Source organism: Gillisella vitis (assembly GCF_021559775.1).
GTDB classification, from domain to species: Bacteria; Pseudomonadota; Alphaproteobacteria; order Rhizobiales; family Rhizobiaceae; genus Allorhizobium; species Allorhizobium ampelinum.
Genome location: NZ_CP056048.1, coordinates 57672 through 173014, shown reverse-complemented (window position 1 = coordinate 173014; position 115343 = coordinate 57672). Strand labels below are relative to the sequence as shown.

Genomic DNA, 115343 nt, shown 5'->3' with positions numbered 1-115343 from the left:
TCGACCTTGGCGCAGATCTGATCTCGATCCGTGGGTATGACAACTACAATGATGCCGTGGATTATGGTCGCTATGTCCTGCCTCTGGTCCGCGACGGCATCCGTGAACGAGAAGAGGCCAGGAAGAAGGCCGCCGCCTGATTAAAGCATCGGACCGAAAAGTGGAAACCGGTTTTCGGATAAATCCGATGCGCAACCAAAAACTGAGAGCATCGTGCTGGTTCCGATTTCTGCACGATGCTCAAGCGTCACCCGGCGGCTTTATAGACAGACATTCAAAAGGCTTCAAAACCATGGCCCATGATCAAACCCTGCTGGACGCAACCGTACGGATCGTTGCAGAGGCCGCGCCGGATGCCGACCGCAGCGGACAGTTTCCCTGGGCAGGCATTCGTGCCGTTCACGAAAGCGGACTTCTCGAAAGCACCGTTGCGACGCGATATGGCGGCCAGGGTGGGACGCTCTACGATGCCGCACATATTCTGGCGGCTCTTGGCCGTGGCGATCCATCGGTTGCTCTGATCAGCGCCATGACGATCTTCAATCACCTCGGCCAAGCCTCAAGAAACCATTGGCCTGAAGATCTCTATCAACGGCTCCTTGCCGAGGCAAAACAGCGCCCCTTGCTGCTCAACGCAGCCCGGGTCGAGCCGGAGCTTGGATCGCCAGCCCGTGGCGGCCTGCCAGCAACACGTGCCCGCCGTACTTCGACAGGCTGGTCGATCACCGGTCGCAAGCGTTTCGTAACGGGAGCGCATGGCCTCACGCATTTCCTGGTCTGGGCGCATACGGACGAAACGCCAACGCGCGTCGGCACCTTTATTGTGCCGAACGGATTGCCCGGCATAAGAGTGATCGAAAACTGGAACAGTCTCGGCATGCGGGCGACAGGCTCGCATGATGTTGACTATAGCGACGTCGAAATCCCTTTCGAACATGTTCTGGATCTGACCGGCACAGAAATGGCGCAGCAGGATAATCGCGGCCATGCGGCGATGACGCTTGCGCTGACAGCGATCTATCTTGGTGTTGCCGAAGCAGCACAAGCCGCCTTCAATCACTTCGTCCATGCGCGTGTTCCGGCCAATCTGGGCCATCCCATCGCCCGTACCGAGCGGTTCATAACGCTATCAGGCGAAATCGACCTGCTGGTCGGCGGCGCGCGCCAGATTATCTTCGATGCGCTTTTGTCCGGTCAAGGCGATGCGGAACGCCTGATGCGTGCCAGACTTATCGCTGGCCGCCAGTTGCGGAGCGCCGTGGAAATCGCCGTGCGCGGCATCGGCAATCCGGGCCTTAACGCCGATATCGGGCTTGAACGCCACTTCCGTGACATTCAGGCCGTGCTTGTTCATGCTCCGCAGGAAGATACCTCCCTGTCTATCCTTGGCCGTGCGGCGTTTGATCGCTGGCAACGCCAGGAAGCAACACCGACAAGATCTGTCGTGGAACACTCCATCCTGAAAACCGCCTGATAGTGAGTTATACGCAGGGTCATTCGGAATGCCCCTGCGTATTCCTTTTCGCAAAGATCAAAAGCTTGATGCAATTGAGATATTTGCAATGCTTTCAAGGTGAGGATGCCTTGGTGGAAGCCTCACCTTATCAAGAGGACAGGTTTGGCCGGGATACGCCCAGATGATCGCGCAAGGTCACGCCGCTATAATCTGTCCGAAACAGGCCACGTTCCTGGAGGATCGGAACCACCAGGCGGGTGAAATCCTCCAGTCCCTCCGGGAAGAACGGCGGCATGATGTTGAAGCCGTCAGCGGCGCGTGTTTCAAACCATTGCTGGATACGGTCGGCGATATCTTCGGGCGTGCCGAGCACGATATGATGTCCCCGCCCGGCGGCAACCCGCAGGGCCAGTTGCCGGATCGTCAAATTCTCGCGCCGGGCCAATGCAGTCAGCAGTTCGGCGCGGCTGCGCAGCTGGTCGGAAATCGGCAGGTCCGGCAATGGACCATCCGGATCGTAATCTGCAAGGCTATGGCCGATCCGCTCCTCAAGCAGCGGCATGGCGCTTTTCAGTTCCGTCCATTGGTCGAGTTCGGCCAGTTTGTCGGCAGCCTCCCTTGCCGTGCGGCCTATGACCGGCAGGAAGCCCGGCATGACAGCGACATCGTCGGGATGCCTGCCAAACCCGGTGACACGATCCTTGAGGCTTTTGTAGAAAGCCTGCGCTTCATCGAGGCTTTGCTGGGCAGTGAACACCACATCAGCCGTTCGGGCCGCGAGATCCTGCCCCGGCCCGGATGATCCGGCCTGAATCAGAATTGGATGACCCTGCGGCGACCGGGGAATATTGAGTGGACCCTTGACCGAAAAATATTTGCCCGTGTGGTCGAGGAGATGCACCTTGGTAGGATCGGCATAGATGCCGTTCTGCTTGTCCTTGATGAAGGCATCATCATCCCAGCTGTCCCAGAGGCCGCGCACCACATCGACAAATTCTTCGGCGACGGCGTAGCGTTCGTCATGGCCGGGATGGGATTTGGTAAAATTATTGGCGGTCCGGGCATAGGATGTGGTGACGATGTTCCAGGCGGCCCGCCCCTGGCTCAGGTGGTCAATGGAGGAGAAGGCACGGGCAACATGGTAGGGCTCGCCATAGGTGGTCGAGGCGGTTGCGGCAAGGCCGATCTTTTCAGTCACCATGGCAAGTGCCGCCAACAGGGTCAGCGGTTCGAATCGGGCGATGGTCGAGGGATGCGCATCGACGCCACTCGTCAGCCCGTCGGCCAGGAACACCATGTCGAATTTCGCCTGTTCGGCGAGCTGCGAGACACGGCGCAGCAGGTCGAAATTTTCGCTACCGGCTTCCGCATTCGGATGCCGCCAGCCGGAGACATGGTGGCCAGCCCCTTGCAGGAACAGGCCGAGGTGGATTTCTCTCTTGCGGGTCATGGCACAGTCTTTCGTCACGTGTGGGTCAGGCGTCATTTACGGATAAGCAAGGCGTCCTGGTTGAGAAGGGCAAGCAGGCGGCGCAGATCGGCACTGCTGCTCATAGCCCGGACGAGCGAAGGGATTTCGGCAAAGCAGGCATCCGCCCCAGTCGCCTCGCGGAATTTGTCGGCTGGATCGGCAAGCCCAGGCAGGCCGTCGAACCGGCGCTGGATGGTACCGCCGTCTTTCAGCACGATATCGAGGATGACAAATCGCGTCGTCGGATCGCTCGACATCCGGGGCGCATTTTCCTGATGCAGACGACCGGCGCGGGCAGCGAGGGCCATCAGCCGGGGGTCCACCGGTCGCTCATCGAAATGGTCGAGCCGCAGGGCTCCGTCGATCAGGCTGGCGGCAAAGACATATTCTGGGCTGAAGCGCGCCTCGATCCCATTCGTTGGCTTGGTAACGACAAGCGCGGCATCCGCTCCGGGCGGATAGGTGAAGGTGATCGTGTCGATGGCATCAGCGGCAAGGCCCTCGCGATGCAGGTCTATGCCGAGGGATGCGACCGGATGGCTGGCCGTGCAGCAGGGATAGGCTTTCAGCGTCAGGCCCGGCGAAACGATCTGCCAGGGCGCACCCCAGTTCTCAACCACGGTTTCCGGATGCCCTGCCCCGAAGGCATAGGCGGAATGAAAGCCAACCGGATTATCCAGAAAATCAGGCGCGCCTCCAAAACCTGCCGATGCCAGCCGCGCCGCCAGCAGGCCGGAGCGCGCCGCCATGCCTGCATGATAGGGCTTGGCGTCGAAACCGAACTGCAATCTGAGCCCGGAGGATTGCGTTGCGGCAAGGCCAAGCGCCACCGCTGTTTCTTCCGGCGATGCCTGCGTCAAATGGCAGATCGCCGCCGCCGCACCCACCGTGCCGAGGGTTGCCGTAGCATGAAAGCCATTTTCGTAATGCCGGGAGCCGAGCGACAGGCCCAGCCGCGCCATGGCCTCCAGCCCGACAACGTAGGATGCGACCATTGCATCTGCGGTAAAATCGCGCTCCGCAGCCAGCGCAAGCAGTGCCGGAATGATCACGGTCGTCGGATGGCCGCGCACGCTGGAATGGACATCGTCATAATCAAGCACATGGCCCGCATAGGCATTGACGACAGCCGCAACCAGCGGATCGGTCCGGCGCGCGCTGCCGATCAGGACGGCTTCACCGCCGATATTCCCGCCGAGTGCGGTTGCGACGATACCTGTTGTCCGCTCCCCTGCGCCAGCAATCGCGCAGGCTAGAAAATCAATGATCGCGGTGCGGGCCGCCGCCATGGCCGCATTGTCGCGGGCGGGCTCAGATTGCACAATTGCCCGTGCGAAAGCACTGGTCAGTGGCGCGGCTGTGGTCGTCGTCATAGCGGCTCCTATATGCCTTCGCCTTCGCGCACCGTACCCCGGCCCGACAACCCGCCGACGAACTGGCGGATGCGCGCATTGTCGCTCTTATGGAAGATCTGCTCCGGCGAGCCTTGGCCAACGATGCGGCCATTCTCGGTAAATACCACGATGTCGCTAATCTCTTCGGCAAAGCGCATTTCGTGGGTGACGAGAATGCTGGTCATGCCATCGCGGATCAGGTCACGGATCACCCACAAGACCTCGCCGACGGTTTCGGGATCGAGCGCCGAAGTGACCTCGTCGAACAGCACGAGATCGGGTTTCATCGCCAGCGCCCGGGCAATCGCCACGCGCTGCTGCTGCCCACCGGAGAGCTGGCCGGGATAGGCATCGGCCTTTTCGCCAAGCCGCACCTTGTCCAGCAATTCACGCGCGACCTTTTCCGCCTCGCGTCTTGCCGTCCCCAGAATTCGGATCGGGGCAAGCATGATATTGTCGAGCACCGTCAGGTGCGGAAAGAGATTATATTGCTGGAAGACGATGCCGACCCGCTTGCGCAGCGCGATACGTTCGCTTTCCTTGGTCAACTGGTCCACGCGGGTCCCCGCCACGGTGATGCGACCGCTTTGGGCCGTCACCAGCGCGTTGATGCAGCGCAGGATGGTGGATTTGCCCGAGCCGGAGGGACCGATGATCGACACGGCATCGCCCTTGTTGACCGTCAGATCGATACCCTTCAGCACCTGCGTCTGGCCGAAGGACAGGTGCACGTCTTCCAAACGGACGATGGCATTGTCGGTATTTGCAATCATTCTCTCAAATCCTCAGGCCGCCTTGAAACGGCGCTCCAGGCGGCGGGTCAGGCGGGCGATCGGGTAGCAAAGCGCGAAAAAGGCGGCCATTACCACAACATAGGCAATGACGGTAAAATCAAGCCGCCGCACGGATGTGCTGGCATCGGTGGCAGCATGGAGAAGTTCATGGACGCCGACCAGCGAGGCCAGCGAAGTCCCCATGGTGATTGAGGCAAGCACATTCATCCATGGCGGCAGCGACCGGCGCAGGCATTGCGGCAGGATGATCCAGCGCAGCGCCTGCCAGCGTGAAAAGCCAAGGCCTTGCGCCGCCTCCCATTGCGCGGTCGGAATGGACAGAATGGCACCACGGGTGATTTCGGCGATATAGGCGCTTGCCGGGATGGCGAGACCGACCATGGCTTTCACCCAATCGGGAAAGGACAGATAATTGCCGAAGACGATGATCTCGAAGGGAAAGATATAGGTTGTCGCAAAGATCAGCACCAGATGCGGCGCATTGCGAAACACCTGCACATAGATAGCTGCCGGGTAGCGGACCAGCCGGAATGGCACCATTTGCAGCATGCCGAGCAGGATGCCCAGCACGCTTCCCAGCGTCATCGCCGACAGGCTGATGACGATGTTCATCGCAAAGCCGGAGCCGAGATAAGGAAGCCATTGCACCAGTTCACGGCCAAGCGACAGATCGGCCAATGCCCAGATAAGGATCGCTAGCGGCAAGGCGACAAGAGCTATATTGCGCAGCGCGGGGCTGCGGCCCGCAGGGTTGTGAAGCATTGGCGACATCATAGCCCATATCCCGGAATGGCAAGCTTGCGCTCTACCCAAAGGCCGACGCGGGCGACGACCAGATTGATGAGGCTGAAGAAGGCCAGGATAACGATCATCAGTTCTATGACATTGTCACGCTGGGTCCAGACCATGATCGACGCATAGGTGATTTCGCTGACGGCAATCGCATTGCCGACCGTCGTCAGCTTGACGAGATTGATCAGGTTGTTGACGATGGCCGGTAGTGAGGCACGAAAGGCCAGCGGCACCTCGACGTAACGCAGGATCTGGAACTGTCTGAAGCCAATGCCACGAGCCGCCTCAATCGTCGAAGCTGGCACGGCTTCGATCCCGGCGCGGATCGCTTCGGAGTGCAAGGCCGCCACATGCAGGCCCACCACCGCAACCACCCAGAAAAATGGCGTCAGCGGATTGTTCTGCGCGCCACCGACAAGATTGGACACAACCGTGTTAAACACCAGAAAGCTGAACATCAGCTGTACCAGCGTCGGCGTATTGCGGGTCACTTCCACGAACGCCCGCACCGGCGCGGAAAGCCATGACCGGCCCGATGTCAGGCAGGCTGCAAACAGCAGACCAAACAGCAAACTGACGGGAATGAGCAAAACCACCAGATAAAGCGTGGTCAAAAAACCATCCCGCCAGATCTGCGCCTCATATCCCGTTGCCAGGAACTCAAAATTAAGACCGATACTGCCCGTCAGACGGACGAACAGATCGGTGAGATTGATATCCTGCATGTGTCTCTACCGTTGCGCCGCTGATACAACGAGTCTTGTCCCATAAGTCTTGGAAAATGACGCGCCGTATTTCATTTTCGAATATCCCAAGCCTTTGATGGGTTTGAGATATTCGAAATCCTCTGAAGTCGAAGATGCCTGAGCATCTTCGCGCCTTCGTCTTACTTGGTCGCAGCGAGCGCCTTGTGTTCCTGCTCGAGATAGTCGGTATTCAGCAGGCGGCTGGACTTGGCGAAATCGAGCAGTTTGCCGGAAACATGCAGTTTTTTAACGGCGTTGTCGAGGGCGGCCTGGGTATCCTTCTCGCCCTTGCGCAGCCAGATGACCGAGTCCGAGGGAACCAGTTCGGTTGGGAACGGAATAGCATAATCCTTCCATTCCTCCGGGCGATCCTGCAACAACAGCCCCACAGTTGCGCCGACATGCACAGCAGCCACGCAATTGCCGCCTTGCAGCGCCAGCAGCGATTCCGGCTGGCTTGGCAGCGCCTTGACGATGGCACCATATTCCTCGATCAGCGGCTGGGTATAGTTGGAACCCTGCGAGACGCAGACCGGCTTGCCCTTCAGGTCCGCCCAATCCTTCAAACCGCTATCCTTACGCACCACGGCAGCACCGCCGCTGCGATCATAAGGCGTCGGCACAAAATCCAGCACCTTGGCACGGTCTTCGGTATACTGCATATTGGCGATCAGGATATCAACTTTGCCCTGCTGGAGAAACTGCACGCGGTTGGGCGGCGTGACCGTCACCGTCTCCAGCTTGACGCCGAGATCATCAGCCAGCGCCTGGGCAATATCGACATTAAACCCTTTCTGCTCCTGGGTTTTCGGATCGATATAACCAAAAGGTGCGCCAGACAGGATGACGCCGACAGTCAGCTTGCCACGTCCCTTGATGCGGTCAAGCGTAGCATCCGCAGAGGCTTGGGTTGCGACGAGGGCGGATATCGAGAGAACAAAACCGAAGATTGTCTTGGTCATGGTGGCGGCAAGCATGGCGAGGCTCCTTATTTTTGGCGACACCGTATTGAAGAGCCGCATCGATCACGAGCAATGGCGTTCCTCCATACGCAGCCATCAAGGATCGGTCTACCGGAGATTACGACTAAAGTAGAATTTTCTACATGCCGGGCGGTTTCACCTGCTTGGCAGGAGCACAATCCTGTCAATCTTGAGGCGACAGCAACAAGGGCAGCAATTGCTTTCCCTGCCGTTCGATTTCCGCAAGATAGGGGGTATCGGACAGAATGAAGTGGCTGATCCCGAGATCGCGATAACGACTGAGCGCGCGGGCGACATCCTGTGCGGAGCCGACGAGCCAGGTGGTTCCAGCGCCGCCGCCGCCGAATTTTCCCGGCGCCGTATAAAGGTTTTCGTCCAGAACTTCGCCTCGGGAATGAAGATCGAGAAGCCGCTTTTGTCCGATCGCCACGTCCCGCTTGTGGTCATGCCAGCCAGCGCCGCTGGTTTTCGCCATTTCCGTCACTTTGGCCTCAGCATCGGCCCAGGCTTGCTCCGTTGTGTCACGAACGAGGGTGGTGATTCTGAGACCGAATTCCAATGGCGGAAGATTGCGGTCCAATGTCCGGCTGAGCGCCTTCAATCGGTCGATCCGTTCCCAGACCCCATCAAGCGGTTCTCCCCAGAAAAGCTGAACATCCGCTTGGCCGGCGGCGACATGTTCCGACGCTTCCGATGCGCCACCGAAATAGAGCTTGGGATGCGGGCGCCCTTCCTTCGGCCTGATCCGTGGCTCCACCGTGGAATTCGAGATACGGAAATGCGTGCCTTCGAAGCTGACATTCTCTTCGGTCCATAGCCGGCGCACCAGCCGCATAAATTCTGCTGTGCGGGCGTAGCGATGGGCAGAATCGCCTTCGCTATCGCCATAGGCGGCAAGATCGTCCTTGCCCGAAACCACATTGACGCGCACGCGACCATTGCTCAAATGATCAAGCGTTGCGGCTGCGGAGGCGAAATTGGCCGGTTTCCAATAGCCTGGCCGAATAGCGATCAACGGTTCGAACCGGGTCGTGCGTGCGGCCAGTGCCGTTGCCACTGTAAACGTATCGGGCCGCCCCCAACCGGTACCGATCAAGGCGCCCGCCCAGCCATGATCCTCCAAGGCTTTGGCATGAGCAGTCAAGCTATCAAGGCTGTTATGATCCTCGCCAGCGATATCACCCCGATGACCTGCCTTGACGTCGTTGGGGATATACCAGAGAAATTCCGTCTTACTGGTCATGCGCCCATCCGGTTTTCCAACATATGCGGTTCAAAAACGCCCGCCCATTGGCTGGCGACTGTGTTTACGATCACGGTGTTTGCGATCACGACGGGCGCGCCGTCTTAGAACTCAAAGCCAGCACAGAGAAAATCAGCAGGCCCGTTGCAACCTGTTGCCAGTAGAAATTCAAACCGGACAGCAGCAACCCGTTCGAGACGAGGCCAAGCAGCAGAACGCCGAGCACCGTGCCAATCACATTGGGCCGACGCAGCGGATGGAGTGTGGTGCCGATGAAGGTTGCGCCAATGGCATTCAGCAGGAAGGCGTTGCCGGATGACGGAATGTAGACATTGACCGTTGCCGTCAAAAGAATGCCAGCAATTGCGGCAATCAGCCCGGCCAGAATGTAGGCGCTCGCAACAACTGAGGCGACAGACAGGCCGGAATAGCGCGCCACGCTGGCCTGCGTGCCGATGGCCGTCAGGACCCGCCCGAAACGGGTCATTGACAATAACACGACAGTCAAAACAATCAGCAGGAACGTGACGACCAGCGGCACGGGTACGCCGAACAAGTGTCCATGGCCGATGAAGGAAAAGCCTGGCGGAATGGCGGCTTGGGACAGATAGACCGGATTGCCGCCATTGGTGAGCAATTGCTGCACGCTGCGGCCTATGAACAGCGTTCCAAGCGTTGCCAGAAACGGCGAGATGCCGATTGCCGAAATCAGCAGGCCATTCAAGGCACCGACCAGTCCGCCGGCGAAGATTGCCGCCAACACCGCGAGGCCGACGGGCACACCACTCAGCACCAGCGAGACGAAGGTAAAACTGGCAAAATCCACAACCGTTGCAACCGAAAGATCGATGCCGCCGGAAGCGACGGCAAAGGTCATCGCAATCGACACGATGGCGAGCAAGGCGACATTGTTGACCAATACGCTCATCAGGTTGGCACCTGTCAGAAAGCTTGGTGCCACCGTTGAAAATATCGCGATCACCACGAGGATCGCGAAGATCAACGCATAACGCGCCAGATATGCACCGCGACGGCGGCCACCCGCCAAGGCCCCAGCCGTCCAGGTCTTCGTGTCCACCGTTGACATGATGATCCTACCTCCTGCGCAGCAAAGTGGTGGCCGAGACGACCAGAAGGATCAACGCGCCCTGGACGCCAGCCACCAATGTGCTCGACAGATTGAGCAGTTGAAATCCATTGATCAGCACACCGACAAAAATCGCCGAAACCAGCGTGCCGGGAATGGTCGGCACCAGCCGCCGTGAAAAGACCGAGCCCAGCAGTGTGGTCACCACGACGGGCAGCAAGATATCGCCAGCACCGGTGGAACTGCCGCTGAGATAGGACGTATTGAGGATGCCTGCGATACCGCCCAGCAGACCCGCGGCGATGAAGGCACCTGCCGTCAGGGTTTTGACCCTGAGGCCCGCCGCCCTTGCGGCTTCCGGAAACTCGCCGACCGCGTAAAGCCTTAATCCGATCGGGGTATATTGGACGACAGCTCCCACCAGCAAGGCCGCTCCCAGCAGAACATAGGCCAGCACCAGCAGGCCAAACGGCCCCGTTGCCGAGAGCAACGAGAGAAAATCGGTTGATGCCGGAATGACAGTGTTTTGGGTCAGCACCAGTTCGAGACCGGCCACCACATTCATCACCGCAAGCGTTGCCAGAAGCGGCACAATACCGACAATGACCACGGCCAAGGCATTGATGAGACCGATGACCAATCCGGTGGCCAACGCCCCCAAAACGGCAACACCATCGCTCCATCCCAGCTGCACTAGGCTGGCATAGACCGCAGCACTGAGGCCCATATTGGCGGCCAGCGACAGATCGATCCCTCCCGTCACGACATTCGAACCGCCCGCGATAATCACCACCGTCAGCCCGAAGGCCAGCACTCCGAGAATGGCCGATTGCGCCAGCACATTGCCCAGATTGCCGACACTGAAGAAGAAGGGCGCTGTCAGCGAAAAGAACAGGAAGACGCCGAGGATTCCGAGTATGGAGCCGGTCCGCAGCAGCCAAGCAGCCCCCCAGACAGCACCCTTGCGTGGCTGGGTAAAGTCGCGCGCTTCGGAAGACCCGTTATGACGTGTGCCGGTGGGTATAGGCGACCTCAAGTCAATCGAAACGGAATTGACATCAACCGACATGGCGCAATCTCGTTGTGGCATCCGAGCCGGTCGTGGCGGCAAAGACTGCATCCGCCGTCGCCTGGCTGGACGTGAGTTCCGCCGTGATCCGGCCTCGGAAAAACACCAGAATCCGGTCGGTTATGCCAACCAGTTCCGGCAGGTCGGACGACAGGATGATGACGCCAGCGCCCTTTTCGACCAGCTCGCCGATCAGCTGGTAAATTTCCACTTTCGCGCCGATATCGACGCCAACAGTCGGCTCGTCCAGAAGATAGATTTCCGATTGGCGGCTCAGCCATTTTGCAATCGCCACCTTTTGTTGATTGCCACCGGACAGGGTTCTTACCGGCGCATCGCGGCCTGCCGTCTTGATCTGCAATTGCGCGATCAGCCGGTCCACCGCACTCTTCTCAAGACCGGTCTTCAAGAAACCCGCCCTCGAAAAACGGTCGAGACTGGCAAGCGTGATGTTTTCCGCCACCGTGAGATCCAGGGCCACGCCATTGCCGCGCCGATCTTCCGGAACGAGCGCCAGATTGCGCGACACGGCCTGACGTGGATTTGCCAATAACACCACCGTCTCGCCCGATTGAATCTCGCCCGAGCCTGCTGTTTCCAGACCAAACAGTGTCTGCAACACTTCCTTGGCACCGGAGCCTAAAAGACCGGTGATACCGAGCACTTCGCCCCGGTGCAGGCTGAAGGACACGTCCTCATACCGGCCTTCGGCTGTCAAACCACGAACGTCCAGCAGGCGCTCGCCCTTGGCAACGACCGGTTTTGGAAACATCTCGGCGATGTCGCGCTCCACCATCAGGGTTGCGATCTGTTTTGCCAAAAGACCTTCAAGCGAGCGGCTGGCAACCACCTCACCATTGCGCAGCACGGTCACGTCGTCGCAAAGCGCTTCGATTTCGGCCAGGTAATGCGAGATATAAACGATCGTCACCCCCTCGTCCCGCAGCCGCCGGATCAGGGAAAACAGCATATCAGCCTCGCGCCGCACCAGCGCCGCAGTCGGCTCATCGAAAACGAGCACCTTGGGCTTGGCCAGCAGCGCGCGCGTGATCTGGACGATCTGCTTTTGCGCGGTGGTCAGCTCGCCGATCAATGCATTGGTCGGCAGGCTCAGGCCGAAATAGTCCTGCAAAATCGCCTGCGCCTGGCGTTTCATCGTGCGCCGATCCAGAAATGGCGTGCCAGCAATCTTCGGTTCGCGCCCCAGAAACAAGGCCTCGCCAACCGTGAAGGACGAGACCAGAAGGCGATCCTGATGAATGAAATGGATGCCCAGCTTTTCAATCAGCGGCGGTGTCAGATCCTGTATTGCGACCCCGTCGATCTCGATCCTTCCGTCATCCTGCCGGTGAAGACCGGCGAGAATCTTGATCAGGGTCGATTTTCCCGCACCATTCTGGCCGACAAGCCCATGGATCGTTCCAGCGCGAATGCCAAACGATACCTCGGCCAGCGCTGTTGCTCCGCCAAACCATTTGGAAATGCCATGAAAGCGGATTGCATCGCCCTCCGCAGGCTGTCTCTCACGCATAAAAATGTCCTTCGCATAGCCGCTTGTCGCCCCCGGCATAAGCTGTGGCGTTCCAACACCCTGCCTTGGCGATCAGCCTATCCCGAGCTTCCTGGTGACCTCGTTGACAGTCTGCTTGTTGGCCAACAGGGCTGGCACGTAGCTCTCGCGCGGCAAGGTCTTGCCGGACAGCAACAAGGCCACATTCTGAATAGCCTGGCGACCGAGTTCGGCGGGCTGCTGCGCGACATCGGCGGCGGCAGGCGAGGCCGGATCCGCCACCAGTTGCAACACTTCAGGGCTGCCATCGACGCCATAGGTCTTGATTTCCGTGCGTCCGGCCGCCGCCAGCGCCTGGGTTGCTCCCAATTGCGGAATATCCCAGGCGGACCAGATGGCTTTGATCGAGCCTTTTTCAGGATATTTGTTGAGAATGGCGGTGACCTGGGCGAATGCGTCCTGCACGGTATTGGGGATGACGTCGCGCAGTTCCGGCTGGATAATCTTCACCTTCGGGAAATACTTGATGACGTTAACAAGCTGGTCATAGCGGATAGCGCACGGCGTCACGCCATAAAAGCCATTGAAAACCACGACATTGCCTTCACCACCGATGTCAGAGACCAGTTGCAGGGCCAGATCTTTGCCGATACCCCAATTGTCGGAGGTCGAATTGTTCAGCGAATGGCTGGAGCCGACATCAATGGTCAGAACCGGAATGCCAGCGTCGCGCGCCCGTTTCAGCCAGGGGTCGATAACCGTCAAGGTGCCGAGCAATTGCACGATGGCATCCGGCTTTTGCGCGATCAGGGTTTGGAGTTGCGCCACCAGCTTGCCATCGCTACGGCCCGCATCGACGGCAAGTGGTTCGCCGCCTAAGCGCTTCACTTCAGCGATCTGGGCATTATAGGCCTGGAGGTCGAAGAAATGGTCGGTCCCTGCCGTGCTGATGCCGATCCGCTTGCCCTTCAGGCTGAGAGCTTCATCTGCTGCATGGGCAGCATTGACACCAAGCAGGCTTGCCCCCGCAACTGCTGCGCCGGCAAAGGCCGAGAGCTTGATGAGCTGACGCCGTCCAATTTCAGTGTTGAATTCGTCGCCCGACATGTCGTCTTCTCCGGTTGTCTAGTTTTTCTATAGAGTAAGATTATTTTCTGTTTGGCCGAGAAAGGATTTTGCGTCTTGATAAACCAAGTGGGAAAAACAGACCCAATCAGCGCCGAAATGGCGCAGCGATCATCCCAGCCAGCTTTTCGCTGAGACGTTAAGAGGCAGCAGACGACCGACTTTTCCCTCAGGCGCAATTTCTAAGCGGTGTCGAAAGAAGGGAAGAATATTTCTCTACTTAATCGATGGATTATTCCATCATGCAACCGTCACAGAGGCCAAAGGCATAGCAAAAATCCAGGGCGGTGACTGGCGGAAATTCAACACAGGACGGGAGTTATAGATGAGCAGCAAACCATTGCATCCAGAAACGCTGGCCCTTCATGCCGGCTGGCGCGCCGACCCGACGACGGGGGCTGTCGCCGTTCCGATCTATCAGACCACGTCTTTTCAGTTCCGAGATACGGAGCATGCGGCTAATCTGTTTGCCCTGAAAGAGCTGGGCAATATCTATAGCCGCATCGGCAACCCGACCGTGGATGTGCTGGAACAGCGCATTGCAGCCATCGAAGGCGGCGTTGCGGCGCTGGCTGTTGCGTCCGGTCAGGCGGCCTCTGCCTTTGCGATCCAGAACCTTGCCAAAGTCGGCGATAATATCGTCAGCTCCACCGATCTGTATGGCGGCACATGGAACCTGTTTGCCAACACGCTGAAAGATCAGGGCATTGAGGTTCGTTTTGTTGATCCGACAGACCCGGAAAACTTCCGCCGCGCCACGGATGATCGCACCCGCGCCTATTATGCCGAAACCCTGCCCAACCCGAAACTGACGGTTTTCCCCATTGCCGAAGTGGCAAGCATTGGCCGCGAATTCGGCATTCCGCTGATTGTGGACAATACCGCAGCCCCCTTGCTGGCGCGGCCTTTTGATCATGGCGCGGCTGTGGTTGTTTATTCCTCCACCAAATATCTTGGCGGCCACGGCACGTCCATTGGCGGTTTGATCGTTGATGGCGGCAATTTCGATTGGGAAGCCCACAAAGAGCGCCAGCCCGCGCTGAACACACCCGATCCAAGCTACCACGGTGCCGTCTGGACGGAAGCCACCAAGCCGCTGGGACCGATTGCCTATATCATCAAGGCGCGTGTGACCCTGCTGCGTGATCTTGGGGCTGCACTCTCACCCTTCAACGCCTTCCAGTTGTTGCAAGGCATTGAAACCCTGCCGCTTCGCATTGAGCGCCACGTTAAAAACGCCGCAGCCGTTGCAGACTATCTGGCCAAGCGGCCAGAAATTGCCAAGGTGATCTATCCATCCCAGCAGAGCGGCGTATGGCGTGAGCGGGCCGATAAGTATCTTAAGGGTGGTTACGGCGGCCTGGTTGGCTTTGAGCTGAAAGACGGGCTGGACGCTGGACGCCAGTTCATCGACGGGCTCGAATTGCTCTATCACGTTGCGAATATTGGTGATGCCCGCAGCCTCGCCATTCATCCGGCCTCGACCACCCACTCCCAGCTGACCGCCGAAGAACAGGCCGCAAGTGGCGTTTCGCCGGGCTATGTGCGCCTTTCCATCGGCATTGAGCATATCGATGACATCATCGCCGATATCCAACGTGGTCTCGATGCGGCATCTTCTGGCGTGCAGAACAGCAAGGCAGCCTGATCAAACATGGAAAACGGAAGCACCGCGAGGTGCTTCCGTTTTTGTCTGCGCAGAGCCTGCTTGGGAGGGAGGTGCTCAAAAAGCAGCAGACGGAATCCAGCTTGCCGTGACAGCAGAGCTTGTCGAGAAGCTTGGAATTTTCTTGGCCAAGTCTTCGATGGTCTTGACGTTGGCATCCCGCAATTGCTTTTGCGTCACCAGAACCGGATCGACAATAATCTGATGCGGCACCGTTTCGCCGGCAATCTGCAAGGCGGCAGCGCGGATGGAAACGGCACCCACGACTGCCGGATTGGTGGCAGCGGTTGCCACCCATGGGCTGCCATCCTCAACAATTTCCTGAATGTCAGCGGTGGAAATATCCGCCGAATAGATTTTCAGCTTGGCGCTGATGCCCAGATCGGCGGCAGCGAGTTTGACACCACGGGCGAATTCATCATAGGGCGCAAACACCACAGAAATATCCGGGTTGGCACGAAACACCGCTTTGGCCTGATCGGCGGTGGAGGTGGCTGTGGTGTCGCTGACCGTGCCGAAACGTGCTTTTTCAACAATGCCGCTGTTGGCAGCTTTGACCTTGTCCCAGATCTCATTGCGGCGATCCAAGGGTGCAAAACCAGCGACATAGGCATATCCAGCATCGAAACTCTTGCCATTGTCCTTGACGGCTTGATCCAGCGCCAGTTCGGCCAGTTTGTGATCGGATTGTTCAACCTGCGGGATTTTCGGGTTGTTCAAGTTGACATCAAAAGCCACGACCTTGATGCCCTTGTCGAGGGCCTGCTGGACGACATCGCTGAGCGATTCCGGCAGGCCGTGGTCAATAACAATGCCTTTCACGCCGAGATTAATCGCCTGTAAAATCTGCTCGCGCTGCTCGGCAGCATCCTGACGACCGGGGAAAATCCGCAGATCAACCCCCAGCGCTTTGGCCTGCGCCTGTGCGCCCGCCTGATAGGCCTGAAAGAAATCGCCAGCGGAAATATAACTAATCAGCGCCAGCTTGACGCCGCCCTGGTCAAACGGCGCCGGTGCGCCAGCAATGCCAGCCGCAACAGCCGAGTGCGTTAAAACCAAAGGTGAAAGAGCGGTGAATGCCAGAAGGCGCAGGATCGATGTCATCGGGTTCCCCATGTTGAACAAAGGCCACCAATCGGGCCGCATGGGGATCATTATCAATAAAATCTACCATATTTATAGATTTTTGATATGTGAAATTTCGGTCAAGAATAGATTTCTTTGCCCTTTGTGCTGCATTCTCCGGTTATTTCATCCGGTAAGTTGGCGAGGGCAGTTCCCCGGCAATCGTTGATAAATGCCAGTTCAGATCGCGCTATGCGACAGTATAATGATCGGCACACCATAGCAGGCATCGTTCGGCCCACCTGTTATGCAAATTTATTCTATATATTAAATGATGTTTGAAACTGCCATTCTTGCTGGCGGTCACCAAGGGTTTATCACCTGATCAACACAATTGGTGAGCCCACAATGCCCCTTCTTGACGTCAAAGACATCTCCCGCTCCTTCGGCTCGACCAAGGCCTTGATCGACGCATCGCTGGTGATTGAGCCGGGCGAGATTGTTGCACTGATGGGCGCAAACGGGGCCGGAAAATCTACGCTGGTAAAAATTCTCTCCGGTGTGCAATCGGCGGATTCCGGCAGTATTTTACTAAACGGTCAGCCTTTTGCCCCGCAAAGCCCGGCAGACGCCGGCAAATTTGGCGTGGTGACGGTTCACCAATCCACGGACGTGGTGGGCATTCCGGGTTTGAGCGTGGCCGATGCGCTGCTGCTCAATCACTATGTCGATGGTCGTCAGCCGTTTTTTCTGTCAACCAAAAGCGTGCGGCGTGAGGCAGCGCGCATTTTGAGTGATGCGGGTTTCAACCTGCCTCTCGATCGCGATTTTGCTGATCTGGGTGCTGCGGATCGGCAAATGGTGGCCATTGCACGCGCCCTTGCCAACAAGGCTGAATTGTTGATTTTGGATGAGCCAACCGCCAGCCTCTCAACGCAGGAAGCGGAACGCCTCTATGCCATTCTCCTGGGCTTGAAAGCGCGTGGCATCGCCATTCTCTATATCTCGCATCGCACTGCCGATCTGGCTGCCCTTGCCGACCGTGTGGTTATTCTGCGAGGCGGGCGCAATGTCGGGGCGCTCCGTCGTCCGATTGATTTCGATGCAGCCCTTGAGACCATGATTGGCCGGGCATTGAACACCGCGCGCCCGGATCGACGCACAGAATTTGGCAAAACCGTGCTGGACCTGCGTGGCATTCAGCTGCTGGGCAGCAGCAAGCCCTTTGATCTCACAGTGCGCGAGGGTGAAGTGGTGGCCATAACAGGCGTGCTGGGCGCGGGCAAAAGCAGGCTGCTATCAGCATTGTTTGGAGCGGGACAATTTGTGGCAGGTGAATCTGTGCTGGATGGCAAGCCCTATGCCCCCAAAAGCCCGGCAGAGGCCATTGCCGCCGGAGTGGCGCTTGTTGCGGAAGATCGTCACCGTTCAGCCTTGATGCCTGCCGACTGGCCGGGCGAAAGTGTGGCTGCCACCATCAGTCTAGCGCATCTCAAGCGCTGGTATCCTTCGGGTTTTCTGTTGTCGGATGCGGAGAGGATGAAAGCAAAGGCTGCCATTTCCCGGCTCGGCATCAAGGCCTCGGGTCCAGATGCCTCCGTCTGGTCGCTGTCGGGCGGCAATCAGCAAAAGACTGTGATTGCTCGCTGGGAAGTCGAGCAAAGCCGCCTGCTGTTGCTGGACGAACCGTTTCAGGGCGTCGATGTCGGTGCCCGACAAGACATTATCACCACCATTCGCAGCCACGCGGATCGCGCAACTCTGATTGCCACCTCGGATTTTGAGGAAGCACAGGAAGTGGCCGACCGCATTTTGCTGATTGATCAACATACTCTGATTGAGCTGACGCCAACGGCAGCATCAGCCCATCACCACAAGGAAATCGCCTGATGACGACGGTGAATGACAGTCCCAAAGATACGCTGGCCCAAGCGCATGACCGGCAAAGTGTGGCAAGCCTTGTGCGGGAAACCATCCGGCGCGGTGCTGTCTTCATTCTGCTGGCGGGATTGATTGTGATCTTCAGCCTTGCCCAGCCAGCCTTTATCAACATCAACAACTTGATGAGCATTCTGCAAGCGGTTGCCGTGGTGGCCATCATTGGGGCAGGCGTGACGGTAACGCTGGCAATTGGCGGCTTTGATCTCTCCGTGGGCGCGGTGGCAGCCTCCAGCGTGATGGCATCGAGCTATGCCATGATTGTGCTGGGCTTGAATGCCTATCAAACCGTGCCGCTGGTGCTGGCCTTTGGCGCGTTGATCGGCTTTGCCAATGCTTTTTTGATCGTCAAGCTCAAGGTGCCAGACCTTCTCGCCACGCTGGCCATGATGTTTTTGCTGTCCGGGTTGCAATTGATCCCGACAGCTGGACGCTCCATTTCTGTCGGCCTCATTTTGCCCAATGGAACGACGGCAACTGGCAAATATGATCCGCTGTTTTTGACCATCGGGCGTTCCAGCCTGTTTGGCCTTATACCCTTCCCGGTCATTCTGCTGGCCATTGTGGCTGTGACGCTGTTTGTTCTGACAGAGCGCACCCGTCTTGGGCGGCTGCTGTTTGCCACTGGCGGCAATGAGGTTGCAACACGTCTGGCCGGAGCCAATACGGCAAAGATCAAAACCTTCGCCTATGTGCTCTCCGGCACGCTGGCGGCCTTTGGCGGGATTATCGTGGCGGCGCGGGTTGGCAGGGGTGATGTCTCCTCCGGTGCCTCGCTGCTGATGGATTCCGTTGCTGCATCACTCATCGGCTTTGCCGTGCTGGGCCTGCGCCGTCCCAATGTGCTGGGCACCATCATTGGTGCGGTGTTTGTTGGCATTTTGCTCAATGGCCTGACCATGCTCAACGCCCCCTATTACACCCAGGATTTCGTCAAGGGTTTCGTGCTGGTTGGCGCCCTTGCCCTCACCTATGGCGTCAGCCGCGCCCGCACATAAACATCGACCTTCTCATCTGAATGGAACCAACATGATCAAGTCTCTTCGCACCTTTGGCGCAGTTCTTCTGGCCGGATCGATTTTTGCCACCACGGCCTCCGCCGCTGGCATTGCGGGCGCACCCGCCCCGTTTGATAAGAAGACGGTCAACATCGCCGTTGTCAGCTATCTCGGCGGTGGTGATTGGCTGCAAGCTTTTGAGGCAGGCGTCAAGCGACAGGCGGATGCACTGGGCATCAACCTCACGGTTTCGCAGGCCCGCAATGACAATGATGCAGAACGCGCGCTGATTGAGCAGGCCATTAACCTGAAGGTCGATGGCATCATCATCAACAATGGCCGCCCGGAAGTGTTGCAGGACGTGGCGCAAAAGGCGCTGGATGCGGGCATCAAGGTGGTTGCCTATGATGTGAACCTCGACAATCCCAACATTCCGCAAATCGAGCAGAGCGATGCCGATATGGCCAAGCTGGTGCTGGATCAGGCCATCAAAGACAAGGGCGATAGCTTCAACGGTGGTGCAATCTATGTCGCCGGGTTTGCGCCGCTGGATCGCCGCTATGCCGTGTGGAAAGACTATGTGGCCAAACACAATCTGAAGGAAAAAGCCGTTTGGGGCGTGGTCAATGACACGGTTCCGGCCACTGTTGCCGACCAGACCAAGGCCGTGCTACGCGCCAACCCAGACATTTCGGTGATTTTTACCCCATGGGATGAATTCGCCAAAGGCGCAAAGCTGGCGATTGACGAGCTTGGCCTGTCCAGCAAGGTCAAAATCTATGGCGTCGATATTTCCACTGCCGATATTCAGTTGATGATTGAGCCAGACAGCGCGTGGGTGGCAACCGCTGCCACCAATGCTGCCGTGGTGGGTGAGGTTTCGGTGCGGGCAGTTTCACTCGCCGTTGCCGGACAAAATCCCGGCCATTCCGTGTTGCTCAAGCCAACCTTGATTACTCGCGATGATCTGGTGAACAACAAGATCGGCTCGATTGAGGAATTGCAGCAGAAATTCCCGGCGTTTTTGAAGAGCGATGCCGCCACGGCTGCGTGGATTCCATCAACCGTCAAGTAATGCCGCAAACCGATTGAAAGAAAGAGAAGCCCGATGACCACCCTAGACCTGCCAAAGCCAGACTTTGCCCGCAATATGAAACTGATCGGCCATAGCGACATTGGCGGACGCGGCGATGGGCTACAATTGATGGTGCATCACGGCCATGCCTATGTGGCGCATCCGTGGTCGCAGGGCTTCTCCATCATCGATGTGCGTGATCCGAAACATCCGAAAACTGTCAACTATGTGCAGGCCCCCGCCAACACATGGAACATCCATCTGCAAACCCATGGTGATCTGCTGTTGGTGATCAACGCGCTTGATCTGTTTGCCGACGTGGAAAGTTTTACCGATGAAAAGGCCTATTACACCCAATCGGTCGGTGAAACGGTCGCTGCCAGCAAGCGCGAACGGGCGTGGACAGCGGGCATGACCGTCTATGACATTTCCACACCAGCCGCCCCGCGCAAGATCGGGCAATTGGATGTGGATGGCGTGGGCTTTCACCGGCTCTGGTATGTTGGCGGGCGCTATGCCTATGCATCGGCGCTGCTGGATGGTTTTTCCGATTATATTTTCGTCACCATCGACATGACTGATCCCACCAAGCCCGAACTGGTTGGCCGCTGGTGGCTGCCGGGCATGAACACGGCAGCAGGCGAAAGCCGCACATGGGCTGATGGCAAACGCTATGCCCTTCACCACGCGCTGGTGCATGGCGACACCGCCTATGCCTGCTGGCGCGATGGTGGGCTGACACTTCTCGACATCAAGGACCATTCAGCACCCAAACTCATCAAGCACCACAATTGGTCCCCACCCTATGGCGGCGGCACGCATTCGCCTTTGCCGCTGCCGGGGCGCGATCTGCTTGTCGTGGCCGATGAGGCGGTGTTGGACAATGAGGAGGATGGCCGCAAGCACACATGGGTGTTTGATATCCGCGTGCCGGAAAATCCGATCAGCATTTCCACCTTTCCTATTCCGAATGAGATCGATTACATCAAAAAAGGTGGCCATTTCGGCCCGCATAACCTGCATGAAAACCGCCCCGGCTCATTTGTGTCCGAGACACTGATTTTCGCCACCTGGCAAAATGCGGGTATCCGCGCCTTTGATATTTCCGATCCGTACCATCCGGTTGAAACTGGCGCTCTGGTCCCGGCCGCCCCAACCACGATGACGGATCGCAGACCTGGACGCCCAAAGGTCATCCAATCAGCGGATGTGTTTGTCGATGCCAATGGGCTGATTTATGCGACGGATTACAATGCGGGGCTGGAGATTATTGAATATGGCGGGTGACAAAATGTGCGGATTGATGACGCCCTAATCCATCCTCGACGTCATGCTCGGCCCTGTGCCGAGCATCTGCCACATTCAATTTAGCAATCAAGATCAGTGACATAATCGCAGGGAGCAGACCCTCGGGACAGGCCCGAGGGTGACGTTGAGTGTGACCATTGGTCCGATCTTCCCTTACACCACTTGATCGTGGGAAGGCTTTTCCCAGAGGTTGATGCCGCCTTCTACGGCGTAGCGATCAATCTCCGCCAGCTCTTCGGTTGTGAAGGAAAGATTGTTCAAAGCATCGACATTTTCCTGAATCTGCCGGGCAGAACTGGCTCCAATCAGCGCCGAGGTCACGCGCGGATCGCGCAAGACCCATGCAATCGCTAACTGCGCCAGCGATTGGCCACGGCGGGCGGCAATCTCATTCAAGGCGCGGGCACGCACAATGTTTTCTTCCTTCAAATGTTCTGGCCGCAGGAAATCACCGCCGGGGCGGTTGACGCGGGCGTCTTCTGGAATGCCGTTGAGGTATTTGTTGGTCAGAAGGCCTTGTGCCAGTGGCGTAAACGCAATGATCCCAGCGCCGACTTCATCGGCGGCATCAATCAGGTCTTTTTCAATCCAGCGGTTGAACAGGTTATAGGCGGGCTGATTGATCAACAGTGGCACCTGCCGCTCTTTCAACAGGGCCGCAATCTCGCGGGTCTTGGTGCCAGAATAGGATGAAATACCCACATACAGCGCCTTGCCCTGACGCACGGCCTGCGCCAGTGCATCTGCGGTTTCTTCCAGCGGCGTTTCAGCATCATAGCGGTGGGAATAGAAGATATCGACATAATCGACACCCAGCCGTGTCAGGCTCTGATCAAGGCTAGAGAGCAGCGCCTTTTTCGAGCCGCCGCCACGACCATAAGGCCCCGGCCACATATCCCAACCTGCCTTGGTGGAAATGATCAGCTCATCCCGCAGACCTGCAAAATCCTCGCGCAGGATGCGGCCAAAGTTGATCTCGGCACTGCCCGCTGGTGGGCCGTAATTGTTGGCGAGATCGAAATGGGTAATGCCCAGATCAAAGGCCTTGAACAGGATCGAGCGTTGGGTTTCCACCGGGGTGGTATCGCCAAAATTATGCCAGAGGCCAAAGGAAAGTGCAGGCAGTTTCAGCCCACTTCGGCCTGTGCGGCGAAACTGGGCGTTATCATAGCGCTTGAGATCAGGCTGATAGGTCATGTTATGGTTTCCTATGGTCAAGAAAAAGCCGGGCGCAGGAAGATGCACCCGGCGGATAGAAAAATTGAAGGTCAGATCGCCCCGTGGCGTGGGGGCAGCTGATCATTCAGGTAGAAATTGCCGATATGGTGATATTTCCAGCGCACTGGATCGTGCAGCGAATGGGTGCGAGCATTGCGCCAATAGCGATCCAGCCCATAGGCATCCAACGTGGAGCGCGCACCGCCAAGCTCGATCAGCTTGGTGGCCGCCAATTGCGCCACTTCCGTGCCCAACGCTTTCACTTCGGCCACGGCAATTGAGGCTTCCGCCACGGTTTGCGCGGTGGGATTGGCCGTTGCAATATCCAGAATGCGCCCGGCCCGCGCCAAAAGCGCATCGGCGGCATGCACGCGGATGGAGACATCTCCCACCGCGTGGATGGTGTGTGGGTCTTCATAGCCATGCTCAATACTCAGCTCGAAAAACGGCCTTGCATGGGCGCGGACATAGGAGATGGTTTCAGCCAAAGCACCCCGCGCAATACCAACTTGCACTGCCGAATGGATGATCTGGGCAAATGGTCCCATCGGCGTTGGCTTATCGAAATTCTCATCATGATCCACCACCTGAAACGGGGTGATTTCCACATCGTCAAAGGTCACCGTGCCGCTGCCGGTGGAGCGCTGACCAAAGGAGGTCCAGTCATCCACCAGATCAAGACCGGGTGTGGCGCGATCGATAAACACCAGATGCACGCGACCATTCGGACCTTTGGCAACGGCAACAATGATATGAGCAAACAGCGATCCCGTGGCGTAGAATTTTTGCCCGTTCAACAGCAACTTGCCATCGCGCTCCGCAAAATGGGTCTTGTAATCCACCGGGGTTTTGGTGCCGATTTCGGTAAAGGCATTGCCCAACCGATCCCCATCCAGAACCCGTTGGAAGTAATGGGCCTTCTGCGCATCAGAACCAGACAACCGCAGCGCTTCCACCATATAGAAATGGTTTTGCGGAATCTGCCCGATGGAGGAATCTGCTGCCGAGATGATGGCCGTCACCTCCGCCAGCGTCACCGTCGATACGCCAGCGCCGCCATAGGCCTTTGGCACGGTGATGGCCCAAAGCCCACTTTGGGAGAAACGCTCAATCTCGGCCACAGGCAAACGCCGCTGCCGATCACGTTCTGCCGCACCCACGGCAAAGTCACGCGCCAATTCCTTGGCAACAGCTATTGCCTCAGCATCATCCTTGATCACATGCGCCTTGATGCGGCGTGGCGGAATATGGGGCGCTGGGCGGCCAGCCGTGAGGGCCGCCTGACGGTGGAGTGTACGATCTGTCGTGCGCATCAGCCTGCCTCAGTTCCACGCATGGCGCGGTGGATGCTCGCCATTCAGATAGTAATTTCCAACGTGATAGAATTTCCAACGCACCGGATCATGCAATGTATGCACCCGCGCATTGCGCCAGTGGCGATCCAGACCATGTTCCGCCAATGTTGAGCGGGTTCCGGCCAGTTCAAACAGCTTGTTGGTGGAGAGAATGGCGATCTCGGTGGTTAGCACCTTGGATTCGCCAGTCTTGATGGTGGCTTCCGAGACGGTTTCCAGCGTGGAATTGGCCCGCGCGGCATCAATGCTGCGGCCAGCAATCTCCAGCAGCGCTTCCGCCGCATGCAGCCGAATTTTCAGATCACCAATGGCGGCGATGGTGAACAGGTCTTCGCTGGCCTTTTGCTTGCCGCTATCAATCCACGGACGGCTGAGGGTTTTGACAAAACTGATGGTATCATCAATCGCGCCACGGGCGATGCCTGCGTCAATGGCCGACTGGATGATCTGCGACACCGGACCACCGACGGTGGGATGCTCAAACGAGGTGACTTTCAGGGCGCGAACCTTCGGCACCCGCACATTTTCGATCTTCACCGAGCCAGAGGCCGTGGTGCGCTGACCAAAGCTGGACCAATTGTTGGTCACGGTCAGGCCGGGTGCTTCGCGGTCGGCAAACACCAGATAGCCTTGCCCGGTTTCATCAACACCAACAATTGGCACCACATGCGAGAGAAGGGCTCCGGTGGTGTAGAATTTCTCGCCATTGACGATCACGTCATCGCCGTCATGCACGACCTTGGTTTCAAAATCGGCAACGGTCTTGCTCTTCAATTCCGAAAATGCATTGCCGTAGCGCAAGCCCTGCAAAGCCCAGCCAAAGAACAATTGTTTCTGCTCTTCGGTGCCATCGAGATCAACGGTGGCAACAATGGCCAAATGGTTTTGCGTCACTTGCGCAATGGCAGGATCGGCGCTCGCGATGGTGGAGATCACCTTGGCAAGCGTGGCATAGGACACTTCCGGCCCGCCATAGGCCTTTGGCACGTTGATGCTCCACAGCCCGCTTTGGGAATATTCATCCAGCTCGGCAATCGGCAACAGTCCTTCCCGGTCACGCAAGGCAGCATTGACCTTGAAGCGCTCGGCCAGCCGCTTTGCAATCTCAATCGCCTCGGCATCGGATTGCACAATATGGGCTGGCACGGCTGGACGCGGGCGCGGCGCTACCGGATCGTTGGAATTGACGCGCGGGTGAACGGTGTAGTCGATCTTGGTGTCAGTAACGGTACCCATATCGTGCCTCGTTGCTTGAAATTGGGATGAGAATTTAGCTGGCATTGGCCAGCGGAGCCTTTTGGGCGCACTTGAATGCCTCAATATCGCGGTATTGATCGGCGGGATGGTTGGCAGGCAAATATGGCCCTTGGCCGAACAGCTTTTCGCGCAGGGTGCCCGGCTTGTAGGCGGTGGGATAGGCCCCACGTTTTTGCAGTTCGGGCACAATGTGATTGACCACATCCTCAAAGCTGCCGGGCGTTACCGCATAGGCAATGTTGAAGCCATCCACATCGGTGTCAGCCACCCATTCTTGCAAAATATCGGCTACCTGATCGGGCGCACCAACAAACACCGGACCCAATCCGCCAATGCCACCGAATTTTGCCAGTTCTTCGATGGTCCAGGATTTGTCGCCGCCTGCGATATGCTCCACAAACGAATGGATGGCGTTGGTTTCCACCTTCTGGATCACATCGGTTGGGGCATATTGGCCAAAATCAATACCGCTCCAGCCGGACATGAACACCAGCGAGCCATCGTAAGAGACATATTGCTTGTAATCTTCAAACTTCGCCTTGGCCTTCGCCTCACTCTCATCAGTAATGATGGTGATCAGCGTGTAGATTTTTAAGGAATTCGGATCACGCCCTGCCGCAGCCGCCTGCTGGCGAATCTCCGCAACATAGGCTTTCAGCACCGATTTGGTGGGTGCTGCCACAAACACGCATTCCGCATGTTCCGCCGCAAATTTCTTGCCCGGACCAGAGGCCCCTGCCTGATACAGCACCGGGGTGCGTTGCGGTGATGGCTCCGTCAAACCATAGCCGGGAACATCGAAATGCTTGCCCTTATGGCCGATTTCATGAACCTTGGCCGGATCGGTGAAAACCCGCCCCTTTGGATCACGGACTATAGCGCCCTCTTCCCAGCTGCCTTCCAGCAGTTTGTAGATCACCTCAAGATATTCATTGGCAATCTCATAGCGATTATCATGGCGCTTCAGGCCGGATTGGCCAACATTCTTGGCACCGCTCTCCAGATAGGAGGTCACAATGTTCCACCCTACCCGGCCCTTGGTGTGGTGGTCGGCCGTCGCAAGCCTGCGGGCAAACGTATAGGGATGCTCAAACGAGGTTGATGCAGTAATGCCAATGCCCAAATGCTCGGTGGCCAAAGCAATGGGAGCCGCCAGCTGCAACGGATCGTTGACCGGAATTTGCGCCGCCTGCTGGATGGCGTGGAAATTGGAGCCTTTATAGACATCGTAATAGCCGATCACGTCAGCAATGAAGATGCCATCAAAGATGCCGCGCTCCAGGGTACGCGCCAAATTCTGCCAGTAATCCAGATCCTTATAGGTATAAGACCTGTCATCCGGATGCGCCCACAATCCAGGCGATTGGTGTCCGACGCAATTCATATCGAAGGCGTTGAAGTGAATTGTCCTGGTCATCGGCGCCGTCCTTTGCTGCAAACATGCCGAGGCAGCATCGCAGACATTGACGGTTATTGAAGTTAATCTATGTTTTTTATGCACTAAATGAAGGTATGTTTTTCTGTCAGGCTGGGCCATGGAGAAAAACGCACTGCCAATGTGGCGGACTCGTCATGGGCATTGAAGAAGGCTTTCAGATGCAGGGCCTTCAGTCAGGAAACATTGCCAGGCATAAAAGTTCTCGCCGCGATGTCGTGGCGCTACCTTTCCGTGTGTCGATAGAGGCTGCCGGCATGGCGAGCGGGAAGCCGGTTGCCTTCGCCAAACAGCCGATGGCGCAAGGAGCCGTCACCATAGCTGGTCTTGTAAGCGCCCCTGCTTTGCAGTTCCGGCACCACAAACTCGATAAAATCCTCGTAGCTTTCCGGCGTCACAGTGCGGGTGAGATTGAAACCATCGATATCGCCTTCATCGATCCAGGACATCAGTTCCTCTGCCACGTCGCCAGGCGCGCCGGTGATCAGCGGATAGCGCCCGCCGATGGAAAGCTCGTTCAGCAATTGCCGCTTGGTCCAACCCTTCTGTTTGGCAAGCTGCGTGACGGATTGGATGGCGTTGGTGGGGCCGTACTGGATAGGATCATCAAGCTCGTAGCGGGAGAGATCGATACCGCTTCCAGCCGAAAAATGCGCCAGGCCCGCTTCCGGGCTGGCATAGCGGCGATAATCCGCCAGCTTGTCGGCGGCGGCTTCCCGACTTTTGTCGGTCACCACAGTAACACCAAGAAAGATCTTGATATCATCAGGACGGCGACCTGCGGCAACCACCTCTTCCCGCAGAGCCTGGGAGGTTTTACGCGCCGCTGCCTTGTCCGTGGCACCAATAAACACGCATTCGGCGTGGCGCGCGGCAAATTTCCGCCCCCGGCCCGATGTGCCGGCCTGATAGAGTACCGGCGTACGCTGGATAGAGGGCTCGCTCAGATGGTAGCCCTCGGACTGGTAATAGGGCCCGTTGTGCTGCACCTTGTGAACCTTGGCAGGATCGGCATATATCCGTGCCTGTTTGTCGAGGCGCACGGCCCCCTCCTCCCAGCTGCCTTCCCAAAGCTTATACAGCAGGTCCATATAGTCATCGGCCTGGTCATAGCGGGCGTCATGCTCTGTCATGCCGGTCTTGCCCAATGCCTTGGCGGCGCTGTCGAGATAACCGGTGACGATATTCCAGCCGATCCGGCCTGAGGTGAGATGATCGAGCGTCGAGATTTTCCTGGCAAAGGTATAGGGCGCCTCAACACTGGTATTCACGGTAATACCGAAACCAAGATTGTCGGTCACAGCAGCCATGCCAGATACCAGCAGCATCGGATCGTTGACGGGTAGCTGGATCGATTCCCGCAATGTCAGGTCGACCGAGTTCTGGTAAATATCGTAGACCCCGACAATATCGGCAAGAAACAACCCATCGAACAGACCACGCTCCAATGTGCGGGCCAGATCAGTCCAGTAGCGCAGAGATTTATAGTCATTCGAACGGTCGCGTGGATGCGCCCAGAGCCCGTGATTGATATGCCCCACGCAATTCATGTTGAAGGCATTGAGAATGATCTGTTTTCTGGGAGACATATTGGACATTCACCCGGATGAATTGAGGTTAAAAATTATCCCGCTCGCAGGCGGCCAGCGATGAAATCGCCAAGAAACGTGTAGCAAGAAGATGGTGCGGGTCACAATGACAATGAGTGAAATCACAACTGCCGATCGAACTGCTGATCAAATGATGAGACACTTTACATACATGCAAAACTCACGCCACTGGCCGCTTTGAGGCCTCTATACCCGAGCGAATGGCGAGACTGGCAATTTTATACGGAAAGACGTCATAAAAAGCCTGATGGCGTTAACCGCAGTTTATCCAAATTGGCTTTCAATGAGTTGAAATTTGCAACCATTGGAACTTACCATGACGCTCTCCATCAGAAATGTGCTCATTAGCGTTTTCGCCCTGCTCAGCCTTATGCTGAATGTGCTGGTTGGAAATTCCATGCTGTCTTCGTACCGGACCTATCAGGTCAATGCCGAAGTTTCGGAACTGACCGGTTTTGACAAGGCGTTGTTCAAGGCGCTTTTGGCATTTCGCAGCGAGCGCGGCGACAGCGCCTCCGCCCTGTCGATCTCCATTGCCGATGGCGCTGGCTCCGTCCAATCCGTGCAGAAAAACCGGGCGGTTGTCGATGCTGGTATGAATGAGGCAAAAGCGATCGCTGGAGGGATCAAGGCTACCGACTTGTCGCAGCCGATCGCAACGGTGTTGGCCACTTATGAAAAAGTCGCGACCTATCGTAAAACCATCGATGCCGAATTGGCAAAGCCGCTTGAGGCTCGTGACGCAAGCATCACCAAGGCGTCAATGGATCTGGGCGGGACGTTCCTGGCAGATCTTGAAAAGGCGTCCGAGGCTGCGGAAGGCCGCATGCGTACGCTCGACGCGGCGTTGATGCCGATGATCCAGATGCGCGCCTATGCATGGTCGACCCGTGCCCTTGGCGGCGGCAGTGCCTTGATCCTCAACAACGCCGTGACCTCTGGCCAGCAGATTTCGGCTGAGAACCAGGTTAAACTGGCCGCGGGAGACGCCAATGTCGCCTATGCCTGGAAAGCAGTTCGGGTGCTTGTCGATCATAGGGATACGCCCCAGGCCATCAAGGATGGTTTCAAGATCGCCGATGCAGCATATTTTACCGGTGACTACGCTAAGATGCGCGCCGACGTCATTGCCAAACTGAGTGCGGGCGAAAAGTCGCCGCTGACAATCGATCAATGGAGAGCGCCGACCACGGCTGCTCTGGGGAAGGTTGCGGATATCGCATCGCTTGCCATGGATACGTTGAACGCCAATGCCGCAACGGCAAAGTCTACAGCGCTGACCCATACATTGTCGTTCCTGGCGCTCTTCCTGTTGGTGTTGGCGCTCGGCATCATCGGCTTGGCCGTCATCGTCCGCAAGGTCATTCGCCCGATCGGCGCGTTGACACGTTGCATGGGCGCATTGGCCGACGGCGACCTGTCGGTTGTCGTTCCCGGCGCCAAACGCCGGGACGAAATGGGCGAAATGGCGCGTTCCGTGGAAGTGTTCCAGATTGCAGCCATCCGCAACAAGGAGCTAGAGGCCAACGCCGAGGAAAACCGCAGGATCGCCGAGCGCGATCGCATCGAGACGCAGCGCCGTATCGAAGAGGAGGCCGAGGAGCGACTGACCCGCGCCACCGGAGCGCTGGCAAGCGGTCTGCAGAAACTTGCCTCCGGTGATATGCTCTGTGAGATTTCCGAGGAGTTTGCGCCGCGCTTCGAGGAACTGCGCCAGGACTTCAACGCCTCCGTCAGCCAGTTGCGCACCACACTTCTGGCCGTCGGTGGCTCTGCCCTGGCCGTGTCGGGTGGCAGCAGCGAAATCTCGCATGCATCGGACGACCTGGCCAAGCGAACCGAGCAGCAGGCTGCTTCGCTCGAAGAGACCGCCGCAGCCCTTGAGGAAATCACCGCCAATGTGAGAGCGACCTCGAAGCGAACCGGCGAGGCCCGTGATCTGGTGCGTGATACCAAAAGCCGTGCCGAGCAATCGGGTGTCGTCGTCAATAATGCTGTCACAGCAATGGAGCGCATTGAACACGCCTCCCGCCAGATCGGCCAGATCATCGGCGTGATTGATGAGATTGCCTTCCAGACCAATCTACTGGCATTGAATGCCGGGGTGGAAGCCGCCCGCGCCGGTGAAGCAGGTAAGGGCTTTGCCGTCGTCGCCCAGGAAGTCCGTGAACTGGCGCAACGTTCGGCCAATGCCGCCAAGGAAATCAAATCGCTGGTCTCCAATTCGGAAGTCGCCGTCAGCGAAGGCGTCAAACTGGTCAACGATACCGGCGAAGGGTTGACGGCGATCGCCAGCCTCGTCCAATCGATCAATCAGCATATGGATGCAATCGCCACGGCAGCGCAGGAACAGTCCGTGGGGCTTGGGGAAGTCAATACCGCTGTCAACCACATGGACCAGGCGACGCAGAAGAATGCGGCCATGGTCGAGGAAATGAACGCGGCCGGCGCTGGCCTGGCCCAGGAAAGCGGCAAGCTGACCGAATTGCTCGGCCAGTTCCGCACGGGAGATAACCGGCAGGCCGGACACGCGCCCACTGGACGAGCCCCTGCCAGACCTGCAACTCGGCCCGCCGCACCATCACGCCAGACCTATGCCACTCAGGGCAATGCTGCGCTGAAGGGCGAGAGTTGGGAAGAGTTCTGAGGATGGCTCTGTTTACAATGGACGCCGTCCTGATGCTGTCCAGTTGGTGAGCGCGTCACGCCTGACAGAAATGGTATAGATAACCCTCTGACACGCGGAAACCGTGTCAAAGGGTATCAACGATACAGCGCAAACGCCTTAAACCCCGCCTGAGCGAAAGCTTCGCTTCGACATTCTGTTTCAGAAGCCTTCGGTTTACGATGCCCGTCAGACGCGGTCATATGACATGGTCATTCGCAACCCGATTGTTCTGCCCGAGATAAAAGGATTTCACATCGTCTCGCTCGCGGATCTCGCGGGCGGTGCCCGTCAGCACATCCTTTCCATTTTCGAGAATGGTGGCGCGATGGGCATAGGTGAGAGCAATCGCCAAATTTTGTTCGGCGACGAGAATGGATAGCCCCTCCTCCCGGTTCAATCGGCGCAGGGTGCGAAATATGTCCTGCACCACGATGGGGGCAAGACCCATGGACGGTTCGTCAAGAACAAGCAGACGGGGACGCGACATCAGAGCCCGGCCAACTGCCGTCATTTGTTGCTCGCCACCGGAGGTGAGGCCCGACAGTGTCCGGCGCTTTTCTTTCAGTCGGGGAAAGAGCCCATAAATACGCTCGAGATCATTGGCGATTTCCGCCCGCGAACTGCTACGTCCCAGACCACCACACGTCAGATTTTCCTCGACGGACAGGCTATGGAAGCAATGGCGCCCTTCCAATACCTGTACAAGGCCGGCGCGCACCAGCGCCGCCGGGCTTGTTTTGGTGACATCTACGCCGTCAAAATGGATAGACCCGGCATTGATCTGTCCGCGCTCTGCCGAAAGAAGGTTTGACACCGCCTTCAGCGCCGTCGTCTTGCCCGCTCCATTCGCGCCCAAAAGTGCTAGGATCTCGCCCCGCGCAAGCGAAAAGCTGACACCATGCAAAGCGGTGATGGCATGATTGTAGGTGGCGTGCAGCCCATCCACCTGCAACAATCTGGCGTCTTTCATGGGATCAATTCCTCGTTGGTCTGGCAAAAAATTGCCCCGTCGCGGCGTCACTTCAATTGAGAGGTGAACCGCGAAATCAGCCCATCTCGTTGTCGATGGGCTGATTTTCCAAGACAAATATCTCAAATCCATCAGATGCTTGGACTATTTGCAAAAAGAATAGGAACTGACATCTTCAGTCCCTACTGGTGTTAATTGGTAACGCCATCCGCATCGGCAGCCGTGCGGATCTTGATGCCTTTATCCTTGGCATAAGCCTCGGAGGACTTTTCAATGATCGGCCGCAGCAACGCCCAATCCGGTGCAATCCAATCAGACACGACGTTCCATTTCTTGCCGTCCCATTGCTGGAAGGTCACATAACCATTGCCCTCGTGATTGTCCCAGGTGACATTGATGGAGTGAAACAGGTCTTTGGCGCCAAGTTCCTCAACGCGCTTCTGGTCCAGTTGCAAATGCTCGAAGCCCCAGCGTACTTCATCGCCGGTCAGCGTGCGCTTGCCGAATTTTGCCTGCGCGATGCGGATCGCCTCGACATTCAGGATGCCATTGACGATACCCAGGTTGTGATAGACGGAGCCGATGCGTTTTTTGTCCTCCAGGTTGCCCTTGCCACTATCATAAAGCGTCTTGACGATTTCCTTGACGACTGGATACTCGGCACCGGACGCCTGGGTGGTGATGGCGGTATAGCCTTTGGCGGCATCGCCTGCCGGGATCACATCTTCTTCAGAATTGGACCAGACATTGCCAATGATATGGTCCACCGGAAAGCCGGTCTTGGCAGCTGTTTTCAGGGCCACCGGGTTCATCACGCCCCAGCCGCGCAACACGACATAATCAGGTTTGGCGCGACGAATGGTGAGCCATTGGGCCTGTTGTTCGTTACCGGGATGCGGCACCTCGATCTGCTGGACATCAAAACCATATTTCTTGGCCAGCAATTCATAGATCGGAATGGTTTCCTTGCCATAAGGCGAGCCGTGATAGAGAACCACGATCTTCTTGCCCTTCAGGTTTTCGATCCCGCCGAGCTTGGAGCCAATATAGTTCACGATACCGGAGGTTTCGCTGTAGGGATTGAGCAACAAGGGGAAAACATAGGGAAATACGCGGCCATCGGTGGAATCCGTACGACCGTGGTTGATGGTGATCAACGGTGTCTTGTCGGCGGTAATGCGGTCGATCATCGCATAGGCGATGCCCACGGATAACGGGTTCCAGGCGGCGACGTTCGGATTGCTTTTCAGACGCTCATAGGCTTCGACCCCGCGCTCGACCTCGTATTGGGTTTCGGCCTCCGACCAGGTGAGCTTGACGCCATTGACACCACCATCACGGGTGTTGATCAGGTTGAGATAATCGATAAACCCGCCAAAGAAACCGGTTCCACCTGCGGCATAGGGACCGACGCGGTAGCTCTGCAAGGGAAAATACTGCTCATCGGCATGCGCTGCGGGAAGCGCGACACTCAACGAGATGCCGATCACCAATGCTGTGGCCTTGAATTTCGAAAGAATGCTCATGCTTGGATACACTCCTGGTATTGCCCGGTGCGATGCGCATCGGACGTGTTCATGGATGATGGATGGATTGCGGATAAACGGCGTGCGGAGAGAGAGCCGGATCAGGCTGGCCAAACCGGCACGCCGAAGCGTTTTCGGATCCTGTCGATAAGGGCGGCAAGCCCATCAGGCTCAAGGATCAGGAAAAGAATGATGAGTGCGCCGAGCACGATACGCTGCGTCATATCGAGCACGCCGCTATCGAACAGGTCACCAAAGACGAAGGCCCCAACCCGCGACAGCACCACCGGAAACACCACGATCAGGGCCGCCCCGAAAAAGGCACCGCGCAGCGAGGCCAGACCGCCAATGATGATGATGAACAACACCTGGAACGAACGATCCAGGTTAAAACCCGCCGGTTCGACGGTGCGCAGATAGGCAAAGGCCCAGAGCACACCGGCGATACCAATGATGAAAGATGACACGGCAAAGGCCAGAAGCTTGGTGCGTAACACCGGAACGCCGATAATGCGCGCCGCCGTTTCGTTATCTCGCACCGCAATGAAATTGCGACCCGTTTGAGAAATCACCAGCCGATGGGCGAGAAAGGTGACGAGTGTGACGATGATCAGCGCAAAATAGTAGCGCCCGACCGGCCCTTCGAAGGTAAAACCGGCAAGCGTTAGCGGCGGCGCATCGATCACACCCGAAGCGCTATCGTTGGAAAACCAGCTGAATTTCGTCAACGCCCACTGGACGAAGAACTGTGCAGCGAGGGTGGAAACCGCGAGATAGAAGCCGCGCAGCCTAAGGCTTGGCAAGCCGAAGACAATGCCAATGGCCGCAGCGGATAGACCCGCGAGCAGGATGCTGACAATAAGCGGCAGGGAACCGGCCCGCAGGTCAAAATTGAAGCAGGCAAACGCGCCAACCGCCATGAAGGCCGCGCTGCCAAGCGACACCTGGCCTGCATAACCGGTCAGCAGATTGAGCCCGACCCCTGCGAGGCTAAGGGCCAGAAAGGGCAGCAGGATACCATCGAACAGGTAGCTCGTGCCAGTCACGGGAAGAATGCCATAGGCCACCAAAAGCACCAGCAGGGTGGCGACGGAGATCGGCATCGCTTTTGCTGGCGTGATCCTCGCAGGCGTCACGTTGGGCGAAACAGCAGACATGGATCAAACCCTTTCCACGAGCTTTTGGCCGAAAAGACCGGAGGGGCGCACAAGTAAAAACAGCAGGGCAATCACATAGGCGAACCACCCTTCAATCCCCCCGCCAAAATAGGCGCCGATATAGACTTCGGCCAATTTCTCCGAAGCGCCAATCAGCAGCCCACCGATAATCGCCCCCAGGATGGAATCAAAACCGCCCAGCACCAGCACCGGTAGTGCTTTCAGCACGATCAAGGACAAGGAAAACTGCACGCCGGAGCGCGCGCCCCACAAGAGCCCGGCAACCAGCGCCACAAGCCCGGCGGCGGCCCACACACTTGCCCAGATCCAGGGAAGTTTCAGGCCCACGGCGAGAGCCGCAAACGGATCATCGGCCACCGCACGAAAACCAAGCCCAATGCGGGTATAGCGAAAGAACACGGACAGGGCGACAACAAGCCCAAAGGCGACGACCGCTGCGAAAATATCGAACTTGCTGATAAACACACCCGCGATATCGAAAGGAACATCCTCAATGCCCAGATCAAGCCCATGTACCTGCGTGCCCCAGAGCAGTTGGGCTGCCCCTTCAATCATGTAGGACAGGCCAAGCGTGGCCATGAACATGGTAATCGGCGGCTTGTTGGTGAGCGGACGAAGGACCGTCCGCTCAATGCCAATGCCGAGCAGGATCATGATGGCGAAGGTAACCAGGAAGGCGAGCGGAAAACCAAACCCGCGCTCTGTGAGGCTGACGAAGGTCAGCGCTGCAAACAGCAGCATGGCACCCTGCGCAAAGTTCAAAACACCCGATGTCTTGTAAATCAGCACGAAACCGATGGCCACGAGCGAATACATCACGCCGGACAGCAATCCGCCCACAAGCACTTCGGTAAAAAACAACCCGTCAAAATCGGCCATCAAATGCCATCTCCGTCTTCATTCTCTGGTGCAACACCGAGATAGGCATCAATGACTTTCTGGTCGGCGGAAATTTCCGCTGGTGTGCCATCGGCAATTTTCCGCCCGTAATCCAGCACCGCCACATGGTCGGAAAGGCCCATAACGACGCCAATATCGTGCTCGATCAACACCACAGTGGTGCCAAATTCATCCCGTGCGGCGCGCACATAATGCGCCATTTCGTTTTTCTCGGTGGCTGTCATGCCAGCCATCGGTTCGTCCAGCAGCAAGATGTCGGGCTCTGCGACCAGGGCACGGGCAAGCTCCACCCGCTTTTGCAGACCATAAGGCAAAGTACCCGCAAGGCGATCCCTGAGGTCGGCGAGATGCAGAAAATCGAGAATTGCCACCGATTTGTCGCGGGCATCCTTATGCTCGCGGGCAGCCCTGCCATAGCCGATGATCTGCTCCACAAAACTGGATCTATTGCGGTAAACGCGGCCCGCCATGACATTGTCCAGAACACTCAACCCCTTGAACAGAGCGAGGTTTTGAAAGGTTCGGGCAATACCAAGCTGCGCTAGCCTCTGGGTCGGCACGCGGCTGAAATGGAGTTCGCCGATAGAAACGCGGCCGTGATCCGGCTGATAGAGACCGCTGATCACGTTGATGATGGAGCTCTTACCAGCACCATTCGGGCCGATAATTGCGCGGATTTCACCTTTGCTCACCTTAAGATCAATGTCGCTGAGCGCTATAACGCCTCCAAAAGACAGAGTGACCCCAGAGAGAGCCAAGGCATTTGAGGAAGCCTTTGCACTGTTGACCGCAGCCACATCATCCACCGATGCGCTCAGATCAGCCAAGAAAATGGCACCAGATCGGGCCGCCTGCATAGCAATCGTCATGTCGTAAGCTCTCCTCATCTCCAGAGCGCTGCGCCCAAAGAGCGACTTACTGTGCTTGTCTGGTCTTAGAGACTGTCTGGTTCATATTGAACCAGACAGTCTCTCAGTTCTCTTGTTTTCGTTTGTCTTTTCGGGAAAACCAGGTTCCACTTTCCCCTGACAAACTCTGGCGCACAGCAAACGTTTCCGTGCCGTCCGATGTCTCCAGATCTTATGGAGGCGGCATTTGGCCCGTTTGATAAAGTCCCTTCAGAACGCACCCGTGCAGGATGTACACTTGGCGAAATGACAGACGTTTCCTTCTGCTGTCTGCGAGCGGCATAAACCGACATGATGCAAGCCGGACAACCGCGTTGATCCGATTTTCACCACTCAATAGAACCGCAATAGATACATCCGCCCATCAATCAAAAGCCTGTTTCGCACCCAGAAAGAAACCGGTCTTTATTTAAGATCAAAACCGACCCTTATTGAGATTAATTAGAAACACAGCATACGAAGCGCGTGGAAAACAAAATATATTTTCATTTTCCTATACTTTTGACTGCCGACGCCCCCTTTTCAATTCCGTACTTGTTCAGTGCGATTATTTATCTATAATTTCCATAGATTTTAAAGGTTTTATTTTCTAATTTTTGCGCTTAGCGAAGAATGACCGTTGGGCTGAACGCGCCACCAAACGCGCTATAATCTAAGCTGGAAACCGATGCGCCTTGTCACGAGATTTCGCAAAATCCACTGAAGGCGTTGAAATCAAATCCATACATATCAACGCGAATGGCAAGGTGCCCGTTGATCGCACAGCCCAAATCGCCTGTATCCCGGTTTTTTAAGAAAAGCACATCATCGGGATGATCGGCGAAAGTGGCTTGATCCGCGCAATATCAAATTGCAATCGAGAGTGCGCGTGCGTATGTCCGGAACATTGTCTTGTGTTAACCGCGACAAAACATAAGCGCTGATCGATTGCGCTATTTTTTCAATAGGTTGAGCGATGGCTGTCACGCCGTCATCATAGAGGCGAAACAATTCCACGTCATCGAAACTGACGATGGCGATGTCTTCCGGCACCCTTGCCCGGTGTTCCCGGACCCATTCCAGAATGCCGTAGGTCATCTTATAATTGGCGGAGAAGACCGCTGTTGGCGGCTCAGCCAGTGCCATGAATTTCTGAATGGCAGAATATCCGCCTTCTTCGGTCCAGTCGCCGGAATGCAGGTAGGAAGGGTTGAAAGCAATCCGGCCCTCTTCCAGGGCCTGCTGATAGCCATTCAGGCGCTGCAATCCCGATGATGTATCCAATGTGCCAAAGGCTGTGGCGATACGTGTATGACCGAGATCGATCAGATGGCGGACAGCACGGTAGGATGCCTTGGCATTTTCAACGAAAACGCGATCAACGCGCAACCCCATAATATCATTATTGTAGACGGTTACCGGAATACCACGTTCCACGAATCTCTCGACTTCATTGGGAATGTCTCCATGTCCCGCAAGAATGAGCGCATCGACGTTCTGCCCGGCAAAATAGGAGAGGGATTCACTCAGCAGCCTGATGTCACCATCATGGCAATAGGTCAGCAATGTTCTGCCGCTCTGGCGAAACAACCGGGCCAGATGATTGAGGAGCTGGGCATGAAATTCGTCTAGCTCCGGTGTCAAAAAGCCAATCACATCGGTCTTGTCGCTTTTCATCGCCCGCGCGGCGGCGCTGCGTTGAAAAGACAGGGCCTCGATGGCCCGTTCTATTTCGGCGCGGTTGCCATTGCGCACCGTTTGCCCATTGAGATAGCGCGACACCGTGCCAATGGCCACACCAGCAGCCTCGGCCACATCGTGGATGGTGGCTTGTTTTCGCTTGCCGGTTATTTCCACAGGCCCTCTCCGCAGCTCCAGTCTTGGCCCTGGCAAGGACATACGAGCAATCGTCTCACATCATTTGGGCACCACGCCGTCAATCACAATCGCACGGTGAATGGAAATGCCGGGCAGATCAACCGTGATTGCGCCATCTGCTTGTTTTTTCCAAGCAAATGTCTCACCCGAAATCGCGTCATAGACGGATGATGGTGTCCCAGGCAGCCGTACTGTAAAGGATACCGGCCCGATGAAGGGGATGTCCTCGATCATTTCCATGGGCCTTGCCGTTGGCTGCCAATTGATCCGCACCGACTGACCTCGGATTTGCGGAAAACCGCAGAGAAGATGAACGATGCTGCGATTTTCATGGGCCTGCACCGTCAGCGTCGCGCGGCCTGCGGAGGGCAGAGTGGTTTCAAGCACCCGCCCCGGCATCAGCCGTTCGATCAGCGCATCAACCAGATATTTGTAGAGAGGCTGCCCCATGGCGCGGTAAAGTGCAAAGACCGGATAGGCGATGGTGCCCACCTTGCCATGCATGGCGCAGGCCACGCCAATAGAATCGGCCTCAGGATCATCTGGCGTATGCTGATGCGAGCAGAAATGGTTGAAGGCACGGTTGAAATAGGGTGGCCTTATGCTTGCCAGAACAGTGGCACCTGCCGCTTGCAGTTTTTCGGCCCCGGCATAGACCACGAAAGGACTTGTTGGCAGGCGCGCATCGGTCAATGCTTCAGTGATCTGGGCATAGGATGGCTCGAACGCAATGTTTTCGCCTGTGATTGTTAGGCCCGTCTCAAAGGCAAAAGCGCCGGTATTCGGTGTACGGCCAGACTGGCCGGAAATGAGGACCGCGCCACCCGAAGCGAGATAGGCATCGAATTTTGCCTTTAATGCAGCATCCACCGGAATCGTATCTGGCAAGATAATCAGGCGATGGCGGGAAAAATCCATCTCCGGGTCAATCACATCGAAACATCTGTGCAATTCCAGCAGCATCTGCACCGCGCCGTCATCGCTATCGCGCACACGCTCGACACCGTCGCGATGGAAATATTCGGTGGCCAAAATGGCGATGTCAGAAACCTGTTCCGCCCCATCCAAAAAGGGTTCAAGAGCGGCAACCCGGCGAAAGGCTGGGGCGATGCTGCGATAGGTATCGGCATTGATCCGGCCATTGGGATGGAGCTGATCGCCAACCAGGCATTTAGACCCAAGCGCCACCATCATGGCACATTCGTATTCCAGCGCATCAGGATGTTTGAAGCCACCAAACTCGCCCCAACTGGTATGGAATTTGCCGGTGTGGCTGACAAAATCCAGACCAAGCCGCGCCGCATAGCGGGCGCTGGAGGGAAAGTGATTATAGCCCCAGCCGCCCGTGGGCAGGCTTTCCAGTTCGAGATGGGTGTAGGGCGCGTAACGGTCCTTGCCATATTTGTTGATATGGCCGCTGTTGTAAAAGATCCGTGCTTGCGGAAATTCGCGCCGCAGAACGGTGCTCATCCCCTCGCGGAACTGCGCATTGACAGCCTCGTCATTGGCCAGTCGATCCGCCTTGTTCAACGGGTCGAGATTGAGGCGTGCCATACGCGCAAGGCAGGCATTGCAGACGCAATCCGGCGTCTGGATAATGTCGAAGAACAGCCCGGCAGTCGGATAAAGCGTCAGAACCTCCCGCGCCTCGGCCATCAAGTGGCTGCGAAAACCATCGTGGTTGAGGCACAAGGTGTGCCAGGCCGCGCTTAACTGGTTCTGGGCCGAACGATCATGGTCATCGGCATGGTCAAGATGATTGTTGGCCTTCATCACCCGCCATTCGGGATGCAGGCGGGCGGTGCGCTCATCCCACTGTACCGAGAGATAGATGGGCGTTTCAATATCAGCAGCGTTGCAGGCGGCAATCATCTCTCCCAGCAGATCGGGGCGAGACAGATTGGGATGCGGCGCACCCACCTTGGTCGGATAATAGGACCAGCCATGGTGGCATTTGGCAAACAGCGTGATGGAATTGACATGCGACTGCTTCAGTGTTGCAACGAACGCTTCAGCGTCAAACTGGCTGCCAATGCCCGGAATATGCTCGGATGTGTGAAAATCGAGATGAATTTGACGATAGCGCAATGGACGCAATGAATTCTGCGACATGATGGCTCCTTTTCTCCGGCACGGAAACCGTGAAAATCCTGTTAGAACACCAGAAAATGCATGTTGAAATATCGGCTATCGACCTTCCCAAACCTCGCCTTCCCTAAGTTGAACCTCAAGGACACCAGCAGGTTGGCGGATGGTGAGTGGCCCGGAGTGGCCAGCCGTGATGCGGAGTGAAGACAGTTTTCCTGCTTGCCAGCTGAGATCAACCGTGTGACCGCCACGGATGCGCACCCCCTTCAGGCTGCCGCTTGACCATTGTTCCGGCAAAGCAGGCAGAAGACGAAGCTCGCCGGGGCGCGATTGCACCAGCATTTCGACAATGCCAGCCGCTCCCCCAAAATTTCCGTCGATCTGGAAAGGCGGATGGGCGTCCATCAGGTTTGGATAGGTGCGCTCCGGTGTCAAAAGCTTGACCAGAACCTCTGCGGCCCGATTGCCATTGCCCAGTCTGGCCCAAAGATTAAGCCGCCAGCCAATGCCCCAGCCCGTTGCATCATCGCCGCGCCGCTCCAGAACAACCTGTGCGGCCTTGGCCAGTTCAGGCGTCTCCAATGGGTCGATTTGCAGGCTCGGATAAAGCCCATAGAGATGAGAGACATGGCGATGCTGCTGTTCTGGGGCGTCCAGATCCCAGTCTTCCATCCACTCCTGTAATTGACCGCCTTTGCCGATACGGTCTTCCGGCAGGCGAGCACGGGTGGCGACCGCTTCTGTGCGAAGCTCGCCGTCGTGGCCAAGTGTGGCGCTGGCATCCGCGAAGGCCTCAAACAGATCACGGAGAATCTGGTTGTCCATGGCCGGTGCGGCGCAGAGTGAAGAACCAAAAGGATGGGAGTTTTCCGGCGACAGTGATGGGCAAGTGCCGAGGTAATTGCTATCAGGCAAGGCAACCAGCGTATCCAGCGCAAATTCCACCGCCCCCTTGATCAACGGATAGATGCGCTCCAGCACAGCGCGATCGGGATTGAAGCGGTAGTGATCATAAAGCTGGGCGCAGAGCCAGGCACCGCCCATCGGCCAGAGACCCCAATGGGGTCCATCAATGGGGCCGGTGGCACGCCAGATATCGGTGTTATGGTGCAAAACCCAGCCGCGTGCGCCGTAATGGGTCTTGGCCATCTCGCGTCCAGTTTCGGCCACATCTTCCACCAGCTCCACCAGCGGCAGGAAGGTCTCGGAGAGATTGGCAACATCGGCCAACCAGTAATTCATCTCCAGATTGATGTTGACGGTGTATTTGCTGCCCCAGGCCGGAAGGATATCTTCATTCCAAATGCCCTGGAGATTGGCCGCCTGCGTGCCGGGTCTGGAACAGGAAATGGCAAGGTAGCGGCCATATTGCAGGTAGAGCGCGGCCAATGAGGGATCATCACCTTCGGCATAGGCGGCAATGCGCTTGTCGGTGGGAATCGTTGGCACAGGCTTGTCACCGAGGGCAATTTGCATCCGGTTAAATAGACGGCGGTGCTCTGTGACATGGGCTTCCAGCAGCGCCTCATAGGACAGCATAGCCGCCGCATCCAGGCGCGCCTTGATCTGCACCTGTGGATCGCCATCGACATTCCTGTAGTTTTGAAAGCTGGTCCCTGCATCGATCAGCAACACGACGCGGGACGCTTCACGCACCCGGATGGTTTCCTCGCCAATATCGACAAAACCACCCTCGGCCAGCACCCGCACCCGGAAAGCGAAGCGCAACGCGCTATCAATACCATTTTGCCGACGATTACGCCCGTCATAGCCAAGGGTGGCATCGGCGATATCAATCGGATCGCCGTTTTGCGGGCTGCTCAGCATCACCGTCATCGACAAGGCACCCGGCTGATCCACGGCAATCCGGCAAACGATCACGTCCTGAATGGCAGAGACAAAGACATCGCGGCGAAAATGCACGCCGTGGCAATCATACTGTGTCACGGCAACAGCCGTTTCCAGATCAAGCGAGCGGCGATAATTGGTGACGGTCATATCATGGTGCAGGTCGAGCCAGACATCGCCAATCGGCTGATAGGAGGTCTGCCGATCCGGCTTGGCCATGGCCCCTTCATAGGCCTTACGGTCGGCCTCCTGATAGCGTCCGGCAAGGATCAGATTGCGCACCTCAGGCAAGGCAGCGCGGGCATCGGGATTGATGGGTTGGTAAGGGCCCCCGCTCCAGAATGTGCTCTCATTGATCTGAAGGCGTTCATTCCAGGCATCTCCGAACACCATGGCCCCCAGCCGACCATTGCCAACGGGAAGGGCCTCGGTCCAGACAGATGCAGCATGGTCGTACCAGAGTTCATTATCGCTCATGAATAGAAATCCTTTTGAAAATATCAGCTGAATGACATGTCACCGAAGGCGCGCACCGCTGGCCGGATCAAACAGCAGGGCCTTGGACGGATGAAAGCCGGTGTGGATGGTATCGCCGGCCCGCACAGACCGATCGCCCTTCAGATCAACCGTCAGGGCGTCTTCGCCGCGCATATTGCTGTAGCCATAGGAAACGCCGCCAAGGCTCTCCACCATGTCCACCCGCAGGTCGAACTGGGCTGATCCGTCAGAGGAAAAATTCTCTGGCCGCATGCCGATGGAAATCTTTGCACCGGGGGCAATATCCGCACCCAGCGCAAGCTCGAATTCCACGTCCTTGAACTCGCTGAGCTTGACGCGGATGGCCGCAGTACTGCGCGCCACCACATGACCATTCAAAAAATTCATGCGCGGTGAGCCGATGAAACCGGCCACGAACATGTTGTCGGGGTCGTCATAAAGGCTGATCGGCGTGCCAATCTGCTCGACATTGCCCGCCCGCAACACCACGATCCGGTCGGCCAAGGTCATGGCCTCCACCTGATCGTGGGTGACGTAAATCATGGTTGACGCCAGTGACCGATGCAATTCGGCAATCTCCAGCCGCATTTTCACCCGCAGTTCCGCATCAAGGTTAGACAGCGGCTCATCGAACAGGAACACGTTGGGATCGCGCACGATGGCCCGCCCGATGGCCACCCGCTGGCGCTGGCCACCAGACAAGGCGGCAGGCTTGCGCTCCAGAAGCGGCGTGATGTGCAAACGGTTTGCCGCCTGTTCCACCCGCCGTCCGATGTCGGCGCTTTTCATGCCCGCCATGCGCAGTGGAAAACCGATATTGTTGCGCACGGTCATATGCGGATAGAGGGCGTAATTCTGAAACACCATGGCCACACCGCGCTCGGTGGGCGTGGCATCGTTAATGCGTTGACCATCGATGAGAATGTCGCCGCTAGTGATCGGCTCAAGCCCGGCGATCATCCGCAGCAGGGTGGATTTACCACAGCCGGATGGCCCGACAAAAACGGTCAGGGAGCCATCTTCAAGGTCAAGATCAATGTCATCAATGACCTTCAAGGCACCGTAGCGCTTAGCCACACCTTTGAGTTCAACGGTTGCCATATGATTTTTCCTCCCGACGTCCGGTTTTTGGCCGGGTCATGCACAATGCGGCTGACGTGATCATTCCTTGCCTCCCGAGCGATTGCGTGCGTCTGCCGCAAAGAAGCGCTGAAACACGATGAAGACCACCAGAGGCACCGCCATGGTGACGATGGCCGCCACTGATTGTTGATCCAGGTTGGGCTCAAATGAGCCTGCAATGCGGGCCAACAGCACCGTCAGCGGCACATCGGAGCGCAGATACAGCATGGGCAGCAGCATGGAATTCCAGCACCACAGGAATTGCAGGATGCCCACAGTTGCCATGGGTGTGAGGGAGTTGGGCAGAACGACATGAAGAAATGTTCGGATTGGCGTACAGCCATCAATTTTTGAGGCCTCGATCAATTCACGTGGAAATTCCGCCAGAAAACTCTGCACCAGAAAGATCGACCAGGCGAAAGATAGCCCGACAAAGGGAATGAGCACGGCCCAGACATTGTCGATCATGTGCAGGTCACGCCAGAGCGTGAACAGCGGAATGATCACCACCTGCTGCGGCAACACGAAAGAATTGACGATAACAAGCAACAGGATGCGCCGTCCGGGAAACTTGAGAAACTGAAAGGCATAGGCCGCAGCCGGTGCCAGAAGAACCGTCAACAACGTCGCAAGTCCGGTCAGCTTCAGGGACGACAAAAAGGCGGGGGCCAGCGGATATTTTGTCCAGACAGTCTGCCAGGCCTCCAGCGTAAAGCGCATGGTGTGCAGTGACCACCAGCCACCAACGGCAATATCGCCAGCAGGCCGGATGGAGGTCAAAACCAGACCGACAACAGGCACAATCCAGAGGATGGCTAGAAGGCCGACGAGAACCGGAATCCAGAGAGGAGCACGGGCGTTCATGTCGCCTCCTTGGTGCGCTGACGCAGCAATGGGATGGAGACGAACAGCACGACAGCCAGCAACACGACGGTGGCCGCCGCGCCATAGCCAAGCTTGAACTGCATCATCGATTCCCGAAACATGAAATAGCCAACTGTCTCGGTGGAGCGCACCGGGCCGCCGCCCGTCATGACGAAGATCATGTCAAAGGCCCGCAAGCTGCCGAGAAGATTGATGAAAACCGCCACTTTCAACCCGGGCAGCGACAGGGGCAAAATGATATGGCGCATGATGGAGAGCGGCTTGGCCCCATCAATATAGGCCGCTTCCTTGATGCTTTTGGGGATGGTCTGGATCGACGCAAAGCAGGTCATCAGCGGCAAGCCCACTTGGGTCCAGGCATAGGCAATCACCAGACATGCAAGGGCTGTGGACGTATCGCCCAGCCACGCGCGGGTCAGGTTTTCCAGACCGAGCGTGTTCAACACGGCATTCAGCAAACCGCTGTCTCCCGGCCGGTAGATGCCAAGCCAGATGAAGCCGCTGACGGCCTCGGCAATGCCATAGGCACAGAAAATCATCACGCGAAACGGCAGAGTGGTGCGCGGGGCCAGCGAACACAGCACCGCCAGACCCCAGCCGATGCCCACGGATAGCGCCGTTGTGCCGACCGTCCAGACGATGGTGGTGATCACAGCCACCCGAAAACTGGCATCCGCCAACAGGTTTGCGTAGTTGGAAAGCCCCACCCATTTTGCTGGGGCAAGACCGCGAATATCGAAAAACGACAGACGGATCGTATCGATCAACGGATAGACGACCGCGCACAGAAACAACAGCACCATAGGTGCAAGCAGGATGAGAGCCGCTCCCCCATCCGTCTGGAAGAAGCGCCGGGTGGCGCTCCCTCCCGTCCGTGGCAGATCGGTGATGGCCCGCATCAATACGATCCTTTTGCCTTGGCCTCGATCGCTGCCGTCACCCTGTCAATGTTGGCATCGCTGGGATCGCCCAGAAATTTCTGGAGCTGAATGCGATACTCATCAGCCAGATCGCCGGGCAGGCCATCCCCCAGCACGAAAGCCGTATCCGCCCCGGTCACAAAGGTATTGGACGCCTGAATGGCAGGGCTATAAAGCCCAACATCAACCGCCTTGGAGGAGGATGCTAACCCGCCCTTGGCAATGATGTTGGCACCTTCACGGCTTATGGTGAAGTCCATGAAGGCGTCAGCAGCCTCGCTATTGCCGCCGGATGCCAATGCGACAAACTCCTTGGCATCGACACTGGCGGCGGTGTCATGCCCCTGCCCTGTGGCTGGAAACTGGAACAGGCCGAACTGATCCGGGGCAAGCTTGTAGACGGTCTCGGCGCGGTTGTTGATCCACATTCCCATCTGGAAAAAGCCTGCTTTGCGCTCTTTCAAAACCCGGTCCGAGGCATTGTCCCACTCCGTGCCAAGCATTGTGGAGGCATCGCCGCAGCAACCGGCCTTCAAAAGCTCGCGCCATTTGCGAAGGGCTGCCTTGACGCGGTCATCTGTCCACGGAATTTCATGGGCCACGAGTTTGCGTGAAAGATCCGCACCGCCCTCGCGTAAGATCAGCGTTTCAAACACTTCGGCATGCGCCCAGGTCTTGGCAGGGACGGCCATTGGCACCACACCGGCGCTTTTCAGCTTGGCGATAGTGTCCAGAAACTGCGCCCAATCCTTGGGCGGCGTGGTAATACCTGCCTTTTTGAAGGTTCCGGTATCATACCAAAGACCGCTGCGGTCGCCGTAAGTGAAGGTAACGCCGTACAGTTGCCCGGAGACGGACCCAAGATCCTTCCAGCTGTTGTCGAGCCGTTCTCCCCATTTCAGGGCGGAATAGGCATCATCCAGCGGGCGCAAAAGACCGGCGGTGACGAGTTCTGTGCGGAAAGCAGGCCACGTATTGATCATCAGATCGGCCTTTTCGCCGCCCATCAACGAGGTGCGAAGCCCGCCACGCGGATCGCCGGACCATGTCACCGGTACTTCCTTGATTTTCACATCCGGATATTTGGCCATGAAGGCTTTTTCCAGATTTTGGATCACCTCAAGGTCAGACCCTGCCATCCATTGCAGGATGACCAGATCGCCTTTGGGCTGGGCCAAGGCCGAGCCGCTTGAGGCCAATGCGAGGGTAAACGCTGCCAAAGTCAGACGCGCGCAGCGTGACGCATCCCCGGCGATAGCCGTGAAACTGGTAGTCATCATAGGGGCTCCTCCTCCCGTTATGACGCTATACTGTCATCTAAAATGAAACGATGTCAACTAAATTGACTCTGCCGATGAAAACTGGTGAACTCAGGCAACGCTTGAGCAAAGCAAAATCGTCCAGATTCATGGTTATTTGTTTATTTTTCAATATCTTGAAGCAGAACATGCTGACCGAGAGATCATACAGCCAGTCAATTCTCCAACCATCGCCTTCGCGATGCCGTCAGATGGGCATACATTGCAGCCTGTGCTGCGAGCGGGTCGCGTGCTTCCAGCGCAGTCAGAATTGCCTCATGCTCGATCAGCGCCAGTGACCAGGTTTCGGGCGTCTCAAAGCGGCCGCGTATATGGTCCGAGATAGGACTATGGCGTTCGTCAAAGAGATTGGCGACGATCTCCGCCAGCACCGAATTGCCCGACTGTTCCGCGATGGTCAGATGAAACTGGCGGTCCTGATCAATCGGCTTGCGACCGCCGGCAATCTCCTGACGCATTGACTCGACAATCCGGACAAGCGCCGCAAAAACCGCATCGGTCATTGCGGCAGCGGCCTTGACGATAACAGCACTTTCAATGACGGCACGCGCCTGCATCAACTCTGTCGGACTCTCCCCCAGTGATCGCCCAGAGGCGGCGGACTTGCTGGCAGACAGGACATAAATGCCCGATCCCATGCGAATCTCGATTGTTCCGTCGATTTCCAGCGCAATCAACGCCTCGCGCAAGGACGGTCGTGAGACCCCCAGGGTTTGCGCCAGCTCACGTTCAGGTGGCAGCCGCGCCCCTGCCGGATAAGGGCCACTTTGGATCAGATGCCGAACCTGGTCGGCAATCTGTTGGTAAAGACGTTTGGGCAATGTCATTTTGGTCAGTCCAATTTAAAGAATTCCATCAATAAAACGATATTTATCCGAGATATTGCAGTGCATGCAAGCGAGAAAGAATAATTGGCTTGACCAATTATCGCAGCATGCCCTATGTCTGTCTACCGAAAGTCTGGGAGGCTTTCTCGAATTGGAGGACATCGCGATGGGAGGAGTGTCGCTTGCCGCTGGCGAGTGCAAACCCGCGCCGCTGCTTTTAAAACTGGAGGGCGTCACCAAGGAATTCCCTGGTGTGAAGGCCCTGCAGGACGTCAGCCTTGATGTCAGGGCCGGTGAAGTCCATGCGGTTTGCGGAGAGAATGGAGCCGGAAAATCCACGCTGATGAAGATCATCAGCGGCGTCTACCAGAGAGACGCTGGCAACATGATCTACAAGGGCGAGACGGTTCATTTCACCTCCACATTGCAGTCGGAAGCAGCCGGAATTGCCATCATCCATCAGGAACTCAACCTTGTTCCGCATCTCTCCGTTGCCGAAAACATCTATCTTGCGCGGGAACCACGGCTAAGTTTTATCGGTGGGGACTTCATGGTCAACAGGCGCAAGCTGCGCCAGGACGCCAAGCGATGCCTTGACCGTCTGGGGGTCGACATCAACCCCGACGCGCAGGTGCGCACGCTCTCCGTCGCGCAGCGGCAGATGGTCGAGATTGCCAAGGCCCTTTCGCTCAACGCCTCCGTTCTCATCATGGATGAACCGACCTCCTCGCTAACACAACAGGAAGCACAGCTTCTGTTTCGCGTCATCCGTGACCTGAAACGCGAGGGAACCGGTATCATCTATATCTCGCACCGGCTCGACGAAATGGCAGAGATCGTTGATCGCGTCACGGTGCTGCGCGATGGGCGCTACATCTCCACAGATGATTTCGATGCGATCACCGTGGACTATATCGTGGCCCGCATGGTGGGCCGCTCGCTGGAAGAGAAATTCCCGGCACCGACCCGTTCGCCAAGCAAGGACACCATCTTTTCCGTTTCGGGTCTTACCCGCCATGGCGTTTTCTCCGATATCGGCTTTGAACTGCGCCGCGGTGAAATTTTGGGCTTTGCGGGATTGATGGGTGCAGGCCGGACGGAAGTGGCCCGGGCGATCTTTGGAGCCGATCCGTTCGACAGTGGAACACTCCTGCTCGAAGGGCGGCCCCTTTCGATTTCCGACCCGCGTTCGGCCATTGACGCAGGGCTTGCCTATCTTTCCGAGGACCGCAAGGCGGGAGGCCTGGCCGTCAAGATGCCGGTCGATGCCAATCTGATGATGGCCAATATGGAGGCCGTCTCCAATCCGTTCGGCGTGATCGACAAGGAACTGCACCGCCAGTCGAGCCAGCACTATGTCAATCTGCTCAATATCAAAACGCCCAGCCTGAACCAACCCGTCCGCCTTCTGTCGGGCGGAAACCAGCAAAAGATCATTATTGGAAAATGGCTGTTCCGGCAGCCAAAGATCATGTTCTTTGATGAGCCGACGCGAGGCATTGATGTGGGTGCCAAGCTCGCTATCTACCGGCTGATGGATGAGCTTGCCGCCAAAGGCATCGGCATCATTCTGATCAGTTCCGAGCTTCCAGAAATCCTCGGACTATCGGACCGCGTTGCAGTTTTCCACGAAGGCCGCATCACCGCAACACTGACGACGCGCGAGACGTCGCAAGAAGAGATCATGCTGTATGCCTCCGGCCGTGTCCGGGAGAGCGCGCGAGGAATGACCCATGGCTGAGATCATCACCGACAAGCCACCGCAGGCGGACCAGAAAAAGGGCCACAAAAGGGGACTGAGCGACCGGCAAAAAGATATCATCCAGAAATTTGCAGCGCTTGGCTGCCTGGTCGTTCTGGCCGCCGTGTTTGCTCTTACATCCAATGCCTTCCTGAGCGTCAACAACGGCATGACGATTGCGCTACAGGTCACGTCGATTGCCTTTCTCGGCATCGGGGCAACCTATGTCATCATCACCGGGGGCATTGACCTCTCGGTCGGCTCCGTGCTGGCCCTTGCCGGGGTGGTCGCCGCCCTTGCCGTCAAGGAACTCGGCGCGCCGGTGTGGATCGGCATGGTGCTCGGCGTTCTCACCGGCACGGCCTGCGGCGTCATCAATGGCCTGGTCATTACCAGGCTGAAGCTGCCGCCGTTCATTGCGACCCTTGGCATGATGCTGATTGCACGGGGCGTCGCACTACAAATCACCGGCGCACGCGCCGTCTCGGGCCTTGGCGAATCCTTCGGGGTTTTGGGCAATGGTTCGCTGCTGCGCTTCGAAAGCATTGACGATCAAGGATTTCCAGTGGTCAGCTTTCCGGGCATTCCCTATCCCGTGGTGCTGATGGTCGTCATTGCCGTGGCCGCTGCCTTCGTGCTGAACCGAACCGTGCTTGGCCGGCATATCTATGCCACCGGCTCGAATGCGGACGCCGCCCAGCTCTCAGGCGTCAATGTCGCCCGCGTCACCGCCTTCACCTATATCGTCTCCGGCACGCTGGCCGGTCTCACCGGCTGTGTGCTGATGTCTCGTCTCGTCACCGCCCAGCCGAATGAGGGCGTGGCCTATGAGCTGGATGCAATCGCGTCTGCGGTGATTGGCGGAACCTCGCTGATCGGCGGTGTCGGCACGATTTCCGGAACCTTCATCGGTGCCTTTGTCATCGGCATCCTGCGCAATGGCCTGAATATGAACGGCGTCTCCGCCTTCACCCAGCAGATCATTATAGGCCTCGTCATTCTCGGCACCGTCTGGATCGATCAGATCCGCAATCGGAAATAATACCCGCCATCACGCGGGGATCAGAACGAATATGGGAAGGGAGGAGCCTTCCCCCGCATCGGTCCCCGGCAGGGCCCGTCACACTGAGGAGGAAAACTATGCGTAAACTAGCCCTGGCCCTTGCGGCGTCAGTCTTTACACTGTCGGGGGCGCTCACCGCTTCGGCGGGCGAAATCGCCGTGATCGTCAAGACCGTCAATTCCACCTTCTGGCAGAACGTCCAGAAGGGCGCGGATGCCGCAATTGGCAAGCAGAAGGCCCATACAATAACCTTCCAGGGTCCGGCTGCGGAATCCGCCATTGCCGATCAGGTCAATATGGTCGAAAACGCCGTAAACCGGAAGGTCGATGCCATCCTGCTTGCACCATCCGACCCGGACGCACTGGTCCCGGCGGTGAAAAAGGCCTGGGAAGCCCGCATTCCCGTCGTCATCATTGACTCAATGCTCTCGAAGGATGCCGAGAAATATTACCAGGCCTTCCTGGCAACGGACAACAAGGCAGCTGGCGAACTGGCGGCCAAGGCGATGATCCAGAAGGTTGGGACCGAAGGCAAGATCGCCGTGATGTCCTATGTCGCGGGTGCCGGTTCCGAAATCGGCCGCGTTGGCGGCTTTACCGACTACATCAAGGCCAACTCGAAACTCCAGATCGTCGGCCCCTACTATTCGCAGTCGCAGATGGCAACCGCGCTGAACCAGACGACCGACGTTGTTGCCGCCAATGCCGACCTGAAAGGCATATTCGGCGCCAATGAGCCGACCGCCATCGGCATGGGCCGGGCGATCAAGCAGGCTGGCAAGGCTGGCAAGCTCGTCGCTATCGGCTTTGACGGCAACCAGGACCTTCAGGAATTCGTCAAGGACGGCACGCTGGAAGCCACCGTTGTCCAGGGTTCCTATCAGATGGGTGAAAAGGGCGTGGATACGCTTCTGAAGCTTCTGTCGAAGGAAAAGGTCGAAAAGTTCATCGACACCGGCGTCGTGGTCGTCACCAAGCAGAACATCGACAAGCCGGAAGCCAAGAACGTGCTCTACTAAAGTTTGTCAGGGAAAAGTGGAACCCGGTTTTCCCGAAAAGACAAACGAAAAAAATAAGATCAGAGACTGTTTGGTTCAATCTGAACCTGACAGTCTCTGATGCAAGTGCGGCACGCGGGTTTACCCCGCGTGCCGTTTCCCCGGATTTTTCAGTGTATAGGCAGGACAATGCAGGTCAACGACAGGCGCAAGCTGCGCAATCGCGATGTTTCCTTCACGGTGATGGGTCTGGGCTGTGCGCAGATGGGCAATCTCTATCGCTGGACGAGTTACCAGGAAGCGCTCGGGGCCTTCGATGCCGCCTGGGATGCAGGCATTCGTTACTTCGATACCGCTCCATTCTATGGCTACACCCGCTCCGAACGCCGTCTCGGAACGATGCTGACCGAGCATGAGCGCGCAGACTACGTGCTCTCCACCAAGGTGGGCCGGGTGATGGTTCCCGATGAGACCGTCGGACCAGAGGAAGACACCTATATTCAGCCCCTGCCGTTCCGTCCGGTCTACGATTACACCTATGACGCCATTCTGAAATCCTTTGAGGCAAGCCAGCAGCGCACGGGCGTGCTGAAGCCTGACATTCTCTATGTCCACGACATCGGCCAGATGACGCATGGTGCAAAACACGGGCATTATTGGGAACAGTTGACCAAGGGCGGCGGGTTCAAGGCGCTCGGCCAATTGCGCGACGCTGGCCTCGTCAAGGCCATCGGCCTCGGTGTCAATGAGTGGCAGGCGGTCTGGGATGCTATGGATGCCTTCGATATCGATGTCGCCATGCTGGCCGGGCGCTATACGCTGCTGGAACAGGACAGCCTAAAACTGCTGGACCGGGCGGAAAAGGCCAATATCGGGATTGTGGTGGCCGGAGTTTTCAATTCGGGCCTGCTGGCGGGAAACCGCAAGTTCAACTATGCCGAGGCACCCGCCGACATTCTTGCGCGCGTCGCAGAAATCGAAGCGGCATGTGCCGCTGAAGGCGTATCGCTACAGGCAGCGGCCTTGAATTTTCCGCTGCTGCATCCCGCCGTCGTCTCCGTGGTATCCGGCGTCCGCAACGCCGAGCAGATCCGCGCCAACGTGGCCTGGATGCAGGAAGACGTCCCCTCCTCCGTGTGGCGATCCCTGAAGGACAAGGGCATCATCGCCGATGGCGTCCCGATCGGAGTGTGACCATGATCATCGATGCCCATCAGCATTTCTGGCTCATGAAAAACCGGCAAGGCCAATGGCCCCCACCGGAACTTGCCACCATTCACCGGGATTTCGGGACCGTAGACTTAGAGCCGCAACTGTCAGCGACGGGCGTTGGGGGGACGGTTCTGGTTCAATCACTGCCGAGCATTGATGACACGCGATTCCTGCTGGATCTGGCGCAACACCATGATTTCATTCTTGGCGTGGTGGGCTGGGTTGACCTGAAGGCGGCGGACGCGGCCACCCTCATCACGGAACTGGCGACCTATCCGAAGCTGAAGGGCCTGCGCCCGATGGTGCAGGATATTGCCGAGGATGACTGGATCGACGATCCCGCACTCGACCCGGCCATCGGGGCGATGCTGGCGTCGGGTCTCACCTTCGACGCGCTGGTTCTGCCCCGCCACCTCGCACCATTGGAGAGGTTTGCGCGCCGGTATCCCGCTCTTCCTGTCGTCATCGATCACGGGGCAAAACCCGTCATCGCCCAAGGGCTCTATAGCGACTGGCGCACGGCCATGACGCGGCTTGCCGACCTGGAAAACATCTCATGCAAGCTATCCGGCCTGCTGACCGAAGCCGGTGCGCAGCAGCCCGAAGCCATTCGTCCCTATGCCGAGACGATCCTCGAACTCTTTGGGCCGGAGCGGGTGATGTGGGGCAGCGACTGGCCCGTGCTGAACCTCGTCAGCGATTATGACAGCTGGTTTGCCCAGGCCCGCGCCATCGTGCCGGAAGCCGCACATGATCGGGTGTTTTGTGAAAATGCCCGCCGCTTCTATGGCCTTTGAGGGACCCATAGTGACTCGTTTTTAAATGAACTGAAGAAGGCACCAATGCTTGTTTCAATTTGCAGGTCCGGCGCAAAAGCGCATCACCGCTTTGCGGATCTGCCCGAGAGGCTGACATGACCCGCATTACCAATCTCACTGTTTTCGACCTGCGCTTTCCGACATCTGCAAGCCTCGACGGCTCCGATGCCATGAACCCGGACCCGGATTATTCAGCGGCATACGTGGTCCTCGAAACGGATGAGCCTGGCCTGGAAGGCCATGGCCTCACCTTTACCATTGGCCGCGGCAACGATATCTGCTGTATGGCGATCAAGGCCATGCGCCATCTGGTGGTGGGCGTGGATCTGGACGAAGTACGGGCTGCGCCTGGCAAGTTCTGGCGAAAGCTGACTGGCGATAGCCAGTTGCGCTGGATCGGACCCGACAAGGGCGCCATGCATCTGGCAACAGGCGCTGTCGTCAATGCCTTCTGGGATGCCATGGCAAAGCAGGCCGGTCTGCCGGTGTGGCAGTTCGTATCGACCATGTCACCGGAAGAGATCGCCGATATCGTCGATTATCGCTATCTCACCGATGCGCTGACCCGCGAGGAAGCTGTCGCGATTTTACGCAAGGCGGAGGACGGCAAGGCCGAGCGCATCGCGCTTCTCGAAAGGCAAGGCTATCCCTGTTACACAACCTCGGCCGGATGGCTGGGATATGACGATGACAAGCTGCGCCGTCTGGCGCAGGACGCCATCGACCAGGGCTTCGATCATATCAAGATGAAGGTTGGACGTGATCTTGAGGATGACATTCGCCGCCTGACGATTGCCCGCGAGGTGATCGGGCCGGATCGTTATCTGATGGTCGATGCCAATCAGGTCTGGGAAGTCGGCCAGGCCATCGACTGGATGAAAAAGCTCGCCTTTGCCAAACCTTTTTTCATCGAGGAGCCAACCAGCCCGGACGATGTGGCAGGCCACCGCAAGATCCGCGATGCCATTGCGCCAATCAAGGTCGCAACCGGCGAGATGTGCCAGAACCGTATTATGTTCAAGCAGTTCATCACCGAGGGGGCGATCGACATCGTGCAGATCGATTCCTGCCGGATGGGCGGGCTTAACGAAGTTCTGGCCGTGCTGTTGCTGGCGGCGAAATACGAAAAGCCGGTCTGGCCGCATGCTGGCGGCGTCGGGCTCTGTGAATATGTCCAGCATCTTTCGATGATCGATTATATCGCGGTCTCCGGCAGCAGAGAGGGCCGCGTGATCGAATATGTAGACCATCTGCACGAACACTTCATCGATCCCTGCATCATCCAAAACGCCGCATACATGCCGCCATCCCGCCCCGGCTTTTCCATCGAGATGAAGCCGGAATCGATTGCTGCCTATACGTTCCCCACACCAAAGGCAGTCTGACGCGTCAGTTTCCCAACACGCGACCCGTCATCCACTGAATAAAGGACATCCTGATGAAAGCGCTCATCTGCGAAGAACCCGGCCGCCTCTCCCTTATCGAGCGCGCGCCACCCCCGCGGGCAGAAAACGAGGTTCTCGTGCGCATCCGCCATGTCGGTATCTGCGGCACGGATTTTCACATCTATGCGGGCAAGCATCCCTTTCTGGAATATCCTCGCGTCATGGGGCATGAATTGTCGGGAACGGTTGCGGAGGCGCCCGCAGGCAGCCAATTGAAGACCGGCGATGCCGTCTATATTGTCCCCTACCTGTCCTGCGGCGCCTGCCATGCCTGCCGCAAGGGTCTCTCGAATGCCTGCCAGAACATCCGGGTTCTTGGCGTTCACTGTGATGGTGGCATGGCCGAATATGTGAGCGTGCCGGAAGAGAATGTCGTCCCGACGGGTGGCATTTCACTTGCCGATGCAGCGATGATTGAGTTTCTGGCCATCGGCGCTCATGGTGTGAAACGCGGTAACATCGGAAAGCAGGATCGTGTTCTCGTCACCGGCGCCGGCCCGATCGGCATGTCGGCAATCATCTTTGCCAAGGCAAGAGGCGCGCATGTGACTGTTATGGACACCCGCGAGGATCGCCTGGCCTTCGCCGTGGATCGCCTCATGGCGGATCAATCGCTGTTTGCCGATGCGTCGGCTGAGGCTGAAGTCGAGAGGATGACGGGTGGCGATGGTTTCGATGTGGTGATCGATGCCACCGGTAATGCCATTCCGATGCAGCGCGGTTTCAATTTCCTCGCCCATGGCGCACGCTATGTCCTGCTCTCCGTCGTTCGCCAGGACATCACCTTCTCTGATCCAGAATTCCACAAGCGCGAGGCAACGCTGATTGCCAGCCGCAATGCCCAACCCGACGATTTTGCCGAAGTCGTCCGCCAGATTGAGGCTGGCAAGGTGCCGACGCGGGCTTTGAACACCCATACCGGCCACCTTGATGATGGCGTCAAGCTTTTTAAGGAATGGTCCCAGCCTCAAGCCGGTGTGATCAAGGCCATCCTGGAGGTTGGGTAGGTTCAGAGGTTGGCAATTCAGGAGACAGACCGCACTTGAACCTGCCTGTTCTTTCGTGCCCTACACTCAACAAAATCCGTTGAGCTTAAGGATTTTATGGGCGTCGATCGAAGCCTGAAGCTTATCCTCGGAGTTTCTGTCGCCATTATTTGCATCCGGATGATGCATTTTGAGCTTCTGCTTATAGCGGCTTCTGATCTCTTCCGGCGTTGCATCCGGCGAAAGGCCAAGCGTCTCGAAAGCCTTCGCTTCCAGCACCTTGAGCTTACGACGCTGAGTATCCAATTTTTCCGCTTGGCGCTGTGCAGCACTTTTACGTGCGTTTGTCGCCTTTGCCGAGCCGGAGCGGGCTGTGGAAGGGAGCGGAATTTCCGACGGCTTATTGACGCTGGTCCCCCACGTCTGCAGCTTGCCGCTCGCCGCATCCTTCTGATAGCGCGCCGTTACAGGGTCAGACAGATTGGGTGCGAAATTGTAACCTTTGGTGTAGGTTTTCACATGATCAGCACAGAACAGCAGATAGAGGCCCTCGGCAATTTGGCCGACAGGAGCGCGATGCGTTCCAGCCTTGTCGCAGCCATCCCATTGGCATTTCGGACCTGTCGATCCACGGTCTGGAGCAGGCTTTTTACGCGTCGACCGAAGGCCAACAAAAATCTTTGAATCAGAGGTCATGCTGCCTTATATGGCTTTACCGCTACGGTCGGCAAGGAATTTGGACAAGGGTGCTTTGCAGAAAATGCGTCAGCCGTCACGATTGGTTGACCAATCAAGATAAGCAGCACTTCATCAGGTTATTGGACGGAACCTTTGGCGGCTGGAAGCGCAAGCACCGCACGCAAGCCAGTCGGGTCAATCCGCTCTAGTTGAAACGATCCCCCATAGAGACCGGCCATTTCCGTTACAATCGTCAGACCAAAACCATCGCCAGGAACCCGTTCGTCTTCCCGAACCCCAGGCAGGAGAACTGTATGGAGACGCTCTAACGGAATGCCGGGACCATCGTCTTCAACGCTGATCCTCACCATAGGTCCATCCCGCTCAGCAAGAACTGAAACATGCTCCGATGCCCACTTGAAGGCGTTGTCGATCAGGTTGCCAAACATTTCCTCGACATCCTTTTCGTCGCAGGCGACACACAATCCATCCGCCACTTCGGTTTGAAAGGTGATGCCACGATCCGCATGAATCAGGCTGATCGCGCCATAGACGTCGGCAATTGACTGAGCCACATTGGTGCGCGCAACCTTAGCCGCCGATGCCATCACCCGACGGGCGGCACTGAGATGGTGCTTGATCCTGTTGTCTATTTTAGCGACGAGGTCGCGCAGCGAACCGTCCTGATCGTTGCCGCTATCAAGCGCCAGCAGCAGGCTGGCGACGGGTGTCTTCAATCCGTGCGCCAGATTGGCAAATTGAATGCGTGTTGCGGCAAGTCTTTCTTCATTGGCCTCAATCAGCCCATTGGTCTTCGATGCCAGTGGCGCGAGCTCGATGATGGGCATATCGGGAAGCCGAGACCTTTCTCCACGGTTGATGGCGTCGATGTCGGCTGCCATCGATGTGAGGGGACGAAGGCCAAAGCGGATCTGCCAGAGCGTGCCAATCATTAGCACAGCGCCCAACAGCAGCATGCTGGGTGCCAGCCACAGCAAAGCGCGAATAGCGGGATCGGCGAGCGCCGCCTGAGGCGCGGACACTGTAATCGTCATGATGGCGCCACCGACATCACGGGTGCTCTGACGCAAATAGAGCGTTCGCACATGGTCATGACCCACTCCAGGGGTCGGCGTGGCGGTGATCATCTGGAAGAAATCTTGGCTTAGTGGCGGAGTGTCTATGGTTCCACCCAACAGCGAACGTGAGGTGAGTTGCTGCCCCATGCTCTCGATCTGCCAATACCAGCCTGATCCGGGGCGATCGAACGGCGGCGCGTCCAGCGGTGTAGAAAGCGTGAGCCTACCGCCTTCATCCCGCACCACCGCACTGGCCAGTGCGCTGATCTGGGTATCGAGGCGCTGATCGATCTGCTCGCGGATGACGGTTTTGAGCGCCAGCCACAGAACGGCAGACGCCACCAAGAGGGCCAGGGTCACGAAGATGCCGGAAAAAATCAGCAGTCGTCCGGCAATTGATCTGGGGCGGTTGAGCGTAGGAAACGTCATGGCTGCACCGGCGCTGTCAGCATATAGCCCCGACCGCGGACTGTTTCGATAATGTCAGAACCAAGCTTTTTGCGCAGCCTTGCGATGATGACCTCGATCGAGTTGGAATCCACCTCAGCGTCTCCGTCATAAACCCGCTCATTCAATTCGCGCCGATCAACAACCATCTCCTTCCTGAGCATGAGGCATGACAGGACCCGCCATTCCAGCGCAGTCAGTTTGACTGGAAGCCCATTCAGCTCAAACGTGCCGAGTTGAGCATCAAACATCAGCGCGCCACAGCAAATGCGTGAAGAAGCATGGCCAGTTGCCCGGCGCACCAAGGCCCGCAACCTCAGCACCAGCTCTTCAATTTTGAACGGCTTTGCAAGGAAGTCGTCCGCACCGGCCTTGAAGCTCGATACCTTGTCCGGCCAGCCGTCACGCGCCGTCAGGACAAGGACGGGGAGATTGCGTTCGCTTTCGCGCCACCCCTTTAGAACCGTGACGCCATCGATCTTCGGTAACCCGAGATCAAGCACGGCAATGTCGAACAACTCGGTCAGTCCGGCATGGAGCGCGTCCTCGCCATTGCGGGCGATGTCGACCACGAAGTTCTCCGACCTGAGCGCAGTGGCGATCCGGCCACTCAGGTCTTCATCGTCTTCGACGAGCAGTACGCGCATGAGAACTAACTTTCATTTGTAGGAGAAGAGCCAGACTTATCGAAAATGGCTGAACTGAATCTGAACCAGAAGGTTCAGCGGGGTAACGGCAGAGGAAGTGTAGATATCCCTGGAGTTTGTCAGGGGAAGTGGAAACCGGTTTTCCTGAAAAGACAAACGAACACGACAGACCCTAGACCATTTCCAACACAGCATGCAGCGGTTTTGCAGTCGGAAATGCTCTGGTCAATCACCAAGGAGAATGAATGATGACGGTCGAACATCCTAGCGACGAGCATCCGGAAAAGGCCGGCAGGCCTGCTCCTCCGCACGAGCGACGAAAACGATACTGGATGGCTCTTCCCGCAATCGCCGTGGCGCTCGCCATCGGCGCGGTTGGGGGTGCCGGTGCCATGAAGCTGGTGCGTCCCGCTCCCGAAATGGCTCCAATGTCTCCTGTTGCGATTTCAACGATGCCAACATCAAGTCTGGTCACCATCAAGGGAAAAGTCAGCGAGATTTACGGCAACAAGTTCATCCTGCAGGACGACAGCGGCAAGACTCTGGTCGAAACCGGACCGGCTGGAGACGGTGGAGGCCTTGTCACGAAGGATGACGTCGTGACCATCCAGGGTCGGTTTGACGATGGCGTCGTGCATGCGAGCTACCTTGTCGATAGCAGCGGGAAGACAGCGGCTCTTGGTCCGCCAGGTCCGCCGCCGCATAGACCGTTCGGTGACTTCGCCAATAAACCTGCCCCCTGAGCAACCTGAACCAAAAGCAGGCTGTCACGTTAAGTGATGCGCTTTCCATCCCCACCAAAGGAAAAACCTATGAAACGATATATTCTCTCCGCCGTAGCACTCGCTGCACTGGCCGGAACCGCGTTTGCCCAGCAGCCGCCAGCACCGCCGCAGCCACCAGCCCCACCAATCGCCGGCGGCATGGCCCCCGACGCCGATGCCGGAACCCCGCCACCGCCGCCACCAGGCATGCCAGGCGGTCCGGAAGAGCGTGCAGGACCTCCTCCGCGTGGCCCAGAAGGCCCGATGGGTCCCCGTGGCCATCGCCCACCACCACCGCCGGCACCTTCCAAGGCGGCCCATTTCCGGGTTGAAGATGGCGACACCAGAATTGACATCAAATGCGCTGACGATGAGCCAATGAAGGCCTGCGCCGATATCCTGCTTCAGGTTATTGATCGGTTGAATGGACCTGCACATCCCTAAGCATTATAATACTCGCTGTCGCACGGATGGTAACCGTGCGACAGCATCACCCAAAGCGGACAGCCACAAGCCCCGACGGCAATGGTGTAAAACGCCTGCACCTCATCACTCGTTCACGTCGGGCCTATGAAATCGAGCCGGTTTTGTCTGGGCCTCAACGGCTCCCTGCAACATGCTTGAGTACATTCCGGTCGTTCTGAACTCGGTCGGACTGGCTCCGAAATGACGCCTGAAAACCTTGGAGAAATAGTTCGGCTCTTCGAAGCCGCACATCGTCGATATCTCCTTTACGGAGAGATGCGAGCCCTTTGTCAGCAGTTTGACTGCTCTTTTCAGACGTTTGTGCAGCACGAATTCCGCTGGCGGCATGCCTTCGCTCGCAGCAAAGACCCGTGAAAAATGGGCTCGGCTGAGACCAGACACTGCCGCCAGTTGCTCAACGGAGAGAGACTGATCCAGATTGGCCGAGATATGATCGATGACATGCTGCATTGTGCGATATTCCGCGCTCAAGGTCGGATGTGAGCCAAACACATCGTCATAAAGCGCCATGGCGGCCTCATAGGCTATTGCAGAGGCCCGTCCCGGCGTCTCCGCGCCCCCGGCAATGAGGCGTTGGCTGCAATCGGCAAGATGCTCGACGGTCTGCTGGTTCAGGGTGAGAATAGGCCCCATGGCCGTGAGGATCGCGTTATGGATTCGCAGCGCTTCCTCGCCATTCATCGAAATCCAGAAGAACTCCCAGCGTCCTCCAGGCTCCAGCCAATAACGGTGATTATGCGGCACCAGGACCAGCAATGTCTGGCCCGGCGTGACCCGATAGGTGCTGTTATCATAGCGCAGGTTTCCAGCACCCGAAATCGTGTGCTGAAGAACGGTAAACGGTGTTTGCCCGCGCTTCCTGCCATCCCAGTCATAGGTGGCATCGCTGCGCACTTCATAGCCTGTGCTGGTGGGCATGGTATGCAGGCTATGGCGGCCCCGAGGCAGCGAAACGGTGCGCATGATCGGCCCAGCGTCAATCATCGTCTTTAGCACAGAATTACCCATGAAAGCATAATACCTCTCTGGCGGTCTGAACGATTTTACAGATAATGCCGCTCAAGAGGAAAATATACATTGATCCTGGCAATATTCGTAGGGAATGCGACCGGCACTTGACGGACGCTTCATTCCGCCTGTGCGAATCATTTTTACCCTATCGAGACAAAACGGTCTAACACATGTGGAGGAGCATTGTATGAGCAGCTTCAAGATCGCCATCATCGGGGCTGGCAGCGTCGGCTTTACCAAGAAACTTTTCACCGACCTTTTGAGTGTGCCGGAGTTTCACGATGTGGAATTTGCGCTCACCGATATCAGCCAGCACAATCTTGATATGATCAAGACAATTCTGGATCGAATTGTCGAGGCAAACAGGCTTCCTGCCAAGGTGACGGCGTCTACGGATCGCCGCGACGCCATTTCGGGGGCGCGCTATATTATCAGCTGCGTGCGCGTCGGCGGTCTTGGAGCCTATGCCGATGATATCAGTATTCCGCTGAAATATGGGGTCGATCAATGCGTGGGGGATACGATTTGCGCAGGTGGCATTCTCTATGGCCAGCGCAATATTCCGGTCATTCTGGATTTCTGCAAGGATATCCGCGAGCTGGCCGAGCCGGGTGCAAAATTCCTCAACTATGCCAACCCCATGGCGATGAACACCTGGGCGGCGATTGAATATGGCAAGGTCGATACGATCGGGCTTTGCCATGGTGTGCAGCATGGCGCGGAGCAGATCGCCGAGATTTTGGGCGCAGGTCCGGGTGCGCTGGACTATATTTGCTCTGGCATCAATCACCAGACATGGTTTGTCGATGTGCGCGTCAAGGGCCGCAAGATTGGCAAGCAAGAATTGGTCAATGCCTTTGAGGCCCATCCGATTTTCTCGCAGCAGGAGAAGCTGCGTATCGATGTTTTGAAACGCTTCGGGGTCTATTCAACCGAGAGCAACGGCCATCTGTCGGAATATCTGCCTTGGTACCGCAAGCGGCCTGAAGAGATTGCCCGTTGGATTGATATGTCCGACTGGATTCACGGCGAAACCGGCGGTTATCTGCGCTATTCCACTGAGACCCGTAATTGGTTTGAAACCGAGTTTCCGCAGTTTTTGGAAAGTGCGGGCAAGCCGCTTGATCCGGCCAAACGCTCCAATGAACATGCCAGCCATATTCTCGAAGCGCTGGAAACCGGGCGGGTCTATCGCGGCCATTTCAACGTGAAAAACAATGGTATCATCACCAATCTTCCCTCCGATGCCATTATTGAATCACCCGGATTTGTCGATCGCTTCGGTATCAACATGGTGGCGGGTATCACCCTGCCGGAAGCCTGTGCGGCCACCTGCATTTCCTCCATCAATGTCCAGCGGATGTCAGTGCATGCGGCTATTTCGGGGGATATCGATCTTCTGAAACTCGCAGTGCTGCATGATCCGCTGGTGGGGGCGATCTGCACGCCGGAAGAAGTCTGGCAAATGGTGGATGAGATGGTGGTGGCGCAAGCCGAATGGCTGCCGCAATATGCCCATGCCATTCCCGAAGCCGAAGAACGCCTGAGCCGTGCCACTGTCAAGACACGCGACTGGAAGGGCGTTGCCCGCCGCGACGTGCGCTCCATTGACGAATTGCGGGCCGAAAAACGAGCCACAGAGTTGAAGGCCGCAAGCTGATCCAGACAAAGCATGACATCCGGTTTCTGAGGAGGGGCTGAATATCATCATCAGCAAGGGAGCGCCGCACGGCTTGCGGCACAACTATAAGAAGTGAGGAGGGAACAATCACTATGAAAAGCGTCATTCACACTGGAAAGACCGCCGCCCTGTTGCTGGGCGTGTCGGTTTTTGCTGTTGCAGCCTTTGCATCCGAGCCGACCGTCGTGCCCGAAGCCCCTCCCTTTCCGGGGCAAGGCAAGATCACCTATGTGCCGCGGGATTCCATTGAGGAGTTCAAGGCTCTTCCGAGTTACAGCGAGCCGGATTGGGTGACGGAGAAATTCGTCAAAACTGGTAAACTGCCGCCGGTGAAGGAGCGCCTACCGAAAGAGCCACTGGTGTTCAAGACCGGCAATATGCCCGATGGCATCGGTGTCTATGGCGATACCTTGCGCCACGTGATTGGTGGCAGGCCCGAGGGCTGGAACTATTCGGCGGGCCAGACCCAAGGCTGGGGCGGTATCGACATTGCCATGTCGGAATGCCTCACCCGTACAGCCCCACTGTTTCAGGTGAAGGCCGATGATGTCGAACCTTTGCCCAATCTGGCCAAGAGCTGGGATTGGTCGGCGGATGGACACAAGTTAACCATGCATCTGATTGAGGGCGCAAAATGGTCGGATGGCGTGCCGTTCACCTCCGATGATGTGATGTTCTACTGGAATGACAATGTTCTGGACAGAAATGTCACGCCCTTGAACGGTGCTACGCCGGAAACATTTGGCGTCGGTACAACGCTGAAAGCCGTTGATGATTATACCGTGGAATGGACCTTCAAGGAGGCATTTCCGCGGCAATATCTGTTCGCTATGGCTTACGGAACCTTCTGCCCCGGCCCGGCCCATATCCTCAAAACAAAGCACCCGAAATATGCCAAGGACTTCACCTATGATCAGTATAAGAACGGCTTTCCGCCTGAATATATGAACATTCCGGTGATGGGTGCCTGGGTGCCCGTGTCCTATCGTTCTGATGATATGATCGTGCTGCGCCGCAATCCCTATTACTGGAAGGTGGATGAGCAGGGGCATCAACTGCCCTATATCAATGAGCTTCACTACAAGCTCTCGACGTGGGCCGACCGCGATGTGCAGGCCATTGCTGGCTCCGGCGACCTGTCCAATCTTGAGCAGCCCGAGAATTTTGTCGAAAGCCTGAAGCGGGCAGCGCAGCCATCTGCCCCTTCCCGCCTTGCCTTTGGCGCGCGTCTGATTGGCTATAATCTGCGGCTCAACTATTCGGCCAATGGCTGGGGTGATCCCGATGCGCGTGGCCAGGCCGTGCGCGAGCTGAACCGCAATCCCGATTTCCGCAAAGCCATTACCATGGCACTGGATCGTAAGAAGATCGGGGAATCTCTGGTCAAGGGACCGTTCACCGCCATTTATCCGGGCGGATTGTCGTCAGGAACGAGCTTTTATGATCGCCAGTCAACGATCTATTATCCCTTCGATCTGGCCGGTGCCAAGGCACTTCTGGCCAAGGCCGGGCTGAAGGATACCGATGGCGACGGCTTCGTCAATTTCCCGGCGGGCGTGGCGGGTGGTCAGGATGTGCAGATCGTTCTGCTGTCCACTTCAGACTATGGAACCGATCGCAATCTTGCCGAAGGCGTGATTGGCCAGATGGAAAAGCTCGGCCTGAAAGTGGTGCTGAACTCACTGGATGGTGTCAAACGCGATCAAGCCAATTTTGGCGGCCGGTTCGATTGGATGATCCGCCGCAATGATCCCGACATGACATCCGTGGTGCAAAACACCGCCCAATTGGCGCCGACCGGACCACGCACCAGCGGGCATCACCGCGCGGGGAAGGACGGCACGGTTGATCTGATGCCCTATGAGAAGCAGCTGGTTGCCATCGTCAACAGGTTCATTGCGTCTCAGGACAATGTCGAGCGACGGGATTTAATGAAACAGTATCAGAAAATCGCCACTGAAAATGTCGATACCATCGGACTGACGGAATATCCGGGTGCGCTGATCATCAACAAGCGGTTCTCCAATGTTCCAGTCGGCGCTCCGATCTTCATGTTCAACTGGGCGGAAGACACCATCATCCGCGAACGCATGTTTGTGGCCGCAGACAAGCAGGGTGATTTTGAGCTGTTCAAAAACCAGCTTCCCGGCAAGCCGGGCGAAAACAAACCTCTCAACTGATCAGCAGCGCTTCAGCCTGTGAATTTTGCGCAGGCTGAAGGCAACTCCCTGAAACACAAGAGAGCACATTCCCATGTTTAGATTTCTGCTGGTGCGCATAGCCTCTGCCATTCCTGTGCTGTTTGTTCTCAGCGTTGTGACCTTTGCCATCATCAAGGCCCCTCCGGGAGATTACAGCGATTATATCCGCTCCCAGATGATCAATCAGGGTGGTGCATCGTTTGAAGCTGCCGATGCGCAGGCGCAGGCCTATAAAATTGCCAATGGGTTGGATAAACCGATCCCCATCCAATACATCAACTGGATTACCGGCATCGTCACCCGGGGCGATTTTGGCCATAGCCTGTTCTACAACAAACCTGTGTCGGAAGTGGTGGGCGAGCGGCTGCCCCGGACATTGGCGCTGGCGCTTGTCTGCCATATCCTTGCCTCCATCATTGGCATCACCTTCGGAATTCTGGCCGCGACCCGGCAATATACCTGGGTGGATAGCCTGCTCTCGGGCATCTCGTTTCTCGGCATGACCGTGCCACGCTTTTTGATGGCGCTGATCATCGTCTACATCATGGTGTTCCATTTCAATGCTACGGAAATCAACAGTTTCAATTCCGCCAAATATGGTGGAGCGCCATGGTCCTTTGCCAAATTCCTCGACCTCTTGCAGCATGTATGGCCGGTGATTGCCATCGCCACCTTTGGCGGGCTGGCCTATAATATGCGGGTCATGCGCGGCAATCTGCTGGATACGCTGAACGCGCAATATGTCGAAACCGCCCGCGCCAAGGGCCTCAGCGAGCGACAGGTGATTTTGCGCCATGCGGTGCCAAATGCGCTGCATCCGCTGATCATGTATCAGGGCGTGGTACTGCCCTATATGCTGACCGGCGAGATCGAAACCGCGATTATTTTTGCCCTGCCAACCGTTGGCCCGGCCATTGTTGGCTCCATGTGGGTCGGCGATGTCTATGTCACCGCAACCTTCATGCTGGTTTTGTCGGCCACGTTGATTGTGGGCAATATCATTGCCGACATGCTGCTCGCACTTCTTGATCCACGGGTAAGATTGGGCGGAGGAGCACACGCATGAAAGCCGATGTTCAAACCATAGCCATGTCCTCTCCCGCCAATAATTCACACAGCAACGAAACCTATCTGGCGCTGGTCTGGCGGCGTCTTCGGCGGTCATGGACCGGAATGATGGGCCTTGTGCTGGTCTGCCTGCTGATGCTGATGGTGGTGTTTGCCGAGTTTTTCGCTCCCGTGGATCCGAAGCTGACCGGCACAGCCTTTGCGCCACCGCAGACCATCAGCATCACCAACCAAGAGGGCAATCTCGTATGGCCCCGCACCTATCCGCTGGGGGAAAGCACGGCGCTTGACCCTATTACCTTCCAGCCCATTTCAGGGCCAGACTATGATCACCCCGTCAATCTCGGCTTTTTCGTCAAGGGTTTCAGCTATAACCTGTTCGGTCTTTTGCCCAGTGATCGCCATTTCTTCGGTGCAACGGATGGCACACCGGTGAATTTTCTTGGCACCGATAAATTTGGCCGCGATGTGCTGTCACGTATCTTTTACGGCTCCCGCGTGTCCTTGATGATTGCCTTGACGGTGGTGTTTATTGTCACCGTGGTGGGTACAACGGTCGGCATGGTCTCCGGCTATTATGGTGGCCAGTTCGACACCTGGATGCAGCGTTTTGTAGAGCTGGTTCTGGCCTTTCCGCAATTGCCGCTTTATCTGGCACTGACGTCGCTGATCCCGGTGACCGCTCCCACCAATGTGTTTCTGGGCTTTGTCATCATCGTCATGTCCGCACTGGGCTGGGCGCAGATGTCGCGCGAAGTGCGCGGCAAAACACTGGCGCTGGCCCGCATTGATTATGTGCGGGCCGCCATGGCTATCGGGGCCACAGATCGGCGCATCATTCTGCAGCATATTTTTCCCAATGTGATGAGCCATGTCATCGTTTCTGTCACGCTGGCCATTCCAAGCGTGGTGCTGCTGGAATCCTTCCTTGGTTTTCTGGGCTTTGCGGTCAAGCCGCCGCTGATTTCCTGGGGCCTGATGTTGCAGGATACCTCGACCTATTCCGTCATTGGGTCCTATCCGTGGATCCTGTCTCCCGTGGCTTTCGTGCTGATCACCGTCTTTGCGTTCAATGCGCTGGGTGATGGCTTGCGCGACGCCGTTGACCCTTATTGAGGAGGCCAAGTCATGGCAAACACCACCAATGCATTGGCACCTGATGAGAGGCACGATCACACCAGCCTTCTCGGCACGCCGATTATCGATGCCCGCCAACTGGCCGTCTCCTTCAAGGTGGAAGGCGGCACAGTCGAGGCGGTCAAGAATGTCTCTTTCCAGCTCTACAGAGGCGAAACCATTGCCGTTGTTGGCGAATCCGGCTCTGGCAAATCGGTCACGGCCCGCAGCATCATGGGGCTGTTGACCAAGCGCGCCACCTTGTCGGCCCGCTCCAGCATTGCCTACGATGGGCAAAACATCCTGAAGTTTTCGGATCGGCAACGGCGAGCACTTCGCGGCAATCGGATATCGATGATTTTTCAAGAGCCGATGAGCTCGCTCAATCCAGTCTACACCATCGGCACACAGATCGCAGAAGCCATCCGCGTTCACCAGAAAATGAGCAGCAAGCAAGCCATGGAGCGCGCACTGGAGCTGTTGCGTCAGGTGCAAATCCCGGAGCCAGAGGCCCGTCTCAACCAATATCCGCATCAATTGTCCGGCGGTCAGCGCCAGCGCATCATGATTGCCATGGCGCTGGCCAACAACCCGGATGTACTGATTGCCGATGAACCCACCACGGCGCTGGACGTGACCGTGCAGGCGCAGATTCTCAACCTGATCCGCGATTTGCAAAAAAGCCTAGGCATGGCAGTGATCCTGATCACCCACGATCTCACCGTTGTTCGGCAGTTTTCAGACTATGTCTATGTCATGCAAAACGGTGAGGTGAAGGAGCATAACACCACAACGGCGCTGTTTGAAAATCCGCAGCATCCCTACACCCGCCATCTGCTGGCATCGGAACCAAAGGGCATGGCCAATCCCATGCCGGTCGACTCTGCCACCATTCTGGAAGGGCGCGATGTGCGTGTGTCTTTCATGCTCAAACATGGTGGCTTTTTCAAACCGCAGTTGAAAGAACTGGTGGCCGTCAACAGCCTTTCCATCACCCTGCACCGCCATGAAACATTGGGTCTGGTGGGCGAGAGTGGTTCCGGCAAAACCACCTTTGGCCAAGCCCTCGTCAAACTGATGAGTGTTGATAGCGGCCAGATCCTGTTTGACGGCCAAGCCATAGAGAACAACAGCCGCGAACAAATGCGACCTTTGCGCTCGCGTATGCAGGTGGTGTTTCAAGACCCGTTTTCCTCGCTCAACCCCCGCATGTCGGTAGGCCAGATCATTGAGGAAGGCTTGATCGTCAACAATATCGGCACAAGCCGCAGTGAGCGGCTGGACCGCGTGCGCGAGGCGCTGATTAGCGCGGGCATGCCCGGAAATATCCTGTCGCGGTTTCCGCACGAATTTTCCGGCGGCCAACGCCAGCGGATTGCCATCGCCCGAGCGGTCGCACTCGAGCCGGAATTCATTCTGCTGGATGAGCCGACATCGGCGCTCGATTTATCCGTTCAAGCCCAGATCATCGACCTGTTGCGCAAGCTTCAGGATGAAAAGGGCCTGAGCTATCTCTTCATTTCCCATGATCTCAAGGTTGTCCGCGCGCTTTGCCACCGGGTTGCGGTGATGCAGCACGGGCAGATCGTTGAGCAAGGACCTGTTGAGGACATCCTCAGCCATCCCAAAACCGCCTACACCCAGCGGCTCGTCAGAGCTGCTTTCAACGTCGCCACATAATCCCTAAGACAGCGAGACCCCATCATGACAAAACAGCCCAAAATCACCTTCATTGGTGCCGGTTCCACCGTGTTCATGAAGAATATCATCGGTGACGTTCTGCAACGTCCGGCACTATCAGGTGCGCGGATCGCACTGATGGATATCAATCCGCAGCGTCTGGAAGAAAGCGAAGTTGTTGCCAGGAAGCTGATTTCCACCTTTGGCGCATCCGCCACGGTTGAGACCTTTGCCGATCAGCGCAAAGCGCTGGAGGGGGCCAACTTCGTGGTCGTCGCCTTCCAAATCGGCGGTTATGAGCCTTGCACCGTCACCGATTTCGAGGTGCCAAAGAAATATGGCCTGCGCCAGACCATTGCCGACACATTGGGCGTTGGCGGTATCATGCGCGGTTTGCGCACCGTGCCGCATCTGTGGAGCATTTGCGAGGATATGATGCAGGTCTGCCCGCAAGCGATCATGCTGCAATATGTCAACCCGATGGCCATCAATACCTGGGCGATTGCCGAGAAATATCCGGCCATCAAACAGGTTGGCCTGTGCCACTCCGTTCAGGGTACCGCGATGGAACTGGCAGAGGATCTGTCCATTCCCTATGAGGACATCCGCTACCGCTCTGCCGGCATCAATCACATGGCGTTCTACCTCAATTTTGAGCATCGCCAGCCGGATGGCTCCTATCGTGACCTCTATCCCGATCTGCTGCGTGGCTATCGTGAGGGCCGTGCGCCGAAGCCCACCTGGAACCCTCGCTGCCCAAACAAGGTGCGTTATGAAATGCTGACTCGTCTGGGCTATTTCGTCACCGAAAGCTCGGAGCATTTTGCCGAATACACGCCCTATTTCATCAAGGAAGGCCGCGAGGACCTGATTGAGAAATTCGGCATTCCGCTGGACGAATATCCCAAGCGCTGCATTGAGCAGGTCGAGCGATGGAAAGATCAGGCCGCCGCCTATCGTTCCGCAGACAAGATCGAAGTCAAACCATCGAAGGAATATGCCTCCTCGATCATCAATTCGGTCTGGACGGGTGAGCCCTCGGTGATTTACGGCAACCTGCGCAACAATGGCTGCATCACCTCGCTACCGGACAATTGCGCCGTGGAAGTGCCCTGCCTTGTCGATGACAACGGCATTCAGCCCACCACCATCGGCGCCCTGCCACCGCAGCTCACAGCCCTGATGCGCACCAACATCAACGTGCAGGAACTGACGGTGGCTGCCTTGATCAACGAAAACCCCGAACACCTCTATCACGCCGCGATGATGGACCCGCATACAGCAGCCGAACTCGACCTCGACCAGATCTGGTCATTGACGACGGACCTGTTGAAGGCTCACGATCAGTGGATTCCGCAATGGGCCCGCATCGGAGGGGTGGCGTAATGACGACAACCTGTCAGGTTCAGATTGAACCTGACAGACTCGAGGGAAAACCAGTGTCCACTTTTCGCTGGTGCGATCGTTCAATTCTGTCTCATCGGCGCTGATACGGGCAAACGATGACACATCGTTTTGCGCTCGCGTCAGATCACGGCGAGATAGCCGTGATCTCAAGCTCTTGATCACCAAGACTGACGACATCACCGACAGCCTTGCCGATAAGCGCCCTTGCCACCGGGGAGACGTAGGAGATCGATCCTGCCTTCGGATCTGCTTCGTCTTCGCCGACGATGCGATAGGTTTGGACGCGTCCATCATCACGGGTGAACGTCACGGTCGTCCCAAAAGCAACGCTATCAGCGGTGATCGGATCGGGCATGACCTGAGCCGTGTGAAGCCTCTCTTCAAGGTAATTCAAATCCCGAAAAGGGCTGGCCATCTGCCGACGCCGTTCATTGACGTCTTCAATTGCGCGCGCGGCATCATAGGCGTCACGTGCTTGCACACGTTGCCGCTCCAGCGCTTTTAATCCCGATTCCGTCACGAGATTCGGATGTGGCGAAATCGGACGCTCGGGCAGTAGCGTTTCAGCTGCTGTTTCCGCACTGTCTTCCTTGGTAAATGCAACACTCATATTCGATCTCTATTCAGACTTTTCGACGCCTACAGTTTAATGTCGCCCTTCAAGGCATTGACAACCAGTGCGAACGCCACGGACACCGGCGCTTTGAGCGAACGGCAATCATCGTGCGGGACAGTGTAGCATGACACACGGTGTGCTCGTAGCGCCCACAGCAGAAAACTATCGCTGTTGCAGGAAACCTTGAAGGCGCGGTGCCATGAAATTGAGAAAGACACGAACGCGATGCGCCAGACGGCGTCCACCGAGCAAGCAGGGCCAGACTCCGTTCGTAATAGATCAGCCCCTCATCGGTCAGTGACAATCGGCGTGTCGACCGCTCCAGCAATCGGACGCCCAATCGCTGTTCGATCCGATTGAGGAGTTTGCTGACCGTTGACGGCGTCATCTGCAGCAGGCGTGCCGCCTCGGAAAAACTACCGGCTTCCACCACCCTCGTGAAAACCTGAATCTCGCCGATCCGGCGACCGAAGCAGGGGCAAACGTGCTGACTGCGGCAGTCCCGAAGATCGACATTCTCATAAACAATCTCGGTATCTACGAATCCAAGGATTTCAGCGATATCACCGATGACGATTGGCGCCGGTTTTTGGAAATCAATGTGCTGAGCGGTGTCAGGCTCTCGCGGCATTACCTGCCGGATATGCTGGCGCGAAATTGGGGAAGAATAATCTTCATCTCCAGCGAAAGTGGCGTGCTGGTTCCGCCCAACATGATCCATTACGGCATGACAAAGACGGCGCAGCTCGCCATCTCGCGCGGCCTTGCTGCATCCACCAGGGGCACGCGTGTCACTGTCAATACCGTCATGCCGGGGACCACACGCTCTGCCGGAATTGAGGATTTCGTGCGCAGCGTCGCGAGCGATCCAAACCTGTCAGCCGACGCGATGGAAAGCGAATATTTCGCCAAGGAGCGTCCGAGGTCGTTGATCCAGCGAATGATCGAGCCAGAGGAAATTGCCAATCTCGTTGCCTATGTGGCAAGCCCATTGTCCGCTGCAACGAATGGCGCTGCCCTGCGCGTCGATGGCGGCATCACCCCGACGATCGTGTAATACGATGGAAAATTCGCAGCTTGCCAATCTCATTGGGCATTAATCCCAACGGTAGGCGAGTATGCACAACCGGAAAAGTCGCCGCGTTCGCGTTAATCATCGCGACGCGGTTGTCGCCGAGACCCTCTCCATTATTTCAGTAATCGCAATTAAATCTCAATTAATAATGCAATTGTTGGCAAGGATGTTTGGCGGCAATATGCCCTCATCAGACGAACAAAGGGGTCTGACGATACAGAAACAAGATCGCAGGACGCGAACATGACCGACACCACTCTTCTTTCCCTGACACGTCGTGGCGTCCTGCTTTCCGGATCGGCCGTCGCCGCGACCGCGCTCACCGCATCATTCAGCTTTACAGCCAAGCTCGCTGCGTCCACCAACACCTCAACCGAAGGAAACAAGACCATGGGTACCATCACCACCAAGGACGGCGTTGAAATCTTCTACAAGGATTGGGGCTCGAAGGATGCTCAGCCGATTGTATTTCATCATGGCTGGCCGCTGTCATCGGATGACTGGGACGCGCAGATGCTGTTCTTCCTCGCCAACGGTTACCGCGTGATTGCCCATGACCGGCGCGGCCACGGCCGTTCGGCGCAGGTTTCTGATGGCCACGACATGGACCATTATGCAGCTGATGCCTTCGCGGTCGTTGAAGCCCTCGATCTTAAGAACGCCGTCCATATCGGTCACTCCACCGGCGGAGGAGAAGTCGCCCGGTATGTGGCCAAGCATGGCCAGCCAGCCGGTCGCGTCGCCAAGGCGGTTCTGGTGTCTGCCGTCCCGCCGCTGATGCTGAAGACTGACGCCAATCCCGAAGGCCTGCCGATGGAAGTTTTCGACGGTTTCCGCTCAGCACTGGCTGCCAACCGCGCGCAGTTCTTCCGCGACGTTCCCGCCGGTCCATTCTATGGCTTCAACCGTGACGACGCCAAAGTCCAGGAGGGCGTGATCCAGAATTGGTGGCGTCAGGGTATGATGGGCGGCGCCAAGGCGCATTACGACGGCATCAAGGCTTTCTCTGAAACCGACCAGACCGAGGATCTGAAGACGATAACCGTCCCGACTCTCGTGCTGCATGGCGAAGACGACCAGATCGTGCCCATCGCCGATGCAGCACTGAAAGCTATCAAGCTGCTGAAGAACGGTACGCTCAAGACCTATCCCGGCTTCTCGCACGGTATGCTGACCGTCAATGCCGACGTGCTCAACGCCGACCTGCTGGCTTTTGTGAAGTCCTGATCCAAAGGCGTGGCCGGGGTGGAAAGCCACAGCGGCCTCGCTTCCCTTGTTGTCGTTTGTCTTTCGGGAAGGTCGGGTTCCACTTTTCCCAAGGCAAACTCTCATCTTTCGTCAGAATGCGGATTGATACGATGATGCAGTTAACGCCCGAGCTTGTTGCCCTGACCATCAGAGGCGTCCGCGACGACGGCCCGGAGCCCGGCTGGGCACCGCTTTCGGAAGCTGAACTTGATGAACTCGTCGACAGGATTGAAACCGAAGCGGGCAGTGATCCTCTGCTGGTTTTTGCTTATGGCTCGCTGATCTGGAATCCCGAATTCGAACCAGCCAGTCGCCAACGCGCCACCGCTTACGGATGGCACAGGTCGTTTTCCCTCAAAATCGAGCGCTGGCGCGCCACCAGCACCCAGCCCGGATTGATGCTGGCCCTGGAGCGCGGCGGACAGTGCGATGGCATTGTCTTCGAGCTTTCGGCTGAACGATGCCGCCGGGATCTGCACGCCCTCGTTGCTCGAGAGATCAAGTATCGGGAGGTGAAGAGCATGGTCCGTTGGATTTACGTGAAGACCGCAAACGGAGTTCAGCGCGCCCTGACATTCTGGGCAAGCACCAGCCGGCTTGGACTAACCAAACCCTTGCCGGACGAGCAGTCAGCGTCCTTGATAGCCAGCGCCTGCGGCCAGGGCGGCTCATGCGCCGAGTATCTCCACAAGACCATTATCGACCTTCAGGCCGAAGGGATCCGTGACCGCAATCTCTGGCGTTTGCAAGCGCTGGTCGCTGCGGAAATAACGGCGCGGCACAGGGCCATCACACAGTAAGGCCTGTCACAGAGAGAGCAGGAGATACGTCCTCAGATCTTCGACAGGGGATCCCTCAATTGAGCGTAACCATTTGAGCGGCCACCTGCTCCTCGAAAAATTTAGAGAAAGACGCGATCCGAGGTGGTAGAGCCTGATAGGGCGGATAATAAAGTGTCAACCATAGATCGGGCGGCGACCACCCTCGCAAAACGTGAACCAGGCGCCCTGTTTTCAAATGTTCCGAAACATGAAATCCTGGCAGCATCGCCACCCCGGCGCCATCTGCCGCCATATCAGCCAGAACTTCTCCACTGTTGGCGCTGAACGCCCCTCCGGCTGAAATCGTCATGCTTGATCCGCCGTCCGACAGAACCCAGTTTTCCCGCCGACTCTCGCCGCTATAGGCAAGGCAATCGTCGGGTGTCAGTTCGCCAGGATGCCGCATATCGACGAATTTGCTTGCCGGTGCTGCAACAAGAATACGCCGCACGATGTGGATCTTGCGCCAGATAGTGAACTTATCCGATGGCTGCGAGGAGATGCGGATCGCAAGGTCATAATCGTCGTCAACAATGTTCACCAGGCCATCCGACAAGGAAATCTCAAAGCTCATTTTTGGATAGAGCGTCCTGAATCCAGAGAGGATCGGCGGCAGCATGGCCTTGCCGAACCAGGTTGGAACGCTGATCCGCAGCCGTCCCTCATCACTCTTGTTTGCGTTCCTGATATCGCGCCGCGCACTATCCAGGGCGGTCACCGCTGGCTGGACCTGAGCGGCAAAAATAGCGCCATCTGTCGTCAGGGCAACCTGACGGGTCGTTCGAACGAAGAGCTGGACGCCAAGATCACGTTCCAAGGCAGCTATTGCCCGGCTCACGGCGGCTGGTGTCATGTCGAGTTCGCGCGCGACCTGCGCAAAATTCCGCTTCTCGGCAGCCAGCAGAAACACTTTCAGCGCTTTATAGTCATTCATCTTGATTATTTCAAAATAGACATCTTATTCCAAGTAAATATTGTACTTATGCGCATCAATCAATCCACTCGCCACGAAGAGTCCTTAGTGACCGAACCGGCTACGAATTCGTCTCTCTCGTCCTGCGTGTCTCAAGCGCCGCGACCATGACCACCGAACGAAGCTCTGCCGGTCGCACGGGCTTTGACAGGATTGGAATATCAGCCGATCCCAGGTCCTCTCTGACCCGCCCCTCGTCATGGCCACTCATCACCACTGCGGGCATCTGCCGGCCGATCAGGTCCTGGACGATCTGGATGCATTCCGTGCCGGTGACGCCACCGCCGAGATCAAAGTCGGTGATCAACAGGTCAAAATCCCCCACATGCCCGGGTATCGTCGCCTCCGCCTGGACGTGGCATCCCCATTTTCGCAACAGGCTTGCCGTGGCAATCAATACGGCCTCGTCGTCTTCCACCAGCAATATGCGCAGCCCATTGATGGCCGCCGGATAGTGTCCCGCCGCCAAGGGCGATTGCGACCATTCTTGTTTATGCGTGATACGCAAATTGCCGAGCGTGACGCTGGTTCCCTTGCCTGGATCCGACTTCAAATCCACATCAATGTCGAGCAGGCGACCGAGACGCCGCACGATTGGAAGACCAAGGCCGACCCCATCAATGTCCTTGTCGCCCCGCTCACGCACCTGATAGAATTCCTCAAACACCCTCACTTGATGGTCCCGGGGAATGCCGGGTCCTTGATCGCAGATCTGAACGGCCAGCCGGCCACCACGATGCCGGCAGCCAATGACGACATCGCGTCCCGCCGCATATTTGATGGCGTTGTTGACGATGTTTTGCACCATGGTGGTCAAAAGAGCCCTGTCTATCTCCACAACCGCGCTGCAACTGACCGTCCGCAATGTAATGCCGCTCTGCTGCGCCGCTTCCCGGTTCTGGCGCAACACGTCATCGATCACTTCGGCAATTGCAATCCTCTCATATTTGGGAGTGACCCTACCACTATCCAGGGTCGAAATATCCAGCAGCGACTTGAACAGGCGCGATACGCTCTGGAGCGATCGGTCGATATTTTCAACCATTTGCAGTTCTTTCGGCTGCAGGTTGGCATCGCGCAGACAAGCAGTGAACAAACTGATGGCATGGATCGGTTGCCGAAGGTCATGGCTCGCTTGCGCCAGGAACCGCGATTTCGACAAGCTGGCCTCCTGGGCAATTTCATAGGCTTTGCGCAATCGTCCAAGCAAAGCATAGATATAGGCGGGGACCAGGACGGTCGTGGCCACCAACGTGAGGACCATGAACGGATTTTCGCGCCAATAAGCATTGAAGTAAGTGATAATGGCAATCCCGGCGAGCGTGGCTGCCGTTGAAATTTTGAGATATGCTGGTCCAAAGCGCAGACCGTTGCCGACTGTCACCCACAACATGATGGCAAACAGCGGCAGAAACGTTTGACCTCCAACGGCAATGGTAAAGGTCAGAGCACCAAGGTCATGGGTAATGGTAATGGCACGGCGCACTCTGTTTTCGCCGGGCCAACGTGCTATCCACCAGTATGCAGCAAGAGAAAACAGAAAATAATAGCTGAGAAGAGGCACGACGCTCCATGCCTCGACCGGTGTCGCTCCGATTATTATCGCTGGCAGAACGTAACTGATTGCCCCGGTGACAATAATAATACGAACCAGCGCTTGCGCCTTCTCGGTATCAAACTCTTCATCCGCTCGACCACTACGCACCGGCGCCTTGATACGAAAGGCAGTCTTCATCACGTTGCGAAAGTCGATCATGTGCCGTTACCCGTTCATCGACAAGGCCTTACCCCGGTTCGCACGGAAACGATCATCTGGCTACTAGCACATATGGACTGTGGATCGGAACAAGAGTTGCCCCAAATGCTGCGCACGAGTCCGTCAGGCTTTAAAGTAAAGGGGATGAGAAGAGCCATTTTTCATTGGCCCTTCTCATAACAAGCTGCGGCGAGCGAGCTATTCAGCAGGCGAAAATCATGCCTGTCGTGAGAGCCTCGCCAAGCCAAACACCAGCGCCAAAACCCTCACAAACAATGTCGGACAAGCTCAACTCGACGTCAGGCAATGTCAGGCAAGCCACCGATCAGTTTATCGAGCGTGATCGGATAGTGCCGTACCCGGACACCTGTGGCGTTGTAGATGGCATTGGCGATTGCCGCGGAGACACCACAGAGGCCGAGTTCCCCGATACCCTTTGCCTTCATCGGCGATGACATCGGATCGGTCTCGTCCATGAAGATAACCTCCTGATGCGGAATGTCCGCATGAACCGGAACCTCGTATCCGGCAAGGTCGTGATTGACGAAAAAGCCTCGCTTTGCATCGACCACCAGTTCTTCCGACAGGGCGCCTCCGGCTCCCATGGTCATTGCACCGATCACCTGGCTGCGCGCTGTAATCGGATTGAGGATACGACCAGCCGCGCACACCGCCAACATGCGCCGAATGCGGGTTTCGCCAGTGGCGACATCGACGCCAACCTCGACAAAATGCGCACCGAAGGTGGATTGCTGATGCGTCTTGGTGAGATCGCCCCACTCCATCGTATCTTCGCCGACCAGACCGTCAGAGCCAGCGGCCTCGGCAAGGAGAACCGAGCGGTTTCCAGCTTTGACGCTCCCGTCCTCGAAGACCACGTCATCGGAATTGAATCCAAGTTTTTGGGTAATGGCCTCACGAAGCTTGACGCAAGCCGCATAAACGCCCGATGTCGCCGAATTTGCACCGAACTGGCCACCGGAACCCGCCGAAATCGGGAACCGAGAGTCTCCGAGATGCACGGCGACTTTATCGACACCAACGCCCATCATTTCCGCGGCGGTCTGGGCGATGATCGTGTAACTGCCGGTTCCGATATCGGTCATGTCGGTCTCAACCGTGACAATGCCCTGGCTGTCGAGTTTGACCCTGGCGCCTGATGGAAGAACCATGTTGTCGCGGAATGCGGCGGCGACACCCATGCCGATCAACCAATTGCCCTGCCTGCGAGATCCGGCCTTCGGTCGATTATCCCAACCAAAGCGATCGGCACCGCGCTTCAGACAACCAATCAGGTCCCGATGAGAGAATGGACGCTCGGGATTTTCCGGGTCGACCTGAGTGTCATTGGCGATGCGAAACGCGATCGGGTCCATGCCAACCTTTTCGGCCATTTCATCCATGGCAATTTCCAGCGCCATCAAGCCGGGCGCCTCGCCCGGAGCGCGCATGGCGTTGCCCTCTGGAAGATCGAGGGTCGCAAGACGCATGGCCGTCATCCGGTTTGCGCCGGCATAAAGAAGCCGCGTTTGATTGACCGCCACCTCAGGACCACCTCCAGCAAGATCGCCTGACCAGCTCTCATGCGCAATGGCAGTGATCTTTCCATCCCGCTCAGCGCCGATGCGGATGCGCTGAATCGTTGCCGGACGGTGGGTGGTGTTGTTGATCACCAATGGACGCGGCAGGGCGACTTTGACAGGTCGTTTCGCCGCCCTTGCCGCGAAGGCGGCCAGGACAGCGTCGGCCCGGAGAAACAGCTTGCCGCCGAATCCGCCGCCGATAAACGGCGACATCAAGTGGATCTTCTCCTTGTCAACGCCGAGTGTTGTGGCGAGATCGGAGCGCCACCAATCGATCATCTGGCTGGATGTCCACACGGTCACCTCATCACCATCCCACGCGGCGATTGAGGCATGCGGTTCCATCATCGCATGAGATTGGTCAGGCGTCGTGTAGGATTGCTCGAGGGTGACTGGAGCGGTTCGGAAAGCTGTTTCAAAATCGCCGACTGCCGTGTCGGGCTTTTGGGAATCATCCGGCTTTTTCGCCGTCTCTCGCGCCGCACTGAGATCAAATGTCCCCTTCTTCTCATCATAGTCCACTTTGACCAGGGCAGCAGCAGCCCGCGCCTGCTCGAAAGTCTCCGCGACCACGACGGCAATTGCCTGATGATAATGCTGAACTTCATCGCCACCGAACAGGTTTGCAGTATTGAACTTGCCCTTCTCGCGCTTACCGACATCCAGAGTTGTCACCACAGAAATCACGCCATCAGCTTTCCTGGCTGCTGTCACATCCATGGCTTTGATCCGGCCTTTGGCAATCGCTGCCCCAACCGGGTAGCCATAGGCATAACGCGTGTTCGGATCACGCCACTCATAGGCATACATCGCCCGACCGGTTGTCTTCAATTGACCATCGATGCGGTGAATCGGCTGACCGACGACCTTGAGGCGGTCGATTGGATTGGTTGTTGCAGGTGTATCGAACTTCATGGGTCACCCCCTTGCTTCGGAAAGGACGGCGCCAAGCGTACGCTCGACAAGATCGACCTTGAACCGGTTCTGTTCAGTCGGACGGGCATCGGCGAGAATGGCTTTCGCCGCATCGCGAGCGCCTCTTGGCAGTTCCGCTTCCGCGGCTTCAATCCGCCATGGCTTATGGGCGACGCCGCCGACGGCAACACGTCCCGTACCATCCGCTTGAATGACAGCGCCGACTGAAATCAGCGCAAACGCATAGGACGCCCGGTCCCTGACCTTTCGATAGATATGCTTTCCGCCGATGGGTGGTGGAAGCAGGACGGCGGTCACGAATTCGCCGCGCTCCAATACGCTTTCGATATGCGGGGTCTCTCCTGGAAGACGATGGAAATCGGCAATCGGAATAGACCGACGGCTGCCATCTACTTTTACTGTTTCAATGGTCGCATCGAGCGCCCGCATGGCGATTGCCATATCGCTGGGATGGGTGGCGATGCAGGCATCACTTACCCCGACAACCGCGTGTTGACGGCTGAAACCGCCAATGGCCGAGCAGCCGCTGCCCGGCTGACGCTTGTTGCACGGCTGGTTCGGATCATAGAAATACGGACAGCGGGTACGCTGCAACAGGTTACCGGCCGTGGTCGCCTTATTGCGAAGCTGGCCGGAGGCACCGGCAACCAGGGCTCGTGACAACAGACCGTAGTCGCGGCGAACAGTCCCGTGTGCGGCAAGATCGGTATTTCGAACGAGAGCACCGATGCGCAGACCACCGTTATCGGTGGACTCGATTTTATCGAGACCAAGTCTATTTACATCGATGATATGGGTTGGCGTCTCGATTTCGAGTTTCATCAGATCGAGCAGGTTGGTGCCACCGGCGATAAACCTGGCGTCTGGGTTGGCAGCAGCCGTTTTCACTGCGGCCTCGATCGAGGGCGCGCGCTCAAAGGTGAAAGCTTTCATGCCTTGATCCCTCCAACTTCGGAAATGGCGTCGACAATGTTGGAATAGGCGCCGCATCGACAGATATTGCCGCTCATCCGCTCGCGGATTTCGATGGCTGTCAATTGCGCAGGCCCGTTGAGGTCGGACGTCACGTGACTCGGGATATTCGCCTCGATTTCCTCAAGCACCGCTATGGAGGAACAGATTTGGCCGGGCGTACAGTAGCCACACTGAAAACCATCATGCTTGACGAAGGCTGCCTGCATCGGATGAAGGTGGCCAGGCTGACCGAGGCCTTCGATCGTGGTAATCTGGTCGCCATCATGCATGACGGCCAGCGTCAGACAGGCATTGATCCGCCGACCATCGACCATGACGGTGCAGGCTCCGCATTGACCATGGTCACAACCCTTTTTCGTGCCCGTAAGATCCAGGTGCTCCCGTAGCGCGTCGAGAAGGGTCGTGCGGTTATCGACCTCAATCTCACGGTGCGCTCCATTGACGTTTAGCGTCACAGGTGTCGTTAATTTCATCTTGTTGTCTCCTGCAGGCTGTGCTGCCACGCTCCTTTCGCCGGCTCCTGTGACCACGGCCGCTACAGCCGATGAGATAAGAAGATCCCGGCGGGAAAGATCCATTTGGTTGCTGTTCGACATGTCCGCTCCCCTTTTCGGTGACGTGGAATGAGGTCAAGACCACAGAACTCTTGCGTCATTTTCTAACGTAGGGTTGCGGACTTTCACGATGAGGTGCTGTTCACTAAATGAACTTGTCGCTCCGTTCCCTAAATGGAGGTCCGGCAGGATAGTTCCCGCGATGGCGATAGGAATGCAACGCAAAGGCGCATGCCACGAATGTGGTCAGGTCGGTTAAACCCTTCGCACAGGTGAACGGAAGGGCTCGATGGTGTCGCGTACCGAAGGCAGAGGTCAGCTGTCGATCAGGGTGTCAGGTTCTTAGCTTCAAGGCCGATGGTAATGGCCAGAAAGAACGCCACGACTGTCGCGGCCAGGAAAGCCAGGGTGAAGGCGCCAATCGCCTTCAATCCTCCAATAGCCAAATCCTGCTTAAACCATCGAACCTCGGCTTGCGCGTACCAGAGTGTGGCAGCAGTCAGGGTCAGGAGACCGATCAGGACACCTTGTCCGTCGGGCATGAACATCAAGTCGAACGCCAGCCCGATGATGAATGCGAACGGCGCCGCGACATAACACTGGCTGAAAAAAGGTGGGCGTAGCGAGCTTCTGGTGATCCTTACCGACTTGCGCCGTAAAAGGGTGACTGCCATGCAAAGAGGATAGATCCCGAATAACACACCACGCGCAATGAGCAGGTTCGACACCGATCCCAGTTCCTTGGCGGCAACCGTGGTATCGTAACTGGACGGAAAGGCCGTCGACAGCCCTTGGGAAAGAAGCAGCGTGATAAGCAGGAACAAGGGAGGGCTCAGGGTATCGTCGTATTGATCCTCCTGTCTGTCGGCAAGTTCGAGATCGGCGTATCGCATCATGCTTAGAGGTCTCGTCACCGAGCGCCACATGGTAAGAGGATAAAACAGCAGCCAGGACACCAACTCGTAGAGCAATTCCTCAAGCGACTTGAGCAATTTCATGAAATCCAAGGCAGCCTCCCGTTTCGCCGCGTTGCCCATTTCACCGCGCTGTATGTCCGATACTCTTTGCTTAACAGCGCCGAGCAATCCCGTCACGAGACGATTGCGAATTCTCAAAGAGGCGGCTTTTGACGGGTGGACTCAATGGCCAATCGATCCGGTTCTAAAGTCCACCGATTACAAAAAACCTCGCCGAAAATTCTAGGCATCAATGATCGGCCCGCGGCAAGCGTGACATGGCAGGGCGCTGAAGACGTCAAGGTAAGACACGAGATCAAACAGCTAGCCTGCCGTTCGATACCACGGTCTATAACTCGATGGTTGTCACGTCGAATTGCGTCAAGATGGCGGGGCCGAAGGCAGTTGAAAGCGCCACGTCCGTGGCATCCCGTCCGATGGCCATGAGGATGCGGCCTATCCGGGGCTTGTTGTGTCGGGCATCAACTGTATGCCAGCGACCGCCGAGATAGACTTCAAACCATGCACTGAAATCCATCGGGTTCGGATCATCAGGCACGCCTATATCCCCCAGATACCCGGTGCAGTAACGCGCCGGAATATTCATGCAGCGGCATAGCGTGATCGCAAGATGCGCAAAATCGCGGCAAACGCCGGTTTGATCAGTAAAACCTCCGAAAGCCGTGCGGAGAAGATCAGCCTTCTGATAGTTGAAGGTGATATGGTTGTGGACGAAATCCAGGATCGCCTTCACCCGCGGCCAACCCAAGGGTGTAAAAGAAAAGGTCTTCCAGGCGAAATCTGAAAGGCGGTCCGTATCGCAATACCGGCTGCCGAGCAGAAAGACGAGCACGTCATCCGGAAGATCCTTGATGTCGTGCTGCCACGCATTCTCAGGCACCGGATCTGGAAGACCGCTATCGTAGATCTCGAATTCCGTAGAAATCGTCGTCACGCCCGGCGGTGCGACGATGCGGCTACAAGCATTGCCGAAGCCATCGAAATAGCCCCAGGCCTCAATCGGCCGGTCGAAACTCAGGACCTGATCCTGCAGAAGATCGGTGCGACGGGATGGATGGATATTGAGCACCAGCAGCATAGCCGTCTCTTGCTGGCATTCGTAACCTATGCGAAATCCCGCGCGTATCTTCATGATGAATAGGCATCCTCTGATAAAAATTTCCGAAATACGGGTTACGAATGCACGTTCAGGCGGCAAACGCTCAGGCGACCGAGCTGTTCCATCTATGCTGCGGTATTGCTCACCTCATCGGTTGTAACGTTGACCTGGACGGACATCGTGTCGAAATCCGACGCGTCGCCGTCGTAGCTTCCGGAAAGCGGCACCGCTTGTTTTGGGTCGCGCGCCACACCGACGCGGATAAGATCGCGGTTTCCGACAATCCCGTTGGTGGGATCGAATTCCACCCACCCGGCACCGGGAAGATAGACCTGGCACCAGGCATGGGTGGAGCCACCGCCAAGCTTGGTTGAGCCGTCGCGGTCGGGTACATAGATATAGCCCGTAACGAAACGGGCAGCGAGCCCGAGCGACCGGGCCGCCTCCATCATCAGCAGCGCAAAATCGCGGCACGTACCACGGCGAAGCCGGAGCGTCTCAAGCGGTGTCTGCGTTCCATGCTCCAGGCGCCGGGCATAGATGAAACTCTCGTGGATCGCATAACAAAGGGTCATCAACAGGCGACCAGTTTCGGTCGGCTGACCGATCCGCACGAACTGCCGTGTCCATCTGCCAACCTCATCGTCTGGATCAGGAAAATGCCGTTTGATTGTCCGTTCCAGGTCGACCACTTCCTCCGGGTCGTATGCGAAAGGGTAGTGGAGAGCTTCTGCATCGATCTGCAGATCCATTTCAACCTGCTGGGTATGGTCCAGGCGGATATTTGTCCCAAAGCAGAGTTCCCGCGCCTTGCCGGTAAACCCCACCAGCGCAACGCAATTGCCAAACACATCATGGATCCACCTTATGTAATCGGGTTTTGGATCAACATCCAGATGAGAACTCAGAAGTGTCTGGTCAAAACTATCCCGCGGCCGGAACATCAATCTGTGCTCGCCGAATTCGACCGGTCTCTTATACCGATATGAGGTAATATGCCGGACAGAAAATATCGTCATTCAATCGCCAAACTGGAGTAGCGGTGGCACAGGATATCGTGGAAAGCAGCACGACTGCTGTAACACGCCCATCGTCTTGCCCCGCATTAGACTCCACTGACGGCTTTGCCGCAACGGATATTCCTAAAATTCGGAGTGTTTGCGCATCTTTGATGTGTGATGCAAACAGCAGGTGAGCGGCTGACCATCCCTTAAAATCACCTAGGTCGGGCAAGGCTTTGGCTATTGGCAAAAGCCCGGAACGTGATGTCACAGGAATAATTGATCAACGGCTGTCGGCGCGCTTGGCGACCGGAAGGAGATCAGGAGCTGTCTGGATACAGTCCCGCCCCGCCGCCTTGGCTGCATAAAGCGCCGCGTCAGCCTGTAGAAGGAGATCCGTCTTGCGCAGGCCCGGCATCGATTTCAGATTGGCGGCCCCGACGCTCACTGTGACGATGCGCTTTTCGCTTCCAACATGCTCGATGGCCAGAGTACGCACGGCTGTACAAACAAGCCGCGCGACTGCCTCGGTTTCGGATATTGATGCGTTCGGCAACACGACGGTCAATTCCTCCCCACCATATCGCGCCACAATGCTTCCCGCAAATGACCTGGACGTCGCATGAACCGTGTTGGCGACAAGCTGTAGACATTTATCCCCGGCGGGATGCCCATAGGTGTCGTTATAAGCCTTGAACCAATCGACATCGATAAGAAGAAGGCCAATATTGGCGCCGTGATCCTTGGCTCGGTCAAAAGCTTGATCCATGGACGCTTCCAAACCACGGCGGTTCATCAAACCAGTCAATTCGTCCGTATCCGCCAAGGCCGACAAGCGATCGTTCAACTCATGCAACCGCGCCTCACGTTGACAATGAAGAGTGATATCCGCGTAAACGATCATCGCCTCCCCCTCGCCCGTGACACGCGTTCTTGCCTCGATTGAACGCCCGTCGGCCAGTTGGATCAGGCGATCGCTGGGCCGAAACAGGCCTTCCACAACCCGATCGATGATAGGATCGACATCCGATTCCACGCGCGCTTCTTCGTTACGTTCAAAGGATGTCCGCAAGATTTCCCGGATATTTTTCCCGGGCACCCTGACATCCGCCGTTTCCTTGAAGATATCGAGGTATCTTTGATTGGTGAAAACCAACACCCCATCACGGTCGAAAAGTGCCAAGCCATCCGCCATTGTCGCGAGCGCATCGGCGAGACGGATCTGTGCCGCGGCCAAATCCCTTTCAAGCCTTGTCCGCTTCATCTCCTGCGCGATGGCAACAGCGGATAACAGGGTGGCCCCAAACAAGACCACCATGAATGGACCGACCGTCACGACGATCAGGTTGCCCCAGACCTCAAAGGGACGCACGACAAAGAAGCCGGCTATGCCGCTGACTGCGACGAACAGAGCAAGTGCTGCGATCTGCGGGAAAGTCGGGATCTTGCCGCGAAGCAATCGGCTTGCGACGACACCGATGCATGCAGCCGCGATGATTTGCGGGATGCCAACCGTTATCCCCATACCTCCGATCATCAATCGCCTGATAATTCCCACGATAAGCGGTGGAAAGGCCGCAATGGGGCCGCCGAAGAAACCCGATATAGCGAGAAATGTATACCGGGTGTCCAGGAAAACACCGTCGGTGAAGCGAAACGGCAAGGCCATGGTCGCGAGCAACCCAACCGCCATAAGGCAGCCAAAAGCCAACGAAAAAGCGCGTGGTCCTTGGCCAGCGAGGTGTGGCCGGACGAATGTCCAGGTCGACGTTGTGATGGCAACAATTGCCAGATTCGCAAGGAGTTCAGACCAGGGATACATTCAGTGCTCGCACGGTGATGCGATATTTATATCGGACTACCCTAAACAAAGCGATAGCGTGAATGGTTAAGAAGCTCTCGACCAGGAATAGCGTTGGCGAGGGGTCCTGAAATCGAACGTTTTCTGGGTGACATCGTTACTGAAGACGGCGAAAATATCGACCTCAAGGAGGCTGTTTCCATCCTATCAAATTCAAATGGAAGTATGACCGGTAATTTTGCCGGTCATACTTCAGCAACTCACATTCGAACAAAGGATGGCGGTGATCAATCCGGCCAGCGCAGCATGGAATCGAAGCGATGGCGGCCCCATTCTTCATGTGGCGTGTTGATCACTTCGTTGGACGCTCGCGCCTTATCAAGTTCTTCCACCAGACGGTCACGCACAATGACCTCTTGCCCCGGATGCAGATTGCAGGGATCGAGATAGAAATAGTGATGTTCTGCCTCATGATCGCGAACGATGATGGGCGGATTGCCACGGGCCAGCGCGCCTGCCAGATCATAGGCGCTGATATGCGCTTCTTGCGGTGAGAGGATCACCCGCAGGCGATCCAGAGGATTGTGGGTTGGGTCTGGCTCAATCAGCGCCGTTACACCGGGGCGGCCATCCAGTGCTTCTTTCCATAGATGCAGATAGCCGGTTTCAGTGGCGCGCACGCTCGCATGGTCACGCTTTTCCCAAGCCTCAAGAGCCGCCATGACGCCAAAGACGCTTTCCTTGCCCACTTTCATGCCACGGCCAATACCCATGTTTTGCAAATAGGCGTTGCGCACCAGCTCCTTGCGCCCGGCAACAATGCCCGATGTGGGGCCACCGAGGAATTTATGGCCGGAATAGAGAGCAATATCCGCGCCTTGATCGAGGAAGGTCCACAGGTCATATTCCGATGCGGCATCGACAATCACCGGCACGCCGCGCGCATGGGCAATTTCGACAAATTCCTTCAAGTGCAGAAGGCCGTAATGCACCACATGGTGAGAAACGACATAGACGGCGGCGGCAGTGTTTTCGGTAATGGCATTTTCCATATGGTAGCGGTGCGCAGATGTTGCCTGCCCCACCAACACCACCTTGCCACCGCCCAGACGGATGGATTGATCCACCGGCGCACCGTAGCTAACGAGGTGGCCCATTTGCACGAGCACTTCATTCTTCGTCGTGCTGACATCCGGCAGTTTTTCAATGGCCAGCAGATCCGACCCGGTAATGGTACCTGCCACAGCAAGGCTGATGCCTGCCGAGCAAGACGCGGTGATAAAGCCCGCTTCCGCTCCGGTCAGCCGGGCAATCACGGCGCTGGCCTTGCGCTGGAGATCACTGATTTCCACAAATTGCGGCAGAATCGCTGTCATGGCGGCAATGGCCTCTGGCACCACAATGGATGCGCCAAGGCTGGTCATGGTGCCGGAAACATTGATCACCGGGCGTAGGCCGAGCTGGGTGCGAATATCGTTGGTCATAAGCTTTTCCACTTGTTGTGGGCAAAGGCCCGTCATTTCTACAATCGACAGCTATGCCGTTATAATGTAATAGCCGATCATTCAGGTAAGGATCGCAGGATGGATAGCAAGGCACGCAGGGTATCGGTTGCCGCAGACGGCCAGCCCGTTGAGGCCCCGGCAGAGCGGCGCTCGCGCGTCAGCGGCATGGACCGCGCTTTGCAGGTGCTGGATCATCTGTATGAAACGGGCGCGCCCGTTGGCCCTTACGCCATTGCCAAGGCGGTTGGCGCGCCTTTGTCCACCATTTACACCATCATTGATGATCTGGTGGAGAAGAACATGCTGACCCGCAGTGGTGATGGCGCGATTTGGCTTGGCCCACGGCTTTACCATTATGGCCTTGCCTATTCCCGTTCGCTGGATTTCATCGGCATTGCCACGCAGGAAATGCATGATCTGTGCCGCGAAGCGGGCGAGACCGTGCAAGTGTGCGGGCGTGACAATGACCATATGCTGGTGCTGGCCATGGCCGAGGGGCCAAGCCATTTTCAGGTCGCATCGCGGGTTGGCACCCGTGTGCCGCTGAACTGGACGGCGTCTGGCCGCCTTCTCGTTGGCCATTTGCCGGAGAAAGAACGCATAGAACTGTTTGCCCATTGCGCCCGCTCGTCGCCAACCGGACGGGCGGAGGTGGATGCGCGAACCCTGTCGGATGCGGCGGCAAGGGCCTTTCAGCAGCGCCTGTCGATTCAGGCCGGTGAATCCGATTATGCGGTGGCCTGCATTGCCTCGCCGATTTGTGATCGGGATGGTGTGTGTGTTGCCACCATCTCCATCGTCTTGCCAGAGCAAAAGGCGTTTTCTGACGGCAATCCCTATGTGGACCATGTTCAGGCCTCGGCAGAACGGATCGAAAAACGCATGGGTTGGCGCGGTCACTGAGAGGGCCTTTCTCATTCGTGCAACGCCACAATCACTTCGATTTCCACGGTGATATTGCCGGGAAGCGAGCCAAAGCCAACCGCCGAGCGCGCATGCTGACCCGCCGGCCCAAACACCTCCATAAACAGGTCTGAACAGCCATTGATCACCTGCGGATGATCGCGAAAATCCGGCGCGGCATTGACCATGCCAAGCATTTTGACAATTTTGCGCACGCGGGCGAGATCACCCAGCGCCTCATGCATCACGGCTATCAGGTTGATGCCAGTGAGGCGGGCGTGGCGATAGGCATCTTCAAGCGTCACATCATCCCCGACCTTGCCGGAATAGAGAAAGCCGTTCGCTTCGCGTGGACCTTGACCGGAGAGAAACAGCAGATTGCCCTCGCGCACATGGGTGACGAAATTGGCGATTGGCGGTGGGGATGGCGGCAGCGCAATGCCCAGAGCGGCAAGCCGCTCATAGGGTGTTGGCAATCCGGCATCGGTGGAGGGTGAAGTCATGCTCACGCGGTTTCCAGTTCTAGAATTTTTGAATGCATTTCAGCGCCACGAATACCCATGGCTGTGGCGCACCAGTTTGCGGGCGCGCGGAATGTAGCGGCTGGCGGCAATGGCCTCGCGGCCAATCACGGCATGGCGTGGCTCAAACAGTTTGGTGAGGCGCGAGACATCACCATTGGAATCGGTGGCTTCCAGATCAGCATCGATGAGATCAAAGATGGTGAAATCCGCTCGCGCTCCCGGTGCCAGCCGATCCTGCATCGACAGGCGGATGACGGAGGCTGGTGCATGGGTCACGGCCTCCACCACCTTCTCAAACGGCATGCCCACGGAGAGCAGTTTGGACATGGTGGTGGCCAGATCCCAGACCGGAAAATTCATCGAATGGCCATGCAGATCGGTGGAGATGGAAAAGGGCAAAAGCCCCCGTTTGATGGCCGCTTCTGCCACCTTGAACGAGAAGGAGGCACCGCCATGGCCGATATCCAGCCGGATTCCTTCGCCAGCGCAGCGCTCAGCCATATTATAAAGGTCCTCGTCTTCCATGATGCTGGACCCGGCCTTGCCGTTAAAGCAATGGGTGATGACATCGCCGGGGCCTAGAATTTCCAGCACTTCATCGTAAAGTGCGGGTGGTTCGCCAACATGCACCATCATCGGAATTTTGAGGATTTTGGCGATTTTCTTGCCGAGTTTGACCGGAGTTACCCCCCATGATCCGGTGATGACATGGCTGGCCCGCACTTTCAGGCCAACAATATGCTCGCTGTTCTCGGCATAGCATTCCAGAATACGGTCGAGATCAATATCCTTGATGTCGCGCAGTTCCGGCACGCGGTTGCAGGCCACCAGACCAATGGAGCCAAGGTTCAAGAAGGCTTTGATCCGCTCGCGCGATGGCTCAATGATGTATTCGCGAAAGCCGTGGAAATTGGCCTCTCCAGCGGAGCCTGCATCCACCAGCGTGGTTACGCCGCGCTCTGCCCCGCATTCCGATGGGCGAATGGAAATATCCGTGCCGCCATGCCAGATATGCACATGCAGATCGACCCAGCCGGGCGAAATCCAGGCCCCTTTGCCGTCGATCACTTCGGCATCTTCTGTCAGGGCGATGTTTTGTCCGACCTTGATGATCTTGCCATCCGCGCCGATCAAAATATCGATGGCTTGCGGGGGTGTTGCCTCGCCAAAGGCCAGAGGGCGGAGGTTTTTTAACAGCAGGAGGCCCAAGCCTTGTTCCTGAGGCAGCATGGTCAGATATCCTTTTGCAGTCTTGGGTCGAGCATGTCGCGCAAACCGTCTCCGACGATCTGAAGCGACATCACAGAGAGAATGATGGCAAAGCCGGGAAACAGCGTCATCCAATCGGCCTGATCGACATATTGCCGACCAGCCGCAATCATGGTGCCCCAGGTGGGAATTTCCGGGCTAACGCCAACGCCGAGAAACGACAGGCCCGCCTCGGCTAGCATGGCGCTGGCGAACAGAAATGTTGCCTGCACCAGAATGGGCGACATCAGATTGCGCAGCACATGCCGCACCATGATGTGTGTGGTGGAAATACCAAGCGCACGGGCCGCTTCGATATAGGGTAGCTCGCGGATCACCAGTGTGGAAGCCCGCACAATGCGTGCTAACCGGGGTGCATAGACCACCGAGAGGGCAATGATCACCGTGGTCAGCGATGGCCCAAGGGCCGCTACCAATGCGATGGCCAGAAGAATATCGGGAAAGGCCATCATCGCATCAATCAGCCGGGCAATCGGCGTATCCAGCCGATGAAAAAAGCCTGCGAGCAGCCCAAGCGTGACGCCAATCAGCGACGACAGCGCCACCACCGACGCCCCAACCAGCAAAGACAGCCGCCCCGCATAAATCGTGCGTGAAAACACATCGCGCCCAAACTCATCGGTGCCAAACCAATAGGTTTCGCTCGGTGGTTTCAGCCGGTTCATGATCGAGAGTTTATAGGGAGAATAAGGGGCAATCCACGGTGCCAACACCGCCAGCAGCACGAAGATGGCGAGAATGCACAGGCCAATCGCCACCGTCTTGCGATGCAAAAGGCGGCGCAGAAAGCGCAAGACTTCTGATTGCGGCGGGGGTGTGCTCTCTAAGGATATGGGTTGGGTCATCAGTAACGCACCCTCGGATCAATTAGCAGATAGAGCATATCAATGGCGAAATTCACCAGCACATAGAGACCAGCAATCACCAGCAAGGCACCTTGAATGACGGGATAATCGCGGCGCAAAACGGCAGAGACCACGAGGCTGCCAATGCCGGGCAGGCCAAACACTGTTTCGGTGACAACGGCTCCCGAAATCAGCACCGCCGCCGTCAGGCCCACCACGGTGAGGATCGGGATCAAGGCATTTTTCAGCGCATGGCGCAGCACCACATGCCGCTCTTGCAGGCCTTTGGCGCGGGCGGTGCGCACAAAATCATCGCCCAGCACATCCAGCATGGAGGCGCGGGTAAAGCGCAGGATCAGGGATGAAGAGACAAGACCCAGCGCAATGGCTGGCAAAGCCAGATGGTACATCCGTTCCAGAAAACTTGTTCCCGGCCCGCCATAACCGGAGACGGGAAACAGTTGCAGCTTGACCGCAAAGAACTGCATGAGGATCAAGCCAAGCCAGAAGCTGGGAATGCTGGCCGCCAGCATGGCAATGGCCGTCACCGCTTGATCGAGCCATGAGCCGCGCCGATAGGCGGCATAAATGCCAATGGGAAGCGCCAGCACGCAGGCAATTAACAGCGCAAACAGCGTGAGGAAAAAGGTTGGCTCTGCCCGTTGCAACAGGGCAGCGCCCACTGGCATATCCAGAAAGATCGAGCGGCCCAGATCACCCGTCAACAAGGCTCCGATGTAAAACACGTATTGCGAGATCAGCGATTGATCCAGCCCCAGCTTGGAGCGCAGATCGGCAACATCTTGGGCTGACGCATCCGGCCCCAGCATGACGGCTGCGGGATCGCCGGGGGTGACGCGCACGATGATAAACACTATGGTCACCACCAGAAACATCACCACAATCATGCCAAGCAGGCGCTTGACGATATAGCTGATCATGATCTGCCCTCTCGTCGCTTGGATTTATAGGGCATTGGCGGCAATCACGTCGCTGAGCCAATGATAGGACTGTTTGGGAATGCGTTGCAGGGTGGGATAATCGACGTAAACCAAGCCAAACCGCTTGGAATAACCGCGGCCCCATTCGAAATTGTCCATCAGCGACCAGGCGAAATAGCCGCGAATATCATGGCCTTCATCCAGCGCGTCCAGCAGCGCATTCAGATAGAGGTTGAAATAGGCGATGCGGTCGTTGTCGATCACCTTACGGTCTGGGCCAAGCGCATCCGGGTAAGATGCACCGTTTTCGGTGATGTAAATGGTTGGCTTGCCATAGCGCTCGCTGGTGTCGCGGATCTGTTCCAGAAAGGCTGCCGGATCGACCACCCAGTTGACATCGGTGAGCGGTCCCATGCCTGTCGGGGGTGCTGTTTCCGACACACCAAAGGTGGTGTTTTTATTCGGACCAACAAACACCGGATTATAGTGATTGAGGCCGAAGAAATCCATTTTTTGCGAAATGGCCTCCATGTCCCCCGGTTGAATGAAGGGCTGCATGGCAGCCGCAATTGGCTCCGGGTAGGTGCCGAGCCAGAGCGGATCAACCGTGACCCTGCGCCAGAGGCAATCGCCGAGAATCCGTGCTTCTTCGTGGGCGGCATCGTCATAATGTGGGCGCACGGGGCCAAGGGAGACGATATTGCCCACCTCGGCTTGTGGTGCTTCGGCCCGCACTGCTGATACGGAATAACCATGGGCAAGATTGAGCGTGTGAATGGCCTGAAGGCTGGAAGGATAATCCTGTTTGCCGGGGGCGTGACGCCCAACATTATAGGCCACCCATGGAATCACATTTGGCTCATTGATCGGCGCAAAGCGTTTGACCCGATCACCAAAATGCCTGGTGATAACGGCGGCGTAATCGGCAAAAATCTTGGCCGTATCACGATTGCGCCAGCCGCCATTCTCTTCCACAGCGACCGGCATGTCCCAATGATGCAGGCAAATCCACGGCTCAATTCCCTCATGCAAGGCCAGATCGATCACCCGGTCGTAGAAATCCAATCCTCGCTGGTTCACCTGCCCACTGCCGCTTGGGAAAATGCGTGGCCATGCGGTGGAAAGCCGATAGGCCTTCACCCCAAGCCCGCGCATCAGCGCGATGTCTTCCGGGTAGCGGTGGTAATGGTCGCAGGCAATGTCAGCCGTATCGCCATTGGTGGTGCGGCCCGGTGTGTGGCTGTACACATCCCACACGCTGGGTCCGCGCCCATCGGCATGAACAGCACCTTCCGTTTGAAAGGCAGAGGCCGCCACGCCCCAGAGAAAATCAGGAGGAAAGGATCTCGACATGATGTGTTGCTTCACTTTGAAGGGTACGAACCAGCTTATTTCTTGGAACTGACATTCCAGAAGTAAGGCCATGGCGATGGATGAAAGCCCTCAAGCGTTTTGGCCTTGGCCGAAAGCGCATTGAAATCACCCACCTTGAACACCGGCGCATCCTCATAGAAGGTCTTTTGAATCTCCGTGAAAAGCTTCTGGCGCTTGACAGGATCAGACTCGGCAATGAATGGCTCAATTGCCTTGGTCTTTTCTGGCGTTGACCACCAGCCGGGATAACTATCCGACATCCATCCGTTCAGCACAGGCTCTGGTGGGAAGGGGCCGTGGGTGATGAAAATATCCCAAAGGGCAGGATCAGCACGGCGCGTTGTCAGGGTTGCCCAATCATAGATTTGCAGATCAACCTTGAAGCCTGCCGCTTTCAGATATTCCGCTGCCACCTGCGCCATTTTATAGTGAAACTCATATTGGCGGCTGGTGAGAATGCGCACTGGCTTGCCATCATAGCCCGCCTCTTTCATCAACTTGGCGGCGGCTTCAGGGTCACCACTGCCATAGCGGGCAATGCCTTCCTTGGTGTGCCAGGCATAGCCTTCAGGATAGATCGCGCCATCAACGGCAAAGAATTCCGGATTGCCAAAAGCGGCCAGCAACATGTCTTGCGGGTTCAATGCCACCTGCACGGCATGGCGCAGGGTCTTGCTGGTCATGATGCCCTGCTTGGTGTTCATTACAAACACAGGCGCACCATAGGGCTTGAGCACCACGGGATCAGAGGCTTTCGAACCTTTCAGGCGATCATAGCTCTCGGGTGCCAGTGAATCTGTGTAGTCAAATTGCCCGGAGACTGCACCCTCAAGCCTTGTGTTGGCATCCGGCACGGGAATGAAGCGGATTTCATCCAGAATGGCTTTGCGCGCACCCCCAAAGCCGTTTGCGGCATCGGTTCTGGGTTTATAACCATCAAACCGCACCAGTTGGATATATTGGTCTGGCTTGCGTTCTTTCAGCATATAGGGGCCGGTGCCGATGAATTTTGTCAAAGGATCGGCGATGGTGGATTTTGGAATGATCACCGCTGCGGAATTGTTGAAAGCCAGCAGCGACAACAGCGGCGCATAGGGCTTTTTCAGCGTGATGCGAATGGCATTGTCGCCCTGCGCTGTTACCTTGTCGATATAGGCCACAACCTGTTTGCCGCGCGATGCCGTTGCAAGCCAACGCTCAATCGAGGCCACCACGTCAGCGGATGTCATCACCGAGCCATCATGAAATTTCACGCCAGCGCGCAAAGTGATGTCGTAGGTTTTGCCCTCATCACTGATGGTGGGCATGGTTTCAGCCAGCAGCGGAATGACATTCCACTTGTCGTCGAACGTAAACAAGGTCTCGAAAATATGCTGTGTGGTCATACCAACCAGATCAGCCGTTGAGGCCATCGGGTCCAGTGTTGGCGGCTCGCCAATGGTTGCGACGTTGATGACCCCGCCCTTGTCCTGCGCGAGACCATGCCCCGGCAAAAGTGCAAGTCCAGGTAAAAGTGCAAATGCCAGCGTTGCCAGCAATCCCAATTTAGATTTCATGACGTTCCCCTTTTATTATTCTATAATTACGCAATACAGATCATAATTAAAGACTATCGGAACATCGCAGTCTGTCAATGCCTGTTAGCAATGATGCACGAACTGAAAACAAAAAGCCGCATTGCCCCAACGGACCGAGCAAACCGGCAAAAAGGCAGAACCGGTTTACCGAGGAGCTTCAGCGTGTTTGGCTGAGTGTCGTTTCGGTCAGAAACGTGCGGTCAACCAAATTCGTGACAAACAAAAAGATGTCTGAATCAGAAAACCCAATGAAGGCCTCCGGATTGTGCGTGCTTTTAGCTCCGTATATACAGAACCTCGAAAAATATATTTTCACGGAAATAAGATAGAAGTGTTGCGATGACAGTACGATCCCGCACCCTCGAAACCTATGAGGTTCTGCGCCACGACTTGCTCAACGGCCGCTTTATCCCTGGGTCGAAGCTCAAGATCGATACTTTGTGCCAGCAACTTGGCGTCAGCCCAGGGGCGGTGCGAGAGGCTTTGGCGCGCCTGACATCAGATGGTCTGGTTGTTGCAGAGGCTCAGCGCGGATTTCATGTTACCCCGATCTCGATCGAAGATTTACAGGATTTGACCGAGGTACGGATAGAAATCGAACTTCGCTGCCTGCGCCGATCGATAGCCAAGGGGTCTTTGGCCTGGGAAGGTCATATCAAAGACATCAGCCATCAACTGCACCATACCTCGATGTCTGATCCTGATGGCAGCAATACCGTTAGTCCTGCCTGGACTGAACTTCATGCGGCATTCCATGATGCCTTGGTTCTCGCATGCGATAGTCGCTGGTGGCTGAAGCTTCGCGACTCCATGTTCTGGCAGGTCGAGCGATATAGACGCATGGCGGTCCCATTCATGAAAGAGCCCCGTCACGTTGACATTGAGCATGCTGAAATCGCTGAAGCCGTCCTGGCGCGCGACACAGAACTCGCATGTTCCCGGCTTGAAGCGCATCTCCGCAAGACGAGTGATCTCCTTTTGCGTCTAGACGGCCCTTTTGAAGGCCTCTTTTCAAAACCGGGAAGCAACGTCAGTCATTCACTTTCACAAGCCGGATCGCCAGTTCCCACATCAACGTAAACCCCAGACAGTTCCCCACCATCAACGCCAGGCATTATCATGCAATTTGGCGGCCTCCTCGCTCAGCAAAGGGCCGATAACCTCGACGCGGCGCTGGCCCGCCTCGAAGACCACACGGCATGGCAGGTCGAGTGTCGGATTTTCAGGATGATTGCCTGTCATCGCCTTCAATTGGCTCTCGCTCAAACCAAAAACCACCCGCCCAATCCCAGCCCAATAGGCCGCACCGGCACACATGGCACAAGGCTCGGCTGACGTGTACATGGTGCATTGATTCAGACGTTCGGGCGTGTAGGCTTGCGAGGCACGGGTCATCAGAACCCGTTCTGCATGCCCCGTCATGTCGCGCGTCGGATTATAGGCGTTTTCCTGTTCCATCAGCACCTTACCATCCGGCCCGACCAGAATAGCACCGAAAGGATGATTGCCTGTTTCCTGGGCCCTCAGCGCGACCTTGAAGCTGAGACGAAGGAAGTATTCGTGATCGAGACCGGTCACGGGCGAAAACGTCATTGTCATACTCCTTGCAAAATCAGCTTGAAGGTGCGCGATGAAAAATCGAATGACAAGCACAGTTTTCCGGCTTTATCGTTCGAGAAAATGAAACGGTGGGCCGCCAAATGCAACTCACCTCCTCTTCCGTAATCCTGCTGGATGCCGTTGCCCGCGCTGGTTCTTTCCGGGGAGCCGCTGAAAAACTGAATATGTCCGCCTCGGCGATCAACCGGCAGATCATCATCTGGAGCACGACATAGGACTGCCCTTGCTGGAAAAATTGCCACGTGGTGTGCTGCCCACAACAGCGGGGGAGCGGAGGCAGGCGGTCTGCGGTTCCCGGAGGAGAAATTCAAGGCTTGAGGAGAGAGGGCCTGCTTTCTCAGCTGACATAGGGTCGTGCGGTTGCAAGGGTCTGTCCGGTTCAGATTGAACCAGACAGACCCTAAAAGCAGTAGTATCTCAATCGGCTATCTGCCGATCAACGTTGATGGATTATCGCTCTTCGGCAACGAACCGGTTTTCGATTGAACCCAACCCGTTTACCTCGACGCGAACGACATCGCCCGGCTTCATGAAGGTATCGGTTGCAATCCCAACATTCGATGGTGTTCCGGTTATGATGATGTCACCCGGCTCGAGGGTCATAACGGTTGAGAGATAGGAAATCTGATCCCAGATATCGTAGATCATATCGCCCGTAGACGTGCGCTGTCTTTCCTCGCCATTCAGAGAGAGGGATAGCGTCAAATTGTGCGGATCCGGAACTTCATCCGCCGTCGTGATCCAGGGGCCGATGGGGCCGTGGGTATCAAAGCTCTTGCCGAGCGTATAGGTCGGTGAACGGAACTGCCAGTCTCTGGCGGTGACATCATTGGCCACGAAATACCCGGCGATCACCGATTGCGCGTCTTCGCGCTTCACATGACGGCACCGCTTACCAATGATGAAGCCAAGCTCAGCTTCATAATCGACCTTTTCGGACACGCTGGGCAGCACCACGTCGTCATAGGGTCCATTGATGCAGGTGACCTGTTTGTTGAACCACAATTGCGACTTTGGCGTGGGTATTCCTGCGGCTGCCGCTTCCTCGGCATGGGCCCTGTAGTTCATTCCGATGGCGAGAAACTTCCTGGGATCGGTGATTGGTGCAGCAAGCTGAACATCCGCCAGTACGAAAGAAGGGCCATCAAGCGCTTCCAAAGCCGGTCTTAATTCATCCAACCGCTCAATCAGCGCCTTCATTGAGCTTCCGCATTCAGGAGCCACGGAACTCAGATCAATGATTTCAGAGCCCACGACTTTACCGAGCCGAGGCTTTCCCTCGACAATAAATCTTGCCAGTTTCATTCTATTATCCTTATTCCTGATCACCCGGCTCTACGGGACGAATGCTATTGACCGAAACTCCAATTCCCGGACCTGAGAAGGCCACCATTTCGGTTTTGACGATTTCAAAACACGGCATATCTGCCACGGCGTTGACGATATGAAAGGTTGTCGGGAGCTGTTCAAACGTCGCCTTGTGCCAGTTGAAGCTGCCCTTGGCCCGCCAGCGCTTGAACTGGTATCCATCGAAATTGATGGCATCCGGCTTGCCCGCCCCCGGCGGTGGCGCTGGCGTCGTGATATAAGCGACGTCTGCTCCTCCACCCTGAAACGGGTTCGTCCGAGGGACGTATTTATAGTACATGGCCGCTCCACCCCCGGAACCAGGCAGGCTCGGCGGGGCGTCATCCTCCTCCATCTCACCAAGAGCGATGTCGAAAAATTTAAAGCCGAACCAGGACGCTTCGCAGGATGCCGTGGTTTTTTCCTTATCCCAGGTGATTTCCGGCATGTCGCAAAACAGTTTTGGAAAGCCCATTTCATCCCGCCCAGTCAGGATCGCATCGGGAGCGCCCTCCCAGATAACCGGGCAGAAAGACCCTTCCAATCGCTCGGTTTTGCCTTGATAGGTTACGGGGAAATCAATCGACAAAATGCCGTAGCCACGCCCCGCCAGCCAATAAAGATTCTTGAACCAGGCACAGGAGACACTGATGAGCGGCTCACCGCGCAAGCTCATCCCCGGAGGCAAAAGCGCCTCTAACTTATCCGCACTGGTGCGATAGGTAATAGCCATCCATTCCGCATTCATCGTACCGGTTTCTTCCAGCGCCCACATGCCGCCGCCCGGCTTTTGGCGGGGACCTACGGCCGGCCCGAATACCGTGGGCATCCGATAGCGGAACTCCTGATTGAATTTGAACCCCATAAATCGATCTCCCATCACATATGACAGATGCCTCTGAATGGTGACGTAACCATCCAACTGGCCTCTGATAACTGGCTACACGTCTCCGCAATCCGCGCTGGCAAAATGCGGGTGGCATTACACTGGTTGGGGGTAAATCAGATAAGTCATAGGAACCTCCCTTCCCATTATAAATATTTTATTCTAAAAAATATATTTTTTAGCGCCTCGTCAAGCAAAAAGGTTAAAGACTGTTACCTGACTTTGCTTAGGGTCCTCTCCGAGGAGAAAGCCCAAGGACGGTACTCAAGTCGAATGCGAGCGCCGCATAAATGACGACACCATCCTTCTGTCTTGAGGTAGAAAAATCAGCGAAAGCAGAGTTCGGATTAACGATATAGGCCGCGCCAAAATCGAGAATGCCATTGCCAAAAAGGCCTGTGCTTCCATGCACGTCAAACATGAACATGTCTTGTGACTGCCTCTGATCGACGCCTGAGAAGAACCGCCGGGCATTGCGCTCGTACTCGGCTCGCTCCTCGCTGATGCGAATATAGTGAGCAGAGGCACCGACACTCGCCAGCGGATTGGCTTGCCAGAACCCCGAATATTCTACGCCTACATAGGCCTCCCATGGATAGTCGTGACCTTCACCGAAGTAATGTAGGATACCGCCATAGAACGCGATGTTTTCCGGATTGAAACTATCCGAAGACCTGCTCCAAACCACCTTGCGTGCATGCGCATACATTGCGGTCGTTCCGCTGTCATGCGTGACGATCTTGGTATTCGCGCCGTATGTCGGGTTCCCCCATCCACTGTTGTAAAGCGTGTCCTGATAGGGCGTGGACCGGAAATAGGCTCCAGCTTCAAGTTTAAACGGCTTGTCACTGTCCATAAAGGTTTCGATATGACGAACGTTGGCAGCGGCGATATAGCCTTCGGCGTCTCCAGATCCCCAAGTCCAGCCGTCGCCATTCTGCCAGTTGTCCGGATTATCCTCGATCAAACCGAACCCTAACGTCGTGTTTGCCGTGAGCTTATAGGCTGCCCGCGCACCCCAAACGGAACGCACATCGTCCGGAAGGTTCAGGCTCTTGCCCTGGGTTGCGTTGATACAACTGATGCCGCTGCAATAGCCCCTGATCGAGAAGTCACGAGCCAGTCCAATGCGGCCCGCTTCTATGGTCAAGCGGTCATCTAAAAAGTCTGCTTCCAGTGAAAAGCGGGCAAGAGCCGTGTCGGTATTGCCGGTGACCGGCGGAAGAAAGGCAGTCAGGTTGCCGGTGACATTGTTGTTTGGCAAATTGATCGCTTCAGTGAGCCTGATCCTTAGATCAGGCGTAATATTACCGGTCAGATCGACGAGGAACGATCCATAGCCGACTTTTCTGAAGCCATAGGCAGAAGCGCTCTGAGCGATGTTGATATAGTCAATTCGAAGATCGACCCCATTCTCATGAAGCCACCGTCCGGCTTCTGCGAGCGGGCCGGAATAGACTGGCGGTGGGCCATCCAGAAAAGGTGGTTCTTGCGTACCGATCTCCGGATCGATGGCAAAAGCTGGAACAGCCGTCGCAAACAGCAACGGTATAGTGATCATGTATAGAATTCGCATTATTATCCTCCCCTAAGAATCGAACCTGCTCACTCCGTTGCATTTGGTTTGATTGACTGCTCCTCATTGCGACTGTGCTGCGGCGAAGCCTCCGACAAAGCGGTGACGCAGACTGATAAGTCGATCAGGACCACCTCCCGTATGGTCCTTATGAAGCGATGACGGCTATGCTGATCCGACGCCGATCGCCCGCAAGTGCTGGGATCGACATCATCGAAACAATGCTCGCAACGCTGCGTATGAAAGATGAGACAGAGGATGCCGAAAGATTGGCCGTCCTTTCGACCAACACCAGCGCAGCGGTCTGGGTTACCATGGCTTCGGCTGTTTCATCCGGTGAACGTCTGACAAAAGCGCGGCGCCTTTAGCGCGGTAGCGAATAACGGTCGAACACAAGGTTCCGCCCAGTTCTTCAGCATGGCGATTGTTGTCGAAGTGACTATTCGTCCCAGGATTAGCGACGGCATGCGTCATCGTTGCCTGTTTCAAGGCTTCCTCCTCCTCTTCATTTAAATGTGGCGTGCGGCCTCCCAGCGCACGCTTCTCCTCGGTCGGATCGACCGCTGAGCTGGTCGATCCGCCACCCCTCCCCGAATAGCGGGGAAGGGTTTACCCAAAAGCTGCTATCCGAGGTTTCCGGACCAGCATTGTCAGCAGCAATATTAAGTCACAGCATGATGATAGGTCGTCTCTCGGATACCGTGTTCCTCAACACAAGCCCTAAGAAAATCCATCGCCGAGCCGGGTAACCGCAAAACGTATAGGCCTCTTCTTTCCCGACCACGCCTGCCAATCAATCGTCCCTCGCGCTGCCCGATCAGACCTTAGGATCAAAGGCTATGCCGGGACGCAGGAAGCCGGGTGTGGGAGGCGTGCCCCAGAGATTGAGCCAGCGTCCTGCCAGACCCTCCGAGATATCCCAGGTCCGTGGCTCGTAGGTCGCGTCATTGTCGATGCGGTCAAGCTCGATGGAATTTTCCACCAGGCAACCATGCGGGTCGGCGTAATAGGTGAAGATATTGCCTCCGGCCCCGTGACGGCCCGGACCCCAAACCATCGCCCGGTCCTTGAGGGTGAGATTGTCAGCAATGGCTGCGAGATCTTCAAGAGAATGGAGATCAAAGGCATAATGGTGCAGCCCGCTTTCACCCGGCCCCATCGCGATCGTGTGATGGAAACCGTCTTCGGCGCGGTACCACCGCAAACCGTCTTCGCCCGTCATGTCCGAGAGCTTCATACCCAGCACCTTTGCGCAGAACTCGCCGAAGGCATGAGTATCGGGCGCGAATGCGTTGATATGCTCGATCCGGCGGGGTCTGGCGCCGGGCGTCGAGTAGTTATACCGGCGTGGCTGATTACGGGCGATCGGCGTATGCACCTCGAAAATCGCACCCCCTGGGGCGACGATCCGCACGGCCTTGTCGTAGTGCTTTCCAAGCGGCTTATCGTCGAGAACGGTCAGCCCGTCGGACAGAGCGCGACGCTTGACCTCGTCCACGGCGTCGGCGCTGACGGCTTCCAGGCCGCAGGCCACGGCCTTGCCATCGCCCTTGATGTAGGTGAGTTCGTGATGGCGGTCGTTGCTGGAGAGATAGACCGTATCGCCGTCCTGCTCCGTGATACGAAGGCCAACCACGTCACAAATATCTTTGGCCGCACCAAGCGGATCAGGCGAGGAGATGACAACATGTCCCATCTGCCGAATTAAATAGGTCATTTTCGTTCCTTCTATTTCACATCAAGTGCCAGGCTTTTCACATCAGGTTCCGGCAACAAAACCACCGAAAGCACCACGGCAGAACAACAAGGGCGGGCGGTCCCGGACCACACTCAGTGTGAGCACATTGCCCATGACGAAGAGGTGATCTCCCGCCTCATGCGCGCTATGCAGGGTGCAGTCGATCCAGGCGACAACGCCGTCGAATACCGGCAGATCAAGGCTGGAGCGGCTGTGCGCAATATCCTGAAAGCGATCGGCATCCCGTTTCGCAAACCGCCCTGGAAGATCGGATTGATCATCGGCCAGGATATTCACGCAGAATGCACCAGCTTTCGCGATCAACGGCCAGGTTTGCGAGCTATGCGCAGGTAAGAAACCAACAAGCGGTGGGTCCAATGACACCGACGTGAATGAGCCAATTGTCATGCCAATCGGCTTATTGTCATGGTGCGCAGTCACAATGCACACGCCAGTAGGATAGTGACCCAGCGCGCGGCGAAATTCCGCCTGGTCGTGAGGGCTGAGATGCTCAGCGGAGGCTCGTGCTTGGTTCAACATAGGATACCTCTCGTTATTGTGTCGCCAATCATGGGAAGGGTTGTTCGGGAGCGCGCCCTGATCCGGCTTTTGTGTGCGATACCGGATCATCACACCCCTTCCCCTGACCCTGGTTTACTTTCCAGAGACTTCCGCCCCGGTCGGCCATTCTGGTGGGTAATTGGGTAAAAGGGCTCCCAGCGCGACGGCAACCATTGTCAGTCCGGTCAGGATGGCAAACGGGACGAAGTAGCTTCCAGCTGCAGTCGCCATTGCGCTGGTAAGGAATGGCGTCAAGCCGAAGGACAGTGAGCAGATTGCCAGCGTCAAACCTTGAATTTGAGCAAAAGCTTTGGGTCCGAAATAACGGGCAACCAGGAATGGGCCGAGCGCAGACTCCGCACCCGTCGCAAATCCGAGAGAGCTCATTGCCACATAGAGCAGGAAAACCGAACCGTGGTTGAAATAGGCAATGGTTAGGCCGATCGGAACCATGGCGAGCAGGGGTGCGATCACCCAAGGGCGTCGACTGCGATCAAGGATCATGCCGCCGAGAAAAAGACCGACGACCGAAGCCACGAACAAAACAGATTGCGAAAATGCGATGTCGTTCAGATCAAAGCCACGCTGCTGAAAGAAATCGACGGAGTTCTGTCGGACAGTCATCGGGCCTGCAGCGGTGATCGCCAGAAAAAGCGTGATGAATATCCAGGTCTTGGTCCTGATCGCCATCTTGAGAGGTATTCCGGCTGCATTCTCCATATTCAAGTGGGACCCAGGCATGGGCAGGCGCTTGGCAGAAGACGGTTTGGCAGGTTCCGAGATGAGAAAGAGCGCTGAGGGAATGCCAAGCACGGCGATGGTTGCTGCGACGACGAAGTAGGAACCGCTCCAACCGATGCCGCCCAGTTGGTGGAGGCCCGAAGCCGACCCATCACTGCTCGTCGCTCCATAAATCAACCACTGGAACAAGGGAGAAAAGAGCGCATTGGCGAAGCTTGAAAGCACCCCAACCAGTGCAAATCCGATCCCCCGATGCTCCGGAAACCAGCATGTGATGATTTTGAAAATCACGGCAAGGCTGGACATGAAGCCGAATAATGCGGCCAGGATGATCATGGGGGTCAAGATCCAGATCGTTCCGCTGACCAGCGGGATCATCGCGGTTGTCACGGCGTATAAAATGACTGCGGGAATAGCAACTGCTCTTGCACCCCACCGATCTACCCATGCGCCGGCGAGCGGCAGGATCAGGGGGGAGAGCAGCAATGGCAGCGCCACAAAAATCAGCAGCGCATCGGCCTGAGCACGATGGGTCTCCGCTGAGAAAGCTGCGATCACAAAAGGTGTCATAGCCGAAAGACCGGCAGGACTAATAACCATCAAGATCAGGCATCCAATCAAAGCCATCCTGGCTTTCCTGGGCGCACCAACCAAACTTTTGAAATATGCTCTTAGCGTATTTCCCTCGAAAGGTGAAATAGTAGAAATTTGCGCCTGTTCCATGGAACATATGCCCCTTTTTAAATGCAGACGCCTGGCGATCCCTCCTCCAAAGACGGGGCTCGGCGCTGGTTTTATTGTCAACGATTGCGGCTGTCTGTTTCCTATCAGTAAGAAATTATCCGCCCACCCATCGGGCCGCTCAGCCGGCAAGCACATCCGAGCCGGCATTGGCCGACGTGGGAATGGCTCAAGGTCAAACAGACATTGGCCGTAGCGCAAATGGGGTCGATTAAACACACTCGCGACATGTGTTCACGAGAGTATGCGAGCCTGCTGATTTCATCAGTCTAGAACGCGCCCTGCACAATTGCTGGAATCGAAACCGTGGTGCAAATTATGCAGGGCTTATGCATTCTGAAATGAGTTTGCGCGTCTTATTACGCTCAACACTCAACAGAGGTTGCCAGGGGAAACTGGCAACCGTCTTCTCTAAAAGACAATCTCTAACAAAGAGCTCAAACGGCTGCCTGGCTCAGCATGAACCTGACAGACTTTAGTGTGGCGGCTTTTGCGGTATCATGGGTGCTGCCATCTTCTGGAAGGCACTCCAATGCTCACGCAGCTTTCCATTCCGTACCCGAAAAACGGTGAGAATATACCAGTCGTAGGTTTGCCCTGGGGCGGTGGGATCAAGCATCGGATGCTTCATCATCACGCATCCCAACTCCCCCTCGACGACGACGCTGACCACCGGAGGCGCCGGACCTCTACCCACTGGCACTTTTTTGAAATATTCAATCAGATTGGCCAGTCCATTACCGTTCGCATTCGGATCATGTTGAATATAGTCGTTATCGACGTATTTCGTCATGACATCGACGACATTCTCTTCAACCGCATTGGCACGCACCATCTTGGCGAGGTCGACCTGGAAATCGACAAGAAGGCGCTTTTTTGCAGCAACTTCCGGTGACGGCGATGCCGACACGGCCGCAATATAATCCTCCCTGTCCAGCCAGGTTTCGTAAAGCTTAGGCTCGTGGATATGGGCGACACCGTCAATAATCGTGAAATCGCTCATAAACTTACAACCCCTTGCCTTCCAGATTAACGCGTTCTGGCACGGCACCGGCAAACATTGGGAAAGGTGTGATGCCCAGGAGGCGCCGACCATTCACCTCCGCTTGCGGATCAAGCCGTACGGCGCCGTGGGATGCCAGCACACGAACGTCGCGAACAAAGCGTTGGATAGGGTTGTTGAGCGACATCGTCGATGAACCCAACGTCTTCTGCAACAGGTTAATGGCGTCTTCGCAAAGGCTTGCAACGTAAGCGAGGGTCAAACTGATCTCTGAGTCCTCGTCATGTGTAAAGTCTTGGCCCTCCGCTGTCCTGGCATCGACCTGATCTGCGTAGCTCTCGATTGTCGCCTGGGCGACCTTGATCATGGCAAGTGCCTTGCCGGCCGCAACTTGCGCCGACGCCATGTCCGAGATTGTCGGATACGGAAGTGAAAAAGGCGGACGCTTCTTAGCCTGCTCCGCGAAACACGAAAGTGCCCCACGCGCCATACCGAGCGCAATCGACATATCACACAAGGACACGGTCGCCAGATTGGCAAGCCCGCGCTGCTGATATCCAAAGCCCTGGTATCGCGTATGCAATTGCTGGAAGCGCAGAGGGTATTGGCTCAGATCGAGAAACCGACGATCGGGCACAAAGACTTCTTCCTTGATGGCAAGGCTGTTGCTGGCACTGCCAGACAAGCCCATGACGTGCCAGTCGTCCAAAATCTCATATTTCGAACGGTCAACGACAACCACGCCGCGCCCGGTACCACCAGCAACCTTCGGATCATATTCTATGCCCAGCATCGCCCATTTGGCGTGCTTGCATCCGCTACCGAAAGCCCAGCGACCCTTGACCATCCAACCGCCTTCGACTTTGCGACCTTCTCCGACTTTCGTCGCAAAAACAGACGCACCGACAACGGTAGGGCCAGCCCAATCTCGGGTATCTTCAAGAACTTCTCCGACAACCTCGCCATCAAGGGCCAGCAGGTTCTTCACTCCAACGGCGACGAAACCAGCCCAGCCAGCCGATCCATCCGCCTCACCCAACGTGGCGATAATCTCGACCAGATCCCGCGCACCAAGAGCATATCCGCCCCATTCAGCAGGCATGGCCATCTTGTAGATACCGATATCGCTGAGCGCCTTGAGAACATCCGGCGTCAAGGCGCCAATCTTCTCGCCTTCGCGCGCCTGCTCCCGAATAAGGGGAATAAGCGCCCGGGCCTTATCGCGGATATCACGACCCTTATCGGTCAACCATTTCGACTCGACAGGCGCTGAAGGCACTGCGGGCGGCATTGGGGGAAGGCCAGACATGGGCGGCAAACCGGGCATGGGTGGCATCCCTGGAGCGGGCTGCCCACTGGGCGCGGGCGGCAGGCCTGGCATAAGCGACAAGTCACTAGAAAGAGCGGACATCCTTGAATTACCTCCATATTTCCAAGACGTGTTACTGTTCTAAACGGTACAGTACAGTTGTGTCAATTGATTTTTTTCAAAGCCTCGGAGATTGCGCTTTTGTGAAGGAAGGTTAAGAAACTAAGCCCTTGATTGCCCCTCTTTTTGGACAGAGACCACGCGCCGTGCCTGTGACATGCCTCCCTTGGGGCCTTGAATGGACTGCTGCGCTCATGTAGGAGCTGAGGTATGCCTCATCCACGAAACAAGAATTCTAGATCAAAACGAGAGTTGATCATGGCCGCTGCCGTCGATCTACTTTTGGCCAATGGATATGAGAGAACCTCTATGGATGCGGTGGCCGCCAAGGCCGGCGTTTCAAAGACGACTGTCTATGCGCATTTTTCCGACAAGCTTGAATTATTTCATGCCGTCATGACACATGCCGCTTCCGATTTCGCGCTGGACCTCGGCAGCGTTGTGGAAAGTCGATCCGTCGCAGATCCCCTGGAGCAACTGACAAGCGTGCTGCTTGAGGTCGTCAAAGCCGCATCCGCCCCCGAGCTGACCGCCTATTTCCGAGTTCTCATTGCAGAAATTGACAGGCGCAGCGAACTGCAAGCCATGTCTGATCAGGTCCAGTCAGATATGCCTGACGTGATCCGCATCATTGCCTCGCTCATCGTGAAAGTTGCCGCCACCCGCGGCTATGTCGTTGAAGATCCTGAACGCTATGCCACATTGCTGGTGCGCATGACAGCACCGGGAACTCAGTTCGACATCCTCGTCGCAAACTTCCGGCCCTCGGACGAAATCCTCGCAGCCCATATCGGCCTCATCGTCAGCATCTTCTTCGATGGCATAGGACCGAAAGACAGCGACACCAAGGTCGTAAACCTACCCCCGCTCTATCTCTATCCAATCAGACGATAAAATTCGGGCCTGGGTTTCTAACAGCATCAATAATAGACCGGCATCCACAAATCGTGCTTGCTGTCCACCGGGCTTTCCACAAGGCGACAACTGTATTATCAAAAAGATGATCATGTCGTTCTCGTCGAATGGACTTGACATTTGCTAGGCCAACTGTGGCAATCTGGAGTGCGAGCAAACGGAATCAAATGTTGAAGTGGGACCACAGGAGCATTTCGAGGAAAAGTGGCGCGCGGCTTTCCATCTAGAAATTTATAAAAACAAAGATTTAGAGAATTTCTGCGTTTCAACCAAATGCAGAAAGTCTGTAGCATCCGACATCAAAGGCCGTGGGAGGTTTAATCAGCCTATCGAATGATTGGGAGCAGTATATTCGCAGACAAGCACGGGGAGGAGACCGGGTGGAAAAGAATACGAGTGCGACTTCGATCATCTGCGTATCATCTCATGACGCTGCGCCAAGTGTGGGCACGGCAGACACAGAATTGGCAAGCCCGACACCGGGACAGATACGCGAGGCGCTGGATCAACTCTGCAACGGCAATACATTCGCAACGGCAAAGCGCTCCCGACAGTTGCTACAGTATCTTGTCGAGGAGGCGCTCGCGGGTCGCGCGAATGCAATTGGCGAACATGCAATCGCTCAGGACGTATTCGGCAAAGATGAGCATTTCGATCCGCGGATCGATACATGTGTCCGGACCGAAGCCTGGCGTCTTCGCAACAGATTGCAAAGCTATTACGAACATGAGGGACGCTTCGATGTCGTGAGGGTGGCCTTCATGCCCCGCTCACTCGTGCCAATCTTCTCCTCGCAGCCATCCTTACCCGCGGCGGATATAAAAGATTTTCCGCGCCGGATTGCCATTCATCTGGACAGCGAACCCAATGCGGGCGAGAACGAGCAGCGTCTGGCGCGACAGCTACCCGAAGAGATCGCCAGCAGCCTTTTCAAGCTTTCTTCGATAGTCCCGGTCCTTCCCGGTGGAGCGAGTAGATCAGAGCTGGAGTTACGCTGCGCCATTCGCTCAGATGAGCAATGGATCAGGATCGTGACGACAATGGTCGATCTGGATGGCTTGGTTCAGGGAAGCAAAACATTTTCTTTCCCACAAAATTCCGAGAGACCCTCTCCCACCTTGATAGCCAATGCCATCGGCGAAATGGTTTCAGATTCGCTGTCACGCAACATCCTGGGTCAGGCGGTGAACATACCATGCCATTCTGACGAGAACGAGAACCGGTTTCTTGACCAGCTTCTGCGCGGTTCCCACATCAACCGGCGTGAGCGGTTGATCGAGCTGCGCGCCGCCGTCTTGCGCTATGAACAAATCATCTCCGACGACCCCTTGGATCAATTGTCTCACCGGAGGCTTATTGGCGCTTTAGGACAGTTTTTATCACTTGCGCCGGGCTCGATATCCAGGGTGATGCCCAAGCTGGCCGCTTCTGCCCACAGCGCTTTGTCGCTGAATGGCAACCTCAGCGACGTCTGGCTGATCTTGGGTTGGGCGTCGAGCTACGCCTATGACTGGCCACAGACCGAAGGCGCATGCCGCCAGGCCATTGCCATCACCCCGCTCGACCCTTCGCCCTACATATTGCTTGCGTTGACATATCTGCAAAGTGGACAGATCGTTTCTGCGCTGCAAATAGCGGAGGAAGCGATCAATCTCGATCCTTATTCCCCGATGGTGGCCAATGTCTATGCGCTAACGCTGAATGCAGCCCGCCGTTTCAGGGAGGCGGCTAAAGTCGCACGCGACGCCCTTGAAGCCGAACCAGGATTTGTTAAGTTACGGCTTACCTATGGAGAAGCCAAGCTCAACATGGGTCAGATTGATAGCGCTATCGAAGAATTTACCGCCGCCTCACGCATCATGACCGAAGATGCCACGGCCTGTGGGCTGCTAGGACTAGCCTATGGGCTTTCAGGCGAAAGATCAGAGGCGGATCGTCTTCTTTCCAGGGTGAAGCAGTCACCAAATCTGCGAGGCCAAGCTGTGCATGCGGAGGCGATGATCCATCTCGGACTAGGCGCTCGCGATGAAGCCATTAGCGCTTTGGAGCTGGCGGTGACACGAAGAGGCACACCAGGGCTGTTTCTGGCAAATGCCGTTTTCGATCCCATTCGGGATGACAGCCGCTTTTCAAGAATTCAACATCAGATGGAGCTGGCACATTAGGCCCGGGATGTCGGCAACAGGGCCGTGTGAGCACCCTAAAACACATCGACCGCAGGAAGCAGTCATGCTGCCAATGGGGTAATTGCACTATGCCGATCTCATGGCGCGCTCCACCAAGGTCTTCGCTGACGCAGTGGTCGACGATATAAAAACCCGTTCGATCAGACTTTCACACGCTGCACACCGATTGCGATAATGGAGGCCAACACTGTGTATGCACAGCACGCCAGCGCCTGCCATGACAAAGGAAAGCCGGCATCAATCAGCAATCCCATGATCACAGGTGAAGCACCGCTTGCTATAACAGATCCGGCTTCGACCGCAGAGCGCACGCGTGCCAACTCAGTGGCTCCAAAAAGCTCGACCCAAAGCGCGGTGGCAAGCGTCGACCCGAAGGCGGAGGATATGCCCATCAGAACCATATAGACCAGCGCAACCCATGACGATGAAAGCAATCCCAATGCCAGCATTCCAATGGCTTGCGGCAAGAGAAAATAAGGCAGAATTCGCTTCGTCCCAAAACGGTCGATGACGGGACCAATCACCACGACGGAGACCGCCTGTACAATGGCAAAGACCACAAATCCGGCAGCGAGCCATGTGATGTCCCAGTGCTTCTGCTCCGCCAGGCGGCCTTGATGGAAGAAGAAGCCTGTAACGATGAAGGGGCTTGCCAGAACAGCTGGCAGGGTCATGAGGAGCCGTCGGTCGAGCAACAAGGATGTCCGCCTGGGCTGGGTTGAGGCCTGTCCTTTGGGCCTGCGCTGACGCAAAGGCCGATCGCCCGCCCTTGGCAAGACCGCGAGTGCTACGCCGACACCGGCGATGACAAAGAGCGCGTTGATAGCCCAGGATGCACGCCAACCAAACGTGTCGTTCATCGTCACTCCGGCCAGTGGAAAAGTAGCCTGCGCGACAGACATGCCCAGAGCGATAATGCCGAGCGCTTTACCAGCATCTGCTGGAAACGTGCGGGCTGTTGCAGTCAGCGCCGTATGAACCATCAGGCCCTGGCCGCCCAGGCGCAGGAGGTAGAACGCAAGTAGGAGCACATAGACATTGGGGCTGAACGACACCAGTCCACATGCGCAAGCCAGCAGAACGGCTACCGCCCAACTGAACGCTCTTACCGTTGTGTAGTCGATCAGGCGCCCGGCCCAGGTGAGTGTCAAGGCGCTTAAAAACGTGCCTATTGCATAGACAGTGCCCAAACCGCCGTCGCTTAAACGAAAAGCGTCTCGAAAATGCTCCCCCGAGATCGAAATGAAATAGGTTTGGCCGAAGCTTGAAATGGCCAGAAGCATTGCGCCAAATGTCAGATGCTGCCAATTGCGGCTGGAAAATTCCCAATAGTTTTTGATCATTCTGGACTTTCAAACAAGGACAATGGCGCTAGCCAGAGTTCCTGCATGTTACATTACAGCGCTGTGCGTTTTAAAAAACGCACAGAAAAGAGTGTTCGCTTCGAGATCAGCGGAAAATCAACACAGGCACTTTGCAGGCACGGATCATTTCCGTTGTCGTTGACCCTAGGAAAAGTGCGCGCAGCCTGGAATGGCTATAGGCGCCCATTATGAGCAGGTCGCATTCCTCACGCTCGACAATGTCAGAAATCGCCTTATCCGGTTGCCCTGCAACAATGGCGGTCTCAACCGGCACATCCGCATCCGTAAACATACGCTTACCTTCAACAAGGGCTTGACGGGCTTCCGGCGTATCGTCCCCCACCGTTACCAGTTTGATAGAGAGCCCGGCAAACATCGGATTCCCTGATATATAGTCAACCGCTTTCATCGCCATCGCGCCGCCATCATAGGCGATCAGCACTTTACGGATCGGCTTGAAGGCACGTGATGCGATGGCGATCATCTTGTGACTGGAGCGAACCACCCGTTCGAGGTTTGAGCCAAGGTGCAATTGCGCAAAATCGGCGCCTTCACCACGCTTGCCGATCACGATCAGGTCGGCGCTTTCCTCCAACTCTTGCAGGGTTTCAGCCAGATCGCCATTGCGCAGCATAGTGTTGACGCTATTGATGCCCACGGCTTGAAGACGCGCCTTTGCCTCTTCCAGCAAAAGCCGTCCACGGTGTTGAGCCGTTCTTGCTTTTTGCGCGTCCAGTTCCGCCAGTTCCGCCAGAAGCGCCGTTCGGGCGCCCAAGCCGATATTACCGCTGAGATTGACCGGCTCCGTGGAAAGGTCGCGACGGCCAATCACATGCAGAATGTCCACGGACACCTCGGATCGGCCGGCAATCCATGCGATATGATCGCAGACGCTCTGGGCATATATCGAACCGTCTATCAGTCCTATGATCTTGATCATGATTGTCTCCCTCAATGGCCCATAAGGCGTTCCATGGCGCCGGGCTTGTCGTGAATTGCGAGCTTGTCAACGATTGTCTCGCTTGCCCGGTTCAGTCCGAGGATAGAAACCTCGGCTCCCTCTCTGCGGAATTTCAGCACGATCATATCCAATGCCGCGACACTGGATATGTCCCAGATATGGGCGCGGGATACATCGATGATGACGTTTTCCAGCGCTTCCTTGAATTCGAATGCCTGGTTGAAATCCTCGACGGAGGCGAAGAAGATTTGACCTTCGACCTTATAAGTGCGCGTTTTGCCATCCGGTGAGAGGATCGAGGTTATCTGGAATATCTGGGCGATTTTCCAGGCAAAGAAAACGGCTGACAACAGCACGCCGACCAGGACACCGACGGCCAGATTATGGGTGGCGACGACGCCGATCACCGTGGCGATCATCACGAAAGAGGACGAGCGCGGGTGATCCTTCAAATTGCGGATCGATGACCAGGAAAAGGTGCCGATGGAAACCATGATCATGATCGCCACAAGAGCGGCCATGGGAATTTGACGCACCCATTGCCCAAGCACGAGAATCATGAACAGCAGGAAAACACCGGCGCACAAACTCGACAATCTGCCGCGCCCCCCGGATTTCACATTGATCATCGACTGGCCGATCATCGCGCAGCCTGCCATGCCCCCAAAAAACCCGGTTATCGTATTGGCAATTCCCTGGCCGATACATTCGCGGTTCTTGTTGCTCGGCGTATCCGTCAATTCATCGACAATCGCAGCTGTCATCAGCGTTTCAAGCAGGCCAACAACGGCGACGGCGGCAGAATAGGGCAGAATGATCAGAAACGTTTCAATATTGAGAGGGATATTGGGAAGGAGCAGGACCGGCAATGTCGAGGGCAACTCACCCATGTCGCCGACAGTTCGGATGTCCAATCCGAAATAGATCGAAATCGCCGTCAACACGACAATACAGACGAGAGGCGACGGAATGGCCTTCGTCACATAAGGAAATAGATATATGATCGCCAAACCCGCCGCCACCAGCACATAGGTCGGTGCGGGGACATGGATCAGCTCCGGCAGCTGCGCCATAAAGATCAATATTGCCAATGCATTGACAAAGCCAGTCATGACGGACTTCGACACGAAACGCATCAGGCGGCCGAGTTTCAGCAGACCGGCAACAATCTGGATGATGCCGGCCAATATGGTGGCGGCAAGCAGATATTCCACGCCATGGGTTTTGGCCAGCGTGATCATCAACACGGCGGTGGCGGCGGTGGCGGCAGAAATCATCCCGGGCCTGCCACCCACGAACGCGATCAGCACCGAAATGGAGAAGGATGCATAAAGGCCAACCTTGGGGTCGACGCCAGCGATGATGGAAAAGGCGATGGCTTCTGGAATGAGCGCCAGGGCCACGACGAGGCCAGCCAGCGCATCGGCTTTGATGTTGCCGAACCACTCTGTTCGAGCTTGATGTAAACTATTGCTAGACAATGATATTTCTCCTGACCGCCATATATTTCGGCCAATCTTGAGCAGAGCGCTGAATGCCCTGCCGGTGTAACGATGAATGGATGAATGCCCGCGCCTATTCGGCGACACGGCTTAAGGGAACGGGCTTGCAGATCTCCAGCTCCCGCAGGCGGCTTTCGGCGGCATGAATATAATCGCGCCGCAGAGGAGCCGCGGACTGATCGCGCGCCAGCTGAATTTGAAAAACCATCATCCCCTGATACCGAAATGCGGTCTCCGATGACGCCAGATAGAATTCCCACATGCGGGCGAACCGCTCGTCATAAAGGGCCACCGCTTCGTCCCGCCGGGCTAGGAACCGCTCGCGCCAAGCTTTCAAGGTCTCGGCATAGTGAAGGCGCAATATCTCGATATCGCAGACCACCAGCCCCTGCCGTTCGATTGCCGCCAGCACTTCTGAAAGAGATGGAATGTAGCCGCCTGGAAAGATGTATTTCTGTATCCAGGGATTGGTATGAGAGGGCCCATCGAACACGCCGATGGAATGCAGCAGCATCAACCCGTCAGGCTTGAGCAAAGCCCGTATTTTTGCAAAAAATTCATCGAAATGACCAATCCCGACATGTTCGAACATGCCGACGGAAACAATCCGGTCGAATTGTTGCTTGATATCCCGATAATCTTGCAGCAAAAATCGAGGCCGACGCGAGGATGCAATGTCCTTGGCACGACCATTAGAAATTGCATGCTGATGTTGCGACAACGTAACGCCGGTGACGTCCGCCTGGGTCATCTCGGACAGATAGAGTCCCAGTCCACCCCATCCTGATCCGATATCAAGAACACGATGCTTCGGCTCGATCAGCAGCTTGGCAGCCAGATGCCGTTTTTTGGCAAGCTGTGCTTCTTCCAGCGAACTGCCCCGCCCCTCGAAATAAGCACAGGAATACTGACTGTCGGAATCGAGAAATAACCGATAGAGCGAGCCATCAAGGTCGTAATGATGCGCCACGTTGCGCTTTGATCGCCCGACCGGATTATACTGCTGAATACGCCGTTTCAAGCGTGTGAAACGCCGCATAAATCGAGCGATGCCCGTCAGGCGATCCACGCCCGTGTTCTGAAATACCAGTTCAAGCAGTTCATAGATGGTGCCTTGCTCAATGCCCAACTTGCCATCCATAAACGCTTCGCCAAGCGCAAGCTCGGGATTGAACATAATGGACCGCTGGGTTGCACGGTCTGCGAAACGGATAACGATCGGCTTGCCGCTTTCGTCTCCGATACGCGTATGTTGACCATCGCAGGAGATAACAATGAGGTTGCCCACCTTGATGTGGTGGGACATGAAACGAGTGAAAAACGAAGACATTCAATATCCTGAAATGCGTCGTCGTACCCTGAAAACATGCGTCATCGAACTGAAAACCCATATACGGGCTGATCAGTGCAGACTGATAACGTTAGACATGATCAAGCCGCTGTGTGGAGACGGCTATCGATCCCAACACATATCAAGAAATTTTCATTTTCATGGGTTTAATCAACGGATAGCTCATCACGCCAAAAATGACGTTCGTGAGTTAACTGTGGCCGGGGGATAGGCGCCCGGAGAAGCCACTCGTCAAAACGAGTCCGATGCAGGGAAATTACTGCTATAAAATCCTGCCGATTGCAAGACACATATATGTTGTTTTTTATACGCGAGATAGGAAATCTATACGCCATGAGCAGACATGCTACTGCATAATTCCTTAGATCGGAATCGATTTAAGGAGAAAATTATGTAGCAGATTTAAAGTGTTACATCGCCGTACGTTTTACA

General features: G+C 56.5%; 95 protein-coding genes, 2 pseudogenes and 1 other annotated feature (1 of these 98 only partly in view). Of the genes and pseudogenes, 31 read left to right on the top strand and 66 right to left on the bottom strand.

Annotated features, from left to right (window positions below):
* Positions 1-140: the end of an LLM class flavin-dependent oxidoreductase gene (locus AVCG78_RS18050; RefSeq protein ID WP_071206936.1), read on the top strand. 964 nt of this gene lie to the left of the window's left edge; the window shows 140 of its 1104 coding nt (coding positions 965-1104); its start codon lies beyond the left edge, outside the window; its stop codon occupies positions 138-140.
* 152 nt (positions 141-292) lie between these two features.
* Positions 293-1474, top strand: coding sequence for an acyl-CoA dehydrogenase family protein (locus AVCG78_RS18045; protein WP_071206937.1), 1182 nt, complete (start codon positions 293-295; stop codon positions 1472-1474).
* A 130-nt stretch (positions 1475-1604) separates the two neighbouring features.
* Here AVCG78_RS18045 and AVCG78_RS18040 read toward each other — a convergent pair whose 3' ends face one another.
* The 11 genes from AVCG78_RS18040 to AVCG78_RS17990 all read right to left on the bottom strand — a co-directional run bounded on the left by AVCG78_RS18040 (position 1605) and on the right by AVCG78_RS17990 (position 13652).
* Positions 1605-2906: an LLM class flavin-dependent oxidoreductase gene (locus AVCG78_RS18040; RefSeq protein ID WP_156582595.1), complete on the bottom strand. Its 1302-nt coding sequence runs from the start codon at positions 2904-2906 to the stop codon at positions 1605-1607.
* A gap of 32 nt (positions 2907-2938) precedes the next feature.
* The gene (locus tag AVCG78_RS18035) at positions 2939-4300 is read right to left on the bottom strand and encodes an MmgE/PrpD family protein (protein ID WP_071206939.1); all 1362 of its coding nucleotides are present in this window, start codon (positions 4298-4300) and stop codon (positions 2939-2941) included.
* Between the two features lie 8 nt (positions 4301-4308).
* Entirely contained in the window at positions 4309-5094 is a 786-nt protein-coding gene (locus tag AVCG78_RS18030) for an amino acid ABC transporter ATP-binding protein (protein ID WP_071206940.1), read from the bottom strand.
* A gap of 12 nt (positions 5095-5106) precedes the next feature.
* Entirely contained in the window at positions 5107-5877 is a 771-nt protein-coding gene (locus AVCG78_RS18025) for an amino acid ABC transporter permease (protein WP_234665017.1), read from the bottom strand.
* Between the two features lie 8 nt (positions 5878-5885).
* Positions 5886-6632, bottom strand: a complete 747-nt coding sequence (locus AVCG78_RS18020; RefSeq protein WP_071206942.1) for an amino acid ABC transporter permease — start codon at positions 6630-6632, stop codon at positions 5886-5888.
* 161 nt (positions 6633-6793) lie between these two features.
* The gene (locus tag AVCG78_RS18015; protein WP_071207280.1) at positions 6794-7630 is read right to left on the bottom strand and encodes a transporter substrate-binding domain-containing protein; all 837 of its coding nucleotides are present in this window, start codon (positions 7628-7630) and stop codon (positions 6794-6796) included.
* Between the two features lie 169 nt (positions 7631-7799).
* Positions 7800-8879, bottom strand: coding sequence for an LLM class flavin-dependent oxidoreductase (locus AVCG78_RS18010; RefSeq protein WP_071206943.1), 1080 nt, complete (start codon positions 8877-8879; stop codon positions 7800-7802).
* An 85-nt stretch (positions 8880-8964) separates the two neighbouring features.
* Positions 8965-9966 (bottom strand): ABC transporter permease, encoded by a 1002-nt coding sequence (locus tag AVCG78_RS18005; protein ID WP_071206944.1) that lies wholly within the window; start codon positions 9964-9966, stop codon positions 8965-8967.
* Positions 9967-9973: 7 nt separating this feature from the next.
* Positions 9974-11035, bottom strand: coding sequence for an ABC transporter permease (locus AVCG78_RS18000; RefSeq protein ID WP_139191573.1), 1062 nt, complete (start codon positions 11033-11035; stop codon positions 9974-9976).
* Positions 11025-12566: a sugar ABC transporter ATP-binding protein gene (locus tag AVCG78_RS17995; RefSeq protein WP_071207282.1), complete on the bottom strand. Its 1542-nt coding sequence runs from the start codon at positions 12564-12566 to the stop codon at positions 11025-11027. The genes AVCG78_RS18000 and AVCG78_RS17995 overlap by 11 nt, the downstream gene beginning before the upstream one ends.
* A 72-nt stretch (positions 12567-12638) precedes the next feature.
* A complete protein-coding gene (locus AVCG78_RS17990; protein WP_012653580.1) occupies positions 12639-13652 on the bottom strand; it encodes a sugar ABC transporter substrate-binding protein in 1014 nt (337 codons plus the stop codon).
* Between the two features lie 343 nt (positions 13653-13995).
* Between AVCG78_RS17990 and AVCG78_RS17985 the strand changes: the two genes are divergently transcribed.
* Positions 13996-15318 (top strand): O-acetylhomoserine aminocarboxypropyltransferase/cysteine synthase family protein, encoded by a 1323-nt coding sequence (locus AVCG78_RS17985; RefSeq protein ID WP_071206945.1) that lies wholly within the window; start codon positions 13996-13998, stop codon positions 15316-15318.
* A gap of 75 nt (positions 15319-15393) precedes the next feature.
* On the opposite strand, the gene AVCG78_RS17980 is transcribed toward AVCG78_RS17985, so the two are convergent.
* On the bottom strand, positions 15394-16440 hold the full coding sequence (locus tag AVCG78_RS17980) for a substrate-binding domain-containing protein (protein WP_071207286.1): 1047 nt from the start codon (positions 16438-16440) through the stop codon (positions 15394-15396).
* 369 nt (positions 16441-16809) lie between these two features.
* Here AVCG78_RS17980 and AVCG78_RS17975 point away from each other — a divergent pair, with 369 nt between their 5' ends.
* The 4 genes from AVCG78_RS17975 to AVCG78_RS17960 are packed head-to-tail and all read left to right on the top strand — an operon-like array spanning position 16810 to position 21699.
* A complete protein-coding gene (locus AVCG78_RS17975) occupies positions 16810-18291 on the top strand; it encodes a sugar ABC transporter ATP-binding protein (protein WP_071206946.1) in 1482 nt (493 codons plus the stop codon).
* Positions 18291-19337 carry an ABC transporter permease gene (locus AVCG78_RS17970; protein ID WP_081355277.1) on the top strand — a complete coding sequence of 349 codons (1047 nt, stop codon included), beginning with the start codon at positions 18291-18293 and terminating at the stop codon, positions 19335-19337. Before AVCG78_RS17975 ends, AVCG78_RS17970 begins: the two co-directional genes overlap by 1 nt.
* A gap of 31 nt (positions 19338-19368) precedes the next feature.
* A complete protein-coding gene (locus AVCG78_RS17965) occupies positions 19369-20412 on the top strand; it encodes a substrate-binding domain-containing protein (protein ID WP_071206947.1) in 1044 nt (347 codons plus the stop codon).
* A 33-nt stretch (positions 20413-20445) separates the two neighbouring features.
* Complete coding sequence (locus AVCG78_RS17960; protein ID WP_156582594.1) at positions 20446-21699, top strand: LVIVD repeat-containing protein; 1254 nt, start codon at positions 20446-20448, stop codon at positions 21697-21699.
* 174 nt (positions 21700-21873) lie between these two features.
* Here AVCG78_RS17960 and mgrA read toward each other — a convergent pair whose 3' ends face one another.
* From mgrA to AVCG78_RS17935, 5 genes are all read right to left on the bottom strand, one after another.
* Positions 21874-22917 carry an L-glyceraldehyde 3-phosphate reductase gene (gene mgrA, locus AVCG78_RS17955; protein ID WP_071206949.1) on the bottom strand — a complete coding sequence of 348 codons (1044 nt, stop codon included), beginning with the start codon at positions 22915-22917 and terminating at the stop codon, positions 21874-21876.
* Positions 22918-22988: 71 nt separating this feature from the next.
* Positions 22989-24251 carry an SfnB family sulfur acquisition oxidoreductase gene (locus AVCG78_RS17950; protein WP_071206950.1) on the bottom strand — a complete coding sequence of 421 codons (1263 nt, stop codon included), beginning with the start codon at positions 24249-24251 and terminating at the stop codon, positions 22989-22991.
* Positions 24252-24260: 9 nt separating this feature from the next.
* Positions 24261-25529, bottom strand: a complete 1269-nt coding sequence (locus tag AVCG78_RS17945) for an SfnB family sulfur acquisition oxidoreductase (RefSeq protein ID WP_071206951.1) — start codon at positions 25527-25529, stop codon at positions 24261-24263.
* Positions 25530-25563: 34 nt separating this feature from the next.
* Positions 25564-26967 carry an LLM class flavin-dependent oxidoreductase gene (locus AVCG78_RS17940; protein ID WP_071584502.1) on the bottom strand — a complete coding sequence of 468 codons (1404 nt, stop codon included), beginning with the start codon at positions 26965-26967 and terminating at the stop codon, positions 25564-25566.
* A gap of 242 nt (positions 26968-27209) precedes the next feature.
* A complete protein-coding gene (locus AVCG78_RS17935) occupies positions 27210-28574 on the bottom strand; it encodes an LLM class flavin-dependent oxidoreductase (protein WP_071207289.1) in 1365 nt (454 codons plus the stop codon).
* A 337-nt stretch (positions 28575-28911) separates the two neighbouring features.
* Between AVCG78_RS17935 and AVCG78_RS17930 the strand changes: the two genes are divergently transcribed.
* Positions 28912-31242 carry a methyl-accepting chemotaxis protein gene (locus tag AVCG78_RS17930; RefSeq protein WP_071584503.1) on the top strand — a complete coding sequence of 777 codons (2331 nt, stop codon included), beginning with the start codon at positions 28912-28914 and terminating at the stop codon, positions 31240-31242.
* 217 nt (positions 31243-31459) lie between these two features.
* Here AVCG78_RS17930 and AVCG78_RS17925 read toward each other — a convergent pair whose 3' ends face one another.
* The 13 genes from AVCG78_RS17925 to AVCG78_RS17865 form a co-directional block, all read right to left on the bottom strand.
* Entirely contained in the window at positions 31460-32233 is a 774-nt protein-coding gene (locus AVCG78_RS17925) for an ABC transporter ATP-binding protein (RefSeq protein WP_071206954.1), read from the bottom strand.
* A 191-nt stretch (positions 32234-32424) separates the two neighbouring features.
* Positions 32425-33759 (bottom strand): ABC transporter substrate-binding protein, encoded by a 1335-nt coding sequence (locus AVCG78_RS17920; RefSeq protein WP_012653566.1) that lies wholly within the window; start codon positions 33757-33759, stop codon positions 32425-32427.
* 101 nt (positions 33760-33860) lie between these two features.
* The gene (locus AVCG78_RS17915) at positions 33861-34916 is read right to left on the bottom strand and encodes a branched-chain amino acid ABC transporter permease (protein ID WP_071584504.1); all 1056 of its coding nucleotides are present in this window, start codon (positions 34914-34916) and stop codon (positions 33861-33863) included.
* Positions 34917-34919: 3 nt separating this feature from the next.
* Positions 34920-35816 carry a branched-chain amino acid ABC transporter permease gene (locus AVCG78_RS17910; protein WP_041698430.1) on the bottom strand — a complete coding sequence of 299 codons (897 nt, stop codon included), beginning with the start codon at positions 35814-35816 and terminating at the stop codon, positions 34920-34922.
* Entirely contained in the window at positions 35816-36706 is an 891-nt protein-coding gene (locus AVCG78_RS17905) for an ABC transporter ATP-binding protein (RefSeq protein ID WP_071206956.1), read from the bottom strand. The genes AVCG78_RS17910 and AVCG78_RS17905 overlap by 1 nt, the downstream gene beginning before the upstream one ends.
* Before the next feature lie 843 nt (positions 36707-37549).
* Positions 37550-38581 carry a LacI family DNA-binding transcriptional regulator gene (locus tag AVCG78_RS17900; RefSeq protein WP_081355278.1) on the bottom strand — a complete coding sequence of 344 codons (1032 nt, stop codon included), beginning with the start codon at positions 38579-38581 and terminating at the stop codon, positions 37550-37552.
* A gap of 60 nt (positions 38582-38641) precedes the next feature.
* Positions 38642-40714, bottom strand: coding sequence for an alpha-L-fucosidase (locus AVCG78_RS17895; RefSeq protein WP_071206958.1), 2073 nt, complete (start codon positions 40712-40714; stop codon positions 38642-38644).
* Positions 40715-40789: 75 nt separating this feature from the next.
* A complete protein-coding gene (locus tag AVCG78_RS17890; protein ID WP_071206959.1) occupies positions 40790-43015 on the bottom strand; it encodes a glycoside hydrolase family 95 protein in 2226 nt (741 codons plus the stop codon).
* Positions 43016-43054: 39 nt separating this feature from the next.
* Positions 43055-44137, bottom strand: a complete 1083-nt coding sequence (locus tag AVCG78_RS17885; protein ID WP_071206960.1) for an ABC transporter ATP-binding protein — start codon at positions 44135-44137, stop codon at positions 43055-43057.
* Positions 44138-44197: 60 nt separating this feature from the next.
* Positions 44198-45022: a carbohydrate ABC transporter permease gene (locus AVCG78_RS17880; protein ID WP_071206961.1), complete on the bottom strand. Its 825-nt coding sequence runs from the start codon at positions 45020-45022 to the stop codon at positions 44198-44200.
* Positions 45019-45942 (bottom strand): carbohydrate ABC transporter permease, encoded by a 924-nt coding sequence (locus tag AVCG78_RS17875; protein WP_234665016.1) that lies wholly within the window; start codon positions 45940-45942, stop codon positions 45019-45021. Before AVCG78_RS17875 ends, AVCG78_RS17880 begins: the two co-directional genes overlap by 4 nt.
* Positions 45942-47243, bottom strand: a complete 1302-nt coding sequence (locus AVCG78_RS17870; RefSeq protein WP_071206962.1) for an ABC transporter substrate-binding protein — start codon at positions 47241-47243, stop codon at positions 45942-45944. Before AVCG78_RS17870 ends, AVCG78_RS17875 begins: the two co-directional genes overlap by 1 nt.
* Before the next feature lie 194 nt (positions 47244-47437).
* Positions 47438-48109: a FadR/GntR family transcriptional regulator gene (locus AVCG78_RS17865; protein ID WP_071206963.1), complete on the bottom strand. Its 672-nt coding sequence runs from the start codon at positions 48107-48109 to the stop codon at positions 47438-47440.
* Between the two features lie 166 nt (positions 48110-48275).
* Between AVCG78_RS17865 and AVCG78_RS17860 the strand changes: the two genes are divergently transcribed.
* From AVCG78_RS17860 to AVCG78_RS17830, 7 genes are all read left to right on the top strand, one after another.
* Positions 48276-49850: a sugar ABC transporter ATP-binding protein gene (locus AVCG78_RS17860; RefSeq protein ID WP_012653554.1), complete on the top strand. Its 1575-nt coding sequence runs from the start codon at positions 48276-48278 to the stop codon at positions 49848-49850.
* Positions 49843-50892 carry an ABC transporter permease gene (locus AVCG78_RS17855; protein WP_071206965.1) on the top strand — a complete coding sequence of 350 codons (1050 nt, stop codon included), beginning with the start codon at positions 49843-49845 and terminating at the stop codon, positions 50890-50892. Before AVCG78_RS17860 ends, AVCG78_RS17855 begins: the two co-directional genes overlap by 8 nt.
* A gap of 98 nt (positions 50893-50990) precedes the next feature.
* A complete protein-coding gene (locus AVCG78_RS17850; protein WP_071206966.1) occupies positions 50991-51932 on the top strand; it encodes an ABC transporter substrate-binding protein in 942 nt (313 codons plus the stop codon).
* Between the two features lie 168 nt (positions 51933-52100).
* Positions 52101-53105, top strand: a complete 1005-nt coding sequence (locus AVCG78_RS17845; RefSeq protein ID WP_071206967.1) for an aldo/keto reductase — start codon at positions 52101-52103, stop codon at positions 53103-53105.
* 2 nt (positions 53106-53107) lie between these two features.
* Positions 53108-53920 (top strand): amidohydrolase family protein, encoded by an 813-nt coding sequence (locus tag AVCG78_RS17840; RefSeq protein WP_012653550.1) that lies wholly within the window; start codon positions 53108-53110, stop codon positions 53918-53920.
* Positions 53921-54036: 116 nt separating this feature from the next.
* Positions 54037-55326, top strand: coding sequence for an L-fuconate dehydratase (locus AVCG78_RS17835; protein WP_071206968.1), 1290 nt, complete (start codon positions 54037-54039; stop codon positions 55324-55326).
* A gap of 53 nt (positions 55327-55379) precedes the next feature.
* Complete coding sequence (locus AVCG78_RS17830; protein WP_071206969.1) at positions 55380-56393, top strand: zinc-binding alcohol dehydrogenase family protein; 1014 nt, start codon at positions 55380-55382, stop codon at positions 56391-56393.
* Between the two features lie 66 nt (positions 56394-56459).
* Here AVCG78_RS17830 and AVCG78_RS17825 read toward each other — a convergent pair whose 3' ends face one another.
* From AVCG78_RS17825 to AVCG78_RS17815, 3 genes are all read right to left on the bottom strand, one after another.
* On the bottom strand, positions 56460-57068 hold the full coding sequence (locus tag AVCG78_RS17825; RefSeq protein WP_070163452.1) for a J domain-containing protein: 609 nt from the start codon (positions 57066-57068) through the stop codon (positions 56460-56462).
* A 119-nt stretch (positions 57069-57187) separates the two neighbouring features.
* Positions 57188-58558, bottom strand: a complete 1371-nt coding sequence (locus tag AVCG78_RS17820) for a sensor histidine kinase (protein WP_071206970.1) — start codon at positions 58556-58558, stop codon at positions 57188-57190.
* Positions 58555-59223 carry a response regulator transcription factor gene (locus AVCG78_RS17815; RefSeq protein WP_071206971.1) on the bottom strand — a complete coding sequence of 223 codons (669 nt, stop codon included), beginning with the start codon at positions 59221-59223 and terminating at the stop codon, positions 58555-58557. The genes AVCG78_RS17820 and AVCG78_RS17815 overlap by 4 nt, the downstream gene beginning before the upstream one ends.
* A 245-nt stretch (positions 59224-59468) precedes the next feature.
* Between AVCG78_RS17815 and AVCG78_RS17810 the strand changes: the two genes are divergently transcribed.
* Both AVCG78_RS17810 and AVCG78_RS17805 read left to right on the top strand, forming a co-directional pair.
* Positions 59469-59966 carry a hypothetical protein gene (locus AVCG78_RS17810; protein WP_139191574.1) on the top strand — a complete coding sequence of 166 codons (498 nt, stop codon included), beginning with the start codon at positions 59469-59471 and terminating at the stop codon, positions 59964-59966.
* A 69-nt stretch (positions 59967-60035) separates the two neighbouring features.
* A complete protein-coding gene (locus AVCG78_RS17805) occupies positions 60036-60431 on the top strand; it encodes a hypothetical protein (protein ID WP_071206973.1) in 396 nt (131 codons plus the stop codon).
* 105 nt (positions 60432-60536) lie between these two features.
* On the opposite strand, the gene AVCG78_RS17800 is transcribed toward AVCG78_RS17805, so the two are convergent.
* Positions 60537-61481 carry an AraC family transcriptional regulator gene (locus AVCG78_RS17800; protein WP_071206974.1) on the bottom strand — a complete coding sequence of 315 codons (945 nt, stop codon included), beginning with the start codon at positions 61479-61481 and terminating at the stop codon, positions 60537-60539.
* Between the two features lie 190 nt (positions 61482-61671).
* On the opposite strand from AVCG78_RS17800, the gene melA (AVCG78_RS17795) reads away from it, so the two are divergent.
* From melA (AVCG78_RS17795) to melA (AVCG78_RS17770), 6 genes are all read left to right on the top strand, one after another.
* A complete protein-coding gene (melA, locus tag AVCG78_RS17795; protein WP_071206975.1) occupies positions 61672-63144 on the top strand; it encodes an alpha-glucosidase/alpha-galactosidase in 1473 nt (490 codons plus the stop codon).
* A gap of 113 nt (positions 63145-63257) precedes the next feature.
* Positions 63258-65345, top strand: a complete 2088-nt coding sequence (locus AVCG78_RS17790; RefSeq protein WP_071206976.1) for an ABC transporter substrate-binding protein — start codon at positions 63258-63260, stop codon at positions 65343-65345.
* Between the two features lie 73 nt (positions 65346-65418).
* Positions 65419-66432 carry an ABC transporter permease gene (locus AVCG78_RS17785; RefSeq protein ID WP_012653539.1) on the top strand — a complete coding sequence of 338 codons (1014 nt, stop codon included), beginning with the start codon at positions 65419-65421 and terminating at the stop codon, positions 66430-66432.
* The gene (locus AVCG78_RS17780) at positions 66429-67550 is read left to right on the top strand and encodes an ABC transporter permease (RefSeq protein ID WP_071206977.1); all 1122 of its coding nucleotides are present in this window, start codon (positions 66429-66431) and stop codon (positions 67548-67550) included. Before AVCG78_RS17785 ends, AVCG78_RS17780 begins: the two co-directional genes overlap by 4 nt.
* 12 nt (positions 67551-67562) lie before the next feature.
* Positions 67563-69230, top strand: a complete 1668-nt coding sequence (locus AVCG78_RS17775) for an ABC transporter ATP-binding protein (protein ID WP_071206978.1) — start codon at positions 67563-67565, stop codon at positions 69228-69230.
* A 24-nt stretch (positions 69231-69254) separates the two neighbouring features.
* The gene (gene melA, locus AVCG78_RS17770; RefSeq protein WP_071206979.1) at positions 69255-70616 is read left to right on the top strand and encodes an alpha-glucosidase/alpha-galactosidase; all 1362 of its coding nucleotides are present in this window, start codon (positions 69255-69257) and stop codon (positions 70614-70616) included.
* A gap of 145 nt (positions 70617-70761) precedes the next feature.
* On the opposite strand, the gene greA is transcribed toward melA (AVCG78_RS17770), so the two are convergent.
* Together greA and AVCG78_RS17760 are read right to left on the bottom strand one after the other, a co-directional pair.
* Positions 70762-71247 (bottom strand): transcription elongation factor GreA, encoded by a 486-nt coding sequence (gene greA, locus AVCG78_RS17765; protein ID WP_071206980.1) that lies wholly within the window; start codon positions 71245-71247, stop codon positions 70762-70764.
* A 256-nt stretch (positions 71248-71503) separates the two neighbouring features.
* Positions 71504-71713, bottom strand: a pseudogene (locus AVCG78_RS17760) (LysR family transcriptional regulator); the annotation flags it as partial.
* On the opposite strand from AVCG78_RS17760, the pseudogene AVCG78_RS17755 reads away from it, so the two are divergent.
* The 3 genes and pseudogenes from AVCG78_RS17755 to AVCG78_RS17745 form a co-directional block, all read left to right on the top strand.
* A pseudogene (locus tag AVCG78_RS17755) lies at positions 71705-72310 on the top strand (SDR family NAD(P)-dependent oxidoreductase); the annotation flags it as partial. The pseudogenes AVCG78_RS17760 and AVCG78_RS17755 overlap by 9 nt on opposite strands.
* A gap of 408 nt (positions 72311-72718) precedes the next feature.
* Positions 72719-73555 carry an alpha/beta fold hydrolase gene (locus AVCG78_RS17750; RefSeq protein ID WP_409065498.1) on the top strand — a complete coding sequence of 279 codons (837 nt, stop codon included), beginning with the start codon at positions 72719-72721 and terminating at the stop codon, positions 73553-73555.
* 134 nt (positions 73556-73689) lie between these two features.
* Positions 73690-74376, top strand: a complete 687-nt coding sequence (locus tag AVCG78_RS17745; protein WP_174089747.1) for a gamma-glutamylcyclotransferase — start codon at positions 73690-73692, stop codon at positions 74374-74376.
* A gap of 55 nt (positions 74377-74431) precedes the next feature.
* On the opposite strand, the gene AVCG78_RS17740 is transcribed toward AVCG78_RS17745, so the two are convergent.
* The 10 genes from AVCG78_RS17740 to AVCG78_RS17695 all read right to left on the bottom strand — a co-directional run bounded on the left by AVCG78_RS17740 (position 74432) and on the right by AVCG78_RS17695 (position 87536).
* Positions 74432-75331 (bottom strand): LysR family transcriptional regulator, encoded by a 900-nt coding sequence (locus AVCG78_RS17740; protein ID WP_012653531.1) that lies wholly within the window; start codon positions 75329-75331, stop codon positions 74432-74434.
* A 100-nt stretch (positions 75332-75431) separates the two neighbouring features.
* The gene (locus AVCG78_RS17735; RefSeq protein ID WP_234665015.1) at positions 75432-77126 is read right to left on the bottom strand and encodes a hybrid sensor histidine kinase/response regulator; all 1695 of its coding nucleotides are present in this window, start codon (positions 77124-77126) and stop codon (positions 75432-75434) included.
* Positions 77127-77425: 299 nt separating this feature from the next.
* On the bottom strand, positions 77426-79624 hold the full coding sequence (paoC, locus tag AVCG78_RS17730) for an aldehyde oxidoreductase molybdenum-binding subunit PaoC (RefSeq protein ID WP_071584507.1): 2199 nt from the start codon (positions 79622-79624) through the stop codon (positions 77426-77428).
* A 3-nt stretch (positions 79625-79627) separates the two neighbouring features.
* Positions 79628-80578: an FAD binding domain-containing protein gene (locus AVCG78_RS17725; RefSeq protein WP_071206984.1), complete on the bottom strand. Its 951-nt coding sequence runs from the start codon at positions 80576-80578 to the stop codon at positions 79628-79630.
* Positions 80575-81216, bottom strand: coding sequence for an aldehyde dehydrogenase iron-sulfur subunit PaoA (gene paoA / locus AVCG78_RS17720; RefSeq protein ID WP_071206985.1), 642 nt, complete (start codon positions 81214-81216; stop codon positions 80575-80577). The genes AVCG78_RS17725 and paoA overlap by 4 nt, the downstream gene beginning before the upstream one ends.
* Positions 81217-81500: 284 nt before the next feature.
* Positions 81501-82181 (bottom strand): permease, encoded by a 681-nt coding sequence (locus AVCG78_RS17715; RefSeq protein ID WP_071207295.1) that lies wholly within the window; start codon positions 82179-82181, stop codon positions 81501-81503.
* A 298-nt stretch (positions 82182-82479) separates the two neighbouring features.
* Positions 82480-83283, bottom strand: coding sequence for a transglutaminase-like domain-containing protein (locus AVCG78_RS17710; protein WP_012653525.1), 804 nt, complete (start codon positions 83281-83283; stop codon positions 82480-82482).
* Between the two features lie 92 nt (positions 83284-83375).
* Positions 83376-84269, bottom strand: a complete 894-nt coding sequence (locus AVCG78_RS17705; protein ID WP_071206986.1) for a transglutaminase family protein — start codon at positions 84267-84269, stop codon at positions 83376-83378.
* A 265-nt stretch (positions 84270-84534) separates the two neighbouring features.
* On the bottom strand, positions 84535-85932 hold the full coding sequence (locus tag AVCG78_RS17700; RefSeq protein ID WP_174096756.1) for a diguanylate cyclase: 1398 nt from the start codon (positions 85930-85932) through the stop codon (positions 84535-84537).
* Positions 85933-86339: 407 nt separating this feature from the next.
* Positions 86340-87536, bottom strand: coding sequence for an aminotransferase class V-fold PLP-dependent enzyme (locus tag AVCG78_RS17695; RefSeq protein ID WP_071206988.1), 1197 nt, complete (start codon positions 87534-87536; stop codon positions 86340-86342).
* A 99-nt stretch (positions 87537-87635) separates the two neighbouring features.
* On the opposite strand from AVCG78_RS17695, the gene AVCG78_RS17690 reads away from it, so the two are divergent.
* Positions 87636-88460, top strand: a complete 825-nt coding sequence (locus AVCG78_RS17690; protein ID WP_071206989.1) for an IclR family transcriptional regulator — start codon at positions 87636-87638, stop codon at positions 88458-88460.
* An 11-nt stretch (positions 88461-88471) separates the two neighbouring features.
* Here the strand turns inward: AVCG78_RS17690 and AVCG78_RS17685 are convergent, their stop codons facing one another.
* The 6 genes from AVCG78_RS17685 to AVCG78_RS17660 are packed head-to-tail and all read right to left on the bottom strand — an operon-like array spanning position 88472 to position 94969.
* Entirely contained in the window at positions 88472-88963 is a 492-nt protein-coding gene (locus AVCG78_RS17685; protein WP_071206990.1) for a RidA family protein, read from the bottom strand.
* A gap of 39 nt (positions 88964-89002) precedes the next feature.
* On the bottom strand, positions 89003-90214 hold the full coding sequence (locus AVCG78_RS17680) for an amidohydrolase/deacetylase family metallohydrolase (protein ID WP_071206991.1): 1212 nt from the start codon (positions 90212-90214) through the stop codon (positions 89003-89005).
* 2 nt (positions 90215-90216) lie between these two features.
* A complete protein-coding gene (locus AVCG78_RS17675) occupies positions 90217-91098 on the bottom strand; it encodes an ABC transporter permease (protein WP_156582593.1) in 882 nt (293 codons plus the stop codon).
* Positions 91098-92039 carry an ABC transporter permease gene (locus AVCG78_RS17670; protein ID WP_070163424.1) on the bottom strand — a complete coding sequence of 314 codons (942 nt, stop codon included), beginning with the start codon at positions 92037-92039 and terminating at the stop codon, positions 91098-91100. The genes AVCG78_RS17675 and AVCG78_RS17670 overlap by 1 nt, the downstream gene beginning before the upstream one ends.
* A gap of 24 nt (positions 92040-92063) precedes the next feature.
* On the bottom strand, positions 92064-93392 hold the full coding sequence (locus AVCG78_RS17665) for a GH1 family beta-glucosidase (RefSeq protein ID WP_071206993.1): 1329 nt from the start codon (positions 93390-93392) through the stop codon (positions 92064-92066).
* A gap of 35 nt (positions 93393-93427) precedes the next feature.
* Positions 93428-94969, bottom strand: coding sequence for an ABC transporter substrate-binding protein (locus AVCG78_RS17660; protein WP_071206994.1), 1542 nt, complete (start codon positions 94967-94969; stop codon positions 93428-93430).
* A 360-nt stretch (positions 94970-95329) separates the two neighbouring features.
* Between AVCG78_RS17660 and AVCG78_RS17655 the strand changes: the two genes are divergently transcribed.
* Positions 95330-96070 (top strand): GntR family transcriptional regulator, encoded by a 741-nt coding sequence (locus AVCG78_RS17655; protein ID WP_071206995.1) that lies wholly within the window; start codon positions 95330-95332, stop codon positions 96068-96070.
* A 21-nt stretch (positions 96071-96091) separates the two neighbouring features.
* On the opposite strand, the gene AVCG78_RS17650 is transcribed toward AVCG78_RS17655, so the two are convergent.
* The gene (locus AVCG78_RS17650) at positions 96092-96583 is read right to left on the bottom strand and encodes a nucleoside deaminase (RefSeq protein ID WP_071206996.1); all 492 of its coding nucleotides are present in this window, start codon (positions 96581-96583) and stop codon (positions 96092-96094) included.
* Between the two features lie 107 nt (positions 96584-96690).
* Here AVCG78_RS17650 and AVCG78_RS17645 point away from each other — a divergent pair, with 107 nt between their 5' ends.
* Positions 96691-96825 carry a helix-turn-helix domain-containing protein gene (locus AVCG78_RS17645; protein ID WP_081355280.1) on the top strand — a complete coding sequence of 45 codons (135 nt, stop codon included), beginning with the start codon at positions 96691-96693 and terminating at the stop codon, positions 96823-96825.
* A gap of 235 nt (positions 96826-97060) precedes the next feature.
* Here the strand turns inward: AVCG78_RS17645 and AVCG78_RS17640 are convergent, their stop codons facing one another.
* From AVCG78_RS17640 to AVCG78_RS17600, 9 genes are all read right to left on the bottom strand, one after another.
* Positions 97061-97915, bottom strand: a complete 855-nt coding sequence (locus tag AVCG78_RS17640; RefSeq protein WP_071206997.1) for a fumarylacetoacetate hydrolase family protein — start codon at positions 97913-97915, stop codon at positions 97061-97063.
* Between the two features lie 10 nt (positions 97916-97925).
* A complete protein-coding gene (locus tag AVCG78_RS17635; RefSeq protein WP_071206998.1) occupies positions 97926-98822 on the bottom strand; it encodes an acetoacetate decarboxylase family protein in 897 nt (298 codons plus the stop codon).
* 247 nt (positions 98823-99069) lie between these two features.
* Positions 99070-100404, bottom strand: coding sequence for a carbohydrate porin (locus tag AVCG78_RS17630; protein WP_234643529.1), 1335 nt, complete (start codon positions 100402-100404; stop codon positions 99070-99072).
* A gap of 324 nt (positions 100405-100728) precedes the next feature.
* Positions 100729-100908: a hypothetical protein gene (locus tag AVCG78_RS17625; protein ID WP_139191576.1), complete on the bottom strand. Its 180-nt coding sequence runs from the start codon at positions 100906-100908 to the stop codon at positions 100729-100731.
* 328 nt (positions 100909-101236) lie between these two features.
* A complete protein-coding gene (locus AVCG78_RS17620; protein WP_012653509.1) occupies positions 101237-102136 on the bottom strand; it encodes a VOC family protein in 900 nt (299 codons plus the stop codon).
* Positions 102137-102178: 42 nt separating this feature from the next.
* Positions 102179-102697, bottom strand: a complete 519-nt coding sequence (locus AVCG78_RS17615) for a flavin reductase family protein (protein ID WP_041698416.1) — start codon at positions 102695-102697, stop codon at positions 102179-102181.
* Positions 102698-102811: 114 nt separating this feature from the next.
* Positions 102812-104182 carry an MFS transporter gene (locus tag AVCG78_RS17610; protein WP_071207001.1) on the bottom strand — a complete coding sequence of 457 codons (1371 nt, stop codon included), beginning with the start codon at positions 104180-104182 and terminating at the stop codon, positions 102812-102814.
* A gap of 493 nt (positions 104183-104675) precedes the next feature.
* On the bottom strand, positions 104676-105203 hold the full coding sequence (locus AVCG78_RS17605; protein ID WP_071207002.1) for a nuclear transport factor 2 family protein: 528 nt from the start codon (positions 105201-105203) through the stop codon (positions 104676-104678).
* Between the two features lie 4 nt (positions 105204-105207).
* Complete coding sequence (locus AVCG78_RS17600) at positions 105208-106530, bottom strand: acyl-CoA dehydrogenase family protein (protein WP_234665013.1); 1323 nt, start codon at positions 106528-106530, stop codon at positions 105208-105210.
* A 360-nt stretch (positions 106531-106890) separates the two neighbouring features.
* Between AVCG78_RS17600 and AVCG78_RS17595 the strand changes: the two genes are divergently transcribed.
* Together AVCG78_RS17595 and AVCG78_RS17590 are read left to right on the top strand one after the other, a co-directional pair.
* A complete protein-coding gene (locus tag AVCG78_RS17595) occupies positions 106891-107526 on the top strand; it encodes a TetR/AcrR family transcriptional regulator (RefSeq protein WP_139191577.1) in 636 nt (211 codons plus the stop codon).
* Between the two features lie 401 nt (positions 107527-107927).
* Entirely contained in the window at positions 107928-109712 is a 1785-nt protein-coding gene (locus tag AVCG78_RS17590; protein ID WP_071207003.1) for a tetratricopeptide repeat protein, read from the top strand.
* Positions 109713-109873: 161 nt separating this feature from the next.
* Here the strand turns inward: AVCG78_RS17590 and AVCG78_RS17585 are convergent, their stop codons facing one another.
* The 4 genes from AVCG78_RS17585 to AVCG78_RS17570 form a co-directional block, all read right to left on the bottom strand.
* Positions 109874-111016, bottom strand: a complete 1143-nt coding sequence (locus AVCG78_RS17585) for an MFS transporter (RefSeq protein WP_234665012.1) — start codon at positions 111014-111016, stop codon at positions 109874-109876.
* A 166-nt stretch (positions 111017-111182) separates the two neighbouring features.
* Entirely contained in the window at positions 111183-112037 is an 855-nt protein-coding gene (locus AVCG78_RS17580; RefSeq protein ID WP_071207005.1) for a universal stress protein, read from the bottom strand.
* Between the two features lie 11 nt (positions 112038-112048).
* Entirely contained in the window at positions 112049-113539 is a 1491-nt protein-coding gene (locus AVCG78_RS17575) for a SulP family inorganic anion transporter (protein ID WP_071207006.1), read from the bottom strand.
* A 94-nt stretch (positions 113540-113633) separates the two neighbouring features.
* On the bottom strand, positions 113634-114890 hold the full coding sequence (locus tag AVCG78_RS17570; RefSeq protein ID WP_071207007.1) for a class I SAM-dependent methyltransferase: 1257 nt from the start codon (positions 114888-114890) through the stop codon (positions 113634-113636).
* A gap of 215 nt (positions 114891-115105) precedes the next feature.
* Positions 115106-115158 (bottom strand) — a sequence feature (sul1 is cis-regulatory element that is thought to sense ions involved in sulfur or methionine metabolism; They are found in Alphaproteobacteria).
* Positions 115159-115343 lie beyond the last annotated feature (185 nt).

Bases quoted from the DNA above. Each gene is read 5' to 3' on its own strand.
- AVCG78_RS18045 (WP_071206937.1), top strand. From the start codon at position 293: ATGGCCCATGATCAAACCCTGCTGGACGCAACCGTACGGATCGTTGCA.
- AVCG78_RS18040 (WP_156582595.1), bottom strand. From the start codon at position 2,906: ATGACCCGCAAGAGAGAAATCCACCTCGGCCTGTTCCTGCAAGGGGCT.
- AVCG78_RS18035 (WP_071206939.1), bottom strand. From the start codon at position 4,300: ATGACGACGACCACAGCCGCGCCACTGACCAGTGCTTTCGCACGGGCA.
- AVCG78_RS18030 (WP_071206940.1), bottom strand. From the start codon at position 5,094: ATGATTGCAAATACCGACAATGCCATCGTCCGTTTGGAAGACGTGCAC.
- AVCG78_RS18025 (WP_234665017.1), bottom strand. From the start codon at position 5,877: ATGCTTCACAACCCTGCGGGCCGCAGCCCCGCGCTGCGCAATATAGCT.
- AVCG78_RS18020 (WP_071206942.1), bottom strand. From the start codon at position 6,632: ATGCAGGATATCAATCTCACCGATCTGTTCGTCCGTCTGACGGGCAGT.
- AVCG78_RS18015 (WP_071207280.1), bottom strand. From the start codon at position 7,630: ATGCTTGCCGCCACCATGACCAAGACAATCTTCGGTTTTGTTCTCTCG.
- AVCG78_RS18010 (WP_071206943.1), bottom strand. From the start codon at position 8,879: ATGACCAGTAAGACGGAATTTCTCTGGTATATCCCCAACGACGTCAAG.
- AVCG78_RS18005 (WP_071206944.1), bottom strand. From the start codon at position 9,966: ATGTCAACGGTGGACACGAAGACCTGGACGGCTGGGGCCTTGGCGGGT.
- AVCG78_RS18000 (WP_139191573.1), bottom strand. From the start codon at position 11,035: ATGTCGGTTGATGTCAATTCCGTTTCGATTGACTTGAGGTCGCCTATA.
- AVCG78_RS17995 (WP_071207282.1), bottom strand. From the start codon at position 12,566: ATGCGTGAGAGACAGCCTGCGGAGGGCGATGCAATCCGCTTTCATGGC.
- AVCG78_RS17990 (WP_012653580.1), bottom strand. From the start codon at position 13,652: ATGTCGGGCGACGAATTCAACACTGAAATTGGACGGCGTCAGCTCATC.
- AVCG78_RS17985 (WP_071206945.1), top strand. From the start codon at position 13,996: ATGAGCAGCAAACCATTGCATCCAGAAACGCTGGCCCTTCATGCCGGC.
- AVCG78_RS17980 (WP_071207286.1), bottom strand. From the start codon at position 16,440: ATGACATCGATCCTGCGCCTTCTGGCATTCACCGCTCTTTCACCTTTG.
- AVCG78_RS17975 (WP_071206946.1), top strand. From the start codon at position 16,810: ATGCCCCTTCTTGACGTCAAAGACATCTCCCGCTCCTTCGGCTCGACC.
- AVCG78_RS17970 (WP_081355277.1), top strand. From the start codon at position 18,291: ATGACGACGGTGAATGACAGTCCCAAAGATACGCTGGCCCAAGCGCAT.
- AVCG78_RS17965 (WP_071206947.1), top strand. From the start codon at position 19,369: ATGATCAAGTCTCTTCGCACCTTTGGCGCAGTTCTTCTGGCCGGATCG.
- AVCG78_RS17960 (WP_156582594.1), top strand. From the start codon at position 20,446: ATGACCACCCTAGACCTGCCAAAGCCAGACTTTGCCCGCAATATGAAA.
- mgrA (WP_071206949.1), bottom strand. From the start codon at position 22,917: ATGACCTATCAGCCTGATCTCAAGCGCTATGATAACGCCCAGTTTCGC.
- AVCG78_RS17950 (WP_071206950.1), bottom strand. From the start codon at position 24,251: ATGCGCACGACAGATCGTACACTCCACCGTCAGGCGGCCCTCACGGCT.
- AVCG78_RS17945 (WP_071206951.1), bottom strand. From the start codon at position 25,529: ATGGGTACCGTTACTGACACCAAGATCGACTACACCGTTCACCCGCGC.
- AVCG78_RS17940 (WP_071584502.1), bottom strand. From the start codon at position 26,967: ATGACCAGGACAATTCACTTCAACGCCTTCGATATGAATTGCGTCGGA.
- AVCG78_RS17935 (WP_071207289.1), bottom strand. From the start codon at position 28,574: ATGTCTCCCAGAAAACAGATCATTCTCAATGCCTTCAACATGAATTGC.
- AVCG78_RS17930 (WP_071584503.1), top strand. From the start codon at position 28,912: ATGACGCTCTCCATCAGAAATGTGCTCATTAGCGTTTTCGCCCTGCTC.
- AVCG78_RS17925 (WP_071206954.1), bottom strand. From the start codon at position 32,233: ATGAAAGACGCCAGATTGTTGCAGGTGGATGGGCTGCACGCCACCTAC.
- AVCG78_RS17920 (WP_012653566.1), bottom strand. From the start codon at position 33,759: ATGAGCATTCTTTCGAAATTCAAGGCCACAGCATTGGTGATCGGCATC.
- AVCG78_RS17915 (WP_071584504.1), bottom strand. From the start codon at position 34,916: ATGTCTGCTGTTTCGCCCAACGTGACGCCTGCGAGGATCACGCCAGCA.
- AVCG78_RS17910 (WP_041698430.1), bottom strand. From the start codon at position 35,816: ATGGCCGATTTTGACGGGTTGTTTTTTACCGAAGTGCTTGTGGGCGGA.
- AVCG78_RS17905 (WP_071206956.1), bottom strand. From the start codon at position 36,706: ATGACGATTGCTATGCAGGCGGCCCGATCTGGTGCCATTTTCTTGGCT.
- AVCG78_RS17895 (WP_071206958.1), bottom strand. From the start codon at position 40,714: ATGTCGCAGAATTCATTGCGTCCATTGCGCTATCGTCAAATTCATCTC.
- AVCG78_RS17890 (WP_071206959.1), bottom strand. From the start codon at position 43,015: ATGAGCGATAATGAACTCTGGTACGACCATGCTGCATCTGTCTGGACC.
- AVCG78_RS17885 (WP_071206960.1), bottom strand. From the start codon at position 44,137: ATGGCAACCGTTGAACTCAAAGGTGTGGCTAAGCGCTACGGTGCCTTG.
- AVCG78_RS17880 (WP_071206961.1), bottom strand. From the start codon at position 45,022: ATGAACGCCCGTGCTCCTCTCTGGATTCCGGTTCTCGTCGGCCTTCTA.
- AVCG78_RS17875 (WP_234665016.1), bottom strand. From the start codon at position 45,942: ATGCGGGCCATCACCGATCTGCCACGGACGGGAGGGAGCGCCACCCGG.
- AVCG78_RS17870 (WP_071206962.1), bottom strand. From the start codon at position 47,243: ATGATGACTACCAGTTTCACGGCTATCGCCGGGGATGCGTCACGCTGC.
- AVCG78_RS17865 (WP_071206963.1), bottom strand. From the start codon at position 48,109: ATGACATTGCCCAAACGTCTTTACCAACAGATTGCCGACCAGGTTCGG.
- AVCG78_RS17860 (WP_012653554.1), top strand. From the start codon at position 48,276: ATGGGAGGAGTGTCGCTTGCCGCTGGCGAGTGCAAACCCGCGCCGCTG.
- AVCG78_RS17855 (WP_071206965.1), top strand. From the start codon at position 49,843: ATGGCTGAGATCATCACCGACAAGCCACCGCAGGCGGACCAGAAAAAG.
- AVCG78_RS17850 (WP_071206966.1), top strand. From the start codon at position 50,991: ATGCGTAAACTAGCCCTGGCCCTTGCGGCGTCAGTCTTTACACTGTCG.
- AVCG78_RS17845 (WP_071206967.1), top strand. From the start codon at position 52,101: ATGCAGGTCAACGACAGGCGCAAGCTGCGCAATCGCGATGTTTCCTTC.
- AVCG78_RS17840 (WP_012653550.1), top strand. From the start codon at position 53,108: ATGATCATCGATGCCCATCAGCATTTCTGGCTCATGAAAAACCGGCAA.
- AVCG78_RS17835 (WP_071206968.1), top strand. From the start codon at position 54,037: ATGACCCGCATTACCAATCTCACTGTTTTCGACCTGCGCTTTCCGACA.
- AVCG78_RS17830 (WP_071206969.1), top strand. From the start codon at position 55,380: ATGAAAGCGCTCATCTGCGAAGAACCCGGCCGCCTCTCCCTTATCGAG.
- AVCG78_RS17825 (WP_070163452.1), bottom strand. From the start codon at position 57,068: ATGACCTCTGATTCAAAGATTTTTGTTGGCCTTCGGTCGACGCGTAAA.
- AVCG78_RS17820 (WP_071206970.1), bottom strand. From the start codon at position 58,558: ATGACGTTTCCTACGCTCAACCGCCCCAGATCAATTGCCGGACGACTG.
- AVCG78_RS17815 (WP_071206971.1), bottom strand. From the start codon at position 59,223: ATGCGCGTACTGCTCGTCGAAGACGATGAAGACCTGAGTGGCCGGATC.
- AVCG78_RS17810 (WP_139191574.1), top strand. From the start codon at position 59,469: ATGATGACGGTCGAACATCCTAGCGACGAGCATCCGGAAAAGGCCGGC.
- AVCG78_RS17805 (WP_071206973.1), top strand. From the start codon at position 60,036: ATGAAACGATATATTCTCTCCGCCGTAGCACTCGCTGCACTGGCCGGA.
- AVCG78_RS17800 (WP_071206974.1), bottom strand. From the start codon at position 61,481: ATGGGTAATTCTGTGCTAAAGACGATGATTGACGCTGGGCCGATCATG.
- melA (WP_071206975.1), top strand. From the start codon at position 61,672: ATGAGCAGCTTCAAGATCGCCATCATCGGGGCTGGCAGCGTCGGCTTT.
- AVCG78_RS17790 (WP_071206976.1), top strand. From the start codon at position 63,258: ATGAAAAGCGTCATTCACACTGGAAAGACCGCCGCCCTGTTGCTGGGC.
- AVCG78_RS17785 (WP_012653539.1), top strand. From the start codon at position 65,419: ATGTTTAGATTTCTGCTGGTGCGCATAGCCTCTGCCATTCCTGTGCTG.
- AVCG78_RS17780 (WP_071206977.1), top strand. From the start codon at position 66,429: ATGAAAGCCGATGTTCAAACCATAGCCATGTCCTCTCCCGCCAATAAT.
- AVCG78_RS17775 (WP_071206978.1), top strand. From the start codon at position 67,563: ATGGCAAACACCACCAATGCATTGGCACCTGATGAGAGGCACGATCAC.
- melA (WP_071206979.1), top strand. From the start codon at position 69,255: ATGACAAAACAGCCCAAAATCACCTTCATTGGTGCCGGTTCCACCGTG.
- greA (WP_071206980.1), bottom strand. From the start codon at position 71,247: ATGAGTGTTGCATTTACCAAGGAAGACAGTGCGGAAACAGCAGCTGAA.
- AVCG78_RS17750 (WP_409065498.1), top strand. From the start codon at position 72,719: ATGGGTACCATCACCACCAAGGACGGCGTTGAAATCTTCTACAAGGAT.
- AVCG78_RS17745 (WP_174089747.1), top strand. From the start codon at position 73,690: ATGCAGTTAACGCCCGAGCTTGTTGCCCTGACCATCAGAGGCGTCCGC.
- AVCG78_RS17740 (WP_012653531.1), bottom strand. From the start codon at position 75,331: ATGAATGACTATAAAGCGCTGAAAGTGTTTCTGCTGGCTGCCGAGAAG.
- AVCG78_RS17735 (WP_234665015.1), bottom strand. From the start codon at position 77,126: ATGATCGACTTTCGCAACGTGATGAAGACTGCCTTTCGTATCAAGGCG.
- paoC (WP_071584507.1), bottom strand. From the start codon at position 79,624: ATGAAGTTCGATACACCTGCAACAACCAATCCAATCGACCGCCTCAAG.
- AVCG78_RS17725 (WP_071206984.1), bottom strand. From the start codon at position 80,578: ATGAAAGCTTTCACCTTTGAGCGCGCGCCCTCGATCGAGGCCGCAGTG.
- paoA (WP_071206985.1), bottom strand. From the start codon at position 81,216: ATGTCGAACAGCAACCAAATGGATCTTTCCCGCCGGGATCTTCTTATC.
- AVCG78_RS17710 (WP_012653525.1), bottom strand. From the start codon at position 83,283: ATGAAGATACGCGCGGGATTTCGCATAGGTTACGAATGCCAGCAAGAG.
- AVCG78_RS17705 (WP_071206986.1), bottom strand. From the start codon at position 84,269: ATGACGATATTTTCTGTCCGGCATATTACCTCATATCGGTATAAGAGA.
- AVCG78_RS17695 (WP_071206988.1), bottom strand. From the start codon at position 87,536: ATGACCAACGATATTCGCACCCAGCTCGGCCTACGCCCGGTGATCAAT.
- AVCG78_RS17690 (WP_071206989.1), top strand. From the start codon at position 87,636: ATGGATAGCAAGGCACGCAGGGTATCGGTTGCCGCAGACGGCCAGCCC.
- AVCG78_RS17685 (WP_071206990.1), bottom strand. From the start codon at position 88,963: ATGACTTCACCCTCCACCGATGCCGGATTGCCAACACCCTATGAGCGG.
- AVCG78_RS17680 (WP_071206991.1), bottom strand. From the start codon at position 90,214: ATGCTGCCTCAGGAACAAGGCTTGGGCCTCCTGCTGTTAAAAAACCTC.
- AVCG78_RS17675 (WP_156582593.1), bottom strand. From the start codon at position 91,098: ATGACCCAACCCATATCCTTAGAGAGCACACCCCCGCCGCAATCAGAA.
- AVCG78_RS17670 (WP_070163424.1), bottom strand. From the start codon at position 92,039: ATGATCAGCTATATCGTCAAGCGCCTGCTTGGCATGATTGTGGTGATG.
- AVCG78_RS17665 (WP_071206993.1), bottom strand. From the start codon at position 93,392: ATGTCGAGATCCTTTCCTCCTGATTTTCTCTGGGGCGTGGCGGCCTCT.
- AVCG78_RS17660 (WP_071206994.1), bottom strand. From the start codon at position 94,969: ATGAAATCTAAATTGGGATTGCTGGCAACGCTGGCATTTGCACTTTTA.
- AVCG78_RS17655 (WP_071206995.1), top strand. From the start codon at position 95,330: ATGACAGTACGATCCCGCACCCTCGAAACCTATGAGGTTCTGCGCCAC.
- AVCG78_RS17650 (WP_071206996.1), bottom strand. From the start codon at position 96,583: ATGACGTTTTCGCCCGTGACCGGTCTCGATCACGAATACTTCCTTCGT.
- AVCG78_RS17645 (WP_081355280.1), top strand. From the start codon at position 96,691: ATGCAACTCACCTCCTCTTCCGTAATCCTGCTGGATGCCGTTGCCCGC.
- AVCG78_RS17640 (WP_071206997.1), bottom strand. From the start codon at position 97,915: ATGAAACTGGCAAGATTTATTGTCGAGGGAAAGCCTCGGCTCGGTAAA.
- AVCG78_RS17635 (WP_071206998.1), bottom strand. From the start codon at position 98,822: ATGGGGTTCAAATTCAATCAGGAGTTCCGCTATCGGATGCCCACGGTA.
- AVCG78_RS17630 (WP_234643529.1), bottom strand. From the start codon at position 100,404: ATGATCACTATACCGTTGCTGTTTGCGACGGCTGTTCCAGCTTTTGCC.
- AVCG78_RS17620 (WP_012653509.1), bottom strand. From the start codon at position 102,136: ATGACCTATTTAATTCGGCAGATGGGACATGTTGTCATCTCCTCGCCT.
- AVCG78_RS17615 (WP_041698416.1), bottom strand. From the start codon at position 102,697: ATGTTGAACCAAGCACGAGCCTCCGCTGAGCATCTCAGCCCTCACGAC.
- AVCG78_RS17610 (WP_071207001.1), bottom strand. From the start codon at position 104,182: ATGGAACAGGCGCAAATTTCTACTATTTCACCTTTCGAGGGAAATACG.
- AVCG78_RS17605 (WP_071207002.1), bottom strand. From the start codon at position 105,203: ATGAGCGATTTCACGATTATTGACGGTGTCGCCCATATCCACGAGCCT.
- AVCG78_RS17600 (WP_234665013.1), bottom strand. From the start codon at position 106,530: ATGCCCGGTTTGCCGCCCATGTCTGGCCTTCCCCCAATGCCGCCCGCA.
- AVCG78_RS17595 (WP_139191577.1), top strand. From the start codon at position 106,891: ATGGCCGCTGCCGTCGATCTACTTTTGGCCAATGGATATGAGAGAACC.
- AVCG78_RS17585 (WP_234665012.1), bottom strand. From the start codon at position 111,016: ATGCTTCTGGCCATTTCAAGCTTCGGCCAAACCTATTTCATTTCGATC.
- AVCG78_RS17580 (WP_071207005.1), bottom strand. From the start codon at position 112,037: ATGATCAAGATCATAGGACTGATAGACGGTTCGATATATGCCCAGAGC.
- AVCG78_RS17570 (WP_071207007.1), bottom strand. From the start codon at position 114,890: ATGTCTTCGTTTTTCACTCGTTTCATGTCCCACCACATCAAGGTGGGC.